This window comes from Parabacteroides caeci (genome assembly GCF_023656795.1).
GTDB lineage: Bacteria > Bacteroidota > Bacteroidia > Bacteroidales > Tannerellaceae > Parabacteroides > Parabacteroides segnis.
On sequence record NZ_JAMOKT010000022.1, the window covers coordinates 1 to 95,562 of the forward strand.

Consider the following 95,562-nt stretch of genomic DNA (forward strand, 5'->3'; position numbering starts at 1 on the left):
CTCTTTATGGAAAGAGACCTCTTATAAGATCTCACGAATCATAGTCAAGAGACTTTGGTTTGCAAAATCTTCACGTAAAAAATCCAGTCGTTAAGGTTCTATTTTCATAGTTAAGACTTTTCTATCTGCAAGATTACCTTTATTCCCCAATTACACAACTTTTTTTGAAATATTTTAATGATTTATGCCACAAAACATATTTTAATAGAAATTTTGGTGCGGTTGCCCTGGTACCTTCTGTAAGGAATCGAAGGAGAAACAAAAAAATTACTACCTTTGTCAGGTTGTGATAGAAATAAACGATTGCATGATATATAATGTATAGAAAATCAAGATGAAACAAACGAGTATACTAATCACTATTCTCTCATTTTTTCTGTTGACGGCTTGTGTGACAAAGCAGGCTAATGAGGCTGTTGTTACAGTCACGATTGAACCTCAGCGCTATTTTGCGGAAAAGATAGCAGGAGATAAATTTAAGATAAATTGTGTAGTCCCTGCCGGGCAAAGTCCTGAAACATACGATCCTACTCCCCAGCAAATGATACAGATCGGAAGAAGTATTGCTTACTTGCGCATCGGTCCTATCGGGTTTGAACAGGCCTGGATGGATAAGATACGTGAAAATAATCCGAAATTACAGGTGTTTGATACTTCTGAAGGAATGAACCTGCTGACAGATACGGAAGACGACGACCATGCACATGAACATGGCACCCACGATCATGATGCCCATGCCGGAGAGGAGGCGCATCACCATCATCATGGCGGAGTCGATCCGCATATATGGAGTTCGATTGCCGGAGCTAAGGCTGTTGCCTGGAATACGTTGAATGCATTTATTGAACTCGATCCCGAGAATACGGAGTACTTTTGGCAGAACTATAATAAACTGGTGGACGAGATCGATAAAACAAATACTGAGATAAAGCAACTGCTCGACCCGTTGACCGACCGTACATTTATTATCTACCATCCGGCACTGACTTATTTTGCCAACGAGTTTAATCTCACGCAACTTTGTATCGAGATGGACGGCAAAGAACCTTCGCCTGCACAACTGAAACGGTTGGTGGAAACAGCGCGTGCCAACAATGCCCGTGTCGTATTCATTCAACAGGAGTTCGATCAAAAGAATGCCGAACTGATTGCCAAAGAGACAGGTTGTAAACTGACTGTAATCAATCCGTTGGCTTATGACTGGACTAAAGAAATGATTCATATAGCAAAAGCACTGGCTGATGGACAAACTCATTGAAATAGATAAGATAACAGCCGCTTACGGGAATAAGACTGTCTTGAAAGACGTCTCCCTGACTGTATGGAAAGATGATTTCCTGGGCATAATCGGTCCTAACGGCGGTGGTAAAACAACACTGCTGAAGGTGATTCTGGGATTACTTCAGCCGGTATCCGGTGCGATACGTTTTTATCAGAATGGGGTTGAAGTTTCTTCTTTACGGATTGGTTATCTGCCTCAGTTGAATAATATTGACCGTAAATTCCCTATTTCCGTATGGGAAGTGGTCGCTTCGGGACTGGCTGCTGAAAAGCCTCGCTTCCGTTCTTATACGGCTGTCCAGAAGGAGCGTATTGAGGTGGTGATCCGGCAGATGGGGCTCGAAGATTTGTATACCCGTTCGATCGGAGAGTTATCGGGAGGGCAGCTACAACGTGTTTTGTTAGGCCGTTCGATCGTTTCACGTCCGCAATTACTGATTCTTGATGAACCTAACTCGTATGTCGATAAACGGTTTGAGTCGCGTTTTTACCAGTTACTGGAGGATATCAATAAAGAGAGTGCCATTATTCTGGTCTCTCACGATATCGGAACGGTCCTGGCAATGGTGAAAAATATTGCTTGTGTGAACGAGACTTTGCATTATCATCCCGGTGTGGACGTTTCGGAAGAATGGTTGGGTGAGAAATATGCCTGCCCGATCGAGTTGATCGGACACGGGAATCTGCCGCACCGCGTATTGAAAACACACGAACATTAATATTCTTAATTCCACCATGTCACACATACTTTGCTTAATCTCATTACCGGAAGCCGGTGTTATCGTAGGCATTGCCGTTATCCTGTTCGGATGCAAGGCCGTTACGCAAAATCCTTTTATCTCCAGAGGACAGAAGATTGTATGGATACTAATCATTATTGTTCTCAACTGGATTGGTCTGTTATGGTATTACTACACCTATTATATGAAGAATAAAGACTGAGTTATGAAGATATTGATTACAGGTGCAAGCGGATTTATCGGTGGTTTTCTGGTAAAAGAAGCGTTGCGCCGGGGATATGAAACCTGGGCGGGCATACGTGCCACAAGCAGCCGTGAAAACCTACAGGATGAACGGATTCATTTTATTGATCTCAAATATAACAATCGGGAGGCATTGACTGCCCAGTTGAAGGATTTTGTCCGTGAGCAGGGCGCCTGGGATTATGTTATCCATAATGCAGGTCTGACAAAGACGCTCGATAAGCGGAATTTCTTCCGTATCAATGCAGAGAATACGCATAACTTCATAGAGGCATTGGCTGCTGCCGGTTGCAAACCGAAAAAGTTTCTGTTGATGAGTAGCCTGAGCAGTTATGGGAGGGGAGACGAGGTGAATTTCCGTCCGATTCGCCTGGATGATCCGCAACAACCGGATACTGCCTATGGTAAAAGTAAACTGGAAGCGGAGAACTATGTGCGCAACCAATCTCATTTCCCTTATGTGATCCTACGTCCGACGGGTGTGTATGGCCCTGGTGAAAAGGATTATTTTATGGAGATCAAAAGCGTAAAGTCGGGATTTGACTTTGCGGTAGGATTCATTCCCCAGCGTATTACATTTATATATGTAAAGGATCTGGCGAGAGTAGCGTTCCTGGCGTTGGAAAATGAAACAATCCTTAACCGGCATTATTTTGTGGCAGACGGAGATGTGTATACCGACGAGTCATTTGCACGGATGATACAGGATATAGTAAAGAAAAGACATGTGCTGCATGCCCGCATCCCGCTGGGACTGGTTCATATAGCGTGCCATTGTTCCGAGTGGATAGGCAAATTGTTGAATAAGAGTATGACACTGAACACCGATAAATATATCATCCTGAAGCAGCGTAACTGGATTTGCGATGTTACGCCACTTCAGGATGAACTAGGTTTCACTCCTGAATACCCTTTGCGCAAAGGGTTGGAGGAAAGTATTGAGTGGTATTGTAAGGAAGGGTGGCTGTAGATCAGTCCACCTTTTTTACGCTACCGATTCCTGCCTTTTCCATTTTTATGGAAGGGTCTCCTTTATACCTGATATTCCCGCTACCGGCTATCTCGGCATAGATATTATTCGTTGCATGAGTTTCCAGTAAACCACTGCCGGCTATCTCACACGATACGTCTGATAGTAAGAAATTCAGTGCATGTATTTTCCCGCTACCGGCAATCTTGAATGCCGCTTTCTCTCCTGTGCCTGCCAGATTGAATGTTCCGGAACCGGCTATTTCACCTTTAAACTCATTCGCATACAAGGTAAGTGCATCTACGATACCGCTACCGGCTATAGATACTTCCAGTTGGTTTACCGTGACAGTATCTTTCATGTGAAGCATGACACTGCCCGCCAGGTTGAATTTGATCTTGTCGTTCGAAGACAGCTTGCTGTTTACATTGAATTTTTCTGCACCGGCCAGATCTACCTTCTTCAACTGCCTGGAATTGGAGGTAATGATGAATTGGGTCGGACGGAGGCGGAGTGTTTTATTTTCTTGTTTAGGGCGGATGACAAGCTTATTATCATCCGTCTTGAAATCGAAAAGGTCATAAATGTTCTGATCGACTGTGACTGTCAGTGTTGGTGCCGATTCTTCCTGAGTGTAATTGAAAACAGCTGCCGATGCATCGACGCTTATCTGATCGTAGTCTGAAATGTCGATCGTATGTGTCGTTACATTTCCGTCTCCTTTTACAGCAGGAAAAAATATACATCCTTGGGCAAGTAAAAGGATACTGCCCAATACTATAAGTGATAATTTCTTACTCATCTTATTTTACTTCTTCTACGGAGCCTTTACCAATAATTTTCTGTTGAACGGCTGTCGGGCCTTTATAACGGATTTTGCCTTTGCCGACAACGTTTGCCTTGAGGTTATTGGTGGGGTGAACTTCCATCGTTCCGTTGCCGGTCATTTTGCAACTCAGTTCAGGAACGTCTACACCGAAAGCCATGATCTCTCCACTGCTGGTGATGCTGTATTCACCTTCCTTGGCATTTCCTTTTTTCAGGTTGATAGTGCCGGAGCCGTTAATGCTGCACTCCAATTTGTCTACTTGGAGGTCATTGACTACCATATTGGCACTACCGGAAACATTCAACTCCAGTTTTCCTACTTTTATCAGTTCTTTTAGTTGTACCAGGCAGTTGGAGTTTGCCTTTATTTTTACTTCGTCACCGGTCAAAGAGCTGTTTATCATGAAATTTGCATTTCCGGCGGCTTTCACCTCTTTCAGCCATTTGGAGTTGGTCTTTACGATAAATTTGGTATAGTGGTCCACTTTGACTCCTTTAAAACCAACAGAAAGTTCGCGCTCCTTTATATTGATGTTGACGTATTCATGCAGGTTTTCATCAACCGTTACTTCAATATAGGGTTCTGCATTCGACTGTTCATAGTTGAAATCGATAACGCCGTCAATCTTGATGGCATTGTAATCATCGATCTTTATTTTCTTTGTAGTAAGGGTACCGTTGCCCTTCACATGATCTGCCGCCTGGACTGTAAATAACAGGCCCAGCAACATGATAATAGATAATAACCCTTTTGTTCTCATAATTTATTTGTTTAGTATTGCCTTTTCTTATAATAAATAGACGTGACTCCGATGCGGTCGGTTACAAAAATAGGAGTAATTTAATTTATAATTCCTACATTTCGTATATTTTTATAGGGAATTAAGTTTTGAAATTATAATAAATAACCCGGATATCACTATTCATCCAATGCCTTGATGAAAAGTAACTCCGGGTTTTCTAACTCCCAATATAATGATCTCTTATTTTATGTGGTCGATATCGCTGGAACCGCTTGAATGCTTTTTAACTTCCGGGTTACCTTTGTATTTGATATCGCTGCTTCCGGAAGCGTTGGCTTCCAGTTTTTCGGTAACGGTTGTGAAAATGTCACTGCTGCCGCTTGCAGAACATTTCAGTCTTTTTATAACGAAGTCGTATGCTTTGATATCACTGCTGCCGCTGCAACTATATTTTCCGTCGTTTGCTTTTCCTTTCAGATTCATGTCGCTGGAGCCTGAGGAGTGGGTATCTATTTTGTCACAAATCAGATCTGAGATTTTCAGGTCGCTGGCCCCGCTCAGGTTGATTTTGCACAGGCTGGTTATGCGTATCGGTTTTTCCAGATAAACATCACTTGCTCCGGAAGCACTGATTTCCAGGTTTTCTCCGGAGAGGGAGCTGCGCAGATAGAAATCGATGCCCCCTGATACCCCTAATTTATTTAATTCTGAGGAATGAGTTTCTATAATCAATTTGCTCGGATTAATACGAGTGCCGCGTTCTGTCTCTATCTGAAGTACGTCTCCGTTTGAGTTGAATTTCAATTCGGAAAGGAGGTTCTCGTCGATGGTGATCTTTAAGCCGGATTTACCGCCCTTCTGTGTGTAATTCACCTGGGGAGACTGGTTCTTGCCGAAGAAAGAGTTTCCGCCTGTTTCGATTCCCTGGCCTACTTTTATCTGTTTATAATCGGAGACCTGGATCTCTTTGGTTATTATATTACCGTTCCCTTTGATTTTCTCTGCAAAACAGGATATAGTGCTGAATGCGATTAAACTGATGATGGCGAATGTAATTCTTTTCATGATGTTTGTTGTTAAGTTATGTTTGTTGTTAAGTTATGTTTGTTATTTAGTTTGCACTTTTTAATTTACCGGAGCCGATGATACTTTTGCTCGTAGTTGGATTACCTTTATAATAGACATTCCCGCTTCCTACGATGTTTGCTTCCAACTGATTTCTGGTATGAGTCTGGATATTTCCGCTACCGGCTATGTTGCATTCCGTTTTGCCGGTGACGCATTCGTAGGCTTTAATGTTGCCGCTTGCTGCCAGGTTGTATTCTGCGCGGTCCGCTTTTCCTGCAATCTGGATATAACCGCTGCCTGCCAGGCTGCATTCTATTCCTGCCAGATCGATATTGGAGGCTACTACGCTCCCGGAGCTGGCCAAGTTGATTTCCAGCTTGTTTCCTTCTACTTTCTTTTCCAAAAGAATATTGCCGCTGCCTGCCATATTGATTTCCAGTTTTCCGATATTTATCGGACTGGCAATAATGAAATCACCGGAAGATACCACGTTCAACTCTTTTATTTCGCGTGAGTTGGTTATAACCTTAAATTTGGTCGGTTGGAGGTTATATGAATTACCGTTACGACTATTTTCCTTGATCTTTTTGGGACCGATTATCAATTCCTTGCCGTCTACCTGTGCTTTCAGTAACGGAAACAGATTCTCGTCGATCATGATTTTCAGATAAGGAGCGGCATCCGATTGTTCATAAACAAACTCCATGACTCCGACTGTCGATATTTCATTATAGTCGCTGATAGAAATTTCTTTGGTAATGATATTTCCGTTTCCTTCCACTTTTTCATTGGTGAAAGCAAATCCAGTCAATGTGGTCAGTAAACAGGCAATAAGAAGGGATACTTTTGTTTTCATCTGTATAATTTTTTAGTTCTTTTATTTATAAGACGAATGCTATTGCGTTTAGGTTGCAGATTTGAAAGACTTTTTTGGGAAAAAAGCGAAAAGAAAAGGGATGGACGGATAAAAAGAAAACCGCAATCCATATAATTAACGGATGCGGCTTCTTTGCTTTCCAACGAAGCAGTCTCACGATTCCTCCTTTGCAAAGACTTGTTAACCTTAGATCTAAAATACTATGAAAAAAACTCATTGCAAATATAAGAGGAATTATAATATGTGCAATATACTATCGTCTCAATTTATTGTAAATTTGTCACTTTATGACGTAAATGTTACAATTTTTGAATGATTTGTTACAGTATACCGAACTTTTTCGGGATAGAATCCATAATATCAAACAGTTCTGACACTGTTTCAGCCCGTAACATAGCGACACGTGTTTGCTTGAAATCGCTAATTCCTTTGAACAATGGAGTGGCTGCCAGGTGACGTCGGATATGCAAAATACCGCGTCGTTCGTCCAAACGTTCCACACTTTGGTTGACCTGCTGTTTAAGGATATCCAGATACCAGGTGAATTTTTCTTCCGGCAGTGTTTCCCCGGTAGTCAGGAAATGTTTCACTTCACGGAATATCCAGGGGCGTCCGATACTTCCGCGACCGATCATAACGCCATCTACTCCATAATTGTCGAAACGCTGTTTGCATATTTCGGCAGAGGTCACATCGCCGTTACCGATAATGGGGATATGCATCCGGGGATTATTTTTTACCTCACCGATCAGTGTCCAGTCCGCTTCGCCGGTGTACATCTGGGCACGGGTACGGCCATGGATAGAAAGGGCAGCGATGCCACAATCCTGCAACTGTTCGGCCAGGTCGACGATTATTTTATTATCCGCATCCCATCCCAGACGTGTTTTAACCGTAACCGGAATATTGACGGTTTTTACTACTTCTTTCGTTATTTCAAGCATCAAAGGAATGTTCCGGAGCATACCGGCACCGGCACCTTTGCCTGCCACTTTCTTGACCGGACAACCGAAGTTGATATCCAGTATATCAGGACGGGCAGCTTCGCATATTTTGGCTGCTTCCACCATTGCGTCTACTTCTTTTCCATATATCTGGATAGCGACCGGGCGTTCATCTTCGGCAACGGTCAGTTTTTCCTGTGTCTTGTTTACGCTGCGTATCAAGGCGTCGCTCGATACAAATTCCGTATAAACCATATCCGCACCGAATCGCTTACACATCAGACGGAAAGAGATATCCGTTACATCTTCCATCGGTGCCAGGAATACCGGGCGTTCACCTAAATCTATTGAGCCTATCTTCATACCTTCTTATTATAGAGCACAAAAGTACTGCTTTTCCGGTAAGAATCATGAAATAATAGCCTTCAATCTGTGATCTACTACATATTATAGTAGATTAACTATATATTGTAGTTGTATTACTAAGGAATATAGTTATATTTGTGCATTCCTTTAATAAAACAACAGATTATGAAACGATTGACATCGAAAGAAGAAGAGATATTGGGCTATTTTTGGGCGAAAGGCCCTCTGTTTGTCCGCGAACTTCTCGATTTGCAGGAGGAACCCAAGCCGCATTATAATACGCTTTCAACCATTGTTCGCACATTGGAGGAAAAAGGATATATCGGTTATAAGGTATTTGGAAATACACATCAGTATTATGCATTAATTTCGGAAGACGAATACCGGAAGAAAACCCTGAAGCAGGTGGTCGATAAATATTTCGATAATTCCTATACTCGTGTCGTCTCTACTTTGATTGAGGAAGAGGCGTTGACTCTTGACGAATTGCAAGAGTTGATACAACAGATTAAAAATAAGTAAAAACGTAGGCTTATGGGAGCTTTACTTCTGTACATACTGAAATCCACTATTTGCCTGATATTATTTTATTTAGGTTTCAAGGCGTTGCTTAGCAACGATACGTTCTTCCGTTTCAACCGGTGGGTGTTACTAGGAGGGATAGGGATCTGTATGTTGCTGCCGGTCATAAAGATACAGACTTCCGAACCTTTGTTGATACAACAACCGATAATTCATCTGGAAAAGATGATAGCCGGTGAGGAAACTGTTGCAATTCATCTTCCGGATAATAATTCCGGAGTGGATATAACTCCCGTAACCGGGCCGGCAAGGATGATCGATTGGGGACAGATCATAGCTCTCCTTTATTGGGCAGGAGTTGTTTTTTGTCTGATGACAACGTTGCTGTCGTTCAGAAAGATGTTTGTTTTGATTCGGAGTGGGCGCAAATTGCAACAGGGGCGCTATACATTAATAATAGTTCCTTCCTGTGTGTCCCCTTTCAGTTGGGGACGTTATATTATTCTTTCGGAAGAAGATTATGAGAAATATCCTGACGAGATTCTGACGCATGAAATGATGCATTTGAAATCTCATCATTCCATTGACCTGCTTTTTATGGAGTGCATTCTTTGGCTTCACTGGTTCAACCCGGCTATCTGGCTGTTGAAACGGGAGTTGAAGGATATTCATGAATACCAGGCCGATAAAGGAGTACTTACCCTGGGCATCGATGCAACAAAATATCAACTGTTACTCGTGAAAAAAGCTGTCGGCTCCAGCCTCTACACTCTTGCCAACAGCTTCAATCACAGTAAAATTAAAAAACGTATTACTATGATGTTAAAAGGTAAATCAAACAATTGGGCCCGGTTGAAGCTATTGCTCCTGGTCCCCGTAGGACTTATCGTCCTGAACGCTTTTGCCCGTCCGGAAGTAAACCGGCAGTTAGAAACGCTTGTACAGAGCAAAGATAAGGAAACTCCGCCGGAAGAGCAACAGGATATGAAGAGTTTCTTTAAGACGGAATTGGATAGTTATATGAAAAAGGTGGAACCGCAAACCCGGTTTGAACCTGATGAAATTATAGCTTTCATGAAAAAGAATACTGAGCCGAAGGATTTATTTATCAATGCTAAAGGTGATGTGCTGTTGAATAATGATTTTGCAAACTATAAAGAAAAGGAACAATTCTTGACCAAGTTGCAGGATTTATTTGAAAAAAGTAAAAAGCCTGTTTCCTTCTATTTCCTTATTGACATAAATACTCCGGAGGAAGCTACTGAGGCCGTTTTACACTTGGTAAAAGAGGCATTTGATAAGCGACAAAAAGTTGTAGGTGTTGATAAAGCCCCCTTCCTTCTGTTTGAGGATGCCAGAAATAATAAGAATTTTCCGGGAAAGGAGCAGGAAAAGAAGCAGGATGTAGCTTATTATACGGTCGATGGAAAGCAAGTGAGTCCTAAAGCGTATGAAGAGTTGAAAAAGAACTTTAAACAGATTAAACCTCGCAAGAGTGATTTAGTGGATATAAAGGGTAAAGTCGTGGAAATTCATACCTATATGAAACTGGAAGATGGCTCGACTATACCTTCGCCCGCTCTTTATGCTGAAATTTTAGAAGATGACAGTACTGCTTATCCCGTATTAATATCTTATCGAACGGCATCTTTCGAATCCGGTGTTTATGAAGCTACGCTGTCTAAAAAGATGGAGAATGTAAAAGCTACTGCTGAAAGAATAAGTAAGGGAAAAGAGAAGGTTGAGGAACTCACTGTTTTGCCGGCCAACAAAGATGTTCCATTGAGTTATCTTGAAGCAGTAAAGCAGGTTCTGGAAGAGAAAGGACTCTCTTGCGTGATTAAAAATAAGGTTCCTGACGGTGTTAAATGATTTGTTTATTTTTTATATCGGGGGCAAAAGTCAGTTTTGTCATGGCGGACTTGATCCGCCAACTCATACTATAGATTGAGTATAAGTCAAGTATGGGGTCCCGGGTCAAGCCCGGGATGACAGAACTGTCGCTCTGATAAGGAAAAATAGAGACTCACATCTGACAAATAGTGAATCATATTATAAAATCAAAATAGTTTCTAGAAGAAACTCCTATCTTTATGGCCGTTCAAAACCGGACCACTTTGGACGAAAATGATATTGAAACAGATGAGATATAAGATAGGAATAGTTTTTTTCATTTACCTTTTCGTTGCCTGTTCTTCAACTGAGCGAAAAGAGGCTGTAACTGTCGGGGAACTTTTCCGGCAGGCTGCTTTCTATGGGGAAAGGTTACAGTATATTCCAGCCTTGGATACTTATCAAGAGGCTATCAGGCTGGCCGAAAAGGATAAAGACAGCCTTGCTCTTTCTCATGGTTATCTGGAAATGGGAAAAATTTACCGGAATCAATCTCTAAAGCAAAAGGCCCTGCAAAGCGAGAAAAAAGCATTGTCTTATCTCGGAGGTGCAGGCGGTGATTCTCTTCGAACGGTGCTTTACCGGGAGATGGGGGATATTTATATGTTGTCCCGAATGCCGGACAGTGCCTTCTATTATTATCAAATGGGCGATTGCCGGATAAAGCAGGCAAAAGTATTGCAGCAGGGAGGAAAGTATAAGGAGTCGGAGGCTTTACTGAAAACTGAATTGGAACAAACAATTCCCCAAGAAGAAAAAGCGGAACTCTTTCTGGCTCTGGCCGATTTGCAAATAAACATGGGTAAATTGGAAGACGCTGAAACAAATTTAAGCCAGGTACCCTCTTCCCATCCGCATTTATATGCCGCTTTGTCCCGGATTGCCCAATGTCGCGGAGACAGTCTGCAAGCTGATTTTTATCAAAAGAATTATCTCCATAACCTGTCCGTTTTGCGACGGCAGCAGGAAGACAATCAAATAACTCAACTTCTCTGGACTTCGGAGCAGAAAGAGTGGGAGAGACGTCTCTCGAATGCTGAAAATACTCAAACAGGGCGGCTGTATCTCTGGAGCGCCCTGTTTATCCTTTGCGGTACAAGTCTCTTGGGTTATTCCCGTTACCGGAAGAAAAAGGCGGCCGTCTCCCTGTCGGAAACAGATTTCCTCTCTTCGGAAATTTATCAGCGTTTCCACCGGAAAGAAGAATGGCGGCCGGGCACTAAAGACTGGGAAGAGTTGTTGCAAGCCTTCAACCGGACCTACCCGGAGTTTCGCGAACGGCTGAAAAAGAAAATACCGAAACTGAGTGAACAGGAATGGCGCATGTGCTGCCTGATTAAAATGGATGTTCCCCCTTCTACAACGGCCATGTTGCTCTGTTGTACCAATCAGGCTATTTCGATGCGTCGTGTCCGTCTTTACCAGAAAATGACGGGTGAAAAGGGAACACCGGAACTGTGTGACTCCTTTATTCGTGCTTTTTAAGCAGATGTGAAACCGTGAAGGAGACTGTTTCTTCTACTTTTGTCAGAAAAAAGCGTATGAAAAAGATGTTATTAGGGCTCATGGCAGCCATGATGGTTTTAACCGGATGCGGATCGAAGCAGTCGGCCGGCGAATTATCGGAGATTAATTTGACGGCAAAAACGTTTTCTTCCGATAAGGTTGGAATAGCGGACGAAATAGAATCTATTGAGTATATTCCTTTGGAGTTGACCGATGAATCTCTGATTGCAAACGTATTGGATTTATGTGTTTCCGATGAGTATATCTTTATTTATTCTACCCGGCAGGAAAGCGTTTTACAGTTTGACCGGAAAGGAAAGTTTGTCCGTCCTATCGCAAAGACAGGGAACGGTCCGGGAGAAGTCGCACAGATTATATCGCTCACCATCGATGAAGAAAACCGCCTTTTTTGTGTTAACGAGTATTTTTCTACCTCGTTCTACTCTTTTGACGGCGAATTTATTAAAAAGATAACGAGCCTGCGTCCTAACTCTTATCAGCTTTCCGTCGGAGCGAATACGATGGCCGAACTAGGCCGGATGTATGTCCCTATGAATATTCCGGGAATGTTCAGCCTTGGAATTTTCAACTGGGCTACGGACGATACGATTGCATTTCGGCGGACGATTGGAAATGTGGGTTTAATGCCACTGGAAGAAGTCAGTTTAAAAGGATGGATATATAATGGCAGCATAGATGGCTGGTTTTGCTATTCGGATGGGATAGATACCGTCTGGAATGTGAATGCAAAAGCAATTTCACCGGCATTTCTTATCAGGCATGGTTATTCTGCTGCCGATGAGGAAGAAATACGTTCTTCTAAAACAGGAAATGCCGCTGTGGATGGTAAATTCAGTATTTTCAATATCTTTGAGACTCCCCGGTCTTATTTTGTCAAATGCTTTAAAGGTTCCGACCAATCTAAATTCTTTTTGTACAGCCTGAATAAAGAAACCGGAGCCTTGTGTCGTGAGGCTTCTCTTATCGACGCAGACGAATTGTTCGGATATAACAGGGCTTTGACCGGCATCGGTATCCGTAATGAAACGGACGGGGGACTTCCCATCTGGCCTTTCTTCTCTTTTCCGGCTAAAAAACTGATGATACAATTCAATACGGCGGTAGAAATAGAATATCTCAAAGAGAAATATCCCGATCTCAGGAAACACCCTGTCCTGCAACAGATAACGGAAGATTCGAATCCGCTCGTTACTATTTATCATTTACGTTGAAAGGCTTAAAAGGTATCGGATGAAGCGTTTTATAGATAAGCTTGTTACCCGGAAAAGTTCCTGACCGTTTTTGCTGCCGACAATTGTGAGCAGGCCTGTCGACAATTATGTGCAAGCCTGTCGATAATCGTCGGCAGGCCTGCGCATAATTATCGACAGCCGGCAGGATTGGATTGTTTTTTCGAAAGCATACCGGTAAGAGGCTAAAAGTTAACCGATTTTATTCATGTAATATTAGGAAGAAACCCGTATCTTTGTGGTTTCTAATTTAAAACCAAACAGCTTTGAACGAAAAAGATTTTGAAATAATGGCGCCGGTAGGTTCGTATGAATCGTTGATGGCGGCTATTCAGGGAGGTGCCGACTCTATCTACTTCGGCATTGAAGGACTGAACATGCGTTCGCGTTCTTCCAATAATTTCACGACAGACGATTTGCGCAAGATTGTTTCTATCTGTAAGGAACACGGGATTAAAAGTTATCTGACGGTCAATACGGTTATTTACGGGGAAGACCTGGCTCTGATGCGCGAGATTATCGATGCGGCGAAGGCGGCGGAAGTCTCTGCCATCATTGCGGCGGATGTGGCTGCAATGAGTTATGCGAACCGTATCGGACAGGAGGTGCATCTTTCTACCCAGTTGAATATTTCGAATGTGGAGGCGCTGAAGTTCTATGCCCAGTTTGCCGATGTGGTGGTGCTGGCCCGCGAGTTGAACCTGAAGCAGGTTTCTGAAATCTATCAGCAAATCGTTGAGCAACAGATTACCGGTCCGGGAGGCGAACTGATTCGTATCGAGATGTTTGCACATGGCGCTCTGTGTATGGCTGTCTCCGGCAAATGTTACCTGAGTTTGCATGAGATGAATGCCTCTGCCAACCGCGGGGCCTGCATGCAGATTTGCCGCCGCGGCTATACGGTGAAGGATAAGGACAGCAATATCGAACTGGATATAGAGAACCAGTATATCATGTCGCCCAAAGACCTGAAGACGATTCATTTCATGAACAAGATGATGGATGCAGGTGTCCGGGTATTTAAGATTGAAGGTCGTGCCCGTGGACCCGAATATGTGCGTATCGTAACGGAGTGTTACAAGGAGGCGGTGAAGGCTTATTGCAACGGAAGTTATGATGAAGAGAAAATCGCTGTTTGGGACGAACGTCTGAAAAGTGTCTTTAACCGTGGTTTTTGGGATGGTTATTATCTGGGGCAGCGCCTGGGTGAATGGAGCAGCAAGTATGGTTCCGGTTCGACCAAAAAGAAAGTCTATGTGGCGAAAGGAATCAAATATTTCAGCGGTATCGGTGTGGCGGAGTTTGAAATGGAATCGGGTTCGCTGAAAGTGGGCGACGAGATCCTGATTACTGGGCCGACAACCGGTGCGGTGATGCAGACTATCGATGAAATACGTGTCGACCTCAAACCGGTGGAAGAGACTGTCAAAGGCGAACGCTTCTCCTTTAAAGTCTCCGATAAAGTACGTCCTTCGGACCGTCTTTATAAAATGGTATCTACGAACGATAAAGAACTGAAATAATGAAAGAGTATATTTTTAAACTGACAGACAAAGTGCGCGACTACGAATGCGACTTGCAGGGTGTGGTGAATAACTCCAACTATCAGCATTATATGGAACATACCCGTCATGAGTTCCTCGAGTCGCTGGGAGAGAATTTCGGTGCCATGCATGATAAGGGAGTGGACGGGTTTGTCTCTCATGTGGAGATCGATTACAAGACCTCTTTGAAGAGCGGTGACAGCTATATCTCCTGCCTGAATGTATATAAGAAAGGCGTAAAGTTGGTCTTTGAACAGGATATCTACAGAGCCTCCGACGGTGCGCTGGCAACTAAGGGGAAAGTCGAATCGGTTGTCGTACAGGACGGCAAGCTGACCCGCGGCGAATATTTTGACGAAATGTTGAAAAGGATACAAGACAAACTATGACAGTATCATGACAGATAAACGGATTTACCAGATTGGCTTAACTATGATAAACGGGGTGGGAGATGTCCTGGCCCGTCAGCTTCTGCAAACCTTCGGCGACGCAGAGGCTGTCTTTGCGGAAAAGAGACAGACGTTGGAGAAGATTCCGGGTTTCGGCAGCCTTACCGCTGCTGCCGTCAAAAGCCCGGAAGTGCTTCTGCAAGCCGAGAAAGAGTTGACTTTTATTGAAAAGAACCAGATAAGCTGTTATTTCCTGACAGATGAGAGTTACCCCAAACGTTTGAAAGAGTGCTCCGACGCTCCTGTGCTACTTTATTTTAAAGGGAAGGCCGACTTGAATAATACACATATTGTCAGTATTGTCGGGACGCGCCACATAACAGAATATGGCAGGACAATGACGGAAGAGTTGATACATGCCTTGTCGGTCTCTTATCCGGATTTGCTGGTCGTGAGCGGACTGGCTTATGGCGTCGATATCTGTGCCCATCGGAGTGCGCTGAAGTATGGACTGCCGACTGTAGCAGTATTGGCTCATGGTCTGGACCGCATCTATCCTTCCTCACATCGCTCCGTAGCCGTTGAAATGTTGTCTCATGGCGGATTGTTGTCCGATTTTCCCAGCGGAACGGAACCGGATAAACCGAACTTTGTCCGGCGTAACCGGATTGTTGCCGGATTAGCGGAGGCAACGGTTGTTATGGAATCGGCAGAAAAAGGGGGCTCGCTTATTACGGCTGACCTTGCTTTTTCCTATGGGCATGACGTCTATGCATTCCCCGGGCGGGTAAACGATTATTATTCCAAAGGATGCAACGCGCTAATCCGCCAGAATAAGGCGGGTTTGATAACATCGGCTTCCGATTTGGTGTCGGCACTTTGTTGGGACGTGAATAAAGCGCCTTCGCCTGCCCCCGTCCAGGCTGAATTGTTTTTTGAAGAAGACGACCGTGCCGGAACAGTCATAAAACTTCTTCACGAAAAGGGAGAAATACATATCGACCAACTGGCAACGGAACTGAATCTGCCTGTCCGTGAACTGTCTTCCCTACTATTTGAACTGGAAATGAACGGACGGATTAAGACGCTGCCGGGAAATATCTATAAATTGGTCTGACATGATTTGATTACGTCCTTTGAATAAAAACAACGGCTCGGGTATTTTGTTTTAGAGATGTAGATAGTTTCTTTTGTGTAAACAGGAAGTATCTTTATCTTTGTCAAAAGCATTTATTATGGAATTGCGAACAGCGAATGTAGTCAGATATATTATGCCTCTCCGGGAGGGAGGTTCGTTGCCGGCTTTGGCAGAAGCCGACGATGAATATAAATATGTCGTAAAGTTCCGGGGAGCCGGTCATGGAACCAAGGCCCTGATAGCCGAATTGATTGGCGGTGAAATAGCGCGGGCATTGGGTTTTCGTGTGCCTGAACTGGTCTTTCTTAACCTCGATGAGGCCTTTGGTCGTACCGAAGGGGATGAGGAGATACAGGATTTATTGCAGGCAAGCCGTGGTTTGAACCTGGGATTGCATTTCCTGTCGGGTGCCCTGACATTTGACCCGGTAGTCAATAAGGTCGGAGAAAAACTCGCATCCCAAATAGTCTGGCTGGATGCCCTCCTGACGAATGTGGACCGTACGACCCGCAATACGAATATGCTGATGTGGCATAAGGAATTATGGCTGATTGACCATGGTGCGTCACTCTATTTCCATTATTCATGGTCGAACTGGCGCAAACATGCTTTAAGCCCGTTTATCCAGATTAAAGACCATGCCCTGTTGCCGGAAGCCGGTAAGTTGGAGGAAACGGATGCCGAATTTAAACGTATTCTTACTCCGGATAAAATCCGTGAAATTGTTTCTCTGGTTCCGGACGACTGGTTGCAGTGGAACGAAAGTCCCGGTACGCCGCAGGAAATAAGAGACGTTTATATTGAGTTCCTGACAGAAAGGATTGCCCATTCCGAAACATTTATAAAAGAAGCGCAGCATGCAAGGAAAGCACTTATATGAATACGCCGTTATCCGTTTTGTTCCCCGGGTGGAACGGGAGGAGTTTATTAATGTGGGTCTTATCATGTTCTCTAAACGGGCCCGGTTTATAAAGGCGCGTTATCAGGTGGATGAAAAGAAGCTCTGCCTGTTCTCTTCCGAATTGGATATGGATTCGCTGTATGCCGGTCTGAAAGTATTCGACCACATCTGCTCCGGCACTGCCGACGGTGGCCCGATAGCCTCTATGGATATTCCCGAGCGTTTCCGTTGGCTGACGGCAGTGCGTAGTTCTTCCATCCAGACTTCGCGTCCGCATCCCGGCTTTTCGACTGACCTGGAGGTTACGTTTGAAAAGTTGTTTGCGGAGTTGGTTCTGTAAACCGGCGAATACGTTTTCCCAGAGTAAAAAAGCTCTCTTTAATTGTTAATTTTAGCAGTTTTTGCCAGTATTGTATATAGTTTTATCTTAGCTAACACTTTTTGGCGAAAGATGCTTGGAGGCTTAACATATATTGTCTGTAAAAAGCTTGACAAACGCTTGCTACAGGTGTATCTTTGTACTGTGGTTTTTTCATAATAGTATTAGATTTAAGGTTAACAAAGTTTGATTAGGGCTTGTCGTGAGACAGGCTTTAATTGTTTTTACCCGGAATATTTCTGTTATATGAGTTTTATTGGTTACTTTTGTGAATAATCAGCAACCCAGTTGTTTATAAAATCGATTATAAATGATATCTATCTTTACTTATATATTTATTGCTATAGCAGGGATTATTCTTTTAGTTTTTATTGCCGGCCTTCTTTTGCCGGATGAAAGAACTGCAACCAGTGAATGTTTTTATAATGCTTCACCCGAGAAGGTGTATAATGCACTCATCAATAATGCCGATTACGGTTATCGCAGTGATCTGGAAGAGATTGTTATTGTGGAAGAGAAAGACGGTATAGAAGTCTGGGATGAAATAGCGAAAAACGGCTCCGTTATCCGGTTCAGGACAGCCCGTAAAGTACCTCATTCCTTATATGAATTTGAAATTGTGAAAGGAAACGGATTCACCGGATACTGGAAAGGCGAACTGAAAGTAACCAGTACAGGAGGAACTCATTTTACATCGACGGAAATTATCCGGATGAAGAATCCTTTTCTGAAAGTCGCTTCCCGTCTTTTCTTTGATCTGGAAAAGTTTATGCATACTTATCAGAATGACCTGCGCGTGAAACTTAGTGAAGATATAGCCTGAAAAAAGGGAGTCTTAATCGACTCCCAGGAATTTGAATGGTTTAGCTTCGACAAATTGGTTTGCTGTGTTGCCAGCATAGGTTTTACCGCTAACCAGGTCAAGCATCTTCACCGGTGCCTTTTCTGAAAAATCCACATCTTGTAAATTTACCCAGAATACATTAGGCTGGATGGTCGATTCAAAGAAATAAACCTTGTTCTTTTGGTCGGAAACGGTTCTCCATCTTGTCGATGAGATATTCGGTTCATTAGGTGTTGTGATACCTAATGGTACTGATGTATTACGGATTACACTGAATACACTGGCAACAGCCGTACGGGTATCCGCCACTTTCGGAATAGCATTAATATAGAAAGAGGCTCTAACAAAACGGTCGGCAGCGCGGTTGGTTCCAGGTAGGAATGTCGTTCCCCCGATATTTTTCCAGTAATCATTCAAGGCCAGTTGCTGGTCGAAAACCGGAGAGTTAGTCATTACCTGGTATGACTTATCGTGGTGGATTTTCAATTCTCCGCCGATATATTCAAAGATAGCATTGTCACCGTCGGCATCCGAGATGGAAAGATGTAATGTTGCCATGCGGGTTCCGTCAGGCATCATGTCCGATACAACTTCGAAGGTACCTTTTTCAACATAAGAAACCGCTTCGTCGACCGTGGCGAAATTGTCCAGTATATATTGAACCCAGGCTGCAATGGACAGTCCCGGTTTTTTGCCATCCCACTGCGGGTATTCCGACTCTGCCAGCCAGAGCAGGTTGGCGACCAGTCCTTTTTCGTTCATCCCGTCCGTACTGCAAATATCGTAGGCGGAAGCAACTACACTTCCATATTTGGAAGTCCATTCAAGCGGATTCTTTCCTATTTCTCCATTACGCTTCATACCTCGCGGAAATATCCACAGGTTACTGCGGGTATCTTCTTTCCAGTCCATCGACCGGGCGGTCAGAACCGTATTGTCTTTTCCCTGATAAACAACCCGGGTGCAGGCTTCAGTGGAATTTAACTGGGCGCCCGCTGTAATTGTGGCTAGCACTATACCCCATTTCTGTATACGTCTCATAATCTTATCGTTTTACTTCATATATAAACGATGAAGAGGTTGTAATGTTTAAGTAATCTGACTCTTTTTACGCTGTAGAAGAGTGGATTTAAGGAATTGGTCAGAAATCGCTTATTCCGGTCAGTACCAGGAGTACCGGTAGATAATCTTTCAACCGGCTACGGAATAGTTTCAGTGCTTTCGAAATATGGAATTCTACTGTTTTGATACTGACTTCCAGTTCGGCTGCAATTTCCCGGTTGGTTTTGCTTTCATACCGGCTTTTAAAGAAGATCGCGCGGGTCTGTTCCGGCAGTTCGTTTAATGTTTTTCGGATGATCTCTTTGACTTCGACGGTGAAGAGGTCTGACGGGTCGCACGACTCCAGGGACGAGATACGAAAATTCAGTTCCCGCTGCCGGTGATCATATAACTGGTCTTCCACATCTGTACGGATGACTTGGTGGCGTAAGTGGTTGAGTGACTTGTTTTTTACAGTTGTTAATATGTATCCGGGAATATTGGTGTCGGCTGGCAGTTCTTTTCTTTTTTCCCAGTATTGGATGATTGCCTCCATGTAAATATCCTCCGCGGCGGCCATATCCCTTACGTATGAATTGGCAAACAGAATGAACGGCTCTTTGAATTGACCGAAGAGCGTTGAAAATAGTGAAGATTCCGTTTGTTGTTCTCCCATAACAGATGCAAAAGTAATAAAAAAGTGCCTTCTGATGACGTTTGTGTAGTTAAAAGCATTACTTTTGTAACTTGTAATTAGTTGAAAACGAAAAAGAATGGATAAAGTAAGTTACGCACTTGGCTTAAGTATCGGAAATAATTTCCAGAACTCGGGCATTAATGATCTTCAGATTGAAGACTTTGTGAAAGGATTGAAAGATATTTTAGGTGGTCAGACCCCGGAAATCAGTTATGACGAAGCTAAGCAGGTGATCAACGATTACTTCATGAAGCTGCAAAAAGAAAAATTTGAAATAAATAAGAAAGCCGGAGAGGAATTCCTGAATATCAATAAAGGAAAAGCAGGTGTAGTTACCCTGCCCAGCGGATTGCAATATCAGGTACTTCAGAAAGGTGAAGGTCCTAAACCGACTGCTTCTGACAAGGTGAAATGTCATTATCACGGAACATTAATCAACGGAACAGTGTTTGATAGTTCGGTACAGCGTGGTGAACCGGCTGTATTCGGTGTATCACAGGTAATCCCGGGATGGGTGGAAGCATTGCAGTTAATGCCGGTAGGATCTAAATGGAGACTGTTTATCCCGTCAGACCTGGCTTATGGCGAACATGGAGCAGGAGAAGCTATCGAACCGAACAGTGCATTGGTTTTTGATGTTGAATTGTTAGACATAGTAAAATAATTTATAGAGAAAAATGAAAAAGATTAATGTTTTAGCTGCTACAGCGATTGTAGCTTTAGGCATTGCTGCCACTTCTTGTGATTCTAAGCCAAGTGCAAATTTGAAATCGGCAGTAGATAGCGCAAGTTATGCTATCGGTGTTTCTACCGGTGCCGGTTATAAAGAAAATTTGAAAACATTACCTGGCGGCGAAGCCAATATCGATGCACTGATCGCAGGTTTTGTTCAGGCTATTAAAGGTGATTCTACAAAGATGACTCCGGAACAGGCTCAGACTTATCTGAACACTTACTTTGTAGAAGCTCAGGCTAAAGATGCTCAGAAGACTAAGGAAGAAGGCGAAAAGTTCCTGGCTGAAAACAAGACTAAGGAAGGTGTTATCACAACAGAAAGCGGTTTGCAGTATAAAGTGGAAAAAGAAGGTACAGGTGCAAAACCGGCAAAAGAAGATAAAGTAAAAGTACACTACACTGGTACACTGTTAGACGGTACTGAATTCGACAGTTCTGTTACTCGTGGCGAACCTGCTGAATTTAATGTTGACCGTGTAATTCCAGGATGGACTGAAATTCTGCAGATCATGCCGGTAGGTTCTAAATATGTGATCTGGGTTCCTTCTGAACTGGCTTATGGAGAACACGGAACTCGTGGTATCAAACCGAACAGCGTTCTGAAATTTGAAGTGGAATTATTGGATATCGTTAAAGACGATCAGAAAAAGTAATATCTCATTTTGTAGATAAAGAGGCGGGTAAATTATGCTAAAAAGCATTATTTGCCCGCTTTTATTATTTATTTGCTACTTTTTTCTTTCAGAATGATAGATTGTTGAAAATAATTATATACTTTTGATATATAAATAAAAAGAGCGTATAATAAAGCGATAGTAGAAATGGAGAAAATAGACAAACTGGACCGGCAGATATTGAACATTATTTCAAAGAATGCCAGGATCCCTTTCAAGGATGTAGCTGAAGAGTGTGGTGTGTCGCGTGCAGCCATCCATCAACGGGTACAGCGCATGATTGATATGAATGTGATCGTTGGGTCGGGTTATCATATTAATCCTAAGATTCTGGGATATAATACCTGTACGTATATCGGTGTGAAGCTGGAACGCGGTTCTATGTATAAAGACGTTGTGCCTGAGTTTGAGAAGATACCCGAAGTGGTTGAGTGTCATTTTACAACAGGTCCTTATACAATGCTGATCAAGTTATATGCCCGTGATAATGAACATCTGATGGAATTGCTGAATACAAAGATTCAGGAGATACCGGGAGTTACTGCTACAGAGACTTTGATTTCTTTACGTCAAAGTGTTAAGCGTGAAATTCCTATCTGTAACGTAAACGAATAAATTAGTTTAAAAAATAATGGCCCGGCCTCTTGATGAGTTGCCGGGCTTTTTTATATCCAAGGCAATTACTACTTTTGTAGAGTTGAGTTATATGATCCCATGAAAAAATATATAGGACTGTTTGTTTTGCTATGCTGTTTTTCTTCGTGGCTTACTGCCGGAGAAAGTTACTGTTTTCGTGTCTATTTGAAAGATAAAGGCGATTCCGGCTTTACAGTGGAAGAACCGGAGGCTTTCCTGTCGAAAGAATCCATTCAGCGGCGTAAAAAGGCGGGAACGCCGGTCACCGCTTCCGATCTTCCCATTGCGCATGCTTATCTGGATACATTGGTCGCTACCGGCGCTGAACCGGTGGTACAGAGTAAATGGCTTTCTACCGTAGTTGTGACCAGTAAAGACAGTACAGTTGTCGACCGTCTGAAAAACCTGACGATGGTCGACTCAGTAAAATGGGTATGGAAAGGGCATGATGTGACTCCGGCCCAGGAAGATGATCAGGAGATCCGTCTTTCTCCCTCTGATGCTCCTTTGAAAGAGAAATACGGATATGCTGAAAGGCAGATCAAAATGCTGAATGGAATCAAACTGCATGATGCCGGCTTTCGTGGGGAAGGGATGCGTGTGGCAGTGATAGATGCCGGCTTCCAGAATGTAGACCGTATCTGCGTTTTCGATTCCCTGCAATTGATCGGGACGCATAATGTGATTTATCCGGGCCGCAGTGTGTATGAAGCAGACGACCATGGGACAAAGGTTCTGTCTTGTATGGCAGCCAATATGCCCGGGATCATGGTCGGGACAGCTCCCAAAGCGTCTTATTTGCTTATAAAAAGCGAAGACAGCGATTCCGAGTACCCAATAGAAGAAGACTATTGGGCGGCGGCTGTTGAATATGCCGATAGTGTAGGAGTCGATGTGATCTCTTCTTCATTAGGTTATTTCGCTTTTGATGCAGATGAATTATCTTACGATCAGTCCGCCCTGGACGGAAAGAGTTCTTTGATCAGCCAGGCGGCACATATCGCAGCACAAAAGGGGATCCTGATGTTTTGCAGTGCCGGAAATGAAGGAAACGGCAGTTGGGGGAAAATTACTTTCCCTTCCGATGCATCGGATATTCTGACGGTTGGGTCTATTACAGAAGATAAAAAGAAAAGTATTTTCAGTTCGGTAGGATTTACTGCCGATTACCGGGTGAAACCGGATGTGGTGGCATTAGGGTCGGGTAGTTGTGTGATCGATCCACAAGGAAATGTACGTTATGCCAGCGGAACATCTTTTGCAACTCCTATACTGGCGGGATTGGGCGTCTGTCTGTGGCAGGCGTTGCCGGAGCTGAGTAATAAGGAAGTCATTGCTTTATTACAGCAGGTTTCCAGCCAGTTCAAACAGCCTGATGCTGAATTGGGGTATGGTATCCCGAATATATATAAAGCCTATAAGAAAGGAATGCAGTATGCCAGGACTGAACATTAATCCGGAATATATGGGCGAAGAACGCAGGGAACTGTCTTTGCTGGAATTGAATAACCTGGTGCGCGGTGCAGTCAGTGAGGCTTTCCCCGGCACTTGCTGGGTTCGTGCGGAGATGAGTGATGTACGGACGAATGCTTCTTCCGGGCATTGCTATCTGGAGTTTATTGAAAAAAATCCTATAACCGGGCAATTGGTTGCCAGGGCACGCGGCTCGATATGGGCTAAAACGTTCCGGATGCTGAAGCCTTACTTTGAGATGGAGACGGGGCAGTTGTTTGCTTCCGGGCTGAAAGTACTGGTGAAAGTATCGGTCGAATTTCATGAACTGTATGGATACAGCCTGACGGTGTTGGATATCGATCCTGCTTATACATTGGGGGATATGCTGAGAAAGCGGATGGAGATTATCCGCCAGTTGAAGGAAGAGGGCGTATTTACATTGAATAAAGAATTACCGTTCCCCGTCCTGCCTAAACGTATTGCTGTTATTACTTCCCCGACGGCTGCCGGGTATGAGGATTTCTTGAATCAGCTGGCAAATAATAAAGCGGGCTATCCGTTTTATCCGAAATTATTTCCCGCCCTGATGCAGGGGGAGAGAACGGAAGAGTCTGTCATCGCGGCGCTGGACCGTATTTACCATCATATCGATTGTTTCGACGTGGTGGTCATTATCCGCGGCGGTGGTTCAACTTCTGATCTGAATAGTTTCGACTCCTATCTGCTGGCGGCAAATTGTGCCCAGTTCCCGTTGCCGGTGATAACTGGTATCGGTCATGAGCGCGATGATACCATTCTGGATATGGTGGCACATACGCGGATGAAAACGCCGACTGCCGTAGCCGAATTTCTGATCGGCCGTATGGATGCAGCGGCGGAAGAACTGGAAGACCTTCAGCAGGAGGTGAGCGAACTGGCAAGCACGATCTTATTGAAACAAAAAAACTTCCTGCAATTGCTGGGTGCACGTTTACCAGTGATTGTCACGAACAGGATCGAGCGTAACCGTTCTTTCCTGCAGATGGCAGGCAATAAACTTCCGGCTTCCGCTTCGGCTATGTTGCTCCGCCGTCGTTCAACGCTTGAAAGTCTGCAAATGCAGTTGCAGAACCGTGCTGCTTCGCGCCTGGCGGAAGGCACGCGGTTTATTCAGTTGACGGAGCAGTTCATTAAAATGGCATCTCCCGATTATGTATTGAAGCGTGGTTATAGCTTGTCCCTGAAAGATGGTAAAATCATCAAACATGCAACCGATCTGAATCCCGGCGATGAACTGGTGACCCGGTTTGCGGATGGGGATGTGAAGAGTATCGTTAAAAACGCAAAGTGAATCAAAATACCGTTTGTATTTTGATTACTTTTGCAATAAGTTAATAATTGAAGGATATATTATGGCAATACCTGTGAATTTAGAGGATCTTCTACAAAAAAATAAAGTAGAATCTAACCGTATCGAGTTTAAAGAGGGTTGGAATCCTGATCGGATTTACAGAAGTATTTGTGCCTTTGCCAATGATTTTGACAATATAGGAGGTGGTTATATCCTGATAGGTGTAGAAGAAGAAAATGGAGTTGCTAAACGTCCGGTTAAAGGTTTACCGGTTGAACAGTTAGATAAGATACAGAGGGAGATTCTTCAATTTAATAATTTAATGCAGCCGGTTTATTTTCCTAAACTATTTATAGAAGAGGTGGATGGTGGATATATTGCTGTTGTTTGGGCAATGGCAGGCCAGGGACGTCCTTATAAATGTCCGGAATATATAACTCAAAAAAATAAGATATATCAATATTATATTCGATATGGTTCAAATTCCATTATTGCGAAAGGTGAAATGGAAACGGAACTTATAAGTTTGTCTAATCAAACACCTTTTGACGATCGTCCTAATCATAAAGCAACTTTAGATGATCTTTCTTTTATTTTAATAAGAGATTATCTGGTGAAAGTAAAAAGTAGATTGGCTTCGCGGCTGTCTGATTATACTTTAAAAGAGATATTGGACCGTATGGATCTTCTATCTGGGACTGCAGAACATTGGTATATAAAAAATTTGGCGTTAATGATGTTCTGTGATACTCCGGAAAAATTCTTTCCTTATACACAAATTGATATTGTTATTTTTCCAGAGGGAAAAGTTGTGAACCCAGATAACTTCATAGAAGTACCGGCTATAAAGGGACCTGTACCTTATATGATTACAACTGCACTTAATTATTTGCGGACTCATGTGATTAAAGAAAAAATTATAAAACTGAGGCAAAAGGAAGAAGCTGTCCGGTTTTTTAATTATCCTTATCAGGCGCTGGAAGAAGCTGTGGTAAATGCACTTTATCACCGGGATTACCAGATACAAGAACCTGTTGAGATTACAATAGAGCCTAATCGCATTTCTATTTTGAGCTATTCTGGTCCTGACCGCTCAATTAGCATGGATGCCATCTTTAAAGCTGAAAATTTGCGTTCAAGAAGATATAAGAATCGGCGGTTAGGTGATTATCTTAAAGAACTGGAACTGACGGAGGGTAGAGGGACTGGTATTCCTACTATTCAAAAAGAACTGAGAGATAATGGTTCTACTCCCGCCATTTTGGAAACAGATGAGGGGCGCAGTTATTTTTTAATAGATATACCTTGTCATCCGGAATTCCAGTCAGGTCAAATGGAAGAAATTTATATAGAAGATAAGTTAAAAGAAGTCGTAAAAAGGGTGCTTACAGCTCTATCTGAAAAGGAAATGAGCCGATCAGAGATTTTGGGTATGATTGAAGTTCCTGATAATTGGTATTATAAAGGAATATATTTGAATCCACTTCTCTCCAACAAATTAATAAAATCTTCGCAGGAGAAGAAAAAATCTCCCAAGCAGTCCTATATGATAACAAGGAAAGGATTGGATTATTTAGACAGATTATAAACTTGCAAGTTATTTGTAAGTTGTTTGCAAGTTATTGCTTTGAAAAACAATCGAATAGATGTATTTATTCTAAGCTTGCAATTATTTATGTTTGCAAGTTAAGTGCAAATGAAATATATAAGAATATGACAAAGAAAGAAGAAACATACAATGAAGCGGTAGAGAAACTCCGTAAAATTGTGGCCGATATAGAGAACGGTGATCTGGATGTGGATGTCCTTTCAGAAAAGGTGAAGGAGGCTACCCGGCTGATTAAGTTGTGTAAGGAGAAACTGTATAAGGTAGACGAAGAAGTCAAAAAGGTATTGGAGGAACTGGAGTAATGCACAAATATGTATTGATCGTGGCCGGAGGGAAAGGTCTCCGGATGGGAGGCGATCTGCCTAAACAGTTCATTCCGCTGGAAGGTAAACCGATCCTGATGCATACGCTGGAAGCCTTCCATCGCTGGGATAATGCGGCAGAATTGCTGCTGGTCCTTCCCGAAGATCACCAGCCTTACTGGAATATGCTTTGCCGGGAGATCGGGTGTAAGGCGCCTCACCGGATAGCGAATGGCGGTGAGACCCGGTTTCATTCCGTTCGGAACGGATTACAATTCCTTTCGGAAGAAATTGGAAATGCATCCGGACGAAATGAAAAAGTCTTGATCGCGGTACATGACGGTGTACGTCCGTTTGTCTCTCCCGAAGTAATCTGTGCCTGTTTTGATGAGGCAGAAAAAAGCGGTGCTGCTATTCCGGTTATGCCGATGATCGACTCGTTGCGTGAAACCGATGAAAACGGTTCGCATCCGGTAGACCGTAGCTGTTATGTAGCTGTACAGACACCGCAGGTTTTTCGCAGTGATATTTTGCTGGAAGCATACGAACAACCGTTCACATCTCTTTTCACGGATGACGCTTCGGTTGTTGAGGCTGCCGGAGTACCGGTCCGGTTGGTAACCGGCAACCGTGAGAATATCAAAATAACGACCCCGTTCGATCTGCTGATAGCACAGGGATTGCTTCTTAATCAGTCTCAAAACAATATTTTCCGGAAGACACCTCCATAACCGCATAACCATCCTGTATCCCGTTGTACTTAACGCCTTTTGCCTGTTTGATGCCGGAGCGGCATTCTTTTACCGTCTTTCCGGAAATAACCGGCAGATAGACTGTGGCACGGCTTCCAACAGGTATTTCAACGTCCATTTTGAACGTATTATTTTGTTTTTCCCAACTCACAGCCGCCTGTCCGAAAGGGGTACGGGTAGAGTAGGAAGCATAGTTGATCGCTTTAGGAGGATAAGGTTTTATGATGATGTGTTTATAGCCGGGTTCCTGTTGGTCGCTATTCAGTCCTGCCATCTTCCTGTAAAACCAGGTAAAGCCGCCACCGAACATCGGGTGGTTGCGAGAGTTGTTGCCGTTCCATTCTTCCCAGGTGGTAGTGGCTCCCTGTGAAATCCACCATCCGTAACCAGGCATATCCTTTTTATTCATTGCTTCGTAGGCCAGTTCGTTCATTCCGTTGTCTGCCAATGTCTCAAAAAAGAACTGAGTACCGAAAATACCTGTGTATAAGTGTCCGTTATGGGCGCGCACTTCTTCCCGTACCGTTTCCTGTACATCTTTCTTTACTTCATCCGGAACTCCCATTACCAGAGCGAAGATATTGCTGCCCGAAGGACCATATGTTTTAGTCACCGGATTATAGAAACGTTTGTGGAAAGCCTGCCGTGTTTTCTCTGCCAGAGCGGAGAAAAGGCTTGCATCCTTTTTCTCTCCCAGTGCTGATGCCGCTTTTGCCGTAAGATCGGCACAACGCCAGAGATAGAATGTATGAACCAGGTCTTTCGGAGGAAATCCGTCTGCCGGGCACCATTCTCCCAGGTTGTGCCATTCGCTGACGTTTCCGTTGCTTTTTATCTGCGAAAGCATGATGCCGTCGGAATCTACCCAGGTTTGCATGTACCGGAGCTGTTCTTTCATTCCGGTGTAATTGGCAGCCAGCAAATCTTTATCTGCATAATGCAGATAAAACTCCCACGGCATAATGTTCATAGCTGCTCCCCATGCCACGCCGCCTCCGCAGCCGGGCTGCCAGGGTGCACCGTTCGGAACATAACCGGTCGCTTTATTCTGGGCAAGCAATATGTCTTTGATCCATTTGGTATATAAAGCTGCGGCATCATAGTTGTGCATGACAGTGACGCAAGCCACCTGTCCGTCGCCGGTATAGGCAGAACGTTCCCGATGGGGACAGTCGCTGATAATACTGCCGTGTGAGTTGTCTGTCAGGCTTCGTCTCCATATCTTATTGATCTGGTTGAAAAGAGGGTTCGAGCATTCGAAATGTCCGGTCGTTTCAATTTCCGTATATACGGCTTCTGCTGTCAGGTTATCCTCCCGGAGTTCACCCGGCCAGTTGATGATCTCCGCTTCCCGGAAAACAAACCAGGTGAAGCGGGCGGCATACGATTCCGGTCCGCCGCCTTTCATTGTGTAAGAGTTTGATCCGTTGGGTGATTCACAGATATAACGTATCTCTACCTTTCTGCCTGCCTCTCCCTGCATATTGTGCAGATGTACCCAGCCGGATATTTCTTCTCCGAAATCGACTTTATAATTTCCGTTTTCCAATCGTGTGATCTTTTTCGGTTTCAAGACTTCCATTACCTTGTCGGAATGAGACATCTGTGCCTGTAGTTCACCTTCCGGCGCTTTCCGTACGACGGCAGACTCCCATCCGTCAGCTGGTTTGTCCGGCGAACACCAATCCGGCTGTTCCAACCGGGCGTCATAATGTTCTCCCTGGTAAATTCCATCTAAGACAATGGCGCTACGCGATACTTTCCAGGAAGTGTCCGATGTGATGACCTCCTCGCTGCCGTCGGTGTAGCCGATATGTAACTGCGCGATCAGACGTGGCGATCCGTAGGGCATCGTCCAGCTTAGTGCCGCATTATAGAAGCCGTTACCTAACAGGCAGCCGAGTGCATTTTTACCTTGTTTCAACGCTTCTTTCAGGTCGTAGCAGAGATAGAGTACATTATAGCCTCTGAAATTATCGTCGAGGGTCACACGGGTTACATCCAGGTCGTCCCGTTTCCCATAATTGGTCTGGTTGGGGACCAGAACGTCGTTGCCGACTTTTTCTCCGTTCAGATATAATTCAAAATAACCCAATCCGCAGATATAGATTTTTGCTGAAGCTATTTCTTTGGAAACGGTAAAATCTTTTCGGAAGAGTGGGGCAGGGGGAAGTGTTTTGTCTGCTGATTTTGCCGTGGCTTCTTCGCCTTGCCAGGGGGCACCGATCCATTGTGCTTTCCATTCATCGGCATTCAGCAATCCCATATTCCAGCGGGCAGGTTCACTCCAGTCCGATATTTTTCCGTTGGCATCCCAAACACGGACTTGCCACCAGCATTCCTGTCTCGATTGTAGCGGCTTTCCTTCGTAACGAACCAGAAAGGACTGGCTGCTTTTTTTCTTACCACTGTCCCAAAGGTCGGCCTGTTCCTTTTTCAGTTTATCGGCCGATGAAGCAACCCGTATCTGATAGGCGGTCTGCTGTTGTCCTCGTTCGCCGGGAGCGGCTGTATTGATCCACGACAACCGGGGATGCCGGGCATCTATAACGGAGGGATCGACCAGATATTCACAGGTGAGCCTGACAGGAGTAAGAGTTGCATTTGCTGTCAAAACAAAAAGAAATGACAAAAGAATTGAAATACCGGACTTAAGTTTCATATTGACAAAGTTTAGTTTCACATGGATTAGGACAAATGTATATGATTTTTGTCGATGCTCAAATAGTGAACTTGTACTTGTGTCAGATTTGACAAGAAAATTATCAAAATCCAAAACTATACCGACTGTCGATAGGGCGGCAAGGTTTGTGCTTGTTAATAAAAAGTATCATACAAAATGTATCATACAAAATGTATGATAAAAAAGTGTATATTTGTAATTAATAAAACTTATGCAATATGGCTTTTAGTAGTGTAAATCCTTTTCCAATAACAGGTTATATCGGTAAATCCTTTTTCTGTGATCGGGAATATGAATTAATGACTTTAAAAAAACAGGTCGAAAATAATATAAATACGACGCTTATCTCTCTGCGAAGATTGGGAAAATCGTCGTTAATACATCGTTTGTTTGAGGATTTGAGAGTTGATAACACTTGTCATTGTATATATGTAGACATATATCCTACACAGAATTTGAAAGAATTTACGGAAAATCTGTCACAAGCCATTTTGCAACAAATTCCGGAACACAAAAGTTTCGGAAAGCGTTTTCTTGATTTGTTGAAGGGATTTCATCCGGTCATTTCGTATGACCCTTTGACTGGGGCACCAGAAGTTAGTTTTGGGTTTACTGAGATGAAAACTACAGAAAAGACACTTACCGGTATATTTCAGTTCTTGGAAAACGAAGCTCAGCAGGCAGTAGTCGCAATTGACGAGTTTCAGCAAGTTGCTAATTATCCGGAGGTAAATACAGAAGCATTACTTCGTTCACGGATACAGAACCTGCAGAAGACACGATTTATTTTTAGTGGAAGTAACAAACATATGATGGCAGAAATATTTAATAGTGCCAAGCGCCCGTTTTTTTCAAGTACACAAATGATGTATTTGAATCCTATTTCGCAGGATGCATATTATACTTTTATAAAAAATAAGTTTGAAGAGGGTGGGAAAAAAATAGATGACGAAGCGATCGGTTTCATTCTCGAATGGACGAGGCTACATACTTATTACACACAGGTTATTTGTAATAACACGTATGCTTTACCGTTAAAAAATATCCGTTTGGAAGATGTCAAGCAGGTTTGCAGTAATCTTTTATTATCTCAGCAAGCCACTTATGTTCAATACCGTCAGTTGTTAAGTCCTGTGCAATGGCAACTTTTGATTGCGATCGCCAAAGAAGGAAAAGTGTATCAGCCTCAGTCTAAGACATTCATACAGAAATATAAGATAGGAACACCTGCTAATTCCAAACGAGCACTCGATGCTTTGCTGGAAAAGGAAATGATTTACCGGGAGGAAGATGTTCGTGATTTATGGTACCAGGTATATGATGTATTTCTGTCCCGCTGGCTTGAATTGACTTTTTGATAGTATGTCTAAATGTTTACCCTTAATGGAGCTGGCGTCAAGACTTGTCAACAAGGGGGTAAATGGGGATAGAAGAATTATCAAAATGTAAAATAAGGTCTCTTATCAGTGAGTTGTATGGGGGCTTTATAGGGGACATGAATTTTTACTCGTTTTATTCGTTATAAGTGAATATCATTATTTTTATATTTACTTGGTGTGGGTGTCTTTATGATTTTGTTTGTGACGCATATGTAGGGATTGGTAGGGTGAATGGTATTATCTGTGTGAATTTGCTGTTTGAATTTTGTATGTATTATTGCTCTTTCTGGAAAGAAAAACTGTTTTTTAACATGTATTTGTGCATGAAAAAGAATGCTCTAAAAGCGCTTTTTTCGACTGCAATCAATAAAAAACTCGTTTTAAACGGAGTTCAACTTCATTTAAAACGAAAAAAATTTTGCTTTAAACGGAGTTGAAATTTGTTTTAAGTGAATAGTTTGAATTGATATTGGCTAATTATATGTTAAATAGTGTATTTATTTCCATTCTATTTTGTCCGTTTTGTGAAAAATGGCGGATATGAAATTTGTGCAAAATGCATTATTCTGATATTGGTTAGGTAAAAAGGATGTCTTTTTGATAATAGGGAAATTCTGATTGGTGTTTTTATTTTGAATATACTTGCTGTTAATTTGTGCATTAAATATTTAATTCGGATATTGCAGTTCGAATAACACACAAGTATTGATATGAAAAACGCCATATTACTATTTATCCTTTTCTGTTTGTTCTTTTCCTGTAAAAGTAACAATGAAATTAATTTAAAGATAAAGGAGGCGGAAGAATTGATTCGGACTGAACAGCCGGATAGTGCTTTTGCCTTGTTGGAAAGTATTACCAATCCGGAGGTGTTGAGTGATAAGGTCTTTGCTCATTTCTGCATGGTTTCTGCCGGTTTATCCGAACAGTTGGGTGAAGACATGCCGTTCGTGCCGCAAATGGAGCGAGCAAATGATTATTACGAAAAGCATGGTTCTCCGGAAGATAAGATGAATAGCTTACTGTATCTGGGGATGGCTTACGAGGGAGAGACCGATTATGAATGGGCGATGAAATCCTATCTGAGCGCGGTAGAGTTGGCGAAAAGAGCAAAAAACTATCGGCTGGTGGGGAAATTGTATAATAAGATGGCTCAGTTACATGATTTTGATGACAATTACGAAGAAGCGAAATATTGCCATCAGCTAAGTGGGGAATGTTACCTGAAAGGGAATGATAGTGTGAATTATATTTATTCGATTCGGGATATAGGATGGATACATCTATTGAAAGAAGAATATGACGAGGCTTTGGAATATCATCAGAAAGCGTATCGGTTGGCTTTACTCCTGGGTGATTCGTTAGTGTTAAGTTCTTTGACGAATCGATTGGGAATTAATTATGAAAAAATGAAAAACTATGCATTGGCAGAAAAATTTTTATTTCAATCGATTGCTTATGATGAGGCGGGTAGTGCACCGACTTATTTGTCATTGGCTGCTTTATATACGAATATGGGTGAATATGATAAAGCTCGTGCGTATATAGAGAAGACTGTTTTGCATAAAACGGCTAAGCGCCCTTTGACCGGTGGTATATTGTATCAATCGTATATGTTGGAAAAAGAATTGGGTAATTATAGTTTGGCTTTAGATTATTATGAGCGTTTTAACCATATTGCTGATTCTGTAGCTGAATTGCAATCGCAAATGGACTTGTTGAAGGTGGAAAAGCGATATGAGTATGCAGAGGTATTGAATCGGAATACTATTTTGGAATTAAAGTATTCTCGAAATATTATTGGGGGAATTTTGTTGTTGATATTTATTCTTATTGTTTTTTATATTTATAAGAAAAGATTAGATAAGGCAAATGAAAAATTGAAAAAGGAACAAGAGGAATTTGTTAAAAAAATGCAAGAAAAAGAGTTGAAGGTGCAAGGCTTAAGCAAACAAGTCTTGAGCATTCGAGAGGGTATATTGGAAAATACGGAAACATATAAAAAGATCATGCAGAATGCTTGTTCGGTAGAGGAGGCTAAAAAGAATCCGTTGACGAATGAGGACTGGTTGTCGTTGTACGGATCATTAAAAATAACTTATCCGTTTTTCATGGATGGATTGGAACAGCAACTCCCTGGGTTGACAGAGGAGGAAAGGCATTTTTGTTGTTTGTTGAAGTTAGGGTTGGACAACCAGCAATTGGCAATCTTTCTGGATATACAATCTACTTCGGTCGATCGCAGGCGTTATCGGATCCGTAAAAAGGGGAAATTTGAAAATACACAAACAACATTGGAAGAGTTGATTGCTGCGCTTTAGAGATCTCTTTAAGATAGGTGAAAGACCCTCTGTACATATATTGTTGTATGTACAGAGGGTCTTTGTTTATTGATAATCAATTCGTTATACGCTTGTCGCGGTAAAGTGGCCTGTACATGTGTTTGCCGCTTAAAGGTCTTGTGTCCTAGTTTTATCTCTCTACTTTTGCCATAGATTATAAAACACAAAAGAAATGAAAAGATGTTTGTTAGTTGCGATGTTGCTCTGCGTAACAATTGCAGGTTTTGCAAAAAGGGAGAAGATCTATTTAAATGATAGACGTCGTTCTTTAATGCCTCCGATCGAAGCCTATATTGATGGGCAGGTATTAGAGTTGGGAATTTCAGACGAGTTAAAGACATTGGATATAGTAATAGAAGATGTTGCAGGAAATATAGTTTTTGACTCTTCTATTGAAGGATATAGTAGAACCATTCCTTTGGAGTTGGATTTGAAAAAAGGAACCTATATCATTATTGTTCTTAGTGATGAGTATAAACTATGGGGAAATTTTTCTATAGAATAGAATTATTATTGTATTATTAATTATATAAATTACATTTTATGAATAAGTTAATTATGTTTATTGGTACATGTTTGTTTTCATGTGCATTATTTTCTTGTGGAGAAAATAGCGTTTTAGAAGAAGTTGATAATAGTGGTGATGCTCCACAGACTAAATCATCAGTAGATGTCCCTTGCTATGTTCAAGGAGATGGTTCGCTTTGTTTTAGAAGTACAAAAGATTATTTTGCTGTAACTGACTCGCTTATTAAGTTAACAGATCAGGAGTTAAATAATTGGGAAAAGACAATGGGATTTGTGTCTTATCGATCCTATGTGAATAAATTCGTTAATGAGGTAGAAGAAGCATATAACGATGAGGATTTTGATAAATTCGATCAATTATTAAATAAGTATGCTGAATATATTTATTTGGATACAGACAGTCTTGTTAAGCCGGTTATTAAATCAAAGACTTATCAGTGTATTACAAATAAAGATGGTGTGTTTTACTTAGGAGATGTGAAAAATGTAGTAGATGAGACTTCTGTTTATTCTATAGGGAAAGAACGTTCTATGTCTCCAAGAATTTCTTATGTAATGACTGGGAATGCAAGAGAAGTAACCGATGTTATTGGATATAAAGAATATAGTTATAAAAAAGCAGACTATACAAAGATGGTAATTACATCATGTTCGTTACTTAGAAATGTAGTGTTAACTGATACTCAGGGGACAAATGAGGCTTGTATACAATTCCATATTTTTGTTGATGGAAAAAGGAAAAAGGGAAGTTGGAAGCATTATTCAACATCGTATGCCGTGGAGCAAATAGAATGTGTATTTAAAAACATACCTTTAACTGTTAATGAGGATCAAACATTAAAATCGATTGGTGACTTTGAACTTTCTCATCCCGGGTTGGATGAGGCTGATGTATCTGATAATCACACATTTGTGTATAATTTAGGTTTAAGTGTTAGGAATTATACGAAACCTGTCCAACATGCAGCTTGCATACATTATAAGGCAATAACCGGAGGTACAAATCCGGAAGGTCTCGGTTACAATTATGCGAATGGAAAATATGGTATGGATGAAGACCATAATGCTGGTAATTGTGCTAAAAAAGTATGTGATGAGCATGACAATGTACATTCTGGAGAATGATTAATTCAGTATACTGAAATTGTATGAAAACAAAATTTTACATCATGCTTGTACTAATTCTTTTTAGTGCAGCAAAAATGAGTGCTCAATTTCGTTTGGGGGCAGAAATTGGAATGAATGTTTCTTCTTTGGCTATTATTGCCAATTCACATAACGTAGATGTTACAGGAGGAGTTTCTGTCGACTATTTGTTTAAGAATGGAGTTATGCTACAATCCGGATTATCTTATTCGAGTAAAGGTGCTTCCGGATTATGGGATCGATATAATTATTCGTCTGTATTAAGGCATGCTAATATCCATTTGGGGTATCTTGAGATTCCTTTAATGGTCGGTTATCGGATTCCTTTAATGGAAAAGGTACATTTGGTGCCTTCTATTGGAACATACTTTGCCTGTGGTGTAGTTGGTTCTGGTGATCTTGATATTATTGTTTCAGATGAAAGTGGAAGTACTCGCCCCGCTGAAACCTGGGATAATCCATTTAAAGACTTTAAAAAAGAAGGATTTGTAGATACGGAAATCAAAGCATTTGATCGTTTTGACTCCGGACTGCGTTTTGGACTGTCTGGTGAAATATCTGATTTTGTCATTTCTTTTGCTTATGATCTGGGACTAAAGAAAGTATGGTCTGGTTTTGATACTCCAAGTTATAAAACTTCAACTCATAAGATGAAAAACAGAACAGCCAGTATTTCTGTTGGTTATAAATTCTCTTTGTAAGAGAAATCTGTTTTATATCAAAGGAGGTGCCAAAAGTCTGTTTTGTCATGGCGGACTTGATCCGCCAACTCATACTACACTGATTATAGCGCTTAGTATGCGATCCTGGGTCAAGCCCGGGATGACAGGATCGTGACTTTTGACACACTTTCTTACTTTTGACAGAAAAATCTATATCTCTTTATTTTCTTAATGTGTATGTGCTTTTTCTGTGTGATTAATCGATAAGTTTAAAACTTATTCTTAGTTTTGCAAACGAAGGAATATTTGTAGTGATATTTGCGAGATGTTGATTGTGTTTATTTATTAATTAAATAATGTGGCGTATGAAAAAGCATTTATTATTTCTTTTTCTTTTGGTGGCTATGAGTAGCCATGCACAGTTGAGAACAGGTTTACTGGTAGGGGGTGGTTTGGGATTTGACAGAAATGTAGCTCCCAATATGAAGAATCCCGATATTATTGAAAAAGTAGCTAAGGGGACAAAACTCTTTGAAGATTACAAGTTTAATTTACAGCTGGGCTATCGTTTCCGTATTGAAGACAAGAAACATACCCGGTGGTTCTATGATATTGATCCGCTGGTTAATGCCAAAATGTTTAAATCGAAAGATGTCAGGTCTGATGCAGGTCGTGTTGAGGCGAACGATGCGAATCTTTCACTCGCCTTGTCTTCTTCCGTTAATTATAAGATCGTGAAAGGCTTATATGCAGGTCTAGGACTGGAGCCTACCTGGTATGTGGCTTCCGACGGGAAGAAGTTTGATATTCCGCTTTTATGGAAAGTCGGTTATAATATCAATAATAAGATCGATATCTCTGTGAACTACCGGTTAGGCTTTACAAATACGATAGATACCGAGAAGTTCAGGAAGGGACAAATTTCCGATTGTAATATATCTGTATTTATCCCGTTTACACTTTGTAAATAAATGAATATATGATGAAAAAGACACTGGTATTAATTGTTATTGCATTGTTCTCTGTTTTTAATTGTGTACAGGCCGCTGATATAGAGGCACGTACCGGTATAATGGGTGGAGATGTATGGGGGCTTCATGCGGGAGCCTATATAAACTTTCCGCAATCAACATTATTTTCAATTCAGACCGGGGTGTTGTTGCATACGGCAAATAGGTCGGCAATCGGCAATTCGGATACATGGGATATTGATTTTAATATCCCGGTTTATGCATCATTCCACATTCCATTGAAGGAAAAGGCAAATCTTCGTCTGAATGGAGGCGTTTATTTTGGTACGGGGCCGGAAGTTCAGGTAGGTGCTACGGCAGAAGTCGGTGTTGAAATGAAAAGAGTCTTTGTCGGCGTTAACTGCTTCCAGAATTGTATAAATGAACAGGAGTTCCTGTTTGGAGTATCTGTCGGATACAAATTCAAATTATAAAAAAGCAGAGTATCTTACTGAAAATGTGAGATACTCTGTTTTCTTATTTGCATAATGCCCATAAAAATGATAAATTCGCTGTCCAAATAGACAGCTATGTTCGATTCAGACCGATGCTGTACTATTGAAAAATCCGTAAAGAAATATGAAAGATTCAGAGATGTCAAATTCGCAAACAATAGAGGTTTTATATGATAAAATCTCTATGTTGATAGAGTCGACTCGTAGACAACTAGCTACAGCTATAAATGTGGCTATGGTGTATACAAACTATGAAATAGGACGCTATATTGTGGAAGAAGAACAGCAGGGAGCTTCTCGTGCGGAGTATGGTAAAGCTACATTGAAAGAATTGTCAAATAGGCTTTCGCAACAATTTGGCAATGGATATTCTTACCCGAATTTGAAGAGAATCAGACAGTTTTATGTAACTTATTCTAATAAGCTCAACAGTGTTGAGCCAATTGAAACGGAGATTTTATCAGGGCAGACCGTCCAGTTTACTCTTAGCTGGTCACATTATCTTGTTCTTATGCGGATAGAAAATCCTGAAGAACGAAATTTTTATGAAATAGAATGCGGCAAACAGAATTGGAGTGTACGACAATTAAGTAGACAAATTGGATCAAGTTTATATGAACGATTAGCATTAAGCCGAAACAAGAACGAGGTAATGCGTTTGGCAATAGAAGGGCAGACATTAGAGAAATCATCTGATATAATAAAGAATCCATTGACTTTGGAATTTTTGGGGTTGAGAATAGATGCTGCTTATAGTGAGAGTAAGCTTGAAAATGCGATCATAGGAAAATTGCAAGACTTTCTATTGGAGTTAGGAAAAGGTTTTTTATTTGAAGCGCGTCAGAAGCGTTTTACTTTTAACGAGCAACATTTCTTTGTTGATTTGGTTTTTTATAATCGATTGTTACAATGCTATGTTCTCATAGACTTGAAAGTTGATAAATTAACACATCAGGATTTAGGACAAATGCAGATGTATGTCAATTTCTTTGATCGTTATGTAAAGATGGATTTTGAGAAACCGACGATTGGTATTTTGCTTTGTCAGGAGAAAAATGATGCTTTAGTCAAACTCACTCTACCAGAGAATGCAAATATTTATGCAACGGAATATGCGCTATATCTTCCGAATAAAAGCTTACTACAAAGAAAATTGAAGGAATGGATTGATGAGTTTGAAGATAAAGGCGATGACGATTATGTTTTGTGAATTATATAGACAGAAATAGACAGCTATGCTTGATTTAGACAAACGATCCCTTATGTATCTGCCGGGTGTAGGCCCGAAGAAAGCGGAGATATTACGGAAAGAGGCCGGAATATCTTCGTATGAGGATTTGTTGTTTTATTTCCCGTATAAATATATCGACCGTAGCCGGTTTTATAAGGTTTCCGAAATAACGGGAAATATGCCTTATATCCAACTGAAAGGACGTATTCTGTATTATGACACGGTGGGGGAAGGGCGAACCCGGCGATTGGTGGCTAAATTTACCGATGGCACCGGGACGATCGATCTGGTCTGGTTCAAAGGTCTTAATTATGTGACCGATAAATACAAAACGGGGACAGACTATATTGTTTTCGGCAAACCGACCGAGTTCGGACATATTTATAATATTCCCCATCCCGATATCGATCCGATGGATCAGGCAGACCAGGTGGCAGCCGGCCTGACACCTTTCTATAATACATCGGAAAAAATGAAAAAGTCGTTCCTTAATTCGAGGGCGATACAGAATCTGCAATATACATTACTGAGTTCTTTGAACTGGATATTGCCTGAAACACTTCCGGCAGATGTCCTGTCGCGTATCCGGATGATGCCGTTGAAGGAAGCGATCCGTAATGTCCATTTTCCGGAGTCGACGGAGAAGCTGAGACAGGCACAGTTGCGCTTGAAGTTCGACGAACTGTTTTTTATACAGTTGAATATCCTCCGTACAGCCAGTCTGCGGAAGTTGAAGCTGAAAGGAATCGTATTCCCCACTGTCGGGAATTACTTTAATACATTCTATAAAGATTATCTTCCGTTTGAACTGACCGGTGCACAAAAACGGGTGGTGAAGGAGATCCGTGCCGATATGGGGAGCGGGCGGCAGATGAACCGTCTGTTGCAGGGAGATGTGGGAAGCGGAAAGACGTTGGTTGCTTTACTCTCCATGCTGCTGGCTGTCGATAACCATTGTCAGGCCTGCATGATGGCGCCGACGGAAATACTGGCAACCCAGCATTATGCTACTGTGATGGAATTCCTGAAAGATATGGACATTCGTGTTGCCTTATTGACCGGATCGACGAAAAAGAAGGAGCGTAATAAAATACTTCCGGCCATTGCCAGCGGTGAAATACAGATCGTGATAGGAACGCATGCCCTGATTGAAGAAACTGTGGTATTCTCTTCACTCGGGTTGGCTATTATTGACGAACAACATCGTTTCGGTGTGGAACAACGTTCACGCCTCTGGAAAAAGAATGCAGTTGTCCCTCACGTATTGGTGATGACGGCTACTCCTATTCCTCGGACACTTGCCATGACCTTGTATGGTGATCTGGACGTTTCCGTTATTGATGAGTTACCTCCCGGTCGCAAGCCTATCCAGACGGTGCACCGTTACGATAATAAAAAAGCCCAGTTATATGATTTTCTGCGTAAGGAAATCCAGTTGGGGCGCCAGGTGTATGTTGTTTACCCGCTGATTGAAGGAAGTGAGAAGCTGGACTATAAAAATCTGGAAGACGGTTTCGAAACATTTAAAGAGGTGTTTCCCGAATATAAAGTTTGCATGGTGCATGGGAAAATGAAAGCGGCGGACAAGGAAACCGAAATGCAGAAATTTATTACCGGCGAAGCGCAGATATTGATGGCAACAACTGTTATCGAGGTAGGGGTGAATGTTCCGAATGCCTCTGTGATGGTGATTGAAAGTGCCGAACGTTTCGGTCTGTCACAATTACACCAGTTGCGCGGCAGGGTAGGACGTGGTGCGGAACAATCCTATTGTATCCTGGTCTCTTCTTATAAGCTGAGCAACGATACCCGTAAGCGTCTGGAGATAATGGTAAACAGTAATAACGGTTTTGAGATTGCAGAAGCGGACCTGCACCTTCGCGGACATGGAGATCTGGAAGGAACCCAGCAAAGTGGGGAAGGGCTTGACCTGAAGATTGCGAACCTGGCTGCTGACGGGCAGATATTGCAATATGCGCGGGATATCGCACAGGAAGTCTTGGACAAAGACCCCGAATTACTGTCCGAACCCAACCGGATTTTGAACGAAAGGTTAAAAACACTCTTTACCCGGAAGATAAACTGGAGTATGATTAGCTAATATGTTGTGAAACATGTTTTTGTGTAAGTGTTTGTGTTTCAGAAAGAATAGTGCGTAGTTTTGAATTTGTTCACTTTCATTGCGGAAATTTTTCCGGATTGAATTTTGTCAACTTGCTCAAAATAACGAACTTTGGTCGATTTGTAAAAAATAGGGTCTGTTTCACAGCTTATTTTACTTCTGGATTCCATTTCGAAAAATGATAAAAATGAAAATAAGAGCACTACTTTTTATTTGTTGTACTTCCTTTATGGTTTCGGCTGTATCAGCTCAGAAACAAACAGGGACAGATACTCCAAAAGAAACTATACATATAGTAAAAATGGATAAACGCGTATCCGAACTGATGGCTGACCGCGTTACCATCCGTAAAGATATGGGTTTGAAAGAACTGGCAGAGATCAATGCGAGAGTTGATGAATCTCTTGCAGCCAATGAAGCCCTACTGTTTCCTGCAGATGAATTATACGGATCAAACTGGGACACCCGTTGGGTTGATCCTTTCCGTGGAGGAGCTAAGGTTGAAATGCCTGATTCCTGCGCTATAGATTGTTCAACATTTATTCTTCCTATTGATACAATGACGCGCGTTACCTCTAAATATGGTCCCCGTCGTCGTCGTATGCATAAAGGAATAGACCTGAAGGTTCAGGTGGGCGATACGATTCGTGCTGCTTTTGACGGAAAGGTTCGTATCCGTAATTTCGAACGTCGCGGATATGGAAATTATCTGGTGGTTCGTCATCCGAACGGACTTGAAACAGTTTACGGTCACCTATCCAAATCACTTGTTGATGTAAACGACATTGTTCGTGCAGGCGATCCGATCGCATTAGGAGGAAACACCGGACGTTCTACCGGTTCTCATCTTCATTTCGAAACCCGCTTCCTGGGACAGGCTATTAATCCGGCCGACATTATTGATTTCGAAAACTCAGTTCCTCATCAGGATGTTTATGTATTCCATAATATAAAGATTAACGGGCGTAAGAGTAATATTTATACTTCTTCAAGCGACCAGATGGTTTATCACCGTGTGAAATCGGGTGATACACTGGGTAAGATTGCCCGCATGTATGGCACGACAGTCAATGAGCTTTGCCGTTTGAATGGTATCAAGAGTACTTCTATGCTTCGTTTAGGCCAGTCAATCCGTTGTAGTGCCGGAAAAGAAGCGACTGTAGCAGCTAAATCTGCAACCCAAAAGACAAATACGCAAACTGTAGCGAAAGCGGTTAAGACTACAACTGTAGAAGCTGCCACTCCGGTTGCCTCTCTGACTGGAAATGTCAGTGCTGATCAGGAAGCAACACCTGTTTACCACCGCATTAAGAGTGGTGATACCTTGGGTGCTCTGGCTGCTAAATACGGAACAACAGTTGGCAAGTTGTGCGAAATGAATGGTATATCCAAGACTACTGTTTTGAAACTGGGTCGTTCCATCCGCTGTAAATAAGTTATTTTTAAGATAAAGGCAAGGCGCAGATGGAAACTTCATCTGTGCCTTTGTTGTTTTTTTACTATATTTGATGTAGTCTGAAGGTATTTAATTGACTACAAATAGATTAAAAGAAACTCGCATGAGAATGGGCAACGGATAAGAAATTGGTAAAGTGCTTTGATACACTATATTTCTCATGCTGTCAAACAACTCTTATTTGTTTGCAAATATAATATTATTGCAGGTAATAATCAAAAATAACGAGGTTTATTTTCATTTTTACCTGCTGATATTTGTTCCGGATTATCAGATGCGATATATTTGTAATTAGGATTCGTACCGTGTTCCAAGCGGTTCATAAGTAACGACTTGCGGAGTTTTGGCAACAAGGGGATGCGGCTCCGTTTTATAGAAATGACTTATGCAAACCGACTTATCCATTTACAACAGTCTTCGCCCTTCCTTTATAGAAGGCGTTCACGCCGTGAAGTTCAATGCTTTGTCGGCGGTCATATCGCGTTACCGGGATTATGCCCGCAGTTCCGAACAAATAAAAGCGTACTCGGGAGATTCTCTGCTGATGCGGGACATCGCCTCCTTGCTTGACGAAGCACCCCGTCCCATAACGAGGGAATACCAGGATTTCACCCCGTTCCTGCTTCTTCTGATGCTTTCGGAGGAATTTCATGCCGTCCATTACGTCGAGCGTCTTGTAACGTGGTATTTCGGCTATTGTTGTGTCGATGAACTGCGGACGGTCTGCACCATTCTGTCCCAGTGTTCCTACCCGCATCACGACACGCTGCGGCTGCGATTCAAGAATTACCTGCGTGAAGCCCGTAAGACATTGGGTATGCCCGTTGAATGTAACGCTGCTGTCATGCTGAAAATGCTCGACGCCTCTTATGAACATCTCACTCCCGCCGATGTCGGGGAGTTCGAGGAGCTGTTGCACCTGGGGGACGATTACGAGTTCATCTCCCGTGTCAAATCGAATTATCTTGCCTCGGATAACGTCACGGAACTCGCCGGGGTTTGCGGGTATTCCAGCACGATTACCTTCCGCCGGCGTTTCCAGCGGGTTTTCGGCTGCTCGGCCTCCTCGTGGTTACGTCAGCGCCGTATCGAACGTATCGGGGAGTTGCTGCGGACGACACACTACACGTTGCAGGAAATAGCCTACATGTGCGGTTTCTCCGCCCAATCCCACTTTACGGACTTTTGCAAGCGGAATATGGGGAGCAATCCCACTTCCATCCGCCAGGAAGGTCGGATCTGACATTAAAATCGGCTCCGTGATAAAAAAACGAAGAGAAAGATAAAAATCGTAATCCGCCGGTTTTTCGATTCGCTAACTTTATGCGCGAAAGTAACAAGACGGATTATGATTGTATTTATAGAGAAATTAAACAGCGAAGTCCTGCGGAGTATCGAACGCATCGAATCGCGGGATACCGACGTGTTGAAAAAGTCGCTTGAAGCGTCACGTGTCCTGGGAGAAGCGTTCGACCGTTTGAAACAATATATCATCGGCTACCGTTTTCAAAACGATGACGAGGAAATAAAGTTCTTCAAAGAAATCAAACCTCGTCTTTTTTGCCGTCTGATCTATTACCGCAAGCTCTATAATATCGAGATGAACCGTCCGGTAGGAAGTATCGAGGCACAACGGGAGTACCTGGACGCCCATGTTCGGGCCATCAATGCGTACACGCAGAAACGCCTCGACTTTATCCGCTATTTCCGCAGCGGCGCCACACACCTGGACAGCCTCTATTTCCTGCGCGGGCAGACCGACACGGAGCAATACCTGGAAACCTTCTACTATGAACTCGACCCGCAGTTTTCGACAAACGCGGATTTCAAGGTGGCGAAAATCCTGGCCAACGATATGTTGTCGGTTTATCTTATGGGCGAATTGGAATCACTGGAGAGCACGAACCACCGGAACATGGTTCTGCCATTGTCTGACGTGCGTCCGACATGGCAGGACTCGAAGACGGATCTGACGGAACTTATTTACCTGCTCGACAGTAAAGGCTGTTTCGGCAATGTGCCACTCACGCAACTTGCCAGCTACATTTCCAACGCTTTCAACGTACACCTCGACATGAACCTTTCGAGGACATTCTGCGATATGAAAATCCGAAACAACCCGACACCGTGGCTTGACAAGGCGAAAGAGGCCCTGCTTAAACGTATGCAGACATGGAAGCGAAACAAGAAAAACGGCAATTCCGAGTAGAATATGAACCGGTAAAGCACTCTATTCCTTATAGAAACACTGATAATCAGCGTTGTATATAACAAAAGAACCGAGGTCGGTTTTCCCCCGTAACTCTCGAAAGGAACTTTCCCGAACGCCCGTATTTGCACCCGTATAAGGAGCCGATACGGGTGTTCCGTTGTAGCCCCGTCCGGATTAGAACACCGTTAAGCGTTGAATCACAGTATTCTATCGCATTTCTGCCAATAAAAATACCGAGTACGGGCCGCGGATTTCGGTAAAAAACACTGCCTTCTTCACCGCATGAACCATTGAGAATCAGTTCACTGCAAATTATCAAAAAAAAGTCGTACCGACCTCGTTTTAAGCTGTCCATATAAGCCCGACCTTTGTAACAGACTAAAAAACAAAGGAGTATGAAAATCATAGTGATCGGTTCGCGAGCCTATAACGAGCTTGTCGGGCGTATAGAGAAAATAGAGGCTGCAATCGCCTCTCTCCCTGAAAAGGGGCGTGCATGGAATAAGGAGTATATAAACGACGAATGGATGGACGGCGAGCAGGTCTGCCGTTACCTGGGCATCAGCGGGCGTACCCTTCAACGCCTCCGCTCGGATCACGTGATCACCTATTCGGCCATCAACCGGAAGCTGTATTATTCCCTCACGGAAATCCGCCGTGTGCTGAAGGAGCGTTCCGTGCGGCGCAAGAACCAACCAAAGGAGTAGGCCATGTTTCTGGACAAGGAATATTTCGACGGATGGATGCAGCGGCTCTCGGAACGGCTGGAACGTATTGAGAAGCTGTGCGCGGGGGACGTGGAGCAACCGCTTTCCATCCTGCCTGACGGGGAGCGTCTTCTGGACAATTACGACCTGTGCCGTATGCTCAATATCAGCAAGCGCACACTCCAGCGTTACCGCACCTCGGGAGAGCTGCCTTACGAGATGATCTATCACAAGACCTTCTACCGGGAATCGGACGTCCTGCGGTTCATCGAGCGTAACTTCAGTAATTTCCGCAAGCTGAAAAAGGATCGTCCTGCCGGTTCCGGTTAGGCCCTGTCCCGAGAGTCCGGCGTCATGGAAAAACGCGGAGATACATGGAATAAGGCACGACAAGGCGGTACAACCGTTCGATATTTGCCGTAAAATCAGTATGTTTGCACTTGGAAGCCTATATAATAATGAACAATGAAAGAAACAGATAAAATATATCCTGCCGACAAAGGGGAGGAAGAGCTACTGCATAACGTGCGCCATATCTTGCAGGAAGCGCGCGCGAAGGTGATACATCATGTCAATTCGACCCTCGTGAGGGCTTACTGGCAGGTAGGGAAATATATAGTGGAGTACGAGCAGCAGGGAACCGGCCGTGCCGGATATGGCAAGGCTGTCATCAACACCCTTTCCAGGCGGCTCGTGGCGGAGTTCGGAAACGGGTTCACGGCCACCAACCTGCGGTACATGAGGCAGTTTTACCAGTGCTACCCGAAATATCACACGCTGTGTGATAAATTGAGCTGGTCGCATTGCCGCACGCTTCTCAAGGTGTCGGGCGATGCCGCCCGTGATTTTTACCTGCACGAGTGCGTCAAGGAAAACTGGAGTGTCCGGCAGCTCGACCGCCAAATCAACACGCTTTTCTATGACCGCTTGCTGGCCAGCCGAGACAAGAAAGCCGTGAAAGAGGAGATTTCCCGTACCGAACCCGGGCGTGTCGAACCCAAAGAGATCATCCGCGACCCGTATATCCTGGAGTTTCTCGGTATCCCCCAGGGAGAGCATTTTCTGGAAACCGATCTGGAGCAACTGCTCATCAGCCGCTTGCAGCGCTTGATGCTCGAACTCGGGAAAGGCTTCGCCTTCGTCGCGCGACAGAAGCGTATCTCCTTCGACGACAAGCATTTCTACATCGACCTGGTCTTTTACAATTACCTGGCCCGCTGTTTCGTTTTAATAGACCTTAAATCCGGGGAGCTGACCCATCAGGATTTGGGGCAGATGCAGATGTATGTCAATTACTACACCCGTGAGTTGATGAATCCCGGGGATAACCCTCCGGTGGGTATCGTCCTCTGCGCGGAGAAAAACGACGCGGTCGTCCGTTATACGCTGCCCGAAGATGAAAAGCAGGTCTTCGCCGCCCAGTACATGACCTATCTTCCCACGCAGGAGGAGCTGCAAACACTCTTGCAGGAAGTGTGACAACAACGCTCATGGGCATATGAAAAAAGCCGACGGAAATCTGTACTTCCGTCGGCTTTTCGCTTACATCTTAATCCCTTTCTTTGCGGGGCCGTTCTCCGGCGGGCTGCCCACGCCCGCGATCACGATGCGCCCCCCGGAGGCGTCGGCAATCTGCCGCAGCCGGGAAGGAATACGGGCCGCCGTGTTGTCTTCCTTCGGGAGCTCTTCCGCCGTGTCATGCCGTTCCCGGCACACGTCGTTATCCTCCTCCGCCTCCTTTCCCTCGCTCTCTTCTATCGGTTTGAGGCTTTGCTGTATCCTGCGGTCTATTTCCGTCAGGTCAGTTTTCAGGGCCGTCAGTTCGGGCTCCTTGCGCCAGGAACTTTCCACCACTTCCCGCAGGACGGGAATATCTTTCTCCAGTTCCTCGTTCTTTTTCCGGAATTTTTCCAGTGTCGGCTCGATGGTCGCGAGCGCGTGGATGAAGTTCATCGCCGCCAGTCGCGGGTCGGAGGCGATATTCCCGTAGTTATACTGGTATAGATAATCCCCTTCACCCCGGACATAAAAACGGTTCTGCACCAGGTCGAGCCCGTCTTTCCCGGTCGTTTCGCTCTGGACGAGCAGTTCGAACCCGTAGAGGCTCCCGATGGGTTCGAGCCTGTCGAGCGTGCGTGCCGTTTCGGCGATACGGTTGAGCTGTTTCCCGATGAGCTTGGGGTCGGAGGTTTCCAGCCCGTTCAGTTTCACGGGATTGCGGTACGAGCCGTCCTCGTTGAACTCGACGCGGGCCTTGAAGTGTTCCAGATCCTTGCCGATACGCCGTATCAGGTCGTTGTTCTTCTCTATCTTCTCCGTGATCTGCTCCAGCTTGTAGCGGCTCGATGATTTGCCGCGCACGAATGCCTGGCGTTCGCTTTCGAGCGTGGCGATCTTCTTCTCCAGGCGGGCCTTGTCCAGCAGGTCTGTATTTCCCGAGAGGACGGCTACATACTCGGAAAAATTCATGCCGCTTTTCTCGTCGATGGCCCCCTCGTCGATGGTACGGCTTCCCATGTTGTTGGTCTTGAGCTGGCGGATGAACAGTTGCTTGTTGTGCAACAGCCCGAACTTGTAGGCGTCGAGCGACTTCTCGACGGCGTATAATATCACGTCCACCTTGTTGTCGGCATGGAGTTTGGCGATCTCGTTCCCGGTGCGTATTCCCCGCCCGTCGCGCTGCTCCAGGTCGCTGGGACGCCAGGGGCAGTCCAGGTGGTGTATCGCCACGCAGCGTTTCTGCGCGTTCACTCCCGTCCCGAGCATCTCGGTCGATCCGAAGAGTACGCGGATTTTTCCGGCGTTCATACCGGCGATCATCTCCTTGCGCGCTTTTTCCGAGGTCGCCTCCTGGATGAACCGCACCTCGCTTTGGGGTATGCCGTAATCCTCCGCGAGTTTACGCCGTATCTCGGAATAGACGTTCCACCCCGCTCCGGGTTTGTAGGTTCCCAGGTCGGAGAATACGAACTGCGTACCTTTGTACGCCTCGAAACGGCGGTAGTAACCGGCAATCATACGGGCGCAGTGGCTCGCCTTGTTGTCCACGTGGTCGCTGTATAGTTCGGGGTCTATCATACGCATATCGAGCGACATCTTGCGGGCGTAGTCTGTGGCAATGAGCATTTTCGCCTTTTCCTCCCGCTCCGAGAGCGGCAGGCGGCCCAGGAGCGTGGCATCGCCCGATTTGGCGAATTGCACCAGCCGTTCTATGAACTCCGTCTGCTGGGGTGTCGGCGGGATATTGTGCAATATCTCGTTCTTTTGCGGTCGGTCGATCCCTATATCCTCCGCCGAGCGGTAATCTGTAATCTCGGAGTAGAACATGGCCAGTTCGGGAACCTTGATGAAATATCGGAACCGTTCTTTCTGCACGACCTCGTTGGTCACGGAAAACTCGTAGTCGATGGTTTTCTTGGCAAATATGGCCGCCCAGGCATCGAAGGTGCGGATATTCTGACGCTCCAGTTCCTTCGGGCGCAGGTACTTGAAAAGCAGGTACAGTTCCGTGAGCGAGTTGGAGATGGTCGTTCCCGAGAGGAACGTCGCCCCCAGGTCGCGGCCCGTGCGCTGCTGTATGGTACGCAGCGCGAAAAGCATGTTGAGCGCCCGCTGCGACCCCTCGGGATTTCCGAGGCCCGCCACCCGGTCATGCCGGGTCGTGAAAGTCAGGTTCTTGAATTTGTGGCTCTCGTCCACGTAGAGGTGGTCGATACCCATGAGGCGGAAGTCCACGGCGTCGTCCTTGCGTGTTTCCAGCGCGTGCGCCACCTTCTGCAACTTGGCTTCCAGGTTGGCCTTGCGTTTCTGACACCCTTTCATCATGGCGCGGGAAACGTCCCTGCCTTGTGCTTTGAGCACTTCGAGGTTCTCCTCCACACAGTCCAGCTCGGCCTGCAATATCTCCTGCTGTATCTCCGGGGACTGGGGTATCATGCCGAACTGTTCGTGCGAGAGGATCACGGCGTCCCAGTCGTTGTTGCGTATCTCCCGGAAGATGCGCTCACGCTTCCGGGGCGTGAAATCCTCCTTGCCCGGGTAGAGGACTTTGGCCATCGGGTAAGCGGTGCAGAACGTCCGGGCTATTTCATGGATGTTGGCTTTCAGCCCGATAATCATGGGTTTATTGGCCAGCCCGAGGCGTTTCTTCTCGTAGGCCCCGCAGCACATGATAAGGGTCTTTCCGCCGCCCACCTCGTGGTCGATTATCCCGCCGCCGAGCAGTTTGTCCATCCATATCGCGTCCTTCTGGCTGTCATACAGTTTGTCGATTCCCAGCCCCTTGAGGTCGAGGTCGGGGAATTCCTGGTGCGTCCCGTCGTACTTCGGGCGCACGTAACAGTTGAAAGTACGGTTATAGAGGTCTGTCAGGCGGTCTTTGAAGTCGGACGACTGCTCGCGCAGCCATTCGGGGAAAGCACCCCGGATCTCATCTATCTTGCTGTTGGCGAGCTGTATGGCCTCCCCGTCACGCACTTTGACCTCCCGCCGTTCTCCGTCCACCCATTTGAGGACGGTCTTGGTGATGTCGGGCGAAGTGTTTTGCAGGGCGTGTTTCAAAAGGTGCAGGCCGTTGTACTTACGGGTCTGCGCGCTGACGGCATACTGCTCCGTGATCTTCACGTTCGTCGCTTCCGCCTTCACGCCGTACTCGTCCAGGTTGGAGGCGAAGGTGATCTTCACCTCCGTATCGAAGAGCGAGGAGGCGAAACGCTCGTAAACACCTTTTGGAATCCACCGTTCGCCCAGGTTGAAATCCAGGTCGTCGAAAGCGATGGGTTTGGGCGTCGCCTCGCGCAGAGCCTCCAGCGATTCCCGGGCCGGGGCGTGGTCGGGATTCTCCCGCAGGAACGCCTCGATCCGTTCGGCTTTCCCGATGACATTGCCGGCGATGAACTTGTCGGCAACCTCGTAGCCGTCCGTTTCCGGGTTGTAATAGATGCGTCCTTTCAGTTCCCCGAGTATTCCCTCCACGGTAGTTCCCGTGAGCGATGCCATGTAGCGAGGTTCCACCCGGCCGTACTTGTTCAGGCTGGCCACAAGGGCCTCCGAAGCGTCGTCGGCGTGCGTGATCTCATCGGGATTGAAGGCCACGGGACGCTCGAAGATGTCGGCTTTGCGTGCCTTGCCTTCGATGTAACGCTCCAGCGATAGAATCTCCGTTCCCCGCGCGTCCATCTTGATCAGGTCGAGGTTGCGTTTGTCATTGAGCCGTCCGAAGCGTTCGGTGAAATTGTCGTAAAGCCGGTTGAGCATCTCCCGCAGGGCGGGGTTCGCCGTCAGTGTTTCCGCCTCGTTGTTATAAAGGTGGTAATAGGCATCGCGTATCTCGATATACATGGAGGCTTTCGTCCGTTGTGCAGGCGTGAGTTCCAGCGGGTGGAACATGGGTTGCAGGGATTCAATCCCCCGCAGGTAGCCGACCCGGTTTTGTCCGTCCGTGACGAGTGTCCCTTCGCGGAAATAGGGGGCGACCTCCCCCTCGAACGGGCGGGGTTTCATATCCGCCTCCCGTATCTGCGGCGTTTCTTTACCGGGTTCTTCCTCCTCCGGATTGTCCGGCGTGTCGAACAAGCTGCCCGTTCTCGGCGTACCGGCGGCTTGTTCCCGTCTGTCTTTCGGGGCTTCCGTCGGGGGGCGTACCGCCTGCCGTTCCCGCTGTTCCGGGGGTTCCTGCTGCCGGGTGCTTTGTCGGCGCAGTTCCGCCCTCCGTTCCGGGGTAAGCGACATCATCATCTCGTAAAAGCCGTTGATCGGCGGGTTGTCCTCCCAGTTCAGGGAGGCATACAAGTCTTCGGGATCACGCTCCGGTGGCGTCGTTTTCGGCATTTCGCTCTTCTGTTCCTCCGGAGAGGAGGCTGGGGCGAATAATGAGGGTTGCCGGGGCGTCTTCCGCTTTGCTCCCCGGCGGCTGTTCCTTTTCTTGGATATACCGAGTTCTGCCTGCCGCCGCTCCTCGGCGCTGAAGCCGAACAGGTCGTAGAGCGTCAGCAACGGTTCCTGCTGCACGTTTACCGGTTCGGCAGCTTGGGTGGCAGGTGCGGGAGCCGCCGTTTCCACCGTGTCGAAAAGCGACCCGGCGAAGCCCTCCCGCGGTTTCGGTTCCGTTGTTCCGCCCACGTGCTGCACGGGAGTATCCGCCATGCCGAAATCTTCGGGTTTCGGCGGGTGTTGCTCCCACAAGCGATTCTCCCGCTCCTTCGACCAGGCCCCGAAGTCGGCCAGATCCTCCCCGGTCGGTTCTCCGGCGGATGTGGCGGCAGAATCCGGTAACGCTTGTCCGGGTTTGTTTTCGATTCGGGTAATCTCCCCGGTTTCGGTATCGACATGGTAGCCCTGCGCCGCCATTTCGGCGACGACGCGGCGTTTTTCCTCCTCTTCCCGTTGCTGCTGAAGGTTACGGGCGTCGGCGATAATCTCCTTGACGATTTCTCCGGCAAGGCGGGGCTCGTGTCTTTCGGCACGCTGGCGTTCCGCCTGACGGGGACGGGACAATTCCCGCTCCGGTGTACCGGGTGTCTGTTCCGGAGCATGTTCCAGGCAATAACTCTCGTTGAAATGCCGGTTGAAATCCTCCGAGAGCATACGCCGCATCTCCCGGTCGATGCCGTCCACGCCCTCCGCGTGGGTGAACTCCATCGCCGGTTTGCCGTAGGGGTCTTTGCCTACTTTGGCCTCGGTATGGATCACCCTGTCGAACGACTGGAAAAGGTTGTTTATCCGGATGCCGTTCGACAGCTTGCGGGATTCGATGAAATCCCGCTGCCGTTCGGACAGTTCCCCCGTGGCGGCTTTCTTTTGCAGGATAACCAGGTCGCTGCCGACCTCCGTCCCCGCGTGTTCTGTAAAGAGGTTGTTCGGCAGCCGGATGGCCGATACGGGCTCGCAGCGGTTCATCAGCCACTCGCGCACGGGGCGTCCCTGCTCGGCGTTCAATACTCCCTGCGAGGTGATGAATGCCACCAGGCCGCCCTCGCGTACCATATCGACGGACTTCATGAAAAAATAGTTGTGCAGCGCCCGTGTGCCTTGCCGCCGCACGGGGTCGGTATGGGTGGAGAAGAACGGGTCGAAGAGCGCCACGTCCCCGAAAGGGATGTTGCTCACGGCCACGTCGTAGTAACCGGCGTATTTGGGTTCGATGCGCTCGAATCCCTGTATCCGCACCCGTTTTTCGGGGTGCAGGTGCTTCAGGATCAACCCCGTGGCGGGGTCTTTCTCGAAGCAGGTGATCTCCGCGTAGGGGTCGTGGAAATCCACGGCATTGACGAAAACCCCCGTTCCCGCACTGGGGTCAAGAATACGTTGGGGGGCAATCCGCGTGTCCCATATCGCCTCCACGATGGCGTCTGCCACTTTCGGGGGCGTGTAAAAAGCCGTCAGGACGGAGTTCTTGATCCCGTCCATGTAGCGCTTGTATTCCCGTTCGTCGGGAGTATTCGCCCTGATGACCTCGTGCAACTCGGCCACGAGCGTTGCCATGCCGTCCTTGTCCGGTTTCCCGGTGGGGTTTTCCAGCACTTCCTTGATGGCGCCGAAGCCGCTGTATGCGCCGAGTGTCCTTTCTTCTTCGGGAGTCGGCGCCCGCCGTTCCCTGTCGAGCGTGAAGGCCGTCTTCAGCGCGTCGATATTCTGGCGGAGGTGGGTTTTCTTATTGAATGCCATCTTCGAGAAGTATTTGGACGGTTCCCGTCAGTTCGGTATAGAACAGTTCGTAGTCGGGCGTGTCAGCGAAGTCGTCCGTGAGGTCGTACTTCTCCAGCACCCCGCGGCAGAGGGGCAGCAGGCGTAGAGCCGCCTGCCGGGCGGTATCCTCGGGAATCTCCGCCTCGAATTCCCTCCAGAGGATGTTTACCAGCGTGTTGTAGGGTGAAAAGTGCAGTCCGCGGCAGAGTTCCTCGCGGGCAATTTCTTCGGCCTCGATGTGGTTGCAGCCCGAACGGATCGCCTCGCTGTACGCTTGGGCGGCGCTGTCGGCCCGCTCGGCGATGAACTCACCTTCGGCGATGAGTTCCGGGTGGCTGTCCTTGAGGTAGGATAGTAACGAAAGTCCGTAATAGGACAATTCCCCCGTGGGGGTATGGTGTTGCTTGTCTGGCATGATAAGAATTTTTAGTGGTCGTTGATAATCGGGGAAGAGAAAGGCGCCCCGGGTTCCCACCCGAAGCGCCGACCACTGAAAAAATCCTTATCAAACAAGCGTATCTCGTTATGACAGGTCTTTTCCAGTGGCAAAGGTAACGATTATTTCCGTTTGTTCCTCTTTCCCTGCCTGGGAGTATCGCGCGGCTCGAAAACGAACGAGGTCTTGAACTGGTCATCGAGCGTGAGGGCCGCGTCGAACGTCCCGCCGCCGTTTTTGACGAATCCCCGGATCGTGCCGGTTTTGCCTTTGGTCAGCAGTTCCGCGAGCTGCTTGTCGGTCAGCTCCTTGCGGGCCACGGTTCTCCATACGGTCAGGCCGCAATCGGGATTCTGGCACTTGGCGAGTTTGGGATAGAACACCACGGGCCTGCCGCAACGCGGGCAGGCTGTGTCACTCTCCGCGCCGTCGATTCTTGCTTCCAGCAGTTCTTTGGCGATTTGCGAGGCGAAGACCTCGATACCGCGATGGAACGTCGGGGCGTCCATCTCCCCGGTAGCGATCTTCGAGAGGGCCAGTTCCCAGCCGCCCGTCATGGCGACATCGGCGATCTTCTTGTCCCTGACCACGGCATACACGGCCAGTCCCTTGTCCGTGGGTACAAGCGACTTTTTCTCTCGCCTGACATACTCGCGGGCAAAGAGCGTTTCGATGATGGCGGCACGGGTGGCGGGCGTGCCGATGCCGGCATCCTTCATCGCCTCGCGTTCGGCCTCGTCGGACAGTTCGCGTCCGGCGGTTTCCATCGCCGCCAGCAGGCTCGATTCCGTGTGAAGGGGGCGCGGCCGGGTCTGTTTCTGTTCCGTGACGCATCCTTTGACGGGCAGCTCGTCGCCTTGCACGATGTCGGGAAGGAGGGTCATGTCCTCCTCTTTCTCCTCGACAGGTTCATTCAGGACGGCCCGCCAGCCCGTCTCGACCATGATACTGCCGCGGGCCGTGAAATCATGTCCCGCGCTTTGCAGGGTAAGGGAAGTGTTTTCTTTCACGCAGGCCCCGGAAAAGGTTTCGAGCATCCGCCCCGCGACCATCTCATAGACGATGCGGTGGTCGGCATCCAGTTCGGAAGGGAGGTTCTCGGTGGGAAGCAGCGCGTGGTGGTCGGCGATCTTTTCGTTGTCCACGCTTCGGCGGGAGAGAGATGCGGTATCCATCCTGCCCGCGTATTCCGCGAAACGGGGATAGCGTGTCATGTTCCCGATGAGTGCCGGAATCTCCTCGGCCACATCTTCCGATATATAGCGTGAGCCGGTACGGGGATAAGTGATGAACTTCTTCTCGTAAAGCGACTGGGCGATGTCGAGCGTTTTTTCTGCCGAAAAACCATACCGGCTGTTGGCCTCTTTCTGGAGTGTCGTCAGGTCGTACAAGAGAGGCGGCTGTTCCCTGGCCTCCTTGCGCTCCACGTTCACGACGCGTACCGTTCGGGCGCCGATAACCTCGGCGCAGGCTGCTTCCGCCTTCTCCCTGCCGTCGAATTTCTCCGTGGAGAGGACGGTGAACTCCGTGCCCTCCTTTGCCGTGGAGAGCTTCAGCCGGAAATAGGTGGCGGGCTTGAATGCCTTGTTCTCCAGGTAACGGGAGCAGATGATCGCCAGCGTGGGGGTCTGCACCCGTCCGAGCGACCAGACGCCCCGCCCGGCAGCCACGGCAAGCGCTTGCGAGGCGTTGATACCGACGATCCAGTCGGCTTCGCTGCGGGCTTTGGCCGAGAGATAAAGGTTGTCGTATTCGTTGCCGGGGCGGAGGTGTTGTAACCCCTCGCGGATGGCCCGGTCGGTCAGGCTGCTGATCCATAACCGCACGAAAGGGGTGCGGCATTCCAGGTAAGAGTAGATGTAGCGGAAGATCAGCTCACCTTCACGCCCCGCGTCGGTCGCGACGATGATGCGCTCGGCCATGCCGAACAATTCCCGGAGAATACCGAGCTGCTTCACGACACCCGGGTCGGCCTTATACTCTTTACCCTCCCGAACCTGCCGGGGCAGGAGGATGAACGATGATGGCAGGATAGGCAGGTTTTCCCGGCGGAAACCCGCGATGCCGTACTGTTGGGGCATTGCCAGCCCGACCAGGTGGCCGAAGGCCCAGGTTACGGCGTAGCCGTTTCCCTCGATAAAACCGTCTTTACGGTTCGTGGCTCCCACGATGGCGGCGATCTCACGCGCCACCGAGGGCTTTTCTGCGATAATTACTTGCATGATGATTCGGATTTTTCAGTGGTTGTTTTCTTGTTGTTCTTCTTCTTTCTCTTTTTCCGGACGGGAGATCAGCCGGCGGTCGTAATAGACATGGTTGCCGTTCCCGTCGTAATACTGCCGTCCGTCGTCCGCCTCCTCCGGGGGGCTGCGTTTACCCGGCCGGAGGTACAAGGCAGCCAGCGCCGCGATCAGGAGCGGCATGGTTCCAGCCTGCATGTAGAACCATTTCATACGTTATACCTTGACACCTTTGGAGTTGCTCTTTTTGCTGCTGCGGTAATTTTTCTTCTGCGCCGGGGTGGCCTCCTGCTGTCCCTGCTTGAGCGGCTCTTTCACACCTTTGACCGCTTCGACGGTCTTGCCCTCGGAATTGACGGCGACCTGGGTACGGCTTTCAACGGCGGGTTTGACCTCCGCCCCCTGCCGTTTCGCACGGTCGGGATTCCAGCGGAAGAAGTCCATCTTGTTACGCTCGAAGTTGGGCTTGACCCAGGCGTTGAACGGCTCACCCTGCCCGTCCTTGACCATGCCCTTGATGTAGAAAGCCTTGACATCCGCCCGCTTGGAGGGATCATTCACCGCTTCCGTCCACTGGTCATAAGCCTCTTTGGGCACGGAGGCTTTGAGGATTGTCCGGTGAATCGTGAGCGTGGGCTGTCGTTCGGAGGCCGTCGTTTCCTGCCGTCCGTTTTTCTCGGCGGCCTTCTGGCGGTAAATCTCCTTGTTCTCCTGGGCGTAGCGGTTGCGATCCAAACCGTCGTAGGTAAAGGAATAGTTACGTTCGGCCGCGTCGATTTGGATATAGGCATCCCGCTTATAACCCGCGCGGGTGGTATATCCTTCGAGCAACACCTTGCCGCCGCCGTAGAAATCCATCTGCTTGCCTTCCGAGAGGTCGGCCTCCTTGATGCGGGCACGTTTTTCGAGTAACGAAACGGGCATGGGTTCCAGCGTGTTCGTCCATTTGTCTATCGACACGTAGCAGGGCGTGAGCTTGCCCGGCTCCAGCTCCAGGTCGATCACTTTCCCGGCGTGGCGGGTGTTCATCAGGTTCGTTTTCGCCTCCTCGTCGAGCAGCACCCCGTGGAAGGGGGCGTCGAGGTCGGGCCGTTCCTGCCAGTAATGCGGCACGACGCGCAGCGAGCCGTCCGCCTGCTCTTCGAGCGACACGCGCCCTTTGGTGGAAACACGCATCCCGTTCTCCAGTTCGGGGTTCATCTCCACCAGCCCGTTGGATTTATGTCCGTAAGACATGGCTTTCAGGTGCGGCTCGATGTCCTCCATGCGGATACCTTTCTTCTCCATATCCGCCAGGTCTATCTTCGTGACGTCCAGCGGCTCGAACTGCCGCTGCTCCTGCGTCTGAAGCCGTTCGGAGGGGTCGATACGGTAATTTTCCAGAATCTCCGGGTCGAAGTCGATGCGGATAAGTTTGTTCAGGGCATTCTCCGTCATGACGAAGATACCCGTGTGGACGGGGTTCTGGGCCTGTTCCATGAACTTTTTGAAGAAGGCTTCGAGGGCTGAATCCTGCGTGTTCACGTTCAGCAGGCTCGCCACATTCTGATCCGTGGGGTCGGCGGTCTGGATATTGCCGTCCCGATCCACGCCGGTAACGGCTTGCAGTCGTCCGTCGTCGGCATTCTGAACGAGCATGACTTGTTTAGCGTCGTTCTTTACGTTTTCGTCCATAATTACGAGTGTTTTTAGTTAGCACCAATAGCGATGCGGGAACGAAAGTAAGGGGAACCGGCTGAACGTAAAAGAGTTGGAAAGGCTATGGAAGCATCGGGCACAGAAGTGGCCGCTTGTGGCGCAGGGCAGAGGAAATCGGAGAAACGGAGTGCCGGGAAGGACGGATTTGGCAGAGGGTATTTTCGTGGCTCCTCACCTTATTGTCAGGTAGTCGGGATCTATTGTTAAATGTCAATAAAGCGCATGGATAACCCGTGTTTTTTTATAAATTTGCGAAAACGGGTTTCAATATCCGACAAAACGTGAGGCATGGAAATATATACCCCAAAAACCAAGATCAAACTTTCTCCGGTGATAAGAAACGGGAGAGAATTTGTCGAAGTGACTTTCGGTAATGACAATGACATCCGCTTGTCGCTGTCGAAGGAAGAAAACGTACTGCTTGTCGGCGGCAGGGCTTATCTGCCGGCAGAAGATTTCGTGCTTGCCGAGTTCTTCGACCGCTATGTGAAAATGGCGTTTATAGACTATTCTGCCATCAAGGAAACCGCCCCCCGTAAAGAGGAAGACAAACGGCCGCCACTGCCGGAAGGCTATCTGGAAAAACTTCAGCAAGTGCGTTACAGTGACCATACCGTAAGGGTATATACCTCCTATTTCCGCGATTTCCAACAGCATTTCGAGGGGCGTAAGATTGAAACGGTTACCCCCGGCGAGATAAACGACTACCTGCTGTATCTCATCCACGAGAAAAACATATCCTCCTGCCAGCAAAACCAGCGTATCAACGCCATCAAGTTCTATTACGAGAAAGTTCTCGGTCAGGAACGGCGGTGTTACAAGGTGAACCGTGCCAAACGGGAGAAGACGCTGCCCGACGTGTTGAGCAAGGAGGAAATAAAGAAGATACTCGACGCGACGGTGACAGACCTGCGCTTCTTCTGCATGTTCTCCATACTCTATTCCGCAGGATTGCGCATCAGCGAACTGCTGGAACTGAAACCCGGCGACATCAACGAATCCCGCTCCCTGATACGGGTGCGGCAGGGTAAAGGAAAAAAAGACCGCTACACCCTGCTATCAAAACCGTTGATGAAAAAGCTGACGGAATATAACAGACTATACAAACCGAAAGTGTGGCTTTTTGAACACAGACCGGGCGAACCTTTCACCGAGAGCATCGTGTCGAAACGGCTGAAGGCAGCGGCCCGGGAAGCGGGAATCACGAAACGGATTTATCCGCACCTGCTGCGCCATTCGTTCGCCACCCACTTGCTGGAGCAAGGAACCGACATCAAGATTGTGAAAGAGCTTATGGGACATAACAACATCAAGACAACGGAAAGGTATGTCCACATAGCCGACACTTTCAAAAGCAATATCAAAAGCCCGTTGGACGATCTGTTGATGGAGGAAGACGAGGTCTGATACTTAAAGAAAATAACAGCCAAATCGGCTGATAGTATAACGTTCAAGACAATAAACAACTAATAATCAAATGATTAGATATTAAAATGGAGTAAAAAAGGATTTGTGTGCGAGCTATGAAAGAAGTGCTAAACGACATATATACAGACGGTTGCAAAGAAAAGAAGTACCGCTTGTCCGATTTCTTCAATCGGTGGTGGGACGAATACGCACAGCACCCGGCGGAGTACATCACCCCCGAACAGTACAAGGCGGTGAACGCTATCCGTGTATGTCGCACAACCACTTTGGGGATAGATACATACGTTTGTCCCGATTGTGGGGAAGTACGGGAAATCAGCCATAGTTGCAAACACCGTTTTTGCCCGTCATGCGGCTGGCGTGACACGCTGAAATGGGCGGCACGCATGAAAGAAAAGATGCTGCGGGTGCCACACCGCCATGTGGTGATGACCTTGCCGCATATCCTGCTGGACTTGGTGAAGCGCAACAGGAAAGAAATGCTGAATATACTGATGCGTACTTCGGCTGAAACGCTGAAAGACTGGATGATGCACAAGTTCGGCTTGAAAACCGGGGTAATTGCCGTACTACATACCTACGGGGAAACGAAACAGCTCCATGTACATACGCACATGATTATGTCATGGGGCGGCATAGATAACGACGGTAAGATAGTCATCCCCGAACATGACTACGTGCATATCCCCTCTATCTGTAAGGTATTCCGCTACAAGTTTGAACACGCCCTGATAGAGTTGTTCGATGCGGGCAGGCTGGAGCATGACTTCCGTGACCGCATGGAGTTTATGGGCTTCATCAAAAAAGTGGCAAACAAAAAGGACTGGATAGTGCATTTGGAACCACCCATACAGATGCCGGAACAGGTGATACAATATGTGGGCAGATATTCCAAACGGGCGTGCCTGAGTGAATACAAGATTACGGCAATGGACGGCGAAAACATTTCATTCCGTTACCGTGATTACAAAAACTCACCCGACAGGAGGAACCCGGTTGAAAAGGAACTGACGCTGCATTACCGGGAGTTCTTCCCCCGGCTGCTGCAACACGTTCCACTGCGCTATTTCCGCATCGTGAGGTACTACGGCTTCTATTCCAATAAAGGCAGCCTGCCGGAAGAATACTTCGGGCAGGATGAAAGCGAGATAGAGGAAGCCGAGTTGCAACAGGCAGAAAGCGGATATGAAAACCCGTATTTCTGCGAGCGTTGCGGACGGACGAGAGTTTACAGCCACACTACGGTAACGGGTGGCGGCATGACATACACGGTAATACTGGAGCATTGCGACATACACCGGAAAAAAGCGGCATGACAGCAACATGGGATAGCTATGTCCTGCCGTGAACAAGAACAGTGAAATCCCATGAAAAGAAAGAAAGGAGAACTGAAAAATGAATGAAATACGGATAAGAGCAGTAATGAAACGAACGGGGTGCGGGCATGAACTTCACACCTCTTTCTGCCGGAAACAGCAGTCAAAAATTGAAGTTCTATATAGTATGTAATAAAGGAAATAAAAATTGTCTCGAACATGAGGATGAACCGCCCTAAACGGTCGGCTATCCTCTAAACATTATTCGCAAAAACAAATGGAAGAAAAAAACTATATATCAAACTTTGATTGCTCGCTTTGGCAAATTGATGATTGGGGACTATATACAGCCAAATCTCCTATCTATATCAATTCTTTGGGCAGCGATTTTAATGTGTGGTTTGATGTGGACGGCGAGAGTTTTCCTACCGACAAACAGCTTGTTGCATGGGCGGGATTTTGCAATATTAATTCAAATGAAATAAAAGAAATGATGATTGACGGTCTTACAAAGTTAGTAGATAAAATGGATGTCTTGCCAAATGATGTAGAGCCGGAATTTGGTCCGATATATAGACCTATGGCGATTTCGAGAAATGCCAAACGCTCTATTGAAGCTGTAAGACATAGTAGAAAGACATTAGGTAAAGTGGCAAAATCCACCTTAAAATGCAATTCGGTTGTTGTACCGTTACAAGATAAAGCTCCAGTTAGATTTATTGTAATGAACTTTGAAATTGGTCGTCGCCCTTATGAAATGGAAGCTGTTTTTTGTAATGAAAAGATGCTTATGGTCGGTGAAAACTCTGGCATTTGGACTCGCCTTGAATGGATAAATGAGTTTAATGTTCCAATGTTTAATATTGGAACGGCATTACATCCATATTGGCGACCCGAATAATATGCGAATAACATGCACCTGTTCCGCCTAACGGCGGCAAGCTGCAAACCATTAACATCCCAATTAAAAGCATGAGAAAATGACTAATTATTTTGATGATAAACAATTATATCCACTATTGTTTCAGAATGACTTTTCAAAGATTCTGTCTTTCCTTGAAAAGTATGGGCTAAATAGCGTGGATAGAAATGGCAGGAGTTTTTTAATGAATTGCATAGCTGAAGGGAAAAATGATTTTGCTTATAAACTTATAGAATTAGGCGCAAATTTAAATCATCAAGATGCGAGTGGGGCATCCCCTTTATTTGCAGCAATTTGGGCATATAATATAGAAATGATAGTTTCTTTACTTGATAATCCAAGCGTTGATAAAAATATAACGGATAATCAAGGAAGAAATGCACTTCGGATAGCATTACAATATCATCCCGAAGATTGTGAATTAATGATAAGATTTATACGTGCTGGTGTAAACCCATTTTCATGCGACAACAATGGCGTATCATTTTATGATCTACTTCAAAAATACGCTTCGGGTAGTATAACTAAAGGAGGACGCAAGTTGAATGTGAAACCAATTATTATTGAAATAGAGAATGGGATGTTAACAAACAGCAAACCGACTGAATAAGCGGAACGCTGCCGGACATTACCAACTAAAGAAAATTAATAAATATGGTCAAGTACAAACTAACAGTAGATGAACCGTGGGGTTTCAATCATAATGGTAGTAATATTCTTCATGGTATAGTAATAAAGCAACTTTCTCCTACATTTCTTCTTTTCAAATCTGATAGTTTTTTAGATTTTAATGGACAAAAAAGTTGTATTCTAATTTTGAAACCCAGATATGAAAAAGAATATTTTGATTTAGAAACGAATGTTGATGTTATTGTCGGTGGTGCTTTGTGTTTAGAAAATAAATACGAAGAAAAAAATGAAGAATATTTAATATCACATAGCCAATATATGCTTATTGGGAGAATTGAAAAAATAAATGTTGGTAACAATCAACTTAACAGCTAAATGCAGTTAGCTGAAATACATTATCGACCTAAAAAGCAAAATGATTATTAAAATAAAGGACATAAATAATAATATAACTTTTGAGTTATTGATTGAATCTAATATTTTAATCAATGACTTGCATAAGTGTATAAGAAAAGTCCATAATCAATATTTAGGCAATAATGGTATTGATGTCATTAGAATAAATGGTTCACTACATATCTTGTTATACTTCGTATCACTTGATAAATATGTAGAAATGAATTATGGGAATAAGCCATTGAATTTTATTATTGATGAATACAATCATAATCAGTGGCGAAAAGAAACGTTTAATTTTCTTTCTTTTGAACATTTCAATTCAACTGAAGATTATGCAAAGGAACTCTATACCGGTTATGATTGCAGTTTTGTTGAAATGGGTAAAGATGGATGGTATGAAATATATGAATTATGCAATGTACCTAACGAAAAAGCAAGAGAATGGAAAATTGAATATTTAGAAAAGAAGGTCAATAACAAACAGCAAACCGACTGAATAAGTGGAACGCTGCCGAACATTATCCGCTTAGAAACTAATACAATATGAGCATGAAATATTATCCAAAAGGATGGCATACTTACAAGTTCTTGGTTACACCGCAAGAATTGAAAGACATTTTGCGAGGATTTCACATTGTGATATACAACCGTAGAGTACCTGCGGATTATATAGAAAGTAACTTTGCAAATTTTGTAAGGGATTACGAATCTTTTTACCGTTTACTAACGTCCGGTGAAAAAATCGAGCATATTGTAATCGACAATTTGCTCACGGGCTTTTCAAACAATCTAAGTAAGTGTGCGTATAAAGCCCCCTTTCAAGATTCAAATGATGGATTATGGTATAAAACAGAGGATTTCATAGAGCCTTGCGTCGGGTTCAATCTATTTGCCTTCTATCTTGATGAAGAACATAAGTTACAAACCAAATTCAGTTACATAAATTTTCCAGAGAATATAATGGGGGTTCAATTAGAGTACCCTAAGAAAATATATTCAATAGAGGAAAATAGAGAAATACTATGTAACGAATTGGAAAATTATAATGACGTGTACCAAGTGGTAGTAGAAAGGATAAAGCAATTATGTAGAAATCTGACGATTACAATAGGTGAAAATGTGTATAGAACTAAGGTGAAAATAAGTCCTACCGCACTAAAAGATATTGAAGGAAGTCATTTTATAAAAGTAAATAATTGTATTATTAAATAAAGCGCATAACAAGCGGATTAATCTCCCTAACAGTCGATTATCCGCCGAACATTAGCATCAAATAAAAAAGAATGAAAACAATAAAAGAATTGCTTGATGAAGTCATTGATTTAGAAGGTAAGGTTCAAATAAGCCAAGCTATCGACTTTCATAAGGGAGTGCCTACCCTTGAAAAAGGAGTTTATAGAAATGTCTCTCCTATGTTGAAAATCAGGTATGGGGCATTTGGTAAATGGATTAATGCGACACATGGAGATTGGCTTGATACAAAAGAAATGGAAAGTCCATGGAATGAAGATGAAAAGGATGAACGGTTGATAGGAATTGTTCGCGACATAAAAGCTTCAAAGGATTATTGGGAAGACCATGCTACTGGACTATTTGCGCCAAACAGAATTTCCATTTTTGCAGCAAGCGATAATGGCTATGAAATGATTTGCCTAATATGGTTTGACGGTACAGAAGAACCGGAATTATGGGTATATGATTGCAACGGTGAAAGTCGATATAAAGATTTAGCTGCTTATTTGCAAGCATATATTGATGATGATGTATCAGCTTCTGAAGTAAAGTGGAAATTAGCTGATATGTGATTCTTTTATTAGAAGTGATGCTAACATACACCTTAATCGCCCAAAATGGCGATTAGCTGCCGAACATTACCAACTAAAGAAAATTAATAAATATGGTCAAGTACAAACTAACAGTAGATGAACCGTGGGGTTTCAATCATAATGGTAGTAATATTCTTCATGGTATAGTAATAAAGCAACTTTCTCCTACATTTCTTCTTTTCAAATCTGATAGTTTTTTAGATTTTAATGGACAAAAAAGTTGTATTCTAATTTTGAAACCCAGATATGAAAAAGAATATTTTGATTTAGAAACGAATGTTGATGTTATTGTCGGTGGTGCTTTGTGTTTAGAAAATAAATACGAAGAAAAAAATGAAGAATATTTAATATCACATAGCCAATATATGCTTATTGGGAGAATTGAAAAAATAAATGTTGGTAACAATCAACTTAACAGCTAAATGCAGTTAGCTGAAATACATTATCGTTGTTTACATTAGAATCAAAGAAATGAGAACAATAGAAGATATGAAACTTGAATTATTGAGTGATGACTCAAACAGGTTTATACAAGCTCTAATAGATTATGACATAAATAGTAAAGATAAATATGGGAGTAATCTACTTCATTACTATATAATGAATTACAAGAGTATCGTACATCCCGCAGGTGTAATTATACCCGAATTTGTAAAAAAAGGGTTGGATATAAATGAAAAAAGGAAAGACGGACGCACTGCATTATATCTTTCTGTTCAATATCAGTTGAAAGGTATTTTTGAATTACTCCTGAATCATAATGCAGATATAGATATGCAAAATGCAAATGGTAATACTCCTTTATGGGAAGCTGTTATGCAATACAAGGGAGATGGCTTTTTTATCGAACACCTTTTGAAAAATGGAGCTAATCCCGATATAGAGAACAACAATGGAGTATCTCCTAAATCATTGGCAAGAACTATCGCAAATTATGATGTAAGAAGATTCTTTAACAACGATAACAAACAGCAAACCGACTGAACAAGTGGCACGCTGCCGGACATTACCCACGTAGTAAAGATATGTTTAGAACACAAATTGAAATATTTACTCCTCGCAGTTTTGGAAGAATTCCAAGACATCCCGAAGATGGTTACATGGCTGAAGATGTAACTGAATCCATAATTCATCAAATAAGCGAGGAAAAACTTATCAAGAGAGTTCAAATAAGCGATTATATTCCTAATACTGTTCTCGAAAAATTGAATCGCTTATTTATATTACGTCCTGATATTTCTTTTCGTGTATATGGAGGGGCTGACAAAAAATTTGGATATGGAGATGATTTCAATGGTTGGAATCTGGATTTCCTGCGATTTGTTCCTGATGTACAAAATATCGTAATAGGCGATTTTGAATATAAGAATACTGGCTTATCTATTCTTTCAAGTTTGTCAAATCTAAAATCATTGACATTAGATATTTATGATTTAAGGGGTTTTTCTTTTGTCAATACTTTGCCAAGCCAGTTGGAACATTTACATATAGATGCGGATTTGAAGAGTGGAAAGCCTGTGTTTGATTGCCAATGGCTTTTGCGCTTGAAAAATCTCCAATCCTTATTCCTTGGGAAATTAGATAAGAATCTTGAAGCTATCGTAGGTTTAAGTCAGTTGAGAAAGTTAGAATTAAGAGCTGTCAAAAATAAGGATTTGTCTTTCTTAAAACAAATGCTTATCAAGGACTTGTCTATTCTGTGGTGTGACAGTTCAAAAATAGACTTGACTGTTTTGAGTGATTTTAGAACTTTGCGCCAACTGAAACTTTTTAGAATATCCAAATTGGATGATATTTCATTCGTCAGTACACTCACAGGACTTGAAAAACTCGAATTGATTTGGTTAGCTAATATTACTAAGATACCCAACTTAGCCAATCTAAACAACTTAGCTGAAGTCTGTATTGATACGTTAAATAAGTTGGTTGATATTACAAGCCTTGTAAATGCTCCAAAATTGAGAAAAGTAAAGATGTTAAGCGTTAAAAGTATGACAAAAGAATCTGTATATGCAGTGTTGGATAATCTGAATGTGGAAGAATTACTCTGTTTTGGAGGAAAAGCAGAAATAAGCGATATACATATAAATCGAAAAAATAAAGAATAAATACGTGGGTAACAAGCGGATAAATCTCTCCGGAAAATTGATTATCCACCGGACATTAGTGATTATGAATCAAAAAAAGGAAATATTAGAAAAATTGGCTTTCATAAGACGCCATAAAGAATTTGCATCTTTTGGAGTAAAGGAACAAGAGGTATCTTATAATCCTTGTCTATCTGAAGAAGATATTAAGGAGTTTGAGCATAAACATTGTATAACTCTTCCTGATGATTACAGAACTTTTATTTCTGAAATAGGAAATGGAGGTTTCGGACCGGGATATGGATTATTGCCTCTTGATAAAGCTATTGTTGATTTCAAATTAAGAGACAAACCTAATATTTCCTTGAATGAAAAATTCCCATATCAAGATAGTTGGAATGAAGAATGGATAACCTCCTTTAATTGGAACGAGGGATACCCGGAAACGGAAATTGTCAATGCGTATATTAGTACCGCACATATTGCAGGCTGTCTGCAAATAAGTCATTTCGGACATGGATGTACATTTCTATTGGTGGTGAATGGAAATGAAAAAGGACATATTTGGTTTGATGGACGAGCTGATTATAGTGGACTTGTACCGAAATTGAAAGATGGGCAAAGAATATCATTTATAGAATGGTATGTAACCTTTCTTGATATGGAAATTGAGAACATAAATGAATCACTAACACACAGCACTACCGCTTAAAGCGGAACGCTGTCGGACATTATCTGCCCAATAATATGAACTAAAAAAAGTGATATGGAAACTAAAGCGGAAGTCCTAAAATACATGTTTACAAGAATACAAGAGATGCTTCCTGTAAATGTGGTCAAAGCAAAAAAGAATAAAGACTACTTTACTTACATAGTGGAAAACGATTGTAGTATTGAGTTTTACTTTCAAACAACCCAAGGTGGATATGCCGGTAAAAACACTTTTTGTATGGGTGTATCAGCTAAAATAAAGAATCCATATTTATGTAGTCTTGTATTAGAACCATTATGGATTATTTTTTCGGGAATAAGAGTGACAAGACTCCTAACGTTGAGAGATTCTTAAACGATTTGAAAAAGGATTTTTTTCCGTATATCATACCTTTTGTCAAACAATATACAAAAATTATAGATTTTTACTCAAATTCGGGTCATATTCAACATATATATGCAGATAAACAGTTTAGCTTAGGAGTAATCTGTTCTCTCTTGTGCAACCATGAAGAGTTCATTGAAGAAACTTTGGTTCCATTAGCCAAAGCAAGTGAAGGAGGTTGGATATTTAGAGAATTTTTTAAGTGCACAAACTACGTTACCGATATAGTTGAGCCGATTAAGAAATATGTCGCAGAGAATAATATCCATTTTGAACAATGAGAAGAATAGAATGGGCAGATAAAAGCGGATTAATTGCTCTCGAAATGGTCGGTTATCCACCAAACATTATCCGTCAAAATAAAAAATAAAATGGAACTTGAATTTAACAATAAATCAGAATCAATTACAGCTAAGGATATAGCTGATGTTGAGCGGAAAAACAAATTTATTTTCCCGCAGGAAATCAAATCGTTCCTTCTTGCCAATAACGGAGGTCAACCAAATAAAACGATATACACTCAAAATAGTCAGGATTATGTGGTGGATTTCTTTCTGCCCATAAAGTCCACAGAATTTGAAGACTTGACGTATTCGGCAACAATAACTGATTTGAGTGATATAATCCCGAATACTGTAATACCATTTGCTATAGATCCATTCGGCAATTATTTCGTTTTTGACAAAACTGAAGGTAAAATCTATTTCTTGGAAATGGAAGAAGTAGCTCTTTCCTTATTGGCGAGTGATTTTGAATCGTTTATTTCATCATTAAAAAAGGAATGAGACGGATAACAAGCGGATCAATCTCATTTAATGATGATTATCCACCAGACATTAGCAACCCTGTAAATACAAATTATATGTTCATTGAAAAATTAAATCAATATACAGAAGAACAGATTATCGGATTAAAGAATGAAGATAATAAGTTGCGATTGTTGATAGAAGAACAACCTGACATAGAGAAATTGAAACTTCTAAAAGAAGCTATAATCAATGAAACGACAGAAGTAACATTGGTAATGCGTTCAAATAACAACAATCTGATTGCTTTCTCCTATTTTGAATGTATAAGTGACAATATAATAGGAGTTGAATCGTATAATTACACCGAGAATATTCTGAAAACAATTGAAGGAATTTCAATATTCAGAAATTTGAGGAGTATAGTTATTGATGCACTATATGATAATAAACTCTGTATTGACGAACTTGTTTCATTGGAGAAACTGGAAGAACTCTGTATGAGTTTTTATCCTATAACGAAATATCAATATCCTACATTGAACAAGCTGAACAGACTGAAACGATTAAAAATAAAAGGGTTAGATTCGAACATGTTGTCCTGCTTACCAAACTTGGAAACATTAACTTGTTTTAATTTAAAGGATGGGACACATTTAGGTATTAAGGCACCAAATTTAAGAAGCATAGATATATACCGTTCTCCGAAAATATTGAATCTTAATTTTTTATTGGACTTGAAAGAACTAAGATCTATTGGTTTAGAGGGACTTAGCAATGTTGAAGAAATGCCGGATTTAAGCAGCCTTCATTCTTTAACCGGTATGTCTCTTGCCAATATGAAACGGTTACAAAGTTTTCCTTTATATCACGAGAATTTAAAAAACTTACTCTTGCAATTGCCTTTTGATGTATTGGATAATATAATTCCTGAAAATCTTCCTAACCTCAAGCATATAAGTGTAAATTTGGGAAGTGATAAAAAAAACGGAATGGTATTAGATAGATTCAAGGGTATTTGTGAAGTTGGTATATGGTAAAAAAACAAGATTGCTGACAAACAGATGAAACATTTAAAGCGGAACGCTGCAAAACATTATAACCAATCATATCATGATAACGCTATATAAACAAATTGAAACAAAAGGTCTATACTACAAGGAAATGTGGTATGAAAATGCCGATAAGGTTCTAATTGAGCATTCTGGAAAAGTTGGATATGTTGGAACTATTGCGAAAACAAGTATGACAGAGAAAGAAGCAGCTATACGTTTACAGGATTTTAGTAATGTATGTGCGAGTGAAGGATATACAAAGTTGTCCGAAAATCAATTATGTACGATAGTAGTTCAATATCTATTGAAAAGCAAGGATGGGAACAAACGGGATAAATGGTTAAAAGACAAAGTTTCAGAGTATCTAAAAGAACATTTGGGCTGGCGAGGTATAGGTGTAGTCGAAAGTTTTGCAATAGATAACGGCAAATTGAATATTTATTGTATAGTCGTGGAGGAAGAACGGGCTGTATCCGCAATCAAATCATGCCTTAAAACATATCGGCTGGATTTGACACATGCGATTATCGCCGCCCGAAACTGGGATGATGAAGGCTTTAGGGTGAAATACTCTTATAAGCCTATTAATGATTTTTCGGTGATATGATTGATTATAACAAACAGCAAACCGACTGAATAAGCGGAAGGTTGCCGAACATTACGACTCTTTTCCGTAACTTTGAAACCTCTAATGAATATGGTTATGAATAGAAACATACTCACCTTTTTAAATGAATATGCGGAAATACCCGATCCGCAATATGCCATCATGTTGCGAGGTGCTTGGGGATGCGGCAAAACGTTTTTCATCCGCCAATGGATGGAGCAACTGAAAAGCAACAGAGATGCGGACAAGTTAAAATGGCAGCCTATTTATGTCTCTTTATACGGTTTGACCACTACCCAGCAAATCACAGAACAAATCAACAAGGAAATATCCCCGTGGCTGTACAGCAAGGGAATGAAACTTGCCAAGAATATATTAAAAGCCGCCTCGAAAATCGCTTTGAAATATGACATCGACGGTGACGGCAAGGATGAAGGAAGTGTAACCTGTGACTTGGACTCCATTTTGTTGTTGAAAGAAGAAAATTCAGAAATAAAAGGAAACAAGATTCTGATTTTTGACGACCTTGAAAGATGTGATATAAAACTGGAAACCTTGTTGGGATACATCAATTACTTTTCGGAACATTGTAAATGCAAGGTCATCATCATTGGCGATGAGAACAAGATTTCCGAAAAAGAGGGCGAAAAATCTAATTTGAAATTCAAGGATTTCAAGGAAAAGACCATCGGGCGCACTTTCGAGATTAAAGTGAATATAGAGGAGACACTCGATTTTTTCATTGGCGAAATATCCGCCAACAACAGAAACCTCTTGTCTGAGAACAAAGAGCTTATCATCAAGATATTCCACGCCTCTAAATTCGATAATTTAAGAGTCCTTCGGCAATGTCTGAACGATTACCACAGGATAATCATGGCTTTGCCGGAACATTATCATGAATCTCCCAAATACAAACTTATCATAACATCACTATTGGCAAATTTTGTCGCCGTTTACTGCGAGTATAAGGGTGGAAATACCGAAATTGCGAGCCTGTTCAACAGCCTGTACAATATGTTCCCAGATAAAGAGAAAAATGAGGAGCGTGAAAAAATCCTTTCCAAATACCATTTTATAGAGATAGGCAAGCGGTTGGATATTTTCAGTGATTTTATCGTCAATGAAATTGTCTGCTATCTGGAAAGCGGGTATTTTGACACAACCTATTTGCAGCAATACTTTGCAGCCGAAGACGCAAGTTTGAATAGTTGGGACTATCTGTATGATTATTGGAGACTGGATAACGAAGAATACGAGAAACATTACGAGGAAACGGTACGGTATTACTTTGCGGATAAAAGCGTTGATCTAAAAGAATTGTTTGTCATTATATCTATACTATCGGTTTTATATAGCGACAACCTTGTTCACGTATCCGAGGAAGACATCATTGCCCAAGGCAAGCACTCCATAGACAGGCTGATGGAAGGTATCAACGACATGGAGGGTTTGTTGAATTGTAGCTCAAAGGTACATGCGGGTACAAGAAGGAATCATTCTAATATTGGTTCAGATCGAATTTTGAATGTACTGGTTGCGTATTTTCAAAAACTATTCGAGCAAAGATTTGAGAAATGTCCTAATAAAGTGTCTGCCATGCTGGAAAATCTGACGGATGAAACTTGCGAACGCCTGAATCTGGCATTGAATGATGCAATCCCGGTCAAACAGCGTCTTTATAGGGATACTTCAATATTCCAAGAGGCTGATGCGGACAAGGTTTCAAAAAGTATTTTGGGATTGTCTAACGAATCACGCAACACCTTTCTGCATTTTTTGCAGTCTCGTTATAAATATACCTCCTATGGCACTGAAATAGAATACTTGAACGAATGCTGCCAATCGGATCTGCCCCAACTAAAATTAATCAATGAGAAATTAAAGACAGAAGCGGCAAACAGAAGATTGATAGAAAAGTATTCCATTGGGAAAATTACAGACCTGATAGATGAAATTACCGCAAAAGTGAAATAGCTATTCCCGTTCATCCTCGAAAGCGATGGTCTGACAAGGGATATGCCGATGATGAATTTCATTCCGTGTGACGGCACGGACGGACGTGTTCCGTTTGTCCTTCCGCCCCGATGTCCGGCTTCGGCCATGCAGCCTGCCGGAATGGTCGGAAACGGACGCCGGGACGGGACAGCCCGTGCGCCAAGGTGCAAGCGCAAGAAAGTGAAAACCCTTTCACCCACGTTAGGGATTGCAGGGGAAAGCCCACAGCATAGCGAGGACTTGCAACGGAAAGCCCGACCCGAAGGGGAACGCCCAAACAACCATCCGCAAAAACTGCTTTTAAGCATACCTTGAAAAAAGGAAGACCGAATATTCCGAAGTTTCGTCCTTATGATATATATTTGTAATTGAACGGAAAAAATAGCTGCATATCAAGGCTTGAAGCGAAGATTACAGCGAAAAAGCAAATCACTACCTATTTTTGAAAAGAATTGCATTTATGGAAAAATACAAAGTAGATTATAGTGAGTTTTCTTATTTTAAAGGCATAACGATAGATTTTGATTCTTTAGAAGAAGGTCTTGATTATGCCCAAAGACATAATATCAAAGATGTTTTAGTCCGCTCTGAAAAGAATGATATAAAAAGAGTTGTAAACTTTGATTTTCTAAATGGGCGGGATTTTATACAAACATTTCATTGGATCGTTTCTCTTTCTAAAAGGTCGAACATTACTGGATTATATCATCTTTCAAAACTGAAAGATTTCCGTTGGGGAGTAGATAATAATTTTGACTTGGATTTATCTCTTTTTCCAGTATTAGAGAAAGTCAATATCAGTTATGATGCAAAAATCAGTGGTTGGGAAATGCTGCATCAATTAAATTGGCTTCAGCTAAGCAAAGTTAGGACAGACAACCTTTCATTTTTAGAAAAGACCATTAGTTTACAGTATTTGCGTATTATCGGAGGTTCATTTACTTCGATCGAAGGTTTGGAAAAGTGTGTCAATCTAAAAACTCTTTTTCTACAAAGGTGTACGGCTCTCACAAACCTAAAACCAACAATCGCAAGTTTGTATAATTTAGAGAGATTGAATTTAGAAGCATGCCGAAAAGTCAGTGTAGAAGAACTCAAAGGCATTGCTGTCAGATATATATCAGTAATTTGAAAAACATTGGGAGCAAAAATGAAAATACCCATCACAATCCTGCTTTTAGCAAGCCTGTTTGCCGCAAGTTGCGGAGAGCCGCCCATGCCGCCGAGCGACGAGGAAATGATACGCCACTTCGCCACGCACGAGGCGGCGTTCCGTAAGGTGTACGAAATCATGGCAGAGAGTTCAGAAGGTAGTTTTCACTACCCGCCGCTTTCTCCGGAAGAGGTTATTATACTTGATTCAATGGAGCAAAGCGATACATCCCATGAAACGAATGATGAACAAGACATCCCGGTATATGGACTGTTGAAGCCGGAGCGAATCCTACTCGACTCCCTGTTATCAGAGATTGGATGCGGTTTTATCCTTGTTGATCGCAGGGAATGGGGAACGGCAGATTCGGTATATGTGAGCCTCGTTATGCCGTACTACTCCCACGGCATCGTGGATGCCGGAACGTCCAAGAGTTTCGTTTACGATCCCGGATTGAGAAGCCGTCGGAATATCCGTATCACCGAACATGGCGACCTGAACGAGATCTACCGCAGGACGTACAACGACACCACGCTTTACAAGCCCATCAAGGGAAACTGGTACATCGAGTTAGACCATTCGATATAACGGCCCGGAGTCCGTATCAAAGTATGTATCACTTTTTGTCAAGAAGATACATCATAAAGCAGATAATGGCCATCGCAAGGAAAAATAACAGAACCGCAAGGAGTTCGTTAAACCTGCACTTGGCATAGTGAGACATCACTGCTTTGCCTCGCCATTTGTAAATCCTGCTGACGAGCGACATAACGGCAAATGTGACAATGCTAAAAACGACACATGGCAACAATGCCGACACACCTGGAAAAAGCCGGATAGTAACAGTCATCATAGGGAATATCAAAAGAGCGAAGATATAAATCGAGAGCATCATTTCGCCATCGACCCTGCCTGTTCGTCTTGCCTGCTTCCATTTCTCCCCCATCCACCAGAGGTAATCCCAGAGATAAAACCGTTGCTTATTCTCCTGCCGTTTCATCATGCCCAATGTATAAATCCGAGGTGGAACATCAGCGCTACATTTGCCACGATCAGGGCGATAGCGATAAGAACTATTTTGGCGAGCTTCCTGCCGGGATGTTTCATCTTCCCGTAATGTTCACGGAGCGCTTCACGCCGTCCGGCTGTATAGCGTAGCTTGCAGAATAAATCGGGAAGAAAGCAGAGAGGAATCACTATGGCCAAACCAATCATCCAGCCGAAAAGGCGCAATATCGGCGGAAACCCAAGCGGTATGAGTAGGACGAAGAGCCAGCACCAAAACAGTAGCATACGTCCGTTGAGATTGGTACGCTCCCTTTCGTGCCATATCTCGGCTACATACCACATATAGTCGATGAAGCAGATCCGGTATTTGCGATTGTCCTTTTCCATACCGTTATCTCCATACAAAGAAACCAACCAATATAAGTATAATCAGAACGCTGACCAACACAATCTGAACCCTGCGGCGTGTTTCAGGCTTGCAATCGTCAAATAACCACAGTTTGCTGTTAAACTGCCAATGACACGCCCATTTCCAACGGAACAGCAACCCTGCAAGCCATAGGGCAAGCAACCCGACACCAAACAGCAACCCGTATTTCGGGTGAGCCTGCAACCACTCGAAAAACGCTTCCGCCTTGCTGTTCATTGCTTCGTATATATCGGTAACTGTCATACTTATAATTAAAAGGATTCCGAACACAAAAATAATGTTTTCCGTTCACATAATCACTACTTTATGCTCCAAAACACCGGCTGTACGGTTATAAAACCAGGAAACAGCCCCGGTTAAGGTCACGGAGGTTGTTTGCGGGGGTGTTTGTGTTCATTTAGTTCTGTTCCGGCAGGAGCTTGCAAAGCACCGGGTCGTTCTTGATACGTTCCAGTTCCTCGGCGACGATGCGGCCGGCCTCTGCCTTGATACGTTCGTAGTTTTCCTGCACGACCTGTTTCATGTGATCCGTCCCGTTCTCGTCCGTGAAATCGGTAATTTGTGGTATCTTCTTGTACCGGGCCGTTTCCGCTTTCACTTTTTCGTTGTCCACGACAATCTCGCAGTGGAAAATCTTCTGCTCGATACGTTCGTCGAAATTGTCCGCCACGGCCCCGACGAACATTCCCTGCGTGAGCGTCGAGATCTTCGAGGCCGGGATCAGGCTGTCCAGCTGCGTGGATATGGATGTCGATTTGTCGCTGCGGCTCAACGTCATGCTCTGCCGCTTCTGCAATACCTTACCGAACCGTTCCGAGAGTGTCTTGGCCGTTTCACCTACGACCTGCCCGGAGAAGATGTTGCCCACCGTGTTCATCACGACGGCGGCCTCCTTGTCCCCGTAGTCCCTCTTCAACTGTGAAAAATCCTGGAAGCACAGCAGCACGGCGACCTTGTTGCTTCTGGCCGTGGCGATCAGGTTGTCGAGTCCCTTGAAGTAGATTGTCGGCAACTCGTCGATGATGATGCCCGATTTGAGCTGGCCTTTCTTATTTATGAGCTTGACAATCCGGGAATTATACAATCCCAAAGCCGCTCCGTAAATGTTTTGCCTGTCGGGATTGTTCCCCACGCAGAGTATCTTGGGATCGTCCGGGTTGTTGATGTCGAGCGTGAAATCGTCGCCCGACATGACCCAATATAGCTGGGGCGAAATCATGCGGGAAAGCGGAATTTTGGCCGATGCTATCTGGCCATAGGCTAAGCACCCAGCGCCTTGCCATTTGTTACAATGGTAGGTTTCCAAGCACTCGCCTCCGAACCGTGCATACAGGTCTCCCCGTACACGGCTCTCCACCTTATCATTCAGTCTAACTTTCCCGAATGTATTTTGTGATGACATACTGAACATACTGCTAATGTTTTACGGTTACGAGAAATCATTTTTATTTCCCAATCACTTTTACCTTTCAAGTCTTTGAGTTTGCGAACATGGTGCATTTCAAGATTATCGGTTGCACCGCAGTTTTCACATACACGTGCATTTAGTCTTGTAATTAATCCATTTCTGCCACCCGTTATAGCGACTGTGTTAGGTAATCTGTCATCCAAAGTACGGTTCGGTAATTCCTTGCGTTTGAAACCTTTGTCATAAAACTCATGTCTGACCTCATACCCTTTCTTGTTTGTGTATGGTATGGAGAATACACCGTTTTTCTTGTACTTCGCAATAATCTTCTTTTTGGAAGTAGTGTATTTTGCGGCGTATGTCTTGTACATACTATACTCCATAATGTTGTAGAAAGAGTCAATAACGGGGCTGTTGTTTGCTATCGAGTAATAGTTGTAGAACCCCATGATTTCAGAGTTATATTGACTTATAATCTCCAAATCATCAAGACATCTCATATATGAACGACCTTTTGGCTTCCAAACTTCTTTCCCGTTCTGCTCGGTAATTTTAACAGCATCATATTCAAGAAGTTTCTTTCGCATTATTTCGGTAGTCACATATAGTACTATCTTGTGGTCTAACGGCCTTGTCAAATGACCGTTCTTATCTCTGCGTGTATCATTGGATTTTCGTACAAAGACATCATAACCAAGAAATTTAGCGTGTTTTCTTGCATTGGTAATCAGAGTTTTCTCGTCAGATAGTTCCAGTTTCAATTTATCAGCCATAAATTGCTTTATGTCCTCTTTGATTTGGATACAATCTTGCTTGCTACCGATTACTCCAATTAGAAAATCATCTGCATATCTTATGTATTTCAGTCGTTTGATACTGTCATCCATTTCATCACCGGCAGGATATTTCAGTCGTTCTTTGACTGTTTCTCTAATTCTTGCAAACAATTGTTTACGTTTCGTTTCATCAACAGTGTTTCGTAGTTTTTCAACTAACTTGGCTTTACGATGTCCGAGTTGTTTTGCAATCGGATTATCCTTGCGTCTTTTCCCCTTGTTGAATTTTGTGATATACTCCTTGATATACTTATCGAATTTGTCAAGGTATATGTTCGCCAATATAGGGCTTATAATACCACCTTGCGGAGTACCACTGTATGATTTGTGGAATACCCAATCTTCAACATATCCCGCATTCAGGAATTTTCTGATAAGTCTGATAAACCTGTTATCGGAAATCCTTTCTGAAAGAATGGCTATCAATACTTCATGGTCTATGTTATCGAAGAATCCTTTAATGTCTCCCTCGATAAACCACTTTGTGCCATTGAACGACTTTTGAATGCTTGAAAGTGCAGTTTGAGGACTTCGTTGCGGTCTGAAACCATGTGAAGTGTTTTCAAAACTGCCCTCGTAGACAGCTTCCAAAATCATTCTGATAACCTCTTGCAGAAGTTTATCCATAAATGACGGAATACCCAGCGGTCTCATCTTTCCGTTTTTCTTCGGAATGTAAACTCGCTGTGAGGGTTTAGGCTGATACGTCTCGTTTTTGAGCGTATCAATCAACTGCTCAATATGGGATATACTGAAGCCGTCAACGGTTTTTCCGTCAACTCCCTTTGTCATATTGCCTTGTTTGGCATATATGCGTTGGTAGGCTATGTAGTACATCTCTTCATTAAACAGTATCCGATACAAACGTTCGAACTTGTATTCCAAGTCGGAACTATGTTGTGTTAGACTGTTTAATATTTTTTCTGGATTTCTTTTCATGTCTCTCACATTTTCCAAAATTAACATTAAACGATAATGGCTGCTTCCCTTCGCCATGTACAAGGTTTTCCCTTGCTCGGACTACTACGGAAGCTCTGTTGCCATATGGGTTGCCCCACTTAGGCAATCCCCATTTAGACATATAATAACTATTTGGCTTGATAGATTGTCGGATACGACTTTCGTCCTTTACTATTTATGTAGTTGCTCTGTGACAAGTTCTTTTGCCCAATCGACCTGCAAGGAGAAGTTGGGTGCCACAGCATAACGTCTGTAACTGTCTTCCGTTAAGGCTTAACCATCGAGCCGCTCGGACTATCGTTCAACCAGTATAGGCTTTATCCTCATATCTATCGTTTCACCTCGCCACTCGGTCAAGACTTGACAGTTAGTCCACTCGTGGCTTTGCCGACATGCTACACTCCCCATCGTCTTTCGTTGAATGGATAAGTCGGCTGGTGATAGGTTATTATTTCAAAGAACACGAACCTAATAGCTTGCCAAAGCTATATTTATTATATGCCCTTATGGGCGCACCTGGAGCTGGTCTTGAGCGCCTCCGAGCCAGGCATCCATAAAGGGGCTGAGGTAGTTTTCGAGTTCCGGGTAGGATGTCAGAATCGGGAAAATATCCTCGTACCGCTTGTTCAGGAACTCGATGGCGTGCGGGAAGGTACAATACCGCCCGTTGTCGTAGATGCGCAGGAACCAGATCACGGCCGCAAAAAGGATAATGGGGCTTTCCACAAAAAAATCGCCCTGCTTCTGCACCCAGCTTCGGTTCAGGTTGAGCATGATGGTATAGGCGCTCTCGTAGGCGTCCGAAATATCGGTCATGAAGTCCGGGTGAATGGGGTTACAGCGGTGCGAGCGGCGCGGGTCGTCGAAATTTATGACGTAGAAAGTCGGGATTTTCTTGTAACCTTTCTGGTGATTCAGCAGGTGGTTGTAAGCGATTTCCGAAAGATCGGGAAACTTGTAGTCATAGATGTATTGGGTATAGCCCTTTTCGATTTGCTGTTTAATGAACTGGTTTACAACACAATAACTCTTCCCGCTGCCCGGGCTTCCCATGCAGATGCAAGCCCTTTGCGGGTTTACGACATTGGCGAACCCGTTGTTCCACTGTTTGTTATAGTAAAATTTCGTCGGCAGATTTATGGAGTACTCGTTCTCGATCAGGCGTGTTTCCTGCTGGAATGATTCGTTCTCGTTGTTGAAAGGGTCATCCATGAGATTGTTCTTCAGCAGGCGGGACATCCACACGCCGCCCATCAAGAGGCAGATATACCCGGCCGATAGGGTCAGTATGTAGAAAGCCGCGTTCGCCATCGCCGTCAGCGGCAAGTCCAGCAGCCACCAGTTGAAGAAGAACAGCACGCCTCCCGTGGCCAGCGATGCCGTGATTTTCCGCCAGGTAATTTTCTCCTCTTTTACTCCTTTTGTCCCGAGGCATGAAAGGGCGAGGAACACGACGGCGAAAAGTTTCGTCCATAGTATATTCCGGAACAGCCCCGCGGTGCGGTCGAAGTTCAGCAGAATCCTATCGACCACGCCGATATTGATTCCCCATTCCCGTATCTGCCCGTAACAGAACCAGTAGATGTTGATAACCACGAACAAGATACTCAATGCCCGCATGAAATCCATTGTTTTTGCAAGACCCCGAAGGTCGTCTTCCTGTTGCATAACCGTAAAATTTAATAAATGAATGATAATTGAGATGTTATACTTTCCTCCGTCGTGAGGTATTCCGCTTCCGTTGCCCGTCCCGTCCGGCAGGCGCTTGTTTCGGGGACAAGTCCCTCGTGTTTTCCCCGGGATTCCGTTTCCCGCCGAAGCGCAGCTCGAAGGCGTTGGCCGAGTATGCCTTTCCCAGCCGTGATCCGTTCACGACCGTCCGTGTTTCGTGGTCAATGAACGTCACTCCCACGATGCGGCCGTTTTCGTTGCGTCGTATGTAGAGATCCACCCGGGCTCCCCGCAGGCGTTCGCGCAGTTCTTCCTCCGTGGGTTCTCCCCGAAGCGCTTTATCGACCCGGCCACGGATTTGCCTCCTCGTGTCGTCCTTCCCGAACCGTTCGGCGTTGCGCTCCATGTGCCGTTCCAGCCCGTCATACCCGACCTCTTTACCGAACAGTGAGGATTTGAGCGGCGCGGCCACTGCCTTGTCCCCGTTCTCGTCCAGCAGCGTGTAGAGCAATCCCCGGTAGGGGGTTCCGTTCCGCTCTCCCCGGACTTCCTCTATACCTATATTATATAAGGACAACAATGCCCGGAACTCGCCGAGGGTCTGGAAGCGGTATGTCGCCACGGCCGGTTTTATTACCGCTGCCACCTGGCGTTTCAGGTCGCCCCGCGTGTAATCGGCGGGGACGATCCCTTGCCCTTTCTCCCGCCTTCTCCCTTTGGCGGGATGCAGTCCGTACTCCCGTTCCAGTTCCTCGGTAACGGCCACGCTGCGTTCGTTGCGCCTGCTGTCGTTTATCTTGCGCCCGTCCTGGGCCACCTGCACCGACACGATATGGATATGCTCCCGTCCGATGTCGGTATGCTTGAATACGATATAAGGTTGTCCTCCCCAGCCCATGCGCTCCATGTAGGCCCCGGCTATCTCCGCGAGTTGCCCGTCGTCGAGGCGGTCTTCGGGAGCCGGGTTGAGCGACACGTGCACGACGGGTTTTTCCGTCCGGTAGTGCGAGGGCATCCAGCGCAGGAGGTCTTCTGCCGTCGCGGCCACGTTGAAGCGCCCATCCGCCGGCTCCCTCACGATGTGGGTCAGCAGCACCTTCCCGTCGCCCCGATCGACTTTCTCCTGGTTGTACGCCAGCGCGCCGTACACGTCTTTTCCGGTGGTGATATTGGCTACCATCGCTGTTTGAACTCTTCGGAGAGCGACACGACCTGCTGCCCGACGGCCGCCAGTTCACGTGTCGCTCTCTCCAGTTTATAGAGCAGCGCGAGTGTTTTCTTCTCGGAAAAATGCGCGTGCAGCTCCTTCACCACCTGGTTGTAATTCGTTCCCACGGCACGGAATTGGGCGTGGAAAGCGGTCAGCTTCGCCACGTATTCGAGCGTTCCCCGGTCGGTCTTTACCACCCGGAACGCCTCGTTGAACACTCTCGCTTTGATAAAAGCGGCTTTGGACAATAGCCCGGACTGCTCGTAAAGGTCGAGGAAACGGGCATGTTCCACGGCTGAAAAGTTTACCGAAAAGCGGTAAACGGCCGGGTCGTTTTTCGCGGGTCGTCCCCCTTTGCCCCCTCGGGGCTTTCTGTTCTTTTCCATCGCATCGAAATTTTAAGGAGAGGCCAGGGCCCCACCGGTTCCTGAAAATTCCGATCCCTTCGCGGCTTGCCGCCCTTCTGAAAAGCACCGACTCCGGAGGTGCTTTCTCCCCCTTGCGGGCAAGCTGTTTTCTGCTGCAAAACGAGAATCGTGCAGCAGAAAACACAGCTTGCTATTTGCCCTTTGCAAATACCTTCTGCCCGCTCGCGGACAGAACATTGAAAGAGCCGCCGTAAAACGGGGCAAGGACGGCTTCATTAGCGTCGGGATCGTTCACGAGGCAAAGATACCGACCTATTCAATCGCTTGTACTACAAGTGATTACGCCACTTGCGTCCACTTTGATGCCACACGCGGCCATAGCGGAAAAAGAGCATACAACCCGTGTTTTTAAGGGTTTACTTTGCACGTGAGAACGGATACGGGCAATGACACATCCTCCTGTCCGCACACGTGCGGACGGATGCAGAAAACACCGTGTGCAGAGGAAAAAGCGGGTCTTTGTCCGGATAAGCAAATGCGGTTGCGCATGAGTATAAAATCGGACACGCGCCCATGCACCGGCATACCGGCGTAACAGCCTGCCAGCGCACCAGCATATATGCGTGCCGGCATACCTGCATAAAATCTCATGCCGTCACTTGCCCGGATACGTGAAGAGATGAACGATTACCCGATTGTATAACTAAAAACGCATGGAACAATGAAAGAGAAAACGAAATTCGTGGCCTTCTCCACCCAGAAAGGCGGAGCGGGTAAAACCACCCTCACGGTGCTGGCAGCTTCTTACCTGCACTATGTAAAGGGTTTCAATGTCGCGGTCATCGACTGCGATTATCCCCAACACTCCATCGTGGAGATGCGGGAACGTGACCTGAAGCTTGCCCTCGAAGACGAACATTACAAGAGGTTAGCTTACGAACAATTCACCCGGCTTCAAAAGAAAGCCTATCCCGTCGTGGAAAGCAACACGAAAGAGGCGTTGGCCGATGCCGACTACCTCCTGCCGCAAGGTGATTTCGATTATGTGTTCTTCGACCTTCCCGGTACGATCAATAACGAGGATCTGATTCATTCCCTGGCCGGAATGGATTATCTCGTCGCCCCGATCAGTGCCGACCGGGTTGTCATGGAAAGCACCCTGAATTACGCGGTTGTGGTAAAAGAGCATATCATGGGCCGCGAGAAGTCCCGGATGAAAGGGCTGTATATGCTATGGAACATGGTGGACGGACGTGAAAAAACAGAGTTATATCAGGTTTACGAGGCGGTAATGAAAGAGCTGGATCTTCCTGTTCTGAAGACCTTCCTGCCTGACACCAAGCGTTTTCGTCGTGAGCAGAACGCCAGCCGTCGCTCTGTCTTCCGCTCCACGCTCTTCCCGGCAGACCGTTCTTTGATCCGGGGCAGCAACCTGGATAAACTCGTGGATGAATTGATCGAACTGTTAAAGTAGGATCTTATGAGCGGAAAAGAACATGACGACGGTTTGGACGCTTCCTTCATCATCAGCCAGGCCAAAAGCCGAAACCGGCCATTACATCCTTACACGCCGGAAAAAGAGGAGGAGGCATCGGCTCTATCGGAACCGTCCGGCGAGGCCGCCTCCTCGTCGGCTACGAAAGAGGAGGGACGCCGCCGAAGAGGGAAAGGCCAGGATTACGAGCGTCTTTTTATCCGGAACGCCCCCTCCAATACCCGAAGCGGCAAAACGGTGTATATCCGCAAGGAGTTTCACGAGCGTATAACCCGGATAGTGCAGGTTATCGGTAAGAACGAACTCTCGCTGTATAGCTACCTGGACAATGTGCTGGAGCAGCATTTCGCTACCTATCAGGAGGAAATTTCGGAACTCTACAAGAAACGGAACTCCGATATTTTTTAGTTATGAACCCAATATTTTTACAATCCATTAAAAACAATCCATCATGTCAGACAAAGCAATTATTTTATCTGTTATCCTGGCGGCCGTCCTTTGCGTCGCCGTACCCTTCATCTTCCGCGTGTGCCGCTACCGGCGCAGGATGAAAACCCTTATCGTCCCCGACGGCCCTTCGGGGGAGGTCGCCGTGGGGACTGTCCCCACCCCCGAGGCCGAGTACCTGGCCCGTTACATCTGCCTGCTGCGGCTGCCTTTCGCCGGTAACAAGCACGTGAAGATACGTCCGTCGTACCACGAGCGTATCCGCGAGATCACCCGTGTCATCGGTCGTGGCGACGTGACGATCACGGCCTACGTGGACAAGGTTCTCAAGGCGCACCTGGACGATAACCGGGAAACCATCGAGCGGCTTTTCGAGGAGCGTGAGGCCGTGGCCTCCCTGCAACCCAAAGCGGAGGAGCGATGAACGGGGCGTTGTGGCTGCTGCCCCTCTTTGCCGTGGGGTATGCCTTGTGGGCGTTTTTCCGCCTGCGGCGGATGGAACATAACGAATCGGCAGACGGGATCGTTGCCGAAGACACGCCCTGCCGGCAGGAGATCATCGGCAGGAGCCGCTTTGTCCTCGCCCCGCGCCACTCCCGGCCACAAGCTGCCGTAGAATCTGAAACTGAAAAAGTTACGGAAAAAGCCGATATATTTGTGCCCACGAATGTACCCGAACACCCCCGGCAGATTCCGCCGGAAGACCTGGATGAAGTGTTCGGTGTCGCTCCCGAGGGGGAGCCTAACGAACCTCTGGAAATCGACTTTCCGCTGTACGATGAATCTTTCCCGGATGCGGACGCGGAGGAGCCGGATTATGACGAGGATGAAGACGACACCGAAGAGCTGCCCCTTTTGGGCCGCTCGCTTGCCCAGGGGGTTAGTTTTGAACAGATGGGCGAAGCCTACCGCCACGTGGTACACGATCCACCTTCAACAGACGAGCAAAGGGAGGAAACGGGACGTGTCCTCCTGGGCCTGAAACAGACCGACATGTTCGAGGTCATCGTTTCGGGCCGCCCCGACGGGAACGACAGGGTAAAATCCCTGATCGACACCTACCTCTCGGCCTTTCACCGGCGTATGTCCGAGAGGTCTGCGGAAAGCCCATCTCCGCAGGGTTCGATTCCCACGGGTTTCGACGTCCGTGAGTTTGTTTAACCCCATAATGACATCACGATGAAAGAAAAAGACTACGGGTAGCGCGTGAGGCTATCCTCGAACCACTGAAAAAATCCGAATCAAGAAGTTTAACCCGGTGCGGGGCCTATCCATCCCCGCGCCACAATTCAAACATTATCGAGTTATGAGAAAGAACAAGATTCTTCTTCCGGCGGCATTTCTCTTTGCCGCCATCTCCTCCGCCTTCGCGCAGGGCAACGGCATCGCCGGCATTACGGAGGCTACCAACATGGTAACCAGCTACTTCGATCCCGGAACGAAGCTCATCTACGCGATTGGGGCTGTGGTCGGCCTTATCGGGGGGATCAAGGTCTATAACAAGTTTTCGAGCGGCGACCCCGACACGTCGAAGACCGCCGCGAGCTGGTTCGGCGCGTGTATTTTCCTGATTGTCGCCGCGACGATCCTACGCTCTTTCTTCTTGTAGTCCAACCTGTCATGCAAATAATTATGGAATATGGAATCAACAAGGGAATCGGCAAGAGCGTGGAGTTCCGGGGCCTGAAGGCGCAGTACCTCTTCATCTTCGCGGGCGGCCTGCTGGCCGTCTTCGTGGTGTTCGTCATCCTCTACATGGCAGGGGTCGATCAGTGGGTATGTATCGCTTTCGGCGTTGCGGCGGCTTCGGTGCTGGTCTGGCTTACCTTCCGCCTGAACGCCCGTTACGGGGAACACGGGCTGATGAAGCTGCTCGCCGCGCGCCGGCATCCCCGCTACCTGCTCAACCGCAAGTCCCTGCGCCGGTTGCTGAAAAGAAAGGGGGGCCGCGTATGAGAAACATCTTGAAAGCTACCACGCTGGAAAGCAAGTTCCCGCTCCTGGCCGTGGAAGGCGGTTGTATCATCAGCAAGGACGCGGACATAACGGTCGTCTATCGGGTCGAACTCCCGGAGCTGTTCACCGTCACGTCCGCCGAGTACGAGGCGATCCACGCCGCCTGGTGCAAGGCCCTGAAGGTCTTGCCCGAATACAGCGTGGTACACAAGCAGGACTGGTTCATCCGCGAGCGTTACCGCCCGGCCACGGGCGAGGGGGACATGAGTTTCCTCTCCCGCAGTTACGAGCGGCATTTCAACGAGCGTCCGTTCCTGACCCACGCCTGCTTCCTCTACCTGACGAAAACGACGAGGGAGCGTATGCACATGCGTTCAGACTTCTCGACCCTCTGCCGGGGCAACATCATTCCCAAAGAGGTAAACCGGGAGGCGGCGACAAAATTCCTGGAGGCGGCGGAACAGTTCGAGCGTATTCTGAACGATTCGGGTTTCCTGACCCTTGTCCGCCTCACGGGGGACGAGATCACGGGTACGGCGGATTGTCCGGGCCTGCTGGAACGGTACTTTTCCCTCTCGCTCTCGGAGACGACTTCTCTTCAGGACATCGAGCTGGGGGCCGAGGTTCTGCGCGTGGGTAACAAACGGGTGTGCCTGCACACGCTCTCGGACACGGAAGACCTGCCGGGGCGCGTGGGTACGGACACCCGTTACGAGCGTCTTTCCACCGACCGTTCGGACTGCCTGCTCTCGTTCGCGGCCCCCGTGGGGCTTCTGCTTTCCTGCGACCACCTTTACAACCAGTACGTGTTCCTGGAAGACAGCGACGAAAACCTGCGTATGTTCGAGAAACGTGCGCGTAACATGCAGTCCCTTTCCCGCTACTCCCGCGGGAACCAGATAAACAAGGAGTGGGTGCGATACGTCGCTGTGTAAGTAATTGTTAAACTTAGATTTAACCCGTTGTTTCGTCAACGGTAGCCTATGGACAGATGCACCAATAGTAATATACTGTATCAAAGCTGTCCAGACAAGGTAGCCCTTCCGAAAGGAGCAGTCAGAACCGTGAGGGAAAGACAATGGCTGTTAGTATCATACAGTCAGGGAGCTTGGCTTGGGTGGTATGGTTAGCGTAAGCGAACTGTCGTCTAAACGTCGTAAGGTTGAAGAAGCCAAAGATACTGATAGGCTTCAGCCCAAAAGGGAAGCAGTCGGTTATTCCTCTCCATTCTGGGAATACACGAACAGAGTACTGCCGGTGTAATAGACAGAACCTAACCCACTTATAAGTTACTTGCACGGAACGTAGTAAGCCCGTATTTCTCCTGCCAATGACAGGTAAGCAGACCGTAAGGAATGCCGAATGGAGTGCGGGTATAGGATTGCAGAAAAAGCGAATGCCACCCTGTAATGGGGTGAATAGGGATTGAAACATCATCCCGCTGCGAAAGCAGGCTGACTTCTGCGGTAGGTGATTCTTTACAAGAAACTTTTAGAACTTTTAAAAGGAGAAAAGCAAATGAACGAAATTAAAAAATCGTGTGCATCGACTGACCAAACGCAGAGCAAATGGGACAGTATAAATTGGCTCAAATGCGAAGCTGCGGTTCAAAAGCTACAAGCGCGTATTGTAAAGGCTCAAAAAGAGGGTCGCCACAACAAGGTCAAAGCCTTGCAGTGGACACTGACCCACTCGTTTTACGCTAAAGCATTAGCGGTAAGACGTGTAACTTCCAATAATGGGAGTAAAACGGCTGGCGTCGATATGGTAACATGGAAAACGCCAGATGCTAAAGTGTGTGCAATAACCGAACTGAAAAGGAGAGGTTATACACCCCAACCTCTGAGACGAGTACATATCAGAAAGAGTAACGGGAAATTAAGACCATTGGGTATACCAACTATGAAAGACCGGGCTATGCAGGCATTGTATCTGATGGCACTGGCTCCCGTAGCTGAAACAACGGCTGATGCCAATTCTTATGGTTTCAGAAAAGAAAGGAGCACGGCAGATGCCGTTCAACAATGCTTCAATGACCTGGCAAGGACGACATCCCCACAATGGATCTTAGAAGGTGATATCAAAGGTTGTTTCGACCATATCAGTCATGAATGGTTGCTTGACAATATCCCTATGGATAAAGTTTTGCTCCGTAAATGGTTGAAAAGTGGATTTATTTTCAACAAGCAACTTTTTCCGACAGAGGAGGGAACTCCTCAAGGCGGCATCATCTCCCCAACTCTTGCAAATATGACTTTGGACGGACTGGAAAAACTGCTTGCCGATAGCTTTCCGATAAACCGCTCGAAGAAAAATTACTATACTCCTATGATAAATCTTGTTCGCTACGCGGATGATTTTATTATCACAGGAGAGAGTAAGGAGTTGTTGGAGAACCATGTTAAACCATTAGTCATTGAGTTTCTTCAAGCAAGAGGGCTTACCTTATCAGAAGAAAAGACTAAGATAACTCATATAGAAGAAGGGTTTGATTTTCTTGGGTTCAATATCAGAAAATATAAAGGCAAGTTTATCACAAAACCATCCAAGAAGAGTCGAAAGAGATTTTTAGATAAGGTTCGTGAAATAGTGGACAAGAACAAGTCTTCTAAGCAACAATCTTTGATACGATTGCTAAACCCAGTCATTAGAGGATGGGCGAACTACTACAAGGGGTGTTCTGCATCGGAAACTTTCCGTAAAACAGATGCACAAATTTTCAACAAACTATGGCGATGGTCTCGCAGAAGACATCCCAAAAAAGGTAAACGATGGATTGCCAACAAGTATTATCACACTGTAAGAGGTAGAAGCTGGACTTTTGCCGTACCGCTTGAAAACAGGAAAGTGGATAAATACCACACTCTTGTGAGATTGTCGGATACGAAAATAAAGCGACATATCAAAATCCGCAGTGAGGCCAACCCGTATGATGCCGATTGGAAAGATTTCTTCGATCAATACAAGACCCGAAGAATGCTTGCACACTTAGACGGCAAGCAATATATCTATCGCCTGTGGAATCAGCAAATGCAATGTTGCCCTGTGTGTGGCAAGCACATCACACGGGAAACTCCCTGGAAAATTACTGAAATGACAGGGAGCAGTAGAAAGGCGAAAGTCCTAATACATGACCATTGCAGCCGAATTACTAACAGAAATAAATGGAAGTTACTATGAGCCGGCTTTTAGTTACAAATAAAAGTTTTGAATTGCTTGAGCCGTATGAGGGGAAACTCTCACGTACGGTTCTTAGAGGGGAAAGCTCCCGTAAGGGGGCTGACCTACTCGACATCGACCAGTATCTCAACGAGGCGCACTCGTTCGGTCTTCAATCCGTCCGGGCCCATTTCAACGTGCTGGCCTGGTCGGACGACGTGCAGGAGCTCCGGCATATCCGCAATGATGTGGGCAGCCAGCTCGCTCTGATGGAGTGCCGCCCGCGCCACAACACCGTGGACGCCGCCACGCTCTACTGGGCGGGTATGCCGGGCAATGCGGGGGATTTCCCCGCCGAGGAATCGTTCTACACGTTCATCGAGCCCGCGGTCTGTTTCTTCACGGAGGAAACCAACTATAAATCCTCGTCCAGTCCTTTCGGCATCAAGCTGTGCGACCGCGTAAGCGGCAGGCCCCTGCACCTGGACATCTCGGACGAACCGATGAAAAAAGGGATCATTACCAACAGGAATAAATTCGTGTTAGGCGGCTCGGGGTCAGGCAAGTCATTCTTTATGAATCATTTAGTCCGCCAATACTGGGAGCAGGGCACGCATGTCGTGCTGGTGGATACCGGTAACAGCTACCAGGGTCTTTGCGAGCTGATCCGGCGTAAGACCAAAGGTGAGGACGGCGTGTATTTTACCTATACCGAGGAACATCCCATCAGTTTCAACCCGTTCTACACCGACGACTACTATTTCGACGTGGAGAAGAAGGACAGCATCAAGACGCTGCTGCTGACACTCTGGAAAACCGAGGACGACAAGATCACGAAGACCGAGAGCGGCGAGCTGGGCAGTGCCGTGAACGCCTATATCGAGCGTATCCGCGCCGACCGGAATATCGTGCCGTGTTTTGACAGTTTCTACGAGTACCTGCGGGACGACTACCGCCGTGAGCTGGAGGAGCGGGAGATCCGGGTCAGCCGCGAGGATTTCAACATCGACAACATGCTCATCACCCTGCGGCAGTATTATAAGGGCGGACGCTACGACTTCCTTCTGAACTCCCGGGCCAACATCGACCTGCTCTCGAAGCGCTTCGTGGTCTTCGAGGTGGATTCCATCAAGGAAAACAAGGAGCTTTTTCCCGTGGTCACCATTATCATCATGGAGGCTTTCATAAACAAGATGAGACGGCTCAAGGGGGTACGCAAACAGCTCATCGTCGAGGAGGCCTGGAAGGCGCTCTCTACGGCCAATATGGCTGAATATCTGCGTTATATGTATAAAACCGTCCGCAAATACTACGGTGAGGCCATCGTTGTGACGCAGGAGGTCGAGGACATCATTTCCAGCCCGGTGGTCAAGGAGGCGATCATCAACAACTCGGACTGCAAGATCCTGCTCGACCAGCGCAAATTCATGAACCGTTTCAACGCGATTCAGTCCTTGTTGGGGCTGACCGACAAGGAGAAGGCGCAGATTCTCTCGATTAACCAGTCCAACGCCCCTTCCCGTAAATACAAGGAGGTCTGGATCGGTCTGGGCGGCGTTCAGTCGGCGGTCTATGCCACGGAGGTCAGCGTCCCGGAGTACCTGGCCTACACGACCGAGGAAACGGAGAAAGTGGAGGTACAGCGGCTTGCCGGCGAGCTGGGCGGTGATATGGAACTGGCGATCAGGCAGCTCGCCGAGGGCAAACGTTAAAGGGAGGGCAGGCCATGTATCGCAAGTGTATCGGATCAGACCCCACGGCGGCGCGTTTGGACTTCGCGCTGTACGAGGTGGCGGGCGAGTGGGAAAGCCGCTCGGGTTCTCCCCGGGTTCGCATCTACCGCAACCCGGGACGCCGGGGCGGCGGTTTTTACGTGGAGGTGTCCTACAAGGACGGGACACGCTTCTCCCGTCCCGTGAGGAAGTATTGGGGAGGTATCCGTTACTTCGACCTCTACGGGTATGTCGCCCTGGCCTACGATGCGGGGCGCGAGGTGCTCCAGCTCTCCGCCTACGGGGATTATTACCGGGCGTCGGAATGACCGCCCAAGTATTCACGAATTAAATAATGAAAAGGATGAAACGATTGATTTTAACGCTGTTCGTGGGGCTTCTTTGCTTCACGTACCAGGCAAAAGCGCAGTGGACGGTCATCGACCCGTCGAACCTCGTTCAGAACATCAAGAGCGCGGTTCAAAGCTCGACCACGGCGACCAACATGGTCAAGTCGCTGCAAGAGAGTATCAAGATTTATAACCAGAGCAAGGCTTACTACGACGCCCTCAAATCGGTGCATAACATCATCAAGGATGCCCGGAAGGTGAAGCTGACACTCGAAATGGTCAGCGAGATCACGGAAATCTACACCTCGGGATTCAACCGTATGGTTTCAGACCCGAACTTCACGGTGGACGAGCTGGCGGCGATCTCGGCGGGTTACGCCCGGCTGCTGGAGGAGGGCGGTGCGCTGGTGGCGGAACTCAAGACGGTCATAACCGGCGGCAACGGCCTCTCGCTCTCGGACAAGGAGCGGATGGACGTGGTGGATCAGGTTTACACGAAGATGCTGGAGTACCGCAACCTCACGCGCTATTACACGCGCAAGACCATCTCCGTGTCCTTCATCCGCAGCCGCGAAAAGGGCGACGCGCACCGGGTGCTGGCACTTTACGGGAACCCGAACGACAGATATTGGTAACCTGAAAACGGAGGCAGTCATGGATTTCGACAATTTACACCAGGTTCTCCGGAACCTGTATCAGGAGATGATGCCGCTATGCGGCGACATGATCGGGGTGGCGAAAGGTATCGCCGGCCTGGGTGCGCTCTTTTACGTGGCTTACCGGGTATGGAAGGCACTGGCCAGCGCGGAGCCTATCGACGTGTTCCCGCTCCTGCGGCCTTTCGCCATCGGCTTGTGCGTGATGTTCTTTCCCACCGTGGTTCTGGGGACGATCAACGCCGTGATGTCGCCCGTGGTGCAGGGCACGCACGCCATACTGGAGGGGCAGACATTGGATTTGCAGGCATACCAGCAACAGAAGGACGATTTGGAAGCCGAGGCCCGCAGGCGCGAGGGCAAGGCTTGGTTAGTGGACGACGAGGTGTATGAACAACGGCTTGCGGATATGGGTATCACGGACTTGGGCGAGATTATCAGCATGTGGGCCGAACGCACGTGGTACGACATCAAGGCCGGTTTCCGGCAGCTTGTCCGGGACTTCTTCGAGTTGTTGTTCAACGCCGCGGGGCTTACCATCGACACGCTGCGGACATTCTTTTTAGTCGTGCTGTCGATTCTGGGGCCCTTGTCGTTCGCCCTCTCCATTTACGACGGCTTCCACTCGACGCTCGCGAGCTGGATTTCCCGCTATATCAGCGTGTACCTTTGGCTTCCCATCGCCGACCTGTTCTCCGCGGTGCTGGCCAAGATCCAGACGTTGATGCTCCAGGCGGACGTCCTGGCCCTGCAAGACCCCAACTACATTCCCGACAGCGGCAGCGGTGTCTATATTATCTTTTTGATTATAGGTATCATAGGCTATTTCACGATCCCCACCGTTGCCGAGTGGGTGATCCAGTCGGGCGGAGCCGGCGGGGCTATGGGCGGTATCAACAAGGCCGGGGCATTCGCCACGGGTGTCGCTGGCGGTATCGCCGGCAACATGATCGGCCGCACGTTCGGGCGTCGCGGCGGTGGCGGTTCCTCCTCCGGTAACGGCGGCGTTGGCGGCCCGGCTTCGGGCAGTGCCCCCAACGGGCGCAACCTGGCAACACAAGGTAACAATAATCATTCATAACAATTTGGACAATGGAATTCAAGTCATTAAAAAACATCGAAACAAGTTTCAGGCAGATTCGGCTTTTCGGTATCGTGTTCCTCTGCCTGTGCGCGCTGGTATCCGTGTTCAGCGTGGTCGCGAGCTTCCGTTTCGCCGAAAAGCAGCGCGAGAAGATCTACGTCCTGGACGGGGGCAAGTCGCTGATGCTGGCGCTCTCGCAGGATTTGAGCCAGAACCGCCCCGTGGAGGCGCGCGAACATATCCGGCGTTTTCACGAGTTGTTCTTCACCCTCTCGCCCGACCGTGCGGCCATCGAGAGCAACATCAACCGCGCGCTGTTCCTGGTCGATAAGAGCGCCTTCGCCTATTACCAGGACATGCAGGAGAAAGGTTACTACAACCGTGTGGTGTCGGGGAACATCAGCCAGCGTATCGAGGTGGACTCCGTGGTGTGCGACTTCAACGCCTATCCCTACCGGGCCATGACCTATGCCCGGCAAATGATTGTCCGCGAGAGCAACATCACCGAGCGTTCGCTGGTCACGCGCTGCGAGCTGATCAACTCGGGGCGTTCGGACAATAACCCGCAGGGTTTCATCATGGAGAAATTCGAGATTCTGGAGAACCGCGATTTACGTACATTAAAAAGATAAGGCTATGGCAAAGAAGAGAATAAAGGCTTTCGGGGAGTGGGTCGAAGACCACCTGCGCCGCGCTTGCGGGGCGCTCTCGCCCGATAAGCGGATTATCGTGATCCTCACGCTGCTCTTGTTCTTTTCCGTCTTGTCGCTCTACTTTACCGTGTCTTCCATCTACCGCTTCGGCAAGGGAGCCGGGGAACGGATGCAGATACGGCATATCGAGCGGCTGGAGCTGGAATTAAGACAACGGCAGGAGGCCGACAGTGTAAAACATCTAAAAGATTTCAATTATGACGACGAACGAAAAACAGAATAAACGGCCGGAGGCGGGGAAAAAGGAACTCACGCCCCGGCAGATACAGATGCGGAAGAAGATGGTGGTCTTCCCGCTCTTTTTCCTGGCCTTTGCCGGGTGCATGTGGCTGATCTTCTCCCCCGGCGAAAAAGAACGGGAGGAGCCTTCGGCGGGTTTCAACACGGAGCTGCCGACCCCGGAATCGGAGGGTATCCTCTCGGACAAGCGTGATGCCTACGTGCAGGAGGAGATGCGGCGCAGGGAGCGGGAAAAGATGCGCTCCTTGCAGGATTTCGCGTTCGGGATGGAGGACGAGGAGGAAGAGCCCGTCATGCCCGCTGCCGTGCCGGATAAGTCTTCCGGCCCTGCCGGCGGTTCGTCGGGAGCTTTCCGGACTTCCCGTGCCGCCTATGCCGACATCAACCGCCAGTTAGGCAGTTTCTACGAGGACACCGCCGGTGAAACGGGGGAAGAGCGCGAGATGCAGGCCCGCATCGAGGAACTGGAACGCCGCCTGGAAGAACAGCAGGCGCAGAAAACGGCCCAGGAGGAGCAGGTGGCGCTGCTGGAGAAGTCCTACGAGATCGCCGCCCGCTACATGAATGGCGGTCAAGCCCCTGAAGCCCCGCGTCAGAAAGCCTCCGTTTCCGGCAAGGCTTCCGTGCAGCCCGTGCGCCAGGTGCGCCGTAACATCGTGTCGCTGCTCGCCGCCCCGCTGCCCGATTCGGTCTTCGCCCGTGAGTTCGTCAAGCCCCGGAACTGGGGTTTCAACACGGTGGGGAGCGACCTTCGCGAGCCCGAGCGCAACAGTATCCGTGCCGCCGTGCAGCAAACCGTGACGCTCACCGATGGCGGGGAGGTTACTTTCCGGCTGCTGGAACCGATGATGGCGGGAGAGCTGCTCATCCCCTCGGGTACGCCCGTAACGGGGGCGGCGAGGATCAACGGCGAACGGCTGACGGTCAAGGTCAGCGCTGTCCAGCACGGCGGGGCGGTCGTTCCGGTCGATCTGTCGGTCTATGACACGAACGGCAACGAGGGTATTCCCGTGCCGGGGTCGGAAGAACTCAATGCCGTGAAGGAGATCGCCGCCAATATGGGTGCGGGCATGGGCAGCAGTATCACGATCACGGACGATGCCGGTTCGCAACTGCTCTCCGACCTGGGGCGCAGCGCCATCCAGGGCGTGTCGCAATACGTGAGCAAGAAGATGCGCTCGGTCAAGGTCACGCTCAAGGCCGGTTACAGCGTCCTGCTGCTCCCGCCCCTTCAATAAGGGTACAAACGACGTACTTCCGTACACCACTGAAAAAATCCATTTTTATCAACAATCAAAAAATTATCGAGTATGAAAAAGATTCTTCTGGCACTCGCTTTTATCGGGTGCATGTTCGCTGCCCACGCGCAGGAAAAGCCCTCCACGGGCGATTTGTACGACGGTCTTACCCGTCCGCTGACCTTCAACCGGGTTATCCCGCCCTACGCGCTGGAGGTGACGTTCAGCAAGACCGTTCATGTGATTTTCCCCTCGGCCATCCGTTACGTCGATCTGGGGTCTTCGGATCTTCTGGCGGCGAAAGCCGACGGCACGGAAAACGTGCTGCGTGTAAAGGCGGCCCTGCGTGATTTCTCGCGCGAGAGCAACCTTTCGGTCATTACCGAGGACGGGGCCTATTACAGCTTCAATGTCAAGTATGCCGACGAGCCGGTGAAACTGTCGGTCGAGATGGCGGACTTCCTGCATGGCGGGGAGGCGGTAAACCGCCCCAATAATGCGCTGGACATCTATTTGCAGGAGTTGGGATGCGAATCTCCGCTGCTGGTCAAACTGATCATGCAGTCCATTTACAAGAATGACCGCCGCGAGATCAAGCATATCGGTTGCAAGCGTTTCGGGGTACAATACCTCCTCAAAGGTATCTACGTGCATAACGACCTGCTTTATTTCCACCTCCAACTGAAAAACTCCTCCAACGTGCCTTTCAACGTGGACTACCTGACGTTCAAGATTACGGACAAGAAGGTGGCCAAACGCACGGCCATCCAGGAGCAGGTCGTATGGCCCGTGCGTGCGTACAACAACGTGCAGGTCATCGGCGGCAAGCGTACCGAGCGCATGGTCTTCACGCTCCCGAAGTTCACGCTGGCCGACGACAAGCAGCTGGTCGTGGAACTGCACGAGCAGCAGGGCGGGCGACACCAGACTTTCACGGTGGAGAATGCCGACCTGGTGCGCGCACGTGTTATCAACGAGTTAAAGGTAAAGTGATATGAAACGGGCGATATTCATTCTCACGCTGGGGTTATGCCTCCTCCTTTCGGACGGGGCGCACGCCCAGCGTGCCCTGCCCGCCATGCGCGGGCTGGAAATACGGGGAGGCATGACCGACGGCTTCTATACCCGGGACAGCCGCAGCGAAACGGGCTACTGGTTCGGGCTGGCCATGAGCCGCTACGCGAAGAATGCCGACAAGTGGGTGTTCGGCGCGGAGTTCCTGAACCGTTATTACCCCTACAAGTCGGAACGTATCCCTGTGGCGCAGTTCACTGCCGAGGGCGGTTACTATTACAAGTTCCTCGCCGACCCGTCCAGGACTTTTTTCTTCTACCTCGGCGGCTCGGCGCTGGCCGGTTACGAGAGTGTGAACCGGGGCGAAAGGCGGCTCTATGACGGCTCTACGCTCCGCCACCGCGACCGTTTCCTCTATGGCGGGGCCGTCACGCTGGAGGTCGATGCGTACCTGACCGACAGGATTATCCTCTCGCTGACGGGGCGTGAGCGTATCCTATGGGGCACTACAACGGGACATTTCCACGCGCAGTTCGGCCTGGGTATCAAATGTTATATATAACATTTCAGCCCATATGTTAGCTTTCAATTTATGTTGTATAATAATTGTATTTAACTTGCGAACAGTTAGTTGTGTGTTTTTTGGGTAACATATTTTAGGATGTCTACCTATGCTTTATTATTAATTTTTTAA

At 46.1% G+C, this 95,562-nt stretch carries 93 protein-coding genes and 4 pseudogenes; 75 read left to right on the plus strand and 22 right to left on the minus strand.

The features are described from left to right. Positions 1 to 334 precede the first annotated feature (334 nt). From NBH15_RS12505 to NBH15_RS12520, 4 genes are read left to right on the plus strand one after another with little or no spacing between them, the layout of a single operon-like run. On the plus strand, positions 335 to 1,258 hold the full coding sequence (locus tag NBH15_RS12505) for a metal ABC transporter solute-binding protein, Zn/Mn family (RefSeq protein WP_250822784.1): 924 nt from the start codon (positions 335 to 337) through the stop codon (positions 1,256 to 1,258). Continuing rightward, positions 1,242 to 2,000: a metal ABC transporter ATP-binding protein gene (locus tag NBH15_RS12510; RefSeq protein ID WP_007655805.1), complete on the plus strand. Its 759-nt coding sequence runs from the start codon at positions 1,242 to 1,244 to the stop codon at positions 1,998 to 2,000. The genes NBH15_RS12505 and NBH15_RS12510 overlap by 17 nt, the downstream gene beginning before the upstream one ends. 16 nt (positions 2,001 to 2,016) lie before the next feature. Next, entirely contained in the window at positions 2,017 to 2,223 is a 207-nt protein-coding gene (locus tag NBH15_RS12515) for a hypothetical protein (protein WP_128133125.1), read from the plus strand. A gap of 3 nt (positions 2,224 to 2,226) precedes the next feature. After that, positions 2,227 to 3,234, plus strand: coding sequence for an NAD-dependent epimerase/dehydratase family protein (locus NBH15_RS12520; protein ID WP_250822785.1), 1,008 nt, complete (start codon positions 2,227 to 2,229; stop codon positions 3,232 to 3,234). 1 nt (position 3,235) lies between these two features. Here NBH15_RS12520 and NBH15_RS12525 read toward each other — a convergent pair whose 3' ends face one another. The 5 genes from NBH15_RS12525 to dusB all read right to left on the minus strand — a co-directional run bounded on the left by NBH15_RS12525 (position 3,236) and on the right by dusB (position 8,057). Beyond that, positions 3,236 to 4,036, minus strand: a complete 801-nt coding sequence (locus tag NBH15_RS12525; protein ID WP_250822786.1) for a head GIN domain-containing protein — start codon at positions 4,034 to 4,036, stop codon at positions 3,236 to 3,238. A 1-nt stretch (position 4,037) separates the two neighbouring features. Continuing rightward, positions 4,038 to 4,823, minus strand: a complete 786-nt coding sequence (locus tag NBH15_RS12530) for a head GIN domain-containing protein (protein WP_128133123.1) — start codon at positions 4,821 to 4,823, stop codon at positions 4,038 to 4,040. A gap of 222 nt (positions 4,824 to 5,045) precedes the next feature. Beyond that, a complete protein-coding gene (locus tag NBH15_RS12535) occupies positions 5,046 to 5,870 on the minus strand; it encodes a head GIN domain-containing protein (RefSeq protein ID WP_128133122.1) in 825 nt (274 codons plus the stop codon). A 46-nt stretch (positions 5,871 to 5,916) separates the two neighbouring features. After that, the gene (locus tag NBH15_RS12540; RefSeq protein WP_128133121.1) at positions 5,917 to 6,729 is read right to left on the minus strand and encodes a head GIN domain-containing protein; all 813 of its coding nucleotides are present in this window, start codon (positions 6,727 to 6,729) and stop codon (positions 5,917 to 5,919) included. 341 nt (positions 6,730 to 7,070) lie between these two features. Continuing rightward, entirely contained in the window at positions 7,071 to 8,057 is a 987-nt protein-coding gene (gene dusB, locus NBH15_RS12545) for a tRNA dihydrouridine synthase DusB (RefSeq protein WP_128133120.1), read from the minus strand. A 168-nt stretch (positions 8,058 to 8,225) separates the two neighbouring features. On the opposite strand from dusB, the gene NBH15_RS12550 reads away from it, so the two are divergent. From NBH15_RS12550 to NBH15_RS12595, 10 genes are all read left to right on the plus strand, one after another. Further along, the gene (locus NBH15_RS12550; protein ID WP_010801464.1) at positions 8,226 to 8,582 is read left to right on the plus strand and encodes a BlaI/MecI/CopY family transcriptional regulator; all 357 of its coding nucleotides are present in this window, start codon (positions 8,226 to 8,228) and stop codon (positions 8,580 to 8,582) included. A 12-nt stretch (positions 8,583 to 8,594) separates the two neighbouring features. Beyond that, positions 8,595 to 10,454, plus strand: coding sequence for a M56 family metallopeptidase (locus NBH15_RS12555; RefSeq protein WP_244050350.1), 1,860 nt, complete (start codon positions 8,595 to 8,597; stop codon positions 10,452 to 10,454). 270 nt (positions 10,455 to 10,724) lie between these two features. Continuing rightward, positions 10,725 to 11,960, plus strand: a complete 1,236-nt coding sequence (locus NBH15_RS12560) for a tetratricopeptide repeat protein (RefSeq protein ID WP_250822787.1) — start codon at positions 10,725 to 10,727, stop codon at positions 11,958 to 11,960. A 56-nt stretch (positions 11,961 to 12,016) separates the two neighbouring features. Further along, on the plus strand, positions 12,017 to 13,213 hold the full coding sequence (locus NBH15_RS12565) for a DUF4934 domain-containing protein (RefSeq protein ID WP_250822788.1): 1,197 nt from the start codon (positions 12,017 to 12,019) through the stop codon (positions 13,211 to 13,213). Between the two features lie 284 nt (positions 13,214 to 13,497). Further along, the gene (locus NBH15_RS12570) at positions 13,498 to 14,754 is read left to right on the plus strand and encodes a peptidase U32 family protein (RefSeq protein WP_250822789.1); all 1,257 of its coding nucleotides are present in this window, start codon (positions 13,498 to 13,500) and stop codon (positions 14,752 to 14,754) included. Then, positions 14,754 to 15,164: an acyl-CoA thioesterase gene (locus NBH15_RS12575; protein ID WP_007655786.1), complete on the plus strand. Its 411-nt coding sequence runs from the start codon at positions 14,754 to 14,756 to the stop codon at positions 15,162 to 15,164. Before NBH15_RS12570 ends, NBH15_RS12575 begins: the two co-directional genes overlap by 1 nt. 7 nt (positions 15,165 to 15,171) lie before the next feature. Continuing rightward, the gene (dprA, locus tag NBH15_RS12580; protein WP_128133117.1) at positions 15,172 to 16,281 is read left to right on the plus strand and encodes a DNA-processing protein DprA; all 1,110 of its coding nucleotides are present in this window, start codon (positions 15,172 to 15,174) and stop codon (positions 16,279 to 16,281) included. A 118-nt stretch (positions 16,282 to 16,399) separates the two neighbouring features. Continuing rightward, positions 16,400 to 17,182: a HipA family kinase gene (locus tag NBH15_RS12585; protein ID WP_186958469.1), complete on the plus strand. Its 783-nt coding sequence runs from the start codon at positions 16,400 to 16,402 to the stop codon at positions 17,180 to 17,182. Next, complete coding sequence (locus NBH15_RS12590) at positions 17,160 to 17,543, plus strand: DUF3037 domain-containing protein (protein ID WP_128133116.1); 384 nt, start codon at positions 17,160 to 17,162, stop codon at positions 17,541 to 17,543. Before NBH15_RS12585 ends, NBH15_RS12590 begins: the two co-directional genes overlap by 23 nt. Before the next feature lie 349 nt (positions 17,544 to 17,892). Beyond that, complete coding sequence (locus tag NBH15_RS12595; RefSeq protein ID WP_128133115.1) at positions 17,893 to 18,405, plus strand: hypothetical protein; 513 nt, start codon at positions 17,893 to 17,895, stop codon at positions 18,403 to 18,405. Between the two features lie 12 nt (positions 18,406 to 18,417). Here NBH15_RS12595 and NBH15_RS12600 read toward each other — a convergent pair whose 3' ends face one another. Further along, a complete protein-coding gene (locus NBH15_RS12600) occupies positions 18,418 to 19,467 on the minus strand; it encodes a linear amide C-N hydrolase (protein ID WP_128133114.1) in 1,050 nt (349 codons plus the stop codon). A 100-nt stretch (positions 19,468 to 19,567) separates the two neighbouring features. After that, entirely contained in the window at positions 19,568 to 20,143 is a 576-nt protein-coding gene (locus NBH15_RS12605) for an RNA polymerase sigma-70 factor (RefSeq protein WP_128133113.1), read from the minus strand. A gap of 97 nt (positions 20,144 to 20,240) precedes the next feature. Here NBH15_RS12605 and bamJ (NBH15_RS12610) point away from each other — a divergent pair, with 97 nt between their 5' ends. The 8 genes from bamJ (NBH15_RS12610) to NBH15_RS12645 all read left to right on the plus strand — a co-directional run bounded on the left by bamJ (NBH15_RS12610) (position 20,241) and on the right by NBH15_RS12645 (position 27,636). Continuing rightward, positions 20,241 to 20,828, plus strand: a complete 588-nt coding sequence (gene bamJ, locus NBH15_RS12610; protein WP_007655777.1) for a BamJ family beta-barrel-assembly machinery protein — start codon at positions 20,241 to 20,243, stop codon at positions 20,826 to 20,828. Between the two features lie 13 nt (positions 20,829 to 20,841). After that, positions 20,842 to 21,552 carry a BamJ family beta-barrel-assembly machinery protein gene (bamJ, locus tag NBH15_RS12615; protein WP_128133112.1) on the plus strand — a complete coding sequence of 237 codons (711 nt, stop codon included), beginning with the start codon at positions 20,842 to 20,844 and terminating at the stop codon, positions 21,550 to 21,552. A 168-nt stretch (positions 21,553 to 21,720) separates the two neighbouring features. Then, the gene (locus tag NBH15_RS12620) at positions 21,721 to 22,188 is read left to right on the plus strand and encodes an Lrp/AsnC family transcriptional regulator (protein ID WP_007655775.1); all 468 of its coding nucleotides are present in this window, start codon (positions 21,721 to 21,723) and stop codon (positions 22,186 to 22,188) included. 99 nt (positions 22,189 to 22,287) lie between these two features. Beyond that, a complete protein-coding gene (locus tag NBH15_RS12625; RefSeq protein WP_128133111.1) occupies positions 22,288 to 23,664 on the plus strand; it encodes a S8 family peptidase in 1,377 nt (458 codons plus the stop codon). After that, positions 23,645 to 24,994 (plus strand): exodeoxyribonuclease VII large subunit, encoded by a 1,350-nt coding sequence (gene xseA / locus NBH15_RS12630; RefSeq protein ID WP_250822790.1) that lies wholly within the window; start codon positions 23,645 to 23,647, stop codon positions 24,992 to 24,994. The genes NBH15_RS12625 and xseA overlap by 20 nt, the downstream gene beginning before the upstream one ends. A gap of 61 nt (positions 24,995 to 25,055) precedes the next feature. Beyond that, on the plus strand, positions 25,056 to 26,582 hold the full coding sequence (locus NBH15_RS12635; RefSeq protein ID WP_250822791.1) for an RNA/DNA-binding domain-containing protein: 1,527 nt from the start codon (positions 25,056 to 25,058) through the stop codon (positions 26,580 to 26,582). A 125-nt stretch (positions 26,583 to 26,707) separates the two neighbouring features. Next, positions 26,708 to 26,905 carry an exodeoxyribonuclease VII small subunit gene (gene xseB, locus NBH15_RS12640; RefSeq protein ID WP_007655765.1) on the plus strand — a complete coding sequence of 66 codons (198 nt, stop codon included), beginning with the start codon at positions 26,708 to 26,710 and terminating at the stop codon, positions 26,903 to 26,905. Further along, the gene (locus NBH15_RS12645) at positions 26,905 to 27,636 is read left to right on the plus strand and encodes a 2-C-methyl-D-erythritol 4-phosphate cytidylyltransferase (protein WP_128133109.1); all 732 of its coding nucleotides are present in this window, start codon (positions 26,905 to 26,907) and stop codon (positions 27,634 to 27,636) included. Before xseB ends, NBH15_RS12645 begins: the two co-directional genes overlap by 1 nt. On the opposite strand, the gene NBH15_RS12650 is transcribed toward NBH15_RS12645, so the two are convergent. Next, entirely contained in the window at positions 27,593 to 30,319 is a 2,727-nt protein-coding gene (locus tag NBH15_RS12650; protein ID WP_250822792.1) for a family 78 glycoside hydrolase catalytic domain, read from the minus strand. The two genes, NBH15_RS12645 and NBH15_RS12650, sit on opposite strands and share 44 nt — an antisense overlap. Before the next feature lie 239 nt (positions 30,320 to 30,558). Here NBH15_RS12650 and NBH15_RS12655 point away from each other — a divergent pair, with 239 nt between their 5' ends. The 15 genes from NBH15_RS12655 to NBH15_RS12730 all read left to right on the plus strand — a co-directional run bounded on the left by NBH15_RS12655 (position 30,559) and on the right by NBH15_RS12730 (position 47,069). Then, complete coding sequence (locus tag NBH15_RS12655) at positions 30,559 to 31,698, plus strand: AAA family ATPase (protein WP_007655762.1); 1,140 nt, start codon at positions 30,559 to 30,561, stop codon at positions 31,696 to 31,698. A gap of 731 nt (positions 31,699 to 32,429) precedes the next feature. Beyond that, positions 32,430 to 34,040: a tetratricopeptide repeat protein gene (locus NBH15_RS12660; protein ID WP_250822793.1), complete on the plus strand. Its 1,611-nt coding sequence runs from the start codon at positions 32,430 to 32,432 to the stop codon at positions 34,038 to 34,040. Between the two features lie 193 nt (positions 34,041 to 34,233). Continuing rightward, a complete protein-coding gene (locus NBH15_RS12665) occupies positions 34,234 to 34,566 on the plus strand; it encodes a DUF3244 domain-containing protein (RefSeq protein ID WP_082150349.1) in 333 nt (110 codons plus the stop codon). A 38-nt stretch (positions 34,567 to 34,604) separates the two neighbouring features. Continuing rightward, positions 34,605 to 35,714, plus strand: a complete 1,110-nt coding sequence (locus NBH15_RS12670; protein WP_128133108.1) for a DUF4848 domain-containing protein — start codon at positions 34,605 to 34,607, stop codon at positions 35,712 to 35,714. Positions 35,715 to 35,737: 23 nt separating this feature from the next. Next, the gene (locus NBH15_RS12675; RefSeq protein ID WP_082150348.1) at positions 35,738 to 36,436 is read left to right on the plus strand and encodes a porin family protein; all 699 of its coding nucleotides are present in this window, start codon (positions 35,738 to 35,740) and stop codon (positions 36,434 to 36,436) included. Positions 36,437 to 36,762: 326 nt separating this feature from the next. Then, positions 36,763 to 37,368, plus strand: coding sequence for an outer membrane beta-barrel protein (locus tag NBH15_RS12680; protein WP_052716663.1), 606 nt, complete (start codon positions 36,763 to 36,765; stop codon positions 37,366 to 37,368). 8 nt (positions 37,369 to 37,376) lie between these two features. After that, positions 37,377 to 37,841 carry a hypothetical protein gene (locus NBH15_RS12685; RefSeq protein WP_229061025.1) on the plus strand — a complete coding sequence of 155 codons (465 nt, stop codon included), beginning with the start codon at positions 37,377 to 37,379 and terminating at the stop codon, positions 37,839 to 37,841. Positions 37,842 to 37,986: 145 nt separating this feature from the next. Continuing rightward, the gene (locus NBH15_RS12690) at positions 37,987 to 39,072 is read left to right on the plus strand and encodes a PDDEXK nuclease domain-containing protein (protein ID WP_046145615.1); all 1,086 of its coding nucleotides are present in this window, start codon (positions 37,987 to 37,989) and stop codon (positions 39,070 to 39,072) included. A 25-nt stretch (positions 39,073 to 39,097) separates the two neighbouring features. Then, complete coding sequence (gene recG / locus NBH15_RS12695) at positions 39,098 to 41,194, plus strand: ATP-dependent DNA helicase RecG (protein ID WP_007655756.1); 2,097 nt, start codon at positions 39,098 to 39,100, stop codon at positions 41,192 to 41,194. A gap of 208 nt (positions 41,195 to 41,402) precedes the next feature. Continuing rightward, positions 41,403 to 42,650: a M23 family metallopeptidase gene (locus tag NBH15_RS12700; protein WP_128133107.1), complete on the plus strand. Its 1,248-nt coding sequence runs from the start codon at positions 41,403 to 41,405 to the stop codon at positions 42,648 to 42,650. 406 nt (positions 42,651 to 43,056) lie between these two features. After that, a complete protein-coding gene (locus tag NBH15_RS29375) occupies positions 43,057 to 43,914 on the plus strand; it encodes a helix-turn-helix transcriptional regulator (RefSeq protein ID WP_117610865.1) in 858 nt (285 codons plus the stop codon). A 105-nt stretch (positions 43,915 to 44,019) separates the two neighbouring features. After that, on the plus strand, positions 44,020 to 44,880 hold the full coding sequence (locus tag NBH15_RS12715; protein ID WP_117610864.1) for an RteC domain-containing protein: 861 nt from the start codon (positions 44,020 to 44,022) through the stop codon (positions 44,878 to 44,880). A gap of 398 nt (positions 44,881 to 45,278) precedes the next feature. After that, entirely contained in the window at positions 45,279 to 45,590 is a 312-nt protein-coding gene (locus tag NBH15_RS12720; RefSeq protein WP_004295488.1) for a helix-turn-helix domain-containing protein, read from the plus strand. 3 nt (positions 45,591 to 45,593) lie between these two features. Beyond that, on the plus strand, positions 45,594 to 45,920 hold the full coding sequence (locus NBH15_RS12725) for a helix-turn-helix domain-containing protein (protein ID WP_004295487.1): 327 nt from the start codon (positions 45,594 to 45,596) through the stop codon (positions 45,918 to 45,920). A 135-nt stretch (positions 45,921 to 46,055) separates the two neighbouring features. Further along, positions 46,056 to 47,069 carry a PDDEXK nuclease domain-containing protein gene (locus NBH15_RS12730; protein ID WP_004319206.1) on the plus strand — a complete coding sequence of 338 codons (1,014 nt, stop codon included), beginning with the start codon at positions 46,056 to 46,058 and terminating at the stop codon, positions 47,067 to 47,069. Between the two features lie 63 nt (positions 47,070 to 47,132). Here the strand turns inward: NBH15_RS12730 and NBH15_RS12735 are convergent, their stop codons facing one another. From NBH15_RS12735 to NBH15_RS12755, 5 genes are all read right to left on the minus strand, one after another. Next, positions 47,133 to 53,255, minus strand: a complete 6,123-nt coding sequence (locus NBH15_RS12735) for a helicase-like domain-containing protein (protein WP_250822794.1) — start codon at positions 53,253 to 53,255, stop codon at positions 47,133 to 47,135. Continuing rightward, positions 53,242 to 53,691, minus strand: a complete 450-nt coding sequence (locus NBH15_RS12740; RefSeq protein ID WP_154291651.1) for a DUF1896 family protein — start codon at positions 53,689 to 53,691, stop codon at positions 53,242 to 53,244. The genes NBH15_RS12735 and NBH15_RS12740 overlap by 14 nt, the downstream gene beginning before the upstream one ends. 143 nt (positions 53,692 to 53,834) lie before the next feature. Continuing rightward, complete coding sequence (locus tag NBH15_RS12745) at positions 53,835 to 55,934, minus strand: type IA DNA topoisomerase (protein WP_008620097.1); 2,100 nt, start codon at positions 55,932 to 55,934, stop codon at positions 53,835 to 53,837. A 15-nt stretch (positions 55,935 to 55,949) separates the two neighbouring features. Continuing rightward, on the minus strand, positions 55,950 to 56,165 hold the full coding sequence (locus tag NBH15_RS12750) for a hypothetical protein (RefSeq protein WP_008620098.1): 216 nt from the start codon (positions 56,163 to 56,165) through the stop codon (positions 55,950 to 55,952). Positions 56,166 to 56,168: 3 nt separating this feature from the next. After that, complete coding sequence (locus NBH15_RS12755; protein ID WP_008620099.1) at positions 56,169 to 57,626, minus strand: DUF3945 domain-containing protein; 1,458 nt, start codon at positions 57,624 to 57,626, stop codon at positions 56,169 to 56,171. A 312-nt stretch (positions 57,627 to 57,938) separates the two neighbouring features. Between NBH15_RS12755 and NBH15_RS12760 the strand changes: the two genes are divergently transcribed. From NBH15_RS12760 to NBH15_RS12860, 21 genes are all read left to right on the plus strand, one after another. Then, positions 57,939 to 59,057, plus strand: a complete 1,119-nt coding sequence (locus NBH15_RS12760) for a tyrosine-type recombinase/integrase (RefSeq protein WP_007565622.1) — start codon at positions 57,939 to 57,941, stop codon at positions 59,055 to 59,057. A gap of 116 nt (positions 59,058 to 59,173) precedes the next feature. Further along, complete coding sequence (locus NBH15_RS12765; protein WP_008620106.1) at positions 59,174 to 60,394, plus strand: IS91 family transposase; 1,221 nt, start codon at positions 59,174 to 59,176, stop codon at positions 60,392 to 60,394. A 277-nt stretch (positions 60,395 to 60,671) separates the two neighbouring features. After that, positions 60,672 to 61,295, plus strand: coding sequence for a hypothetical protein (locus NBH15_RS12770; RefSeq protein ID WP_009132149.1), 624 nt, complete (start codon positions 60,672 to 60,674; stop codon positions 61,293 to 61,295). Between the two features lie 79 nt (positions 61,296 to 61,374). After that, positions 61,375 to 61,926 carry an ankyrin repeat domain-containing protein gene (locus tag NBH15_RS12775; protein WP_117508533.1) on the plus strand — a complete coding sequence of 184 codons (552 nt, stop codon included), beginning with the start codon at positions 61,375 to 61,377 and terminating at the stop codon, positions 61,924 to 61,926. A gap of 44 nt (positions 61,927 to 61,970) precedes the next feature. Then, complete coding sequence (locus tag NBH15_RS12780; protein ID WP_048317449.1) at positions 61,971 to 62,321, plus strand: hypothetical protein; 351 nt, start codon at positions 61,971 to 61,973, stop codon at positions 62,319 to 62,321. A gap of 40 nt (positions 62,322 to 62,361) precedes the next feature. Next, on the plus strand, positions 62,362 to 62,841 hold the full coding sequence (locus NBH15_RS12785; protein WP_122331681.1) for a hypothetical protein: 480 nt from the start codon (positions 62,362 to 62,364) through the stop codon (positions 62,839 to 62,841). 47 nt (positions 62,842 to 62,888) lie between these two features. Beyond that, positions 62,889 to 63,557: a hypothetical protein gene (locus NBH15_RS12790; RefSeq protein WP_151248421.1), complete on the plus strand. Its 669-nt coding sequence runs from the start codon at positions 62,889 to 62,891 to the stop codon at positions 63,555 to 63,557. A gap of 71 nt (positions 63,558 to 63,628) precedes the next feature. Continuing rightward, on the plus strand, positions 63,629 to 64,150 hold the full coding sequence (locus tag NBH15_RS12795) for a hypothetical protein (protein ID WP_048317453.1): 522 nt from the start codon (positions 63,629 to 63,631) through the stop codon (positions 64,148 to 64,150). A gap of 92 nt (positions 64,151 to 64,242) precedes the next feature. After that, positions 64,243 to 64,593 carry a hypothetical protein gene (locus tag NBH15_RS12800; protein WP_048317449.1) on the plus strand — a complete coding sequence of 117 codons (351 nt, stop codon included), beginning with the start codon at positions 64,243 to 64,245 and terminating at the stop codon, positions 64,591 to 64,593. Positions 64,594 to 64,642: 49 nt separating this feature from the next. Beyond that, positions 64,643 to 65,155, plus strand: a complete 513-nt coding sequence (locus NBH15_RS12805; protein ID WP_007558978.1) for an ankyrin repeat domain-containing protein — start codon at positions 64,643 to 64,645, stop codon at positions 65,153 to 65,155. 41 nt (positions 65,156 to 65,196) lie between these two features. After that, entirely contained in the window at positions 65,197 to 66,279 is a 1,083-nt protein-coding gene (locus tag NBH15_RS12810) for a leucine-rich repeat domain-containing protein (protein WP_115649216.1), read from the plus strand. Positions 66,280 to 66,343: 64 nt separating this feature from the next. Next, positions 66,344 to 66,970 (plus strand): SMI1/KNR4 family protein, encoded by a 627-nt coding sequence (locus tag NBH15_RS12815; protein WP_122332407.1) that lies wholly within the window; start codon positions 66,344 to 66,346, stop codon positions 66,968 to 66,970. A 54-nt stretch (positions 66,971 to 67,024) separates the two neighbouring features. Continuing rightward, entirely contained in the window at positions 67,025 to 67,324 is a 300-nt protein-coding gene (locus NBH15_RS12820; RefSeq protein ID WP_250822795.1) for a hypothetical protein, read from the plus strand. 5 nt (positions 67,325 to 67,329) lie between these two features. Further along, positions 67,330 to 67,635 (plus strand): hypothetical protein, encoded by a 306-nt coding sequence (locus NBH15_RS12825; protein ID WP_250822796.1) that lies wholly within the window; start codon positions 67,330 to 67,332, stop codon positions 67,633 to 67,635. Positions 67,636 to 67,725: 90 nt separating this feature from the next. Continuing rightward, on the plus strand, positions 67,726 to 68,139 hold the full coding sequence (locus NBH15_RS12830; RefSeq protein ID WP_117971479.1) for an SMI1/KNR4 family protein: 414 nt from the start codon (positions 67,726 to 67,728) through the stop codon (positions 68,137 to 68,139). Continuing rightward, a complete protein-coding gene (locus NBH15_RS12835; RefSeq protein ID WP_117971482.1) occupies positions 68,136 to 69,140 on the plus strand; it encodes a hypothetical protein in 1,005 nt (334 codons plus the stop codon). The genes NBH15_RS12830 and NBH15_RS12835 overlap by 4 nt, the downstream gene beginning before the upstream one ends. A 73-nt stretch (positions 69,141 to 69,213) precedes the next feature. Next, on the plus strand, positions 69,214 to 69,762 hold the full coding sequence (locus tag NBH15_RS12840; protein ID WP_009041193.1) for a hypothetical protein: 549 nt from the start codon (positions 69,214 to 69,216) through the stop codon (positions 69,760 to 69,762). Positions 69,763 to 69,858: 96 nt separating this feature from the next. Beyond that, complete coding sequence (locus NBH15_RS12845) at positions 69,859 to 71,739, plus strand: P-loop NTPase fold protein (protein WP_122332412.1); 1,881 nt, start codon at positions 69,859 to 69,861, stop codon at positions 71,737 to 71,739. 48 nt (positions 71,740 to 71,787) lie between these two features. After that, a complete protein-coding gene (locus NBH15_RS12850) occupies positions 71,788 to 72,075 on the plus strand; it encodes a hypothetical protein (protein WP_229128764.1) in 288 nt (95 codons plus the stop codon). A gap of 145 nt (positions 72,076 to 72,220) precedes the next feature. Further along, positions 72,221 to 72,892, plus strand: a complete 672-nt coding sequence (locus NBH15_RS12855) for a leucine-rich repeat domain-containing protein (protein ID WP_117899965.1) — start codon at positions 72,221 to 72,223, stop codon at positions 72,890 to 72,892. A gap of 18 nt (positions 72,893 to 72,910) precedes the next feature. Further along, positions 72,911 to 73,501, plus strand: coding sequence for a DUF4948 family protein (locus NBH15_RS12860; RefSeq protein ID WP_250822797.1), 591 nt, complete (start codon positions 72,911 to 72,913; stop codon positions 73,499 to 73,501). Positions 73,502 to 73,529: 28 nt separating this feature from the next. Here NBH15_RS12860 and NBH15_RS12865 read toward each other — a convergent pair whose 3' ends face one another. From NBH15_RS12865 to NBH15_RS12905, 9 genes and pseudogenes are all read right to left on the minus strand, one after another. Then, positions 73,530 to 73,916 carry a hypothetical protein gene (locus tag NBH15_RS12865; protein ID WP_004319173.1) on the minus strand — a complete coding sequence of 129 codons (387 nt, stop codon included), beginning with the start codon at positions 73,914 to 73,916 and terminating at the stop codon, positions 73,530 to 73,532. Then, entirely contained in the window at positions 73,913 to 74,308 is a 396-nt protein-coding gene (locus NBH15_RS12870; protein ID WP_004295258.1) for a hypothetical protein, read from the minus strand. The genes NBH15_RS12865 and NBH15_RS12870 overlap by 4 nt, the downstream gene beginning before the upstream one ends. 4 nt (positions 74,309 to 74,312) lie before the next feature. Then, positions 74,313 to 74,594, minus strand: a complete 282-nt coding sequence (locus NBH15_RS12875; protein WP_004295465.1) for an Imm17 family immunity protein — start codon at positions 74,592 to 74,594, stop codon at positions 74,313 to 74,315. A gap of 154 nt (positions 74,595 to 74,748) precedes the next feature. After that, positions 74,749 to 75,609, minus strand: a pseudogene (locus tag NBH15_RS12880) (TraM recognition domain-containing protein); the annotation flags it as partial. Between the two features lie 107 nt (positions 75,610 to 75,716). Next, the gene (locus NBH15_RS12885; protein ID WP_250822799.1) at positions 75,717 to 77,534 is read right to left on the minus strand and encodes a reverse transcriptase domain-containing protein; all 1,818 of its coding nucleotides are present in this window, start codon (positions 77,532 to 77,534) and stop codon (positions 75,717 to 75,719) included. 540 nt (positions 77,535 to 78,074) lie between these two features. Continuing rightward, a pseudogene (locus NBH15_RS12890) lies at positions 78,075 to 79,223 on the minus strand (YWFCY domain-containing protein); the annotation flags it as partial. Between the two features lie 37 nt (positions 79,224 to 79,260). After that, the gene (gene mobB / locus NBH15_RS12895) at positions 79,261 to 80,406 is read right to left on the minus strand and encodes a conjugal transfer protein MobB (RefSeq protein WP_004319166.1); all 1,146 of its coding nucleotides are present in this window, start codon (positions 80,404 to 80,406) and stop codon (positions 79,261 to 79,263) included. After that, the gene (gene mobA / locus NBH15_RS12900) at positions 80,400 to 80,822 is read right to left on the minus strand and encodes a conjugal transfer protein MobA (protein ID WP_004295462.1); all 423 of its coding nucleotides are present in this window, start codon (positions 80,820 to 80,822) and stop codon (positions 80,400 to 80,402) included. The genes mobB and mobA overlap by 7 nt, the downstream gene beginning before the upstream one ends. A gap of 390 nt (positions 80,823 to 81,212) precedes the next feature. Then, on the minus strand, positions 81,213 to 81,455 hold the full coding sequence (locus NBH15_RS12905; RefSeq protein WP_008620133.1) for a hypothetical protein: 243 nt from the start codon (positions 81,453 to 81,455) through the stop codon (positions 81,213 to 81,215). 70 nt (positions 81,456 to 81,525) lie between these two features. Here NBH15_RS12905 and NBH15_RS12910 point away from each other — a divergent pair, with 70 nt between their 5' ends. From NBH15_RS12910 to NBH15_RS12990, 17 genes and pseudogenes are all read left to right on the plus strand, one after another. Continuing rightward, entirely contained in the window at positions 81,526 to 82,278 is a 753-nt protein-coding gene (locus NBH15_RS12910; protein WP_007559008.1) for a ParA family protein, read from the plus strand. A 6-nt stretch (positions 82,279 to 82,284) separates the two neighbouring features. After that, complete coding sequence (locus tag NBH15_RS12915; RefSeq protein ID WP_004295459.1) at positions 82,285 to 82,707, plus strand: DUF3408 domain-containing protein; 423 nt, start codon at positions 82,285 to 82,287, stop codon at positions 82,705 to 82,707. Positions 82,708 to 82,750: 43 nt separating this feature from the next. Beyond that, positions 82,751 to 83,170, plus strand: coding sequence for a DUF3408 domain-containing protein (locus NBH15_RS12920; RefSeq protein WP_004303802.1), 420 nt, complete (start codon positions 82,751 to 82,753; stop codon positions 83,168 to 83,170). After that, positions 83,167 to 83,907, plus strand: a complete 741-nt coding sequence (locus NBH15_RS12925; RefSeq protein ID WP_151878086.1) for a hypothetical protein — start codon at positions 83,167 to 83,169, stop codon at positions 83,905 to 83,907. Before NBH15_RS12920 ends, NBH15_RS12925 begins: the two co-directional genes overlap by 4 nt. A gap of 145 nt (positions 83,908 to 84,052) precedes the next feature. Further along, on the plus strand, positions 84,053 to 84,355 hold the full coding sequence (locus NBH15_RS12930; protein ID WP_004303800.1) for a DUF4134 domain-containing protein: 303 nt from the start codon (positions 84,053 to 84,055) through the stop codon (positions 84,353 to 84,355). Between the two features lie 20 nt (positions 84,356 to 84,375). Beyond that, positions 84,376 to 84,702: a DUF4133 domain-containing protein gene (locus tag NBH15_RS12935; protein ID WP_032558190.1), complete on the plus strand. Its 327-nt coding sequence runs from the start codon at positions 84,376 to 84,378 to the stop codon at positions 84,700 to 84,702. Next, a pseudogene (locus tag NBH15_RS12940) lies at positions 84,699 to 85,619 on the plus strand (TraG family conjugative transposon ATPase); the annotation flags it as partial. The gene NBH15_RS12935 and the pseudogene NBH15_RS12940, both read left to right, overlap by 4 nt. A 601-nt stretch (positions 85,620 to 86,220) precedes the next feature. After that, positions 86,221 to 87,882 carry a group II intron reverse transcriptase/maturase gene (gene ltrA, locus NBH15_RS12945; RefSeq protein WP_004319152.1) on the plus strand — a complete coding sequence of 554 codons (1,662 nt, stop codon included), beginning with the start codon at positions 86,221 to 86,223 and terminating at the stop codon, positions 87,880 to 87,882. Between the two features lie 113 nt (positions 87,883 to 87,995). Beyond that, a pseudogene (locus NBH15_RS12950) lies at positions 87,996 to 89,573 on the plus strand (TraG family conjugative transposon ATPase); the annotation flags it as partial. A 14-nt stretch (positions 89,574 to 89,587) separates the two neighbouring features. Beyond that, positions 89,588 to 89,902: a DUF3876 domain-containing protein gene (locus tag NBH15_RS12955; protein WP_004303798.1), complete on the plus strand. Its 315-nt coding sequence runs from the start codon at positions 89,588 to 89,590 to the stop codon at positions 89,900 to 89,902. A gap of 35 nt (positions 89,903 to 89,937) precedes the next feature. Then, positions 89,938 to 90,558 (plus strand): DUF4141 domain-containing protein, encoded by a 621-nt coding sequence (locus NBH15_RS12960; protein WP_004295452.1) that lies wholly within the window; start codon positions 89,938 to 89,940, stop codon positions 90,556 to 90,558. Between the two features lie 19 nt (positions 90,559 to 90,577). Continuing rightward, a complete protein-coding gene (traJ, locus tag NBH15_RS12965; RefSeq protein WP_117742194.1) occupies positions 90,578 to 91,660 on the plus strand; it encodes a conjugative transposon protein TraJ in 1,083 nt (360 codons plus the stop codon). Positions 91,661 to 91,671: 11 nt separating this feature from the next. Then, on the plus strand, positions 91,672 to 92,295 hold the full coding sequence (gene traK / locus NBH15_RS12970) for a conjugative transposon protein TraK (RefSeq protein WP_004295450.1): 624 nt from the start codon (positions 91,672 to 91,674) through the stop codon (positions 92,293 to 92,295). A gap of 4 nt (positions 92,296 to 92,299) precedes the next feature. After that, the gene (locus NBH15_RS12975; protein WP_004295449.1) at positions 92,300 to 92,599 is read left to right on the plus strand and encodes a TraL conjugative transposon family protein; all 300 of its coding nucleotides are present in this window, start codon (positions 92,300 to 92,302) and stop codon (positions 92,597 to 92,599) included. Continuing rightward, positions 92,574 to 93,854: a conjugative transposon protein TraM gene (gene traM, locus NBH15_RS12980; protein ID WP_149935027.1), complete on the plus strand. Its 1,281-nt coding sequence runs from the start codon at positions 92,574 to 92,576 to the stop codon at positions 93,852 to 93,854. Before NBH15_RS12975 ends, traM begins: the two co-directional genes overlap by 26 nt. 72 nt (positions 93,855 to 93,926) lie before the next feature. Further along, entirely contained in the window at positions 93,927 to 94,847 is a 921-nt protein-coding gene (gene traN, locus NBH15_RS12985; RefSeq protein WP_004295447.1) for a conjugative transposon protein TraN, read from the plus strand. A 1-nt stretch (position 94,848) separates the two neighbouring features. Then, positions 94,849 to 95,430 (plus strand): conjugal transfer protein TraO, encoded by a 582-nt coding sequence (locus tag NBH15_RS12990; RefSeq protein WP_250822798.1) that lies wholly within the window; start codon positions 94,849 to 94,851, stop codon positions 95,428 to 95,430. Positions 95,431 to 95,562: the final 132 nt, after the last annotated feature.

Excerpts from the sequence above, each read along its gene's own strand:
- NBH15_RS12505 (WP_250822784.1), top strand. The coding sequence starts at position 335 with ATGAAACAAACGAGTATACTAATCACTATTCTCTCATTTTTTCTGTTG.
- NBH15_RS12510 (WP_007655805.1), top strand. The coding sequence starts at position 1,242 with ATGGACAAACTCATTGAAATAGATAAGATAACAGCCGCTTACGGGAAT.
- NBH15_RS12515 (WP_128133125.1), top strand. The coding sequence starts at position 2,017 with ATGTCACACATACTTTGCTTAATCTCATTACCGGAAGCCGGTGTTATC.
- NBH15_RS12520 (WP_250822785.1), top strand. The coding sequence starts at position 2,227 with ATGAAGATATTGATTACAGGTGCAAGCGGATTTATCGGTGGTTTTCTG.
- NBH15_RS12525 (WP_250822786.1), bottom strand. The coding sequence starts at position 4,036 with ATGAGTAAGAAATTATCACTTATAGTATTGGGCAGTATCCTTTTACTT.
- NBH15_RS12530 (WP_128133123.1), bottom strand. The coding sequence starts at position 4,823 with ATGAGAACAAAAGGGTTATTATCTATTATCATGTTGCTGGGCCTGTTA.
- NBH15_RS12535 (WP_128133122.1), bottom strand. The coding sequence starts at position 5,870 with ATGAAAAGAATTACATTCGCCATCATCAGTTTAATCGCATTCAGCACT.
- NBH15_RS12540 (WP_128133121.1), bottom strand. The coding sequence starts at position 6,729 with ATGAAAACAAAAGTATCCCTTCTTATTGCCTGTTTACTGACCACATTG.
- dusB (WP_128133120.1), bottom strand. The coding sequence starts at position 8,057 with ATGAAGATAGGCTCAATAGATTTAGGTGAACGCCCGGTATTCCTGGCA.
- NBH15_RS12550 (WP_010801464.1), top strand. The coding sequence starts at position 8,226 with ATGAAACGATTGACATCGAAAGAAGAAGAGATATTGGGCTATTTTTGG.
- NBH15_RS12555 (WP_244050350.1), top strand. The coding sequence starts at position 8,595 with ATGGGAGCTTTACTTCTGTACATACTGAAATCCACTATTTGCCTGATA.
- NBH15_RS12560 (WP_250822787.1), top strand. The coding sequence starts at position 10,725 with ATGAGATATAAGATAGGAATAGTTTTTTTCATTTACCTTTTCGTTGCC.
- NBH15_RS12565 (WP_250822788.1), top strand. The coding sequence starts at position 12,017 with ATGAAAAAGATGTTATTAGGGCTCATGGCAGCCATGATGGTTTTAACC.
- NBH15_RS12575 (WP_007655786.1), top strand. The coding sequence starts at position 14,754 with ATGAAAGAGTATATTTTTAAACTGACAGACAAAGTGCGCGACTACGAA.
- dprA (WP_128133117.1), top strand. The coding sequence starts at position 15,172 with ATGACAGATAAACGGATTTACCAGATTGGCTTAACTATGATAAACGGG.
- NBH15_RS12585 (WP_186958469.1), top strand. The coding sequence starts at position 16,400 with ATGGAATTGCGAACAGCGAATGTAGTCAGATATATTATGCCTCTCCGG.
- NBH15_RS12590 (WP_128133116.1), top strand. The coding sequence starts at position 17,160 with ATGCAAGGAAAGCACTTATATGAATACGCCGTTATCCGTTTTGTTCCC.
- NBH15_RS12595 (WP_128133115.1), top strand. The coding sequence starts at position 17,893 with ATGATATCTATCTTTACTTATATATTTATTGCTATAGCAGGGATTATT.
- NBH15_RS12600 (WP_128133114.1), bottom strand. The coding sequence starts at position 19,467 with ATGAGACGTATACAGAAATGGGGTATAGTGCTAGCCACAATTACAGCG.
- NBH15_RS12605 (WP_128133113.1), bottom strand. The coding sequence starts at position 20,143 with ATGGGAGAACAACAAACGGAATCTTCACTATTTTCAACGCTCTTCGGT.
- bamJ (WP_007655777.1), top strand. The coding sequence starts at position 20,241 with ATGGATAAAGTAAGTTACGCACTTGGCTTAAGTATCGGAAATAATTTC.
- bamJ (WP_128133112.1), top strand. The coding sequence starts at position 20,842 with ATGAAAAAGATTAATGTTTTAGCTGCTACAGCGATTGTAGCTTTAGGC.
- NBH15_RS12620 (WP_007655775.1), top strand. The coding sequence starts at position 21,721 with ATGGAGAAAATAGACAAACTGGACCGGCAGATATTGAACATTATTTCA.
- NBH15_RS12625 (WP_128133111.1), top strand. The coding sequence starts at position 22,288 with ATGAAAAAATATATAGGACTGTTTGTTTTGCTATGCTGTTTTTCTTCG.
- xseA (WP_250822790.1), top strand. The coding sequence starts at position 23,645 with ATGCCAGGACTGAACATTAATCCGGAATATATGGGCGAAGAACGCAGG.
- NBH15_RS12635 (WP_250822791.1), top strand. The coding sequence starts at position 25,056 with ATGGCAATACCTGTGAATTTAGAGGATCTTCTACAAAAAAATAAAGTA.
- xseB (WP_007655765.1), top strand. The coding sequence starts at position 26,708 with ATGACAAAGAAAGAAGAAACATACAATGAAGCGGTAGAGAAACTCCGT.
- NBH15_RS12645 (WP_128133109.1), top strand. The coding sequence starts at position 26,905 with ATGCACAAATATGTATTGATCGTGGCCGGAGGGAAAGGTCTCCGGATG.
- NBH15_RS12650 (WP_250822792.1), bottom strand. The coding sequence starts at position 30,319 with ATGAAACTTAAGTCCGGTATTTCAATTCTTTTGTCATTTCTTTTTGTT.
- NBH15_RS12655 (WP_007655762.1), top strand. The coding sequence starts at position 30,559 with ATGGCTTTTAGTAGTGTAAATCCTTTTCCAATAACAGGTTATATCGGT.
- NBH15_RS12660 (WP_250822793.1), top strand. The coding sequence starts at position 32,430 with ATGAAAAACGCCATATTACTATTTATCCTTTTCTGTTTGTTCTTTTCC.
- NBH15_RS12665 (WP_082150349.1), top strand. The coding sequence starts at position 34,234 with ATGAAAAGATGTTTGTTAGTTGCGATGTTGCTCTGCGTAACAATTGCA.
- NBH15_RS12670 (WP_128133108.1), top strand. The coding sequence starts at position 34,605 with ATGAATAAGTTAATTATGTTTATTGGTACATGTTTGTTTTCATGTGCA.
- NBH15_RS12675 (WP_082150348.1), top strand. The coding sequence starts at position 35,738 with ATGAAAACAAAATTTTACATCATGCTTGTACTAATTCTTTTTAGTGCA.
- NBH15_RS12680 (WP_052716663.1), top strand. The coding sequence starts at position 36,763 with ATGAAAAAGCATTTATTATTTCTTTTTCTTTTGGTGGCTATGAGTAGC.
- NBH15_RS12685 (WP_229061025.1), top strand. The coding sequence starts at position 37,377 with ATGATGAAAAAGACACTGGTATTAATTGTTATTGCATTGTTCTCTGTT.
- NBH15_RS12690 (WP_046145615.1), top strand. The coding sequence starts at position 37,987 with ATGAAAGATTCAGAGATGTCAAATTCGCAAACAATAGAGGTTTTATAT.
- recG (WP_007655756.1), top strand. The coding sequence starts at position 39,098 with ATGCTTGATTTAGACAAACGATCCCTTATGTATCTGCCGGGTGTAGGC.
- NBH15_RS12700 (WP_128133107.1), top strand. The coding sequence starts at position 41,403 with ATGAAAATAAGAGCACTACTTTTTATTTGTTGTACTTCCTTTATGGTT.
- NBH15_RS29375 (WP_117610865.1), top strand. The coding sequence starts at position 43,057 with ATGCAAACCGACTTATCCATTTACAACAGTCTTCGCCCTTCCTTTATA.
- NBH15_RS12715 (WP_117610864.1), top strand. The coding sequence starts at position 44,020 with ATGATTGTATTTATAGAGAAATTAAACAGCGAAGTCCTGCGGAGTATC.
- NBH15_RS12720 (WP_004295488.1), top strand. The coding sequence starts at position 45,279 with ATGAAAATCATAGTGATCGGTTCGCGAGCCTATAACGAGCTTGTCGGG.
- NBH15_RS12725 (WP_004295487.1), top strand. The coding sequence starts at position 45,594 with ATGTTTCTGGACAAGGAATATTTCGACGGATGGATGCAGCGGCTCTCG.
- NBH15_RS12730 (WP_004319206.1), top strand. The coding sequence starts at position 46,056 with ATGAAAGAAACAGATAAAATATATCCTGCCGACAAAGGGGAGGAAGAG.
- NBH15_RS12735 (WP_250822794.1), bottom strand. The coding sequence starts at position 53,255 with ATGGCATTCAATAAGAAAACCCACCTCCGCCAGAATATCGACGCGCTG.
- NBH15_RS12740 (WP_154291651.1), bottom strand. The coding sequence starts at position 53,691 with ATGCCAGACAAGCAACACCATACCCCCACGGGGGAATTGTCCTATTAC.
- NBH15_RS12745 (WP_008620097.1), bottom strand. The coding sequence starts at position 55,934 with ATGCAAGTAATTATCGCAGAAAAGCCCTCGGTGGCGCGTGAGATCGCC.
- NBH15_RS12750 (WP_008620098.1), bottom strand. The coding sequence starts at position 56,165 with ATGAAATGGTTCTACATGCAGGCTGGAACCATGCCGCTCCTGATCGCG.
- NBH15_RS12755 (WP_008620099.1), bottom strand. The coding sequence starts at position 57,626 with ATGGACGAAAACGTAAAGAACGACGCTAAACAAGTCATGCTCGTTCAG.
- NBH15_RS12760 (WP_007565622.1), top strand. The coding sequence starts at position 57,939 with ATGGAAATATATACCCCAAAAACCAAGATCAAACTTTCTCCGGTGATA.
- NBH15_RS12765 (WP_008620106.1), top strand. The coding sequence starts at position 59,174 with ATGAAAGAAGTGCTAAACGACATATATACAGACGGTTGCAAAGAAAAG.
- NBH15_RS12770 (WP_009132149.1), top strand. The coding sequence starts at position 60,672 with ATGGAAGAAAAAAACTATATATCAAACTTTGATTGCTCGCTTTGGCAA.
- NBH15_RS12775 (WP_117508533.1), top strand. The coding sequence starts at position 61,375 with ATGACTAATTATTTTGATGATAAACAATTATATCCACTATTGTTTCAG.
- NBH15_RS12780 (WP_048317449.1), top strand. The coding sequence starts at position 61,971 with ATGGTCAAGTACAAACTAACAGTAGATGAACCGTGGGGTTTCAATCAT.
- NBH15_RS12785 (WP_122331681.1), top strand. The coding sequence starts at position 62,362 with ATGATTATTAAAATAAAGGACATAAATAATAATATAACTTTTGAGTTA.
- NBH15_RS12790 (WP_151248421.1), top strand. The coding sequence starts at position 62,889 with ATGAGCATGAAATATTATCCAAAAGGATGGCATACTTACAAGTTCTTG.
- NBH15_RS12795 (WP_048317453.1), top strand. The coding sequence starts at position 63,629 with ATGAAAACAATAAAAGAATTGCTTGATGAAGTCATTGATTTAGAAGGT.
- NBH15_RS12800 (WP_048317449.1), top strand. The coding sequence starts at position 64,243 with ATGGTCAAGTACAAACTAACAGTAGATGAACCGTGGGGTTTCAATCAT.
- NBH15_RS12805 (WP_007558978.1), top strand. The coding sequence starts at position 64,643 with ATGAGAACAATAGAAGATATGAAACTTGAATTATTGAGTGATGACTCA.
- NBH15_RS12810 (WP_115649216.1), top strand. The coding sequence starts at position 65,197 with ATGTTTAGAACACAAATTGAAATATTTACTCCTCGCAGTTTTGGAAGA.
- NBH15_RS12815 (WP_122332407.1), top strand. The coding sequence starts at position 66,344 with ATGAATCAAAAAAAGGAAATATTAGAAAAATTGGCTTTCATAAGACGC.
- NBH15_RS12820 (WP_250822795.1), top strand. The coding sequence starts at position 67,025 with ATGGAAACTAAAGCGGAAGTCCTAAAATACATGTTTACAAGAATACAA.
- NBH15_RS12830 (WP_117971479.1), top strand. The coding sequence starts at position 67,726 with ATGGAACTTGAATTTAACAATAAATCAGAATCAATTACAGCTAAGGAT.
- NBH15_RS12835 (WP_117971482.1), top strand. The coding sequence starts at position 68,136 with ATGAGACGGATAACAAGCGGATCAATCTCATTTAATGATGATTATCCA.
- NBH15_RS12840 (WP_009041193.1), top strand. The coding sequence starts at position 69,214 with ATGATAACGCTATATAAACAAATTGAAACAAAAGGTCTATACTACAAG.
- NBH15_RS12845 (WP_122332412.1), top strand. The coding sequence starts at position 69,859 with ATGAATAGAAACATACTCACCTTTTTAAATGAATATGCGGAAATACCC.
- NBH15_RS12850 (WP_229128764.1), top strand. The coding sequence starts at position 71,788 with ATGATGAATTTCATTCCGTGTGACGGCACGGACGGACGTGTTCCGTTT.
- NBH15_RS12855 (WP_117899965.1), top strand. The coding sequence starts at position 72,221 with ATGGAAAAATACAAAGTAGATTATAGTGAGTTTTCTTATTTTAAAGGC.
- NBH15_RS12860 (WP_250822797.1), top strand. The coding sequence starts at position 72,911 with ATGAAAATACCCATCACAATCCTGCTTTTAGCAAGCCTGTTTGCCGCA.
- NBH15_RS12865 (WP_004319173.1), bottom strand. The coding sequence starts at position 73,916 with ATGATGAAACGGCAGGAGAATAAGCAACGGTTTTATCTCTGGGATTAC.
- NBH15_RS12870 (WP_004295258.1), bottom strand. The coding sequence starts at position 74,308 with ATGGAAAAGGACAATCGCAAATACCGGATCTGCTTCATCGACTATATG.
- NBH15_RS12875 (WP_004295465.1), bottom strand. The coding sequence starts at position 74,594 with ATGACAGTTACCGATATATACGAAGCAATGAACAGCAAGGCGGAAGCG.
- NBH15_RS12885 (WP_250822799.1), bottom strand. The coding sequence starts at position 77,534 with ATGAAAAGAAATCCAGAAAAAATATTAAACAGTCTAACACAACATAGT.
- mobB (WP_004319166.1), bottom strand. The coding sequence starts at position 80,406 with ATGGTAGCCAATATCACCACCGGAAAAGACGTGTACGGCGCGCTGGCG.
- mobA (WP_004295462.1), bottom strand. The coding sequence starts at position 80,822 with ATGGAAAAGAACAGAAAGCCCCGAGGGGGCAAAGGGGGACGACCCGCG.
- NBH15_RS12905 (WP_008620133.1), bottom strand. The coding sequence starts at position 81,455 with ATGAGATTTTATGCAGGTATGCCGGCACGCATATATGCTGGTGCGCTG.
- NBH15_RS12910 (WP_007559008.1), top strand. The coding sequence starts at position 81,526 with ATGAAAGAGAAAACGAAATTCGTGGCCTTCTCCACCCAGAAAGGCGGA.
- NBH15_RS12915 (WP_004295459.1), top strand. The coding sequence starts at position 82,285 with ATGAGCGGAAAAGAACATGACGACGGTTTGGACGCTTCCTTCATCATC.
- NBH15_RS12920 (WP_004303802.1), top strand. The coding sequence starts at position 82,751 with ATGTCAGACAAAGCAATTATTTTATCTGTTATCCTGGCGGCCGTCCTT.
- NBH15_RS12925 (WP_151878086.1), top strand. The coding sequence starts at position 83,167 with ATGAACGGGGCGTTGTGGCTGCTGCCCCTCTTTGCCGTGGGGTATGCC.
- NBH15_RS12930 (WP_004303800.1), top strand. The coding sequence starts at position 84,053 with ATGAGAAAGAACAAGATTCTTCTTCCGGCGGCATTTCTCTTTGCCGCC.
- ltrA (WP_004319152.1), top strand. The coding sequence starts at position 86,221 with ATGAACGAAATTAAAAAATCGTGTGCATCGACTGACCAAACGCAGAGC.
- NBH15_RS12955 (WP_004303798.1), top strand. The coding sequence starts at position 89,588 with ATGTATCGCAAGTGTATCGGATCAGACCCCACGGCGGCGCGTTTGGAC.
- NBH15_RS12960 (WP_004295452.1), top strand. The coding sequence starts at position 89,938 with ATGAAACGATTGATTTTAACGCTGTTCGTGGGGCTTCTTTGCTTCACG.
- traJ (WP_117742194.1), top strand. The coding sequence starts at position 90,578 with ATGGATTTCGACAATTTACACCAGGTTCTCCGGAACCTGTATCAGGAG.
- traK (WP_004295450.1), top strand. The coding sequence starts at position 91,672 with ATGGAATTCAAGTCATTAAAAAACATCGAAACAAGTTTCAGGCAGATT.
- NBH15_RS12975 (WP_004295449.1), top strand. The coding sequence starts at position 92,300 with ATGGCAAAGAAGAGAATAAAGGCTTTCGGGGAGTGGGTCGAAGACCAC.
- traM (WP_149935027.1), top strand. The coding sequence starts at position 92,574 with ATGACGACGAACGAAAAACAGAATAAACGGCCGGAGGCGGGGAAAAAG.
- traN (WP_004295447.1), top strand. The coding sequence starts at position 93,927 with ATGAAAAAGATTCTTCTGGCACTCGCTTTTATCGGGTGCATGTTCGCT.
- NBH15_RS12990 (WP_250822798.1), top strand. The coding sequence starts at position 94,849 with ATGAAACGGGCGATATTCATTCTCACGCTGGGGTTATGCCTCCTCCTT.